Consider the following 115,343-nt stretch of genomic DNA (forward strand, 5'->3'; position numbering starts at 1 on the left):
GTGGACGCGATCGGCCTGAACTGCGCGACGGGCCCGGACCAGATGAGCGAGCACCTGCGCCACCTGGCACGGCACGCGGAGATGCCGGTGATGTGCCAGCCGAACGCGGGCCTGCCCGAGCTCGGTCCCCACGGCGCCACCTACCCCCTCACGCCCGAGGAGCTGGCCGCCGCGCACGAGCAGTTCACCCGCGAGTTCGGGCTGGGCCTGGTGGGCGGCTGCTGCGGCACGACGCCGGAGCACCTGCGCCGGGTGGTCGACGTCGTGCGCGGCAACGCCCTGCCGGACCGCCGGCCCGAGCGGGAGAACGGCGTCGCCTCCCTCTACTCCCACACCGACCTGCATCAGGACGCCTCGTACCTGGCGATCGGCGAGCGCACGAACGCGAACGGGTCCAAGGCGTTCCGTGAGGCGATGCTGGAGTCCCGGTGGGACGACATCGTCGACATCGCCCGTGCGCAGACCCGCGACGGCGCGCACCTGCTGGACGTGTGCGTGGACTACGTGGGGCGCGACGGCGTGGCCGACGTGCGCGAGGTGGTCTCGCGCCTGGCCAGTGCGTCGACGCTGCCGCTGGTGATCGACTCGACCGAGCCGGACGTGATCCGCGCGGGCCTGGAGCTGCTCGGCGGGCGCGGCGTCGTGAACTCGGTGAACTTCGAGGACGGCGACGGGCCGGAGTCACGCTTCGCCCGCATCATGCCGGCCGTCGTCGAGCACGGGGCCGCCGTCGTCGCGCTCACGATCGACGAGGAGGGGCAGGCCCGCACGTGCGAGGGCAAGGTGGCGATCGCGACCCGCCTCATCGAGACGCTCACGACGCGGTGGGGCATGCGCGTGGACGACATCATCGTCGACTGCCTCACCTTTCCCATCGCGACCGGCCAGGAGGAGACGCGCCGCGACGCCATCGAGACGATCGAGGCGATCCGCGAGATCACGCGCCGCTACCCCGGCGTGCACACGACGCTGGGCGTGTCGAACGTGTCGTTCGGGCTGAACCCGGCCGCGCGTACGGTACTGAACTCGGTGTTCCTGCACGAGGCCACCGAGGCGGGCCTGGACAGCGCCATCGTGCACGCGGCGAAGATCCTGCCGCTGGCCTCCATCCCGGACGAGCAGCGCGAGGTGGCGCTCGACCTGGTCTGGGACCGGCGCCGGTACGACGAGTCCGGGGAGCTGACCTATGACCCGCTGGCCCGCCTGCTGGAACTGTTCGAGGGCGTCGACACCGCCGCCATGCGCGACGCGCGCGCCGCGGAGCTCGCCGCCCTGCCGGTCGGCGAGCGGCTGGCCCGCCGCATCATCGACGGCAACCGCAAGGGCTTGGACGACGACGTCGAGCAGGCGCTCGGGGACGGCATGAAGGCGCTCGACATCGTCAACGACCACCTGCTGGAAGGCATGAAGGTGGTGGGCGAGCTGTTCGGCAAGGGCGAGATGCAGCTCCCGTTCGTGCTGCAGAGCGCCGAGGTGATGAAGGCCGCCGTCGCGCTGCTGGAACCGCACATGGAGAGGGTCGAGGGCGATTCCGGGTCGAAGGGCACGATCGTGCTGGCGACCGTGCGCGGCGACGTGCACGACATCGGCAAGAACCTCGTCGACATCATCCTCACCAACAACGGGTACACCGTGGTGAACATCGGCATCAAGCAGCCGATCTCCGCCATGATCGAGGCTGCCGAGGAACACGGCGCCGACGTCATCGGCATGTCGGGGCTGCTGGTGAAGTCGACGGTGGTGATGAAGGAGAACCTGGAGGAGCTGTCCTCGCGCGGTCTGGCGAAGCGATGGCCGATCCTGCTCGGCGGAGCGGCGCTCACCCGCACGTACGTCGAGGACGACCTCGCCGGCATGTTCGACGGCACGGTCCGCTACGCGCGCGACGCGTTCGAGGGCCTGCGGCTCATGGAACCGCTGGTCAAGGTCGCGCGCGGGGCGTCGCCGGACGACGTCGGGCTGCCGGCGCTGCGCACCCGCCGGCACAACGTGGTCAAGGTGACCGAGACGGCGGTGGAGGACCTGCCGGAGCGGTCCGACGTCGCGACGGACAACCCGGTGCCCGAGCCGCCGTTCTGGGGCACACGCATCGTCAAGGGCCTGCAGCTCGCCGACTATGCCGCGTTCCTGGACGAGCGGGCGACGTTCATGGGGCAGTGGGGGTTGAAGCCGGGGCGTTCGGCCGACGGCGCCTCCTACGAGGAACTGGTGGAGACCGAGGGCCGCCCGCGGCTGAAGGAGTGGCTGGACCGGATCCGCACCGAGCAGATCCTCGACCCGACCGTGGTGTACGGGTACTTCCCGGTGTGGTGCGAGGGGGACGACGTCGTCGTCGCGCACCACGGGCCCGGCCTGGCCGGGCTGACCGCGCCCGACGGCGGGTCCGGCGGCTCGCTCGGAACGGAACGCCTGCGGTTCACCTTCCCCCGGCAGCGCCGGGACCGGCACCTGTGCCTGGCCGACTTCGTGAAGCCGCGCTCGTGGGTCGAGGAGACGGGACGGTACGACGTGTTGCCCGTGCAGCTCGTCACCGTGGGCGACACGGTGGCCGCGCACACGGCGAAACTGTTCGAGGGAAACCACTACCGCGAGTACATGGAGCTGCACGGCCTGTCCGTGCAGCTCACCGAGGCGCTGGCGGAGTTCTGGCACTCGCGCGTGCGCGGCGAGCTCGGGTACGCCGACGAGGAACCGGCCGACGTCGAGGGCATGTTCAAGCTGGAGTACCGCGGGGCGCGCATGTCGCTCGGGTACCCGGCGTGCCCGGACATGGAGGACCGGCGCAAGGTGATGGAGCTGCTGCGGGCCGAGCGGGTGGGCGTGGAGCTGAGTGACGAGCTGCAGCTGCATCCGGAGCAGAGCACGGATGCGCTGGTGTTTCATCATCCGGAGTGCAAGTACTTCTCGGTGTGACTTCCGGGGGTGTCGGCGTCCGCCCTGGTGGAACCCGTTCTGGCTGGTCAGAACCCCGGGCGGATCGCCGGGACTCCCGTACCCAGGCGTCGCTGGGCGTACCTCAGCGTACCAATCCGTGTCGCATTCGTGTCAGGATCCGGGGCTTCGGGATCGGGACTCGGGGGCGTGGCATGCATCGAAGCTCTGACCTGCGCAGATGCTTCATTGGCTGGCACGAATGGGTGCCTCACCTGGGATCTTATGGCACCTTCCGCTCGGCGGCAGCGCAAAAGGCGCTGAGTCACGAGCCGCTGGTCTGCATCTGCTCCGCGCCCAGCGCCCAGCCCAAAGACCGCCAAGCTCGTGGAGGAGCGGCTCTCCCACTCAGCCACTCAGGCAATCTTCGAGTCAGTAGTTTTCCCGCACGTACTCGTACGTCCGGTCGAAAAGCTCGCCTTTGACCGGAAGGCTGTAATCCTTCAGTGCGGAGCGCAGCTCGCGACGCACGTGCTTGTCGCCTGCGTCGCTGCTGGTCCAGCCGGTGTATGCGACCTCGGCGACAATGGAATCGATCCGGTGGACGATGTCGGGGACGATCTTGTGCAACCCAGGCGGGGTGTTCTCCTCAACGATCTGCGTGAGCGCACCGCGTTTCGGATCTGAGATCCAGTCAAGAGCCTCGTCGTCGCCCTGCTCGGCAGCCCGGTCCGCGGCGACCACGTCCTGGGCGATCCGCAGGGCTTCCTCGAGGAACGCGAGGGAGTCTTCGACGTTCTCGATCGCCTTGGTGCGCAGTTTCTCGATCCGCTCCGCGAGCGACTTGTACGCGGGACTCTCGGCGCCAGCCATCCGGCGCCGGATACGTGCCTCGATGGAATCGAGGATCTCCTGGTAGACGTTGCCACCCTTGGTTTCCGGCGTATCGGTATCAGGGAGCCTCAGCTGCGCGGCAATCGCCTTGACCAGCGCCAGACCGGCGGCGTCAAGGGTGACCGTCTTGGAGTGCATCGTCTTGACGACGACGTCGTTCATGTGGCCGTGGATCAGCGCGGTGGTCTTCGCACCGAGACGAGCCCACAGGAACGCCTTGGAGACCTCCTTCGGCCGGATCGACTCGTACACCCTCGCCAGCCAGAAGTACTGCGGCTTGAAGGGCTGCAGCATCGGATGCGGGTCGAGGAACTCCCACACGGTCTGCACGGCGACGTAGGTTTCGACGAAGTCCGTCCGTTGCGAGCTCCCCTCGGGGACCCGCTCGTGCGCTTCGGCCAGAGACTCGAACGACGAGTCGGTCGTGTCGATGCCGCTAAACAGATGCAGCAGACGCGTCAGGTCGGCGACGAACTTCCCCGCCAGCTTGGACGCGTCGGTGACGTTCAGCTCGTCCTCTTCACCGCCCTTGGCCTGCGGGCCCGTGATCGCGTTGCCGATGGCCTTGGCCAGGCCGATGTAGTCGACCACGCGGCCGTAGTCCTTACACTGCCCCGTGACGGGATTCTTCCACGGCCGGTTCGGGCGGGTGATCGTCTGGAACAGGTTGGCGTCCCGGGCGGGCTTGTCCAGGTAGAGCACGCCCTCGATGGGCGCGTTGAAGCCGGTCATCCACTTCGCCGTCACCACGACGAACGACATCGGGTCGTCGACCTTCTTGAAGCGGCGCTTCAGCCCCTCCTCCTGCTCCGGCGTGAGCAAGTACTTCTTGTACTCCTTCGGGGTGTCCTTGGAATCAGGGACGTGCATCACCACCCCAACCTCCCGAATCCGCCCGTCCGGGATGGCGGCACCGCGTCGCTGCAGCTCGGCCTCGATCGCTCGGGCGTAGGCGACGACGAGGCTCCGGTTGTAAGCGACGACCTGGGCTTTCTGGCCCAGCGGCGCGACGAACGTCAGGAAGTGGTCGACGATGTCGACGCACACTTCGGTGACGCGCTTCGGGTCGGAAAGGATCGTCTCGATGTGCGAGGCCTTGCCGGACAGGAATACCTTTTCGTCCTCGTCCAGATCCTCCTCGGCGGCCAGTTCGTCGAACGCCTCGTCGAGAGCCTCCTTGTCGAGACTGAATCTGACGGAACGGCCCTCGACGATCACCGGCTTCGTAAACCCATCGGCGATCGACTGCTCCGGCGTGTACCGGGACATGACGAAGTCCGGGTCATCCGGGTCGCCGAACAGCTTGAAGGTCGAGCGGTCCTTGTCCTCGATCGCGGTACCGGTCGCGCCGAAGAACCTCGCGCTCGGCACCGCGGCACGCCAGGCGTCACCCAGTTTCCCCTCCTGAGAGCGGTGGGCCTCGTCGACAAGCACGACGATGTTCGACCGGTCGTTGAGGTGCCCAGCCTCGGCGAACTTGTGCACCGTCGTGATCACCACCCCCGGCTCGCCACTGCGCAGAAGCGCGAACAGCTCGCTGCGGTTGCGGGGCACGCTCATGCGCGGCATGCCGGCGGTCTCGAACATCTCCGCGGTCTGCCGCACCAGGTCCCTGCGGTCCGCGATCACGATCACCGTCGGCGCACTGCCGAACCTCTCGGTCACAGCAGGATCGCGGAGCAGACGCGCTGCGGCGAACGCCATCAGCTCGGTCTTGCCGGAGCCCTGGTGGTGCCAGATCAGGCCACCGGGACGGCCGTCGAGGACCTTCTGGTGGATCCCGAGCGCCGCCTCGAACTGCGGATAACGCGGCAGGAGCTTGACGTCCGTCTCCGAGGCGTCCCGCGCGTGGCGGAACATCACCAGGTCCTTGAGGATCGGCAAGATCGTCTCCGGTCGCAGCAGCAGCCGCGCCGCACGCTCGACGCGGGCTGGCCCCGTGACAACCTTAGGGTCGTCCTCGGTCGATCCCCACGGAGCCCAGATCTCCGAGTCAGGATCCGGAACGGCGCGGATCGGGGCCATGCGGAACTCGAGGCCCTCGGTGGCGATGTTGAAGACGTTGGTCGCGAAGAAGTTCGGATAGTCCTCCTCGTAGGTGCCGTAGATATCCTTCGCGGCGTTCGCCCACGAGACCTGCTGCTTCACCGGGGTCTTAGTCTCCGCGACGACCAGCGGGAACCCGTTGACGTAGTAGACGACGTCGAACCGACGCGGCTTCACGGCGCCTGCGATCGTGACCTCGTTGGCGACGGTGAACCGGTTGTTCCCGAGGCCCCCGAAGTCGATCAGCCGGCGGGGCACATGCTTGCCATCGATCGTCGGGAACGAGTGGTCCCCGCGTAACATCACGGTCAGCCGCTCGTTCGCGGCGACCAGACCGTTGTGTGCATCGAGGACGGCCTGGTTGAGCTCGTGCAGCACCAACTCCGCAGACTCGGGATCATCGGCAAGTTCGGGGTTCAGCGCGAGGAGAGCTTCGCGAGCCCAGCCCTCGATGATGACGTCGTGCCAGTCACGCGGCAGCTCATCACCCGGGATGCGCTCCCAGCCGGCTTCCTCCGCCCACTCGAGCAGGGAACGCTGGATGGTGGACGACTCTGTCCATCCCATGTCAGGTCACCCCCTCAAGCAGAGCGTCGTACGACTCGGGGATCTCGATCTCCTGGTTCAGGAGAGAGGTCAGGAGGGCAGAGCGGAAGCTGCGGAGATGAACGAGCTCCTCCTGTAAGCCGCTCGCGCTCTCCAACGACGCCATCGTGACCCGAGCCACCGCCTTCTGGAACTCTGCGTTCGGCAATGGGACCAGAGTTGACCGGATCTTGGCCTGGCTCACATTGAACATGGACGCGCTAGTTCCCGTTGCTGACGATCTCAAGTGATGACGCGAAGACCTCAGAGCCATTGCGACGACCAGGTAGTCCGGATCCAAAGTCTCCTTTGGCACCATGCGAAGCGTCTTATCGGACAGGTACAAACCCTCACGAACCGAACCGGGTACGCGGCACACTGCCCCTACTCGCTCCGGGGTGTTCGCGCGGGTAATGAGAACGTCACCTGGAAGCACCTCCGCAGCCCTTGGCATGACGGTCTCGGTGGAGAGAGCCTTGGACTCCTCAGCGACGAACTGGAACGGTGTAACCGCACTTACCTTCAGTACACCTCGTTCACCGTCACTTGGCTGCTCTCCAGTGGTCATCGGGCTACGACCGCCCTCGATGCGCTCAAGGTGGGGATCAAGTGGAACGCGCTCGTATTCAGCCAAAGAGTCCTCGGCTATCGCGATTGCTGCTTGGGACGAGGTTTTAGCCTCTCGACTCAGCGCATCGATCTGCGCGTCAACCGCTGCCATGACGTCGACGATGCGGCGCTGTTCGGCCGGAGACGGGAGCGGGATTCTCCACGCCTCGAAATCGGCCTCTTTCCAACGCGAACGACCCTCGCTGCCTGCGCGCATAGCATCGATCTGTGCAAGTACTGACTGCTGTTGAAAGTAGAGGAGCAGGAAGCGCTCGGACAGCCGATCGCGATTAGTTGAGTAGAGGGGGAACTCGTTGGTCGCCAACGCACCAGCAAGTGCTTCTGGGACGACATCGAACGCTCCGTTCTGCGTGTCGATGCGGTTGAAGACGAAGTCACCAGCATGAGCCCGGAACAGACGCTTGGCTTTGATCGTCTCCGTCGTGCCGATGCCCCGGTCGTAAGCGCCTTTCCCGTACCAGCGCACGCCCATCGTCCGGTACTCGACGCCAGGCTTGAGCTTCACAACGTCCTTCCGCTGCGTCGCGACGGTCCCGGCCGGAACCTTCTCCCACTCACTCATCAGCTGCCTCAAAGGCGCTCAGGTCAATGCCCGCCGCGGCAAGGCGCTCGAACATGGCGGACTCTGTGTCGATGCGATGCTGGCGTGCGTCCGCGTAGGCGACGAGCGCGGTGCCCAGGTCAGCCGTCTCCTCGGCGGCGACCTTGATGTAGCGGCCGATGTTCAGATCGAAGCCGTTCCGTTCGATCTCCTCGAACGGCACGAGCCGAACCTCTGCGCCGCCCTCGCCGTCAGGGTCCTCGCCGGTGCGGTAGACGTCGACGAGCGTCTTGACGTCACCCTCGGACATGACGTTCTGGTTCTTGCCCTTTTCGGACCGGGCAGAGCCGTCGATGAACAGGACGTTGTCCTTGCGCTCGGCGGGCTTCTGGTCGCGGAAAATCAGCAGGCACGCTGGGATCGACGTCGAGTAGAACAGGTTCGGCGGCAGGCCGATGACGGCCTCCAGCACGTCCTTCTCAATCAGGCCTTGGCGGATCTTCGCCTCGGCTCCGCCGCGAAACAGCACGCCGTGCGGCATGACGACTCCGACGCGGCCAGTGCCGGGGTTCATCGACGAGACCATGTGCTGCACGAACGCGAAGTCGCCGTTCTTCGCGGGCGGTACGCCACAGATGGCCCGCGGGTCCGACGCCCATCGGTCGGCTCCCCAGCTCGTCAAGGAGAACGGCGGGTTCGCGATGACCGTGTCGAAGGTGCGGACCGCGCCGCTGGTGTCCTTGAACGCCGGCGCGCGCAGCGTGTCTCCGCGCTTGATGTCGAAGTCCTCGATCTCGTGAAGGAACAAGTTCATCCGGGCGATCGAGGCGGTGGTCAGGTTGATCTCCTGGCCGTAGACCCGCAGCGTGCGGTGGTCCTTGCCGGACTCGCGTAGCTGGTTGATCGTGGCGACCAGCATGCCGCCTGACCCACAGGTCGGGTCGTAGACCGACTCGCCAGGTTCGGGCTGCAGGATCCCGACGAGCAGGTTCACGACCTCGCGGGGCGTGAAGAACTCTCCGGCCTTCTTGCCGGACTCGTCCGCGAAGTTCTTCAGCAGGTACTCATAGCCGGCGCCGAGGAGATCGTGAGAGACCGTCGCTGGATCGAGGCGGATCTGGTTGAACGCCTGGATCAGCCCCAGCAGTGCCGACTCGGGGATACGCTCCTTGTTGCCCCAGGACGCGTCGCCGAACACGCCCGCCAGCGACCTGGGGTTCGCCTTCTCGATCCGCTGGAACGTCTTGGCGATCTCCGCGCCGAGGTTCGTGACCGTGCCGGTGACCTCACTCCACAGCGTGCCCTCGGGCAGCTCGAACCGGTGGAAGTCGGCTTCGATCTCGTCGTCGAGGTCATCGCCGTACTCGTCAAGCGCCTCGTCATGCTCGTAGACCCACGTGTCACTGATCCACTTCCAGAACAGCATGGGGAACACGTAGGTCTTGTAGTCTGCCGCATCGACGGGACCGCGGAGCGCGTTGGCCGCCGCCCACAACCGTGACTCGAGCTCAGGCTGGGTGATCACCGACCGATCTTATTCGCCCTGGTCGGAAAGCGTAAGTTCTGACACTCGAACGAGCTGGGTGAGAGCACGCTGACTGCGACCCAGCCACGATGACGACCGCATCTCGGCGCGACGGAGCACCGCAGTCGCGGACGCCTGTCCTGATGCCCACGCCTGCCGCTCATCGCCCGGCCCGATGAAGACAGGGCCCGAGCGAGGCGCTCCGAGGGATGCTCGCCGTCGACCGACGGCACGTCGTGAGCCGTTCCGCCGAAGCTCCGCAGCTTCGAGGAGGGCCAGCTGCGCCATGCTGTTGCCGCAACGACGACCGAAGCAGCCTGACGACCCGTGCGTGGCCGTTGCTGTGCAAGGACGTTTCCGGTACGGACGCCACCACGACCACGATCCGCGTCAGCGCTGTAGCCCGCGACCTCGTGGACCAGCTTGCCTGGGACTCCGGCCTGCTCCTGACTGCCTGCACAGATCCGTTCGCCACGGAAGCTGCCGCGAAAGCGTGAAATCTTGGCCCAGATGGAGGGGATCGATCTGGACGAGTACCAGGTGTTCCTGGTTGAGGAGGGTCTCGCTCCACCGACCACTGGTCGTAGCGCGAAAGAACGAGTCCCATGAGGGCTCAGGGCACCTGGTCACCTGGAGGAGGAGCTCGCCCGGGACGACCGGTGGCCCGCTGGTAGGTTCTCGATCACGGTGATGGTGCAGCTCGGAGGGATCGTGGCAGCGGAGAAGACAGATCTGAGCCAGTTCGCCGTCGTGCTTGTGGAGGGCGAGGACTGGTCGTTCATCGGGCCTCGCCTCACCGCGGGCTACGATCCGGTCTCGCGCATCAACGTACCCCGCGGACGGTTCCCCAATAGCAGGGCCCGGCGAATCTGCCTCCTTGTGCACGACCAGAAGATCGTCGGCCTGTGCCTGGGCGCTTACCGCAGCGCCTCTGCCGACGTCGACCACATGATCGGCCTCGAGCGCCTGCGGCGATTCGCCCCAGCGCTCGCGGTGTCACGGTTCCTCTCGCAGGTCAGCAGCCAGCTGCGCGCTGACATGGCCGAAACACTTGGCGCCGGCCAGCTACTGGCCAAGGCCGAGACGGTGGAGGCCGAGGCTGTCATCGACGGGGACATGCTCTACGGGCAGGTCCTGGCCGAGCTCAAGGCGCTGCTCGCGCGTCAGTCCGAGACGGACTCGCGCTCGGTTCTGCTGCGGGCCGAGCAGCGCGACGCCATGGCCGCTGCGCTTGAGGCCGTCGGCCTGGACAGCAAGGCGACCTTGCCGATCGTGGAGTACGACGAACTTGATGACGGGCACCTTCCTCCGTTCATCGATCAGCTCGAGGCCCTGCCCATGACCGAGGCCGCGGCGATCCGACACGACTTCGCACGGATGCCCGGCTGGCTGCAGCACTCCGACGGGCTCGCGCACCGTGACACGGTCACGTTCGCCGACCCGGGCAGCCGCAGGGACAAGGTCACGGTTACCTACGCCGACAAGGAGCGGCTGGAGCGCATCACCGGTACCGACCTGATCTACTTCCGCACCCATCAGCCGGGCTACGTCATGGTCCAGTACAAGCGTATGGTCGCCGAGACTCCCGGCGGGAAGCAGCTCTACCGACCCGACGACCAGCTCCGCGAGGAGATCCGCCGGATGCGCAAGTTCGCTTCCGCGCGGAACGATCGCATGGCGTCTCCTGCTGACTACCGTTTGTCGGCCGGGCCGTTCTACATGAAAGTCATCGACGCCCAGGTACGACGGCGGGACGACGCCCGGCTGGTGGACGGCATGTACTTCCCCTTGGAGCTGTTCGAGCGGATGCTCGCGTCGGGCGATCACGTCGGCCCACGCAGCGGAACCATCATCACCCGCGGCAATGCTCCCAAGCACCTGGGCAACGACCTGTTCATCACCCTGCTACGAGGCGGCTGGATCGACAGCGTGGGACACGGCACCGACCAACTCGGCGGCCAGCTCGCGGGAGAACTGCAGGACCTCGTCGAAGACCGCCTCGGCCACCAGCGAGGCGTACTCATCGCCGAGGACCATCGTCACCCGTCCGACGGATGGGGACGAGGCAGGTCCTCAGCCTCCAACGGGCAATGGCAGACGTTCGACCAGCCAGATTGACCGGATCCGCGAAGGACCGTGCCGAACGACGGTCCGGTCTGCGTAGTGCAGCCCCCGACGTTCGTCTGCGAGACGACCACGGAAGCTGGGTGCCTGGCACCGATCGGCGCCTTCGGCGCCAGACCGACGGCGTCTTCCGCGTCTCCCGGAAATCGAGTCGCTAGACGTGTCCGCGCGCCGATCTCGCGACCAGGCCACCGAGATCTCGACTCCCGCAACACGGGGATCCACGGTTTTCGCTGTCGGCGATGTAGCGACAGCGCCCCCGCCGGGGCTGCGCTCGCCAGTCAGAGGCGGCGGGTGCTAGGACTCCTCGCCATCTTGATCTTCGGCGGGTGTCTCAAGCAGGAGTGTTGTGTCGTCGAGGCCGGGCAGGTAGTTCGGATCGCGAGGTGGGATTGCGGTACCGATGTCAATGGCGCTGTCCGAGAGGGTGCGGAGGGATGGATCGACGATCCATTTTCGGTTGCCCCGGCGTTCAAGGGTGCCGTCGATCATGACGAGTAGTCGATCGCGATGTGCCTGGACGGCCTCGTCGTACTTGCGCGGGTCCAGTTGAACCGAAACCGTTCCGAGGTGTCGAGGGCTGTCCACGCGTAGCTGGATGGTACGAATCAGCTCGAATCCGTCGTGGTCACGGCGGAGGGCGGTCACTTCGCCACGTACGGAAACGTGCTCGGGCTCATCGGGAGTCTTGAGTCTTTCGGCCGCGTCGGCGAACACCTGGGAGTCCGGCGTACGGAACTCGAACGTACTCGTACTGATTCCAGTTGGGGTGTCGCCACGGCGTTCAAGCACGACCTCGCAGTCCCCACCGGCGCTCAGTGCGGCGAGCGCGTTGGTGAGTTCGTACGAGACCCCCATCGTCACGGCTTCCTCGAAAGCGTCAAGTGTCGCGTGCGAGCGGTACTCCTCGACGCTTGTACTCGCGGCGTCGAGAGCTCTCGCAAGGGTGTCGACGATCTGATCGGTTGGAATCAACTCAGAGGTGTCGGGGAAGAGAGCGTCGTTGTCCGACCTCTTGGTCGAGATCTGTGCTGCGAGCGGGACATGAGCGGTGACGATGAAACTGCCTGCCTGGGTCTGTCCCATGCGCACCTGATCGAGGAACGCCTTGGCGACCGGGGAACTGCTCTGCTTGTGATGCCGACGAGCGTGGTGAGCCGACTTCGCGGAGGCTGCAAGGGTGCCAGTGACTGCCTTGAACAGCTCGGTTCCGCTTGACCAAGGGATCATGCCGGACGGTAGCGGGGATTCCTTGCGCCATGTTTGTGTGCCGAACGCCGCCGACCTCAGGAGGGCGGACTCGAGAGCGCGGTTGGCTGGTTCACCACCGGCCTGACCGAGCTGTCCAATAGCTCGGCTGACGAGGCGCCGATAATCGGGCCGCGATCGGTCGAGCGGCACCAGGACTTCTGAGTGGTCTTCCGAGTTTTCCCAGATGTCGTAGACGTCGGGCACACCGCCCACACGTTGCCAGGCGAGCTCGTTGAGTGCGGATGTGAGCATCTCGCTGGTGTAGCTGTTCGTCACGGCGCACCTCCTTGACCAATGCGCTGCATGATCTTGCACAAGGCTAGATCATCGAACACATTTTCGCGAGGTGCTCGCACAGTTACATCGTTGCCGCTCACGGCATCGAGGCCGCGGAGCGATACCCAGTAGGCGCGATGGTGGACGAGCAGCGCTTCCGGCGTGGACCGGATCCAGTCCGCTTGCTCTGTCGGCATCTCCATGATGACGACGATTGGGTGGATTGTGGGCTCAGGGTGCCGGTACTCGTCGTATCGATCGCGGGAGACTCGCGCTGTCACGAAATCGGAGCGGCCGCCGACGGTGGTCGCCTTGAGCTGGATCTCGAGGTCGGCACGTCCATGGAGATGAGAGCTGGCCCTGTGCTCAAGCCCAAGGTCGATGCCCTCGTCGATCGCATACGTCTTCACGTTGCAGCCCGCTGCTGCGGCGACAGCATGCACGTATCCGGTCTGGAGCATCTCTTGGAAGTTGGTTCTTCGGTTCGGCGAGCCTCGCACGATCGCGGGAGCAACGTCGGCCATGTGAGGGATGTTATGCGTTTCCACCAAGCCTGACCAGGGTGAAATCCCAGTTCAGAGGCGTCTTGTGCTCTGCGTGAGTAGCGCGAGAATCGGACGTCGGGCAACCAGACGAGCCGGTACCTAGAGGCTCAGCCCGGTTGCCTCCTGCTGCACGGCAGATGGCCCCAGCAGCGCTGCGCGTTGCTCCAGCGCCGGCCGGAAGTCCTCGCGAACCTGCCCGACTGCGGCCGGGATCCCTACTGCCTCGGGCTGAGGGTCACGCCTGCGAGCCGGGTTCTTTGTCGCACGTCGGAGGCGGGCATGAAGTGCAGCGCAGGGATTCTCCGCATCGAGCAAGGTCCGGCGGGAAGCCAGCACTGGGAGCAGCCGTTCGGCGTCCCACCCGTATGCCTCGGCGCGGCGCAGCTCGCGGCGCAAGGCGTCGAACGCCGTCGCACGGCTCGTGTCGAGGCCCGCTCCCCCGCCGAGCCTGCCACCATCGGGTCGGAGGTGTGCTCGGGCCTCGGCGATCGTGAAGCCGCCGGCGACCAGTGCGGCGGCCACGACGCGAGTCCAACGGGGTCGTTGGGCGATGTCGGCGATGTGGTCGTACTCGGCGATCAGCCGCGCTCGTCCGGTCCACGTCTCGCGTTCGGCGTCGGCGGCCTGGTGGGCGGAGAGTTCGGCGCCGCGGTGGTGCAGGACGCCGTAGAGGACTCCCTGGTAGGTGACCACATCGTCGGGGCCGGTGTGGTTGGCGTCGGGTCGGTCTGTTGCGATGTAGGCGAAGTTGCCTTCCTGGCCGCGGGTCAGGGCGACGTACAGGTTTTCCCGGGTGGTGGTCGGTGTGACCAGGGCATGGGTGGTGTCGACGGTCATGCCCTGGGCGCGGTGCGCGGTGACCGCGTATCCGAGGTCGAGGTGGGCTGCCACGTACGAGGCGGGCAGCGTGACCGTGTCTGCGAGCCGTTTCGTGCCGTCGATGTCGACGCGTCGTACGTCCAGGGATCCGTCGCGGTGGACGGCGGTGACCTGCCAGCGGTCGCCGTTGCGGACGAACCCACCCGTGACGAGGTCCCGGATCGTGGTGAGCCGGCGCCGGTTCCGGCGGGTGATGACCAGGTCACCGACCGAGGCTTCGAGGCCGTCGGCGAGCCGCACGGCGCGTCCCGCATCGGTCTGCCCGGCCAGGATCCGGTCGGCGCGGGCGCGCTGGTTCAGCTCGCGAACCGTCTCGGAGGCCTCCGCGATCAGGAGAGTCGCCTTGCCGCCGGCGAGGTCGTGCTGCCAGGCGGCATAGGCGTCGTCGATCATCGCGTCTGTCTCACCACCGCGCAGACGCTCGTGCTGGTCGTAGATGTCGATGACGTCGGTGTCGGCGCCGCGCAGCCGGAGGCTTGCCGTCTTCTCCCACGGGTTGGTGAAGCGGTGAACCTCGGTCAGCTCGGCGACGACGGCGCCGCCGTCCCCCGCTGCGGTGCGGCGGTGTTGGACGAGCAGATCGAAGGCGCCGCCCGCGTCGACGGACTGGAGTTGGGCGGGGTCACCGACGAGCACGACCTTCGCGCGGGCCGCCGCGGCGGCCAGACCGGTGATCTGGTCGAGGGTGGCGGTGTCGGCCAGGGTCGCCTCGTCGATGATCACGAGCTGGTTCTTCGTGAACGTGGCGCGGCCGTGGTCGTGCTCGTGCTCGTGGAGCCATTTGGCGGTGTTCTCCGCTCGCAACCGCAGTTCACGGGACAGCACTGACGCGGCCGCGGCCGACGGCGCCAGGGCGACGACGGACGCCTTGCCGAACCGGCCCGTCCAGGTGCGGCGCAGCGCTCGAAGGGTGGTGGTCTTCCCGGCGCCGGCAGGCCCGACCAGCAGGTCCAGACGACGCCCGGAGGCAACGAGCTGCTGGACGGCGCGCCGCTGCTCCGAGCTGAGTGGTCGCTTGTTCCGGCCGACGGCCTTCGGGACGGCGCGAAGGTCAAGGCGGGCGGCGGTGGGGTCGTCGCTGAGCGTCAGGAGCCGGTCCTCGGCCTCCAGCGTCTGGGTGCTGGTGAACAGCGTGTGGTGGCGTGGTCGCAGGCGCGAGGCGCCGTCCTCGCGCTGCAACGAGGCCGGTGTGACCGCGACCTCCGGCGGGGTGAGCGCGACGGCGTGCGCCTCGGCCTGCGCGACGATCGCGGCGATGACCTGTTCGCGGTCGGCTGCGGACCTCAGGCGCCAACCCATGGTCTGCCGGTTGGCCTCTGCCCACAGATTCCAGTGCGTGAACGTCGTCTTCTTCGCCGAGACGGTGTGGAACGTCGCGGCGGCGGCGCGCTCGACGGCGTCGGCCGGAACCTCCTTAGCCGCGAACTCACGCACCGACTGCGCACTGGTGAGTCCGCGGACCAGAGCGACCGGATCGCCGTCGGAGGCCCTGAGCCCCGAAAGGACTCGCGCGGCCCGGACCCGCCAACCCGCCGTGAGGTCGGCGAGCGAGTGGATCTGCTTGTCCGGGCGGGTCTGCAAGGTTGCCTGGGCGCGCAGCTTGATGATCGTCGTCTTGGACGGGCGGCGCCCGTGCGTCGCGATGTACTGGGCGATGAGGCGGTCCTTGGCCTGGTTGATCACGTGCGACCGGGTCGAGAACTCCTCGATCAGCTCCTCGCCGATACCCGCGATCTCCCACTGCGAGTTGCGTTCACGGCCCCGTTTGCGCAGCTCCCACGAGAGGCCGAACGTGCCCGAGAGACGGTCCATGAGCAGCGCGTCGTACTGCTCCGAGGCCGCGACCAGGGCACGGTGCAGGGCTCTGGAGTCCAGGCTTCGCCACAGGCCGTCCGAGACGGTCTTGACCTTGTTCGACACGACAGCATGCGTGTGCAACTGCGGGTCGTTCGAGCGGGAGTCGTAATGGTCATACGCGGTCACGATCAGGCCATGCACGTCCTCCTGACAGATCCCACCCGACCCCGTACGGGTCGCGGCGACCTCCCGCTCGAGGAAATCGATGACCTCTGCCATCGCCGCACGGTGTGCTGCCGCGATCAGCGCCTGGGTGCACGCGTCGGCCAGAGCCCACAGCACCGAGACCGACTTCGGCACCGAGAACGTCAGGTCAAAGCCGGCGACGGCGGACTTCGGGCCCGCCCTGCGCTCCTCGGCCTCGATCCTCGCCGCGGCTGACCCGCGTTCCGCGTCGGTGAGGTCCGCAGGGAGCGCCTCGATCCGAGCCGTGATGCGCTCAGGCACGGTGGCGAACTGCTGGTAGGCGCGCCCCAGCGGCTGGCCGGTGACGGGGTCGTGCCCGGTCCCGAGCAGCCGCGCGAGCTGCTGCTCCGTGACCTGGTCACCGACGCCGATCCGCGCGCCATCGGCTCCGAGCTGGGCGACGCCCATTCCCAGCCAGCGACCCGGGGGCGTGCCCGGGTTCGCGTAGTAGCGCGTCAACGCGTCCGGGGCGGTGACGTCGCCGTCGGCGCGGATGACCGAGCGCAACAGGTACTTGTAGCCACTCCCGGCCGACATCACGCGCATCGAGACCGTCACCGTGATCGCCTCCCTCGAACACGAGGTGCGCGTCGCGTGCCAGACGTGTCGGGCCGGTGAGGGCAGGAGCGAGGTGTGGGGACGATGAGGGGCGTGGGATGGACAGGCTGATGGATGAGGGCGGGGCAGATGTGGAGGGATCGGGAGGCGGTGTGGTGATGGGAGGGCGGCGGAGAAGGTGCAGGGCGAGAAGTTGGAGAGGCGGGGATGCGGCGGAGCGAGTGGCGAACGGGGAAGGCTGGTGACCGACCGACCTGCGCTCGCCGATACGGTGACGCCTGTGGCCCTCGTGAACCGTCTACCCAGTACCGGCGACGCCATCGTCCTGCTCCAGGAAGTCCTTCCCGCCGGCTCGGACCGGCTCGCACACACGCTGGCGGTCGGGCGCCGCGCTGAGTTCGTGACCGAGAAGCTCGGTGCACCGCAAGCGTCACTGGTGGTCACCGCGGCGTACCTGCACGACGTCGGCTACGCCCACGTAGCCGTCGATACTGAGGTTCACCAGCTCGACGGCGCCCGCTACCTCCGCCGGCTCGGGTACGACGAGGACTTGTGCCGACTGGTCGCACATCACACGTTCGCGCGGATCGAGGCCCGGAACCAGGGCCTCGGGGCGGCGGTGGAGATGGAGTTCCCGCTGCCTGAAGGGGTTCTCGCCGACTCGCTGGATCTCGTCTCGTACTGCGATCTGACGACGAGCCATCGGGGCAAGCCCACCACGGTCGACGCCCGACTCGCCGGCGTCTTCGCCCGCTACGAACCCGGTCACGTCGTCGAGCGGACGATGCGTGAAGTGGAACCGTTCGCTCGCGCGCTCGTCGACCGGGTCCAGGCGCGACTCAACCGTCGAGCAAGACGTGGCTGAGCGCTGATGACGGATCTCGTGGGGGTCTCGGAGCACCTGCTTCCGGCATATAGGTTCGGCCCATGACCGCGCTGGTGCTCTGGGACGTGGACCACACCCTCATCGAGAACGGTGGGGTGAGCAAAGAGACCTATGCGGGAGCCTTCGAGCTCCTGGCCGGTGTGACGACGAGCCACAAGGCTCGGACGGGTGGCCGGACCGACCCAGAGATCATGTCGGACCTCCTACGCGACCACGGCGTCGACCCGGACGCATTCGCTGCGGACAAGGTCAGGGAAGCGCTCGTAGGGTCTCTGGAATCCCGTCGATCCCGGCTCGCCAGGAAGGGGCACGCTTTGCCCGGAGCCAGGGCCGCGATCGACGCACTCTCTCGAATCCATGGGATCGTCCAGTCGGTCCTCACGGGCAACACGCGGCAGAACGGATTCGTGAAGCTCGACGTGTTCGGTCTGGCCGAGGGCCTTGACTGGGAGTGTGGCGGCTTCGGGTTCGACGCCGAGAGCCGGCCCGGGCTAGTCACCGTCGCCCAACGACGGGCTACCACGCGGTACGGGGTGGTGTTCAACGCCGAGAACACCGTTCTGATCGGGGACACGGTCAATGACGTGCGAGCAGGTGTCCTCGGCGGAGCACAGGTCGTGGCAGTAGCGACCGGCGGCGACGACATCGACACGCTCGCGGCAGCGGGCGCTACACAGGTCCTGCCTGACCTGACCGACACAGGCGCCGTCGTTGCCGCCGTCGTAGCGACGGTGCGTCACAAGGAGTAGCCGACACGGGCGAGCAGCCTCCCTGGCCTGGCACTTCGCTCCGGTAACGTCCCGTCGTCCAGGGATGGGGGCATGGGATGAACAACGCGTTGAGACAGGTGATGGAGCAGCGGCGAATGCGCGCGTCGGACCTCGCCGCACTCGTCGGCGTCAATCACAAGACCGTCCAGCGATGGCTTCATGGGGGCCGTGTCCCTCACCACCGGACGGCGCTCGAAGTCGCGGACGCGCTCGGTGTCGCGCTTGAGACGCTCTGGCCCGACACGGACGAGGGTCCCGTTCCGGTGCATTCCGAGGTTGTCGCGCTGTATCCACACCGTGCGGCCGTTCCGAAGCCGCTCTGGTCGGACCTCATCCGGTCGGCGACCACGCAGATCGGGTTGCTCGCCTACGCGAGCCAGTTCTTGCCCGAAGAGAATCCCGGCGCGATCGCACTGCTCCGGCAGAAGGCTCGATCTGGGGTGCGCGTCCGCCTCGTGCTCGCGGACCCCGACAGCCCCGAAGCCGCCCTGCGAGGTGCGGAGGAAAGACTGGGCGAAGCACTGGCTGCGAGGATCCGGATGGCGTTGGCGCACTACCGGCCCCTCATCGGCGCGCCAGGTGTCGAGTTCCACCAGCATCGGACGACGCTGTACAACTCGATCTTCCGATTCGATGACGAGATGCTCGTCAACCAGCATGTCTACGGTACCTATGGCTACCTGGCGCCGATCCTGCACCTGCGACGCGACCCCGCCCACGACATGTTCGACATGTACGCGACCAGCTTCGAACGCGTCTGGGAGACCTCCTACCCTCTGGACAGCGCGTCCTGAACCTAGACACTCCAAATGTCCGGTACCGTCCTGTCAGTGCCGAAGCCGACGGACCGTGTCCACGACCGCCTGGCAAATCGGCTGGCAGCACGGCACCTCAGCGTCGCCGACCTCGCACAGCGCGTCGACGTCGACCCCAAGACCGTCGACCGTTGGCTGCGCCAAGGCCGAAAGCCGCACCCGCGCACTGCAGCCCGGGTCGCTGAGGTGCTCGGAGTCACGGCCGACGAACTGTGGCCTCCCGTCGGCGCCAGCACCGTCGTCCACCCTGAGGTCATCGCGTTGTACCCACATCGCGCTGCCTCGCCCACCGACCTCTGGCTACGCCTCCTGAACAACACGACCGCGGAGATCGGCCTGCTCGGACACGCGATCCTGTTCCTTCCCGAGCAGAACCCGTCCTCGATCGAGATCATGCGGCGCAAGGCCCAGGACGGAACCCGCGTCCGTATCCTCCTCGGAGACCCCGACAGCCCAGAGACTGCGCTGCGTGGCGAAGAAGAAGGCGTCTACGAAGCCGTCCCCGCCCGCATCCGTGCGGCGCTGGCGTACTACCAGCCGCTCCTCGGTGAACCGAACGTCGAGTTCCGCCTCCACCGCACGACCCTGTACAACTCGATCTTCGTGTACGACGACGACATGCTCATCACCCCGCACGTCTTCGGCGTCCCGGGATACATGGCGCCGATGCTGCACCTACAACGCGACCCGGAACGCGACATGTTCGACATGTACCGCGACAGCTTCGAACGGGTCTGGACGCTCGGAAAGCCGCTCGACGGCTCGTGAAAGGGTGAGGCCCATGGCGCGCATCGACCACTACAACGACCCGCACGCTCCCCAGCCCAACTCGATCGTCCCCGCAGTCAGCGTGATCGTTCGCGACGAGACAGATCGGCTCCTGCTGATCCACCGCACGGACAACGACCTCTGGTCGATCCCGGGCGGCGCCATGGAACCGGGCGAATCCGTCCGCCAGGCCGCCGTCCGCGAGACCAACGAGGAGACGGGCTACGACGTCGAGATCACCGGCCTGGTCGGCATCTACACCGACCCGAACCACATCATCGCGTACTCCGACGGTGAGGTGCGGTCAGAATTCTCGATCTGCATGACCGGCAGGATCACCGGCGGCCAGGCCCGGACCTCGTCCGAGTCCTCCGAAGTGGTCTGGCAGCCGCTCGAACAACTCGACGCCCTGGACATCCACCCGTCGATCCTCCTCCGGATCACCCACGTGCTTGACACATCGCGAAAGCAGCCCTGGCTGAGCTGACGGACAGCCCTGCCGCAGCGCCGCACGAGTGCCCACGCGGGACATTCAAGGTGTCCCCGAAGTGGGTCCTCAAGTGCGGTGATGGTGTCCTGGACACTCCTGGTCTCCTTGGATCGCGCGAGACGTTCTCGCGCCCGGTCAGACGAGGAGGCGATGACTTTGACGACTGGGACCCGGATGCGGTCGGCACGCGGCTCCGCCGGCTCCACGGATCGTCCATGGCACGAGGTGCGTCGAACGGATTACTCCGTCGTCGAGCGGAGCGCCGGCGGTTCGGAGTTCAGGAAGACCTACCTGCGCGTCCGAACCACTGCGAGGCTTCATGCCGAACGGGCCGGGATCACTGCCGCACGTCGCGTCGGTCTCGAAACCCCTGCGATCGCCCAGGCCGGAAGCAGCCGCACAGACTCATGGATCGTGCTTGCGGCGATTCCCGGGGAGTCCTTGTCCGCATCCTCGGCAGAAGACCTCACTGAGTTCGTGCGGGTTGTTCGTGACGTCTCGCTCGCGTTGGATCGGATCCCCTGCGCCGGAGCCGGTTGGGCTCCCTCCTCGACGCGCCTGCTGACGCCTTGTGCACCAAGCTTTCAGGGCCGTCCGTGGTTCCCGACGTTGGCCGAGTACCTGGACAAGATCGATCGGCTGCCGGTTGCCGCTCTCCACGGTGATCTGAAGCCTGAGCACCTCATTGTCGGACCAGCCCGGTACGCCGTCATCGACTGGGAGGGATTCGACGTCGGCCCGGTTGCGGTGGACCACGCCCACGCCGCGTTTCACGCGGTGCGTGACGCGCTGTTGTCAGAGCTGGATCCGGCAGTGCTGGCGCCGCTGGAAGATCTGAACCTCGTCGGCCCGGTCCTCGCCTGGCGCCTCGCTCTCTGGTTGGACCGGAGGCGGCCGGGCGACCTCGGACTGCTCGACATCACGACCGTCGAGTGCCTCTGCCGCGCCAGAACCCCCACGGAGTCGCTCGACGCCTTCATCGACACGCTCGGAACCTTGCTGGCGGCAGGCGTTCCGCGATGACCACCCGCTACTCGCATGAGGGAGAACCGATGAACCGCACCACCAGCACGGCCCACGGCTCGACTTTCCTGATCGAGACGGGTGTCGGAGAACCCGGCCCGCTCTCCCTCGTCGAGCGCAAGGGACTCGGTCACCCCGACACCCTCGCCGATCACCTGGCCGAGGAGCTGTCGCGTGCCTACGCCCGTTACACGCGGGACCAGTTCGGCTCCGTACTCCACCACAACTTCGACAAGCTCGCGCTACTCGGCGGGGCAAGCGAGGTGCGCTACGGCGGTGGCCAGATGCTCCAGCCGGTCAAGGTCCTCGTCAATGGGCGTGCCGCCTACCGCTGTGGCGGCCAGGCCATCCCGGTGGACGACCTCGTCGAGACCACCGTCCGTGACTTCTTCGCTCGTCGGCTTCCCGCTGTCCGCGATCACCTGGACCTCCAGCTCAACATCACGTCGAACTCGAGCCCCGGCGCCGTCCACACGGAGACCTCGAGCCACGACCGCACCAGGTGGTTCGCGCCGCGTTCGGTCGAAGACCTGCGGGAGCGCCGGACACTACTTGCGAACGACACGTCGCTCGGCACCGGCTGGGCTCCGCTGAGCCCGTTCGAGCGGCTCGTCCGGGCCCTGTCCGATCAGTTCTCCGGCGACAGCGACTTCACGCGGACCCACGCCTGGTGCGGTTCCGACGTGAAGGTCATGGGCTACTTCGACGGCCACGACGCCGACATCGTGCTGTGTGTGCCACAGATCTCGCCGCACGTTCCGAGTCGAGCCGCGTACCTGGAGAACAACGAGGTCGTCCTCGCCGAGTGCCATCGCCTCGCCGCGGTCGAGTTCCCCCAGCCGGTGAGGTTCCGGCTCAACGTGCGGGACCTGCCGGAGAAGGACGAGCTGTACCTGACGTTCACCGGGAGCTCGATCGAGTCCGGTGACGAAGGGGTCGTCGGTCGAGGCAACCGGGTCAACGGGCTGATCACTCCCCTGCGGCCCATGAACATCGAGGGCGCCAACGGCAAGAACCCCGTCTACCACGTCGGCAAGCTCTACAACCTCGCCGCGAACCGCATCGCCGAGGCTCTCCACACGGCGCTCGGCTGCTACGCGGAGGTCCACCTCGTCAGCGCCACCGGCCAGCCACTCGACCAACCGTGGCGCGTCGTGCTCCGCGTCTCGGACGATGGCCCGACGCCGGAGAAGATCGCCAAGGTCGCCTGCGACGTTCTGGCGGAGTTCCCCCTGCTCACTGATGAGATCCTTGACCGCGGCGTGGTGCTCGCATGAGCCCCGTCCCCGCGGGCTGCGCGCGCCGACTGCGCCATCACTACGGCAGCGCGGTCGATACGTGGATCGCCCACGTCCCTCGCCAGATCGACGACGCTTGCCGTGAGTGGGGCCTACGGTTCGTCAGCTATCACGACCATGGGCACGCCTCAGCCATCGCCGTGGTCCACGACGCCGCCGGCACGCCGCGCATCGTCAAGGCGTGGCCCGAGACCGCCCGCTTCCGCGCCGAGACAGCGGCGTTGACGCACTGGTACGACGCCGGCGTCGTGCTCGCGACGATCACGGAGTCCTCGATCGCGCTCCTCCGTATGATCGGGGGTCAGCCCGGTGGCCATCCCGTCCCAGCAGGCCACGAGTCCGGGGTCGCGACAGCGATCAGAGACCTTCACGCTCGCCCCCTCCGTGCAGGGAACCCTTCGACTTATCTGCAACTGTCGCAGTACCTGACGGACACCGTCCGACCTCGCATCGCACGGCGCATGGAGAGCCCCCTGGCGTGCCCCTTGGCGACGCGGGTCTACAACGCCCTCGCCCGCGGGCTTCCGGCCAGCATGCGCGGCCCGACGCTTCTGCACGGTGACCTCTACCGCGAGAACGCGCTGTTCGACCAGCGCGGCGTACCACTGCTCGTCGACCCCCTCCCGATGATCGGCGACCCGATCTTCGACTGGGCCTTCTGGGTCGTGTACTACGACCTGAGAGCGAGGACTGAGGAGCGGCTGGCACTTGCCGAAACGGCATCGCAGATCGATCGCCACCACATCCTCTTCTGGTGCCTGATGCTCTGCCTCGACGGACTGCTCTACTTCCGCGAGACACAGGACAGCCGCGCGACGACCATGGCAGAGGTCCTTGAGCGGATCCTCACCCTGAGGCTGGTTGCCGCATGACGACCGCACTCTTGCGCCATGCACACACATCCTGGAGCAGGCGCTATCTCGTGAACGGGAACGCCGCGACCCGAGTCGCACTCGATGACGAGGGCATTGCCTCGTGTCTTGCAGCACGACACCAATATGCGCCTATGACCGTCCAGACCTGGGCCACCAGTTCCTTCCTCCGCACGCAGGAGACGGCCCGGCTGCTCATGGGCGACGAAGCGGCCACACTCGTCGTCCTCCCCGAGCTCGACGAGCTCGACTACGGCGTCTTCGAGGCCCGGCCCTTCCTTGACTACGCGGCCTGGCTCCACGAACACGGTCCGCACGCCCGCGTTCCGGACGGCAGCGAGTCACAACGCGCTGGCATCCGCCGCATGCTCACCGGGCTCGTTCGCGCACTCGACCTGCCCAGCCGCCGGACCGTCGTCTGCCACGGACTCCTCGCATCATTCCTCCACTGGCAGTCCGAACGTGGGACCGCCGACCCGATGCCGATCTATTTTGACGATGTCCAGCCAGTCGTCCCTAGGACGTGGCACGACGACGACCTGCGCCGGCTCGCAAGCGCAGCACTGGACAATCTCGACGAACGCGAGGTCATTGACCCAGGGCCGTTCCCACCAGCCTGGGCACGAGCGGGACAGTAGTCCTTTGCTAGCGTTTAATGCCTCTGTCCAACTGCCAGAAGAAGCGAGTTCTCATGCATGATGTGCGCGAACTGATCAACCAGGGTGACGAAGCGGTCCGCCGGCTTGCCCGACGCGGATACTCCCTCGACCTTGAGAGCCTCACCGCGCTCCAGGACCGACGGAAGTCCGGCATCCAGGAGGTCGACACGCTCCGCGCAGAGTCCAAGAGAATCGCCTCAGAGGTCGGGCAGAACGCCCGGAACGGCAACGACGTCGAAGCGCTCAAGGAGACTGCCCGCAAGGTCAAGAGCCAGATCCGTGAGGCCGAGCAGGCTATTGAGCAGGCGGAGGCCCAGCTCGCAACCGCGCTGCTCGGCATCCCGAACATCCCGTCGGACGATGCACCCGACGGCGATTCGGAGGAGTTCGCGGTCGAGCAGCGCAAGGTCGGCAACCCACCGGTCTTCCCCTTTGCGCCCAAGGACCACGTCGACCTCGGCGAGTCGATGGGCATCCTCGACTTCGCACGAGCCACCAAGCTCTCCGGCCCCAGATTCAGCGTCCTGCGCGGCGCCGGCGCGGCCCTCGAGCGGGCGTTGGCGTCCCTCTTCCTGGAGCTGCACACCCAGCGCCACGGGTACATCGAGCACTCCGTGCCGTTCCTCGTGACACGCGAGACCATGACCGGAACCGGCCAGCTCCCCAAGTTCGAGGCCGACCTCTTCAAGACCTCGCTCGCAGACCGAGACCTCTTCCTCATTCCGACCGCCGAGGTCCCGCTGACCAACCTCTACGCGAACGAGATCATCTCCCCCGACCAGCTCCCCATCGCGCTCACGGCGCTGACGCCCTGCTTCCGCTCCGAGGCCGGGTCCTACGGCCGCGACACCCGCGGGCTGATCCGTCAGCACCAGTTCACCAAGGTCGAGATGGTTCGGATCACTTCGGCCGATCGCGCCCGGACCGAGATGGAGGCAATGGTCGGGCACGCCGAGGCGTGTCTCAAGGAGCTTGACCTCTCCTACCGTGTCGTCACCCTCGCCGCTGGCGACACCGGCTTCTCGGCGCAACTCACCTATGACCTCGAGGTGTGGTTGCCCAGCCAGAACACCTACCGCGAAATCTCGTCCGTTTCCGACTTCGGAACCTTCCAGGGACGCCGCGCGGGCATCCGCACCCGCGACGAGAACGGAAAGACCATCCCGGCTGCCACGATCAACGGCTCCGGACTCCCACTCGGCCGCACGCTGGCGGCCGTCCTGGAGCAGCACCAGCAGGCAGACGGCTCCGTTCTCCTGCCGCACGCCCTGACCAAGTACCTCGGCTTCCGTCGAATCAACTCGGACGGTACGACCTCCCAGGAGTAGCCCATGCTCGTCGGCGTCTGCGATTTCCCCAGCGCGTACCAGTTCCCACCCGTCGGCTATGGAGGCATCGAACGATGGCTCTGGGCCGTCGCCGTCGGAGCGCGCAATGCAGGCGCCGACGTGCACCTCCTGGGCCCACAGTGGCAACCCGGTCTCGCGACGGACTGGACGATCGATCCCGTCCGGCTCGAAGACACAGCCCCGAGCAGCCTCACGGCGGCACGCTTGGCGGACACCGGATACGACCTGCTCGTCGTCGGCCACGAGTACCCGTCACTACCGGCCTGGCGACAGATCGCCGAGACGACCGGCGCCGATGTCGCCACGTTCCAGCACGATCCGAACTTCCAGCACGCCACCGACGCGTTCGACAGCCTTGCGACCCGGCTGTACTGCTACTCGCCGGAGATGCTCGACCGCTACGCCGCCCACCGCCCGACGGCAGAACTCGCAGTGCACCTCGGACTCGACGAGCAAGAGGCGCACGCCTCGAACCTTCGAGAGGACCTGGTCTGGCTCGGCCGCGTCGATGCGGACAAGGCTCCGCACATCGCGATCCGAGCCGCGGAGATCGTCGGACGCCGCATCAAGATCGTCGGCCCCGTCCTGTCCACGGCGTATGCCGACGAGTACGCCGTGGCGCTGGAGGCCGGCCACGTCGAGTTGGTGGGCGAAGTCGGAGGAACCGAGAAGACACGGTTGCTCCAGCGCGCGTCCGCGTTCGTCTACACACAAGCCCGGGAGTACGTCGAGGCGGGAGCCGCGGTCTTCGGTGAAGCCCTTCGAGCCGGCACCCCGGTTGCCGCGCTCACCTGGAGGGACGGCACCTGCGCTCAGGCGGCCCTCTGCGACGACACGGGCCACGTCATCACGGCTGATCCGACCGTCGATGATGAGACCGCTGCCCACCTGCTGGCCTCGGCGATCGAGAAGGCGACCACGCTCCGCCCGTGCGACGTGCAGGAGATCGGGCTTCACCGCTTTGACCCCGCGGCGCACTTCACGGCGCTGGCAACTCGCTCATGACGCCTCACCTGCTTCGCAGGGCCTTCACACGACAACTGAGCGATCTGTGGGACGTAAGCCTCGTCGACAACCGTCTCATCGTCGAACACACCCGCCCGATCACGACCTACACCCCACCACGGAGATGGATGGGATGGGCAGCACTCCTCTCGCGGCTAAATGACGCATTCACGGAGGTCGGAGCCGCAGTGGCGCGCCCTCTGCCCCTGCGGTGGGGACATGAGACCGAGCTGACGGTCTCGGCGGTCCAAGCTTTCGACCCATACCTCAAATGGGGCCGCGCGGTTCCGTACTGCTCCGGCTACCTCCCCCAGCCGGTCGTCCGGACGACCGCCCGGCGCACCGCGGACGGGCACCTCGCAGACGGATTCCTGACGTCGTTCGTGAACACCTCCCGGGTCGAGCCGATCAACACCGTCGATGACGTGGCCGTCATCTTCGACCAATGGCTGACCGTGCTCTCGCGCCTCGGGTTGAACGCAAGGCACATACGGCTCCACGGAGACCTCGCGATCTGGCGTCGGCGGGAGGTCCAGGGAGTCACCCTCCGGTTCTCCCACGCCGGCCTGAGTCTCGGCGACCTTGTCGTCTTGCAGCCCGTCGACCAGCCGGAGCGCCTCGTCGTCGACCTCGGTACCGGACTCGAACGGCTCGGTTGGGCGATCTCCCGCCTGCCCTGGACCACCGTCGTCCACGGCAGGCCGACAACACTGCTCGCCGGCGAGCAGCTGGACACACTCCGCACCGCAACTCTTCTCCTCGCCTCCGGCGTCCACCCGGCGGCGCGCGGCGCTGGATCTGTCACCCACCGCTCCCTCCGACGGCTGCTCCATTTGAGTGCACAAACCGGGCATCTGCAGAATCTGAGAAGCTCGGCGCAGTCCATCTATGCGTACTGGGCGCAGACCACCAACCTTCGCCTCCCCTGGGCTGCCGTCGAGGACTCGCTCGTACGCACCCTGGACTTGTAGGCGACGCATCGCTACCAGGTGGCCCAAGGCAGGTTCCCGGCTCCGCGGCCGCCCCGCTTGTCCGTCCGATGTCACACTCCACCGAACAGGACGTCGTCACCCGCCGTGCGTCGCGAATCTGCTCTCTACAGGATGTTCCAGATCGAAGTCTCACCCTTGCGGAGGCTGTCGAGGCGCCGTCGTACTTCTGCTGCTGCCGGTGACCCCGGAGGTGACTTGCGGGCGTTGGTTGTGATCATGCGCAGTTCTCGAACGTCGCGAAGCCACTCGTAGCCGGACCATTCGCGGATGTCTCGGCCGTAGCGCCGACAGAACTCCTCGTACTCTTCGGGTGGGTGGTTGAACCGTCTGCAGTGGACTTCGATCGTGGCCAGGTCCCATTCGCGGGGCGCTATCACGGCGCTGTCCCAGTCGGACAACACGGCACCTCCTGCGGGGTCCAGGAGGGTGTTGCGGTGCTGGGCGTCACCGTGGATCAGACCCGGTGCCGAACCGGATGCCTGGAGCGGTTCGTCGTGGGCAAGCTGGGCGCTCAGGTCGCGCAGCATGGAGCGGTCTTGGTCGGTCAGGAGCGGGCTGCTGGCGATCGAGTTCTGGATCTCGCCGAACGCGTCCAGGGGCGGCAGGGGGAATGGCGGCAACGGAGCGTCGTGGAGGGCAAGAAGTGGCTCAGCCACGTCGGCGGCGTGGACAGGGCGTTCTTGGGGCAGGTAGTGCCATAGGGTCACCGCGCGCCCGCCGATCTCGAGGGGCTGGTATGCCGGATCTCCCCACAGCGCGACGGTCGGCACGGCGTGGTCCTGGAGCCAGGAGACCAGGGCGACGACTTCGCCGAGGTGGTCCTCACCAGGCGGCGCGACCTTGATGACCACCGGCGCTGAGGTCAGGCGGTAGACGCCGTTGGTCTGGTGGCGGATCAGGACGACACCTTGGGGATCCAGGCCGGCCATGCGGGCGGCGGCCTCGGCGATCGGCCTGGTGCGCTCTGGAGTATGCACGTGCTCGGCGACGTTGGTACGAAGGTCGGCCTCATGCGGGCTGGTGCTCAACGGGAGCCTTCCATCTGGGTGGCGACGAGTTCGCCGAGTTCGGCGGCTCGTGTCCGCTCACGGCAACCTTCGGGCAGCGCGTGGACCACGTCCTGGGTCTTGGTGAGCACGACGCGCGTGCGATGCTCGGCAGGCAGCGTCGTGACAACCTGGACGGCCAGTTGGCAGGACTCGTCGACCCGGCCCTGACTCGCCAGGATGACGGCCTGGTCCAGCTTGATGAGGGCGGGATCGATGACGAGGTCGGGGTCGGCGTTGTACAGCGCGAGAGCCTCTTCTTGCACGCGCCCGGCACGCGCGGGCTCATCCAAGTAGCTCAGTGTCCCCGACAGGTACATCAGCAGGCGCTTGTGGTTGAATTGAAATGCCGCATCGGGAGAGCCGAGGGAGTCGGCTTGGTCGACGTAGCGCTGAGCCGTGTCCATCGCGTGTTCGGCGCCGCGGGCGTCGCCGAGCTTCGCCAGAGCTCGACCTTCGGCAGCGGCGGCCAGCGCCGTCGGCTCGGATGCGACGCCGGGCAGCAGCGCCTGCGCGCCGCGAGCGAGCTCAACCGCCTGTTCGACCTGCCCATAGTAGTACGGCAGCATCGCTTCCTGAGCTCGGACACGAGCTTGGAGCTGCAGGTTGCCCGTGTCGTCTGAGGCCAGGCGCGCGGTGCCGTACCAGTAGCGGGACCGCCGGATCTCCCCGAGCTTCATCAGGGCGTCGGCTGCCAGAAGTGCAAGCACCGCAAGCGTCTCGGAGAGCCTCACCTGGACCATGGCCGGCTGCCGGATGGCCGCAACCCCCCGAACCTCGACAATGTCCGAGGCGAGCACCGACAGCATGACGGCCGGGGCCGTGCGCGTGTACATCACCAGGTGTTCAGCAACGCGCTCCTCGATCAGGTCGAGCCGCCCGGGTGAGAGTGTCGTCGCAGCCAACGTGTCATCGACCAGAGGCCGGGCCGCGTCCAGCAGGCCGAGCAGGCCGCCGGGATCTGTCGGGCTGGTGGAGAAAGTCGGCCGGGCGGCCTCCAGCGGTGAAGGCGTCGCACTCGACACCTGCAAACCGGTGGCCACTGTTCCCAGGGCCGCCTCCAGAGCATCGCGCGTCAGGCCAAGCGCCGTGGCGAGGTTGGCTCGCTGGAGGGGCTGTGGCCTGGACTCGCCCGACTCCCAGCGCTGGACAGTGGTCCGGTCGATGCCGAGCTGTTCGGCAAGCGCCTCCTGGCTGTATCCGGCTGACTTACGGGCATCCGAGAGCCTCGATCTGCGCGACATGAGGTTGTCTCCTGTCAGGTGGGCGTCCGACGCCCACGATAGCCGCCGGTTCCAGGCCCTCACAGAGGCCGCAGATCGGATGCGGCAATTCCGCCGCGGAAACGCGGCCTGAACGCAGCCGCGGTGCCGTGTTATCCGCGCCCGGCGTGCGATGTGCTGGATCACCAACAGGCGACGACTTCGCCGGTCATCCAAGAGCGACACTCAGGCCCGAATCGCGGTGTCGCGGAGGGCAGATGGGAGAAGGCAGTGAGAACTTCGCATCGCGAACGGAGCGCCGAGAAGGGCGCTCTGGAGTTGGCGCTCGGTACGGCGATCGGGATGGTCGCGAAGGTTGGCGGTGAACGGCTCGACGTCGTGGCCGTCACCCGGAACCGTGTGTGCCTGAGTCCGCGTGACCTGACCGACGGCGAGGAGATCGCGCAGGTCCTTCAGTGTGCGATCCCGTTGGACCACCGGCTCACGGTTCCCGAGTACACGATGTGGACCGGGCGCCGCGGTGACCTGGAGGTCCAGGTCCGGTCGGCGCTGCGGGACCCGGCGGTAGCCCACGGGACAGGAGCGCTCGAGTGAGCGCCGACGGACCGTCCGCCACCATCGACAGCGCCACGTGGAGCATGGCGCGGCTGGTGCTGCTGGACATCGATGCTCATCTGGCGACGACGGATCAGCGGATCGCGGCCGACACGGTCGGGGCGCTGGAACTGGTGCGCGCCGCGGGGCACACCGTGTTGCTGTCGACGGGACGCTCGCTGGTCGGGCTGCTGCGGCTGGCCGGCCGGCTCGGGCTGAACGAGGGATACGCGATCTGCTCCCACGGTGCGCTCACCGTGCGCTTGGACCCCGGCATGCCGTCGGGATATGAGGTGATCGACGCGGTCACGTTCGACCTGGCCGCGCTGATCCTGCAGTTGGAGGATCTGCGGCTCCTGGCGCAGACACGCATTGCGGCCGAGGAGGCCGGGGCCGGCTGGCGGGTCAACCACCGGTTCGAGACCGGGCTGCGCGGCTTCCAGGAGCAGGTCCCGCTCGCCCGGCTGCGAGGTGAAGCGACCACCCAGGCGCGGTTGCACGCGGCGGGAATCAGCCAGTACACGGACATCCTGGCCGCGGCAACGGGTCTGACGGTCACCCCCACCGGTCCGGACTCCTGCGACGTCACCGGCCCGGACACGTCCCTGGCCGCGGCGTGCGATGTCGCGCGCGACCGCCTCGGCCTCCCGGCCCACACGACCACCGCGGTCCGCGACAGCCTGCACGACAGCGTCAACGTGCTGATCCCACCCGACGCGCTCCGGCCCGGGCTCTCGGCGCTGGCCGCGCAGCTGACCGCCGCCGTCACGACGGCTGCCACGACGGGCGGATCGGAGGCAGAGGTGGCGGTTCGGGTGTGGCTCGGCGACGACGTGCACCTGTCCAGGGCGGAACTCTGGTCCCGCCGTCGGCATGGCTGGGTTCGGAGCGCACCGATCCCCGCCGGGCGCGGGGCAACGATGCGCGATGTGGAACACGCGGCCCTGGATGCCGGACTGCCCTTCCCGCGAGGGACCGAGGGCCGACGTCGGCCCTGGTGGCGCAGCATCGCCGACGACCGTGCCCCGGCCGGGTTCGAGCTTCCCCTGGGTCGAACGTAGAGCCCTCACATCTTGCGGCCGGGCCCGCCCAGACACCCCCTGGGCCCGGCCGTAGACCCCGCCACCTGTTCGACGTGGCCGTCCGAGACCGCATACCTGGAGCGAGCCGCAGCGTCATCCCGGCCCGGCTCTCACCACCGAGACCGACCCAACGTTGGGGCCGGTCCGGGCACGGCAAGCAGGACGAATCCCTCAAGGAGCAAGGCCATGAACGCGCATTCCGTGACCCACTCAGATGCCCACCCCGGGGCTGCCCGCCAGGCTCTCAGGCTGCCCACGACGGTACCGGCGCTGCTCGCGCTGGACATAGACGGCACGCTACTGGTCACCGGGCAGAAGATCCCGGCGGCCACGGTCCGCGCGGTGCGCGCCGTGGTCGCTGCCGGGCACAGCGTCGTGCTGGCCACGGGCCGATCTCTGGCCGGAGTGCGGCCGGTCGTGCGGCAGCTGGGACTCCGGTCGGGCGCGGTCGTATGTTCGAACGGCGCGGTCATCGCTCGCATCTGCGGCCGTCGCCTGATCGTGGAGCAGCACGTCACGTTCGACCCGAAGACCGTGCTGCTGCGCGTGTGCGGCGCGGCACCGGACGCGCTCCTGGCCGTCGAGGACCTCGAGCGCGGCGGCTGGCGCGTGAGCCAGAAGTTCCCCCGCGGCCGACTCAACGGACCCCAGCACCGCGTGCGCTGGGAACACGACCTGTGGGACAGGCCCACCACCCGCGCCGTCATCCACGCCGACGACGCCGCCGACCTGACCGGCGAGCTGTCCTGGTGCGGAGTAACCGTGACTGCGGCCGGGGCCGACTGGCTCGACGTGAACGCGAAGAACCTATCCAAGGCCACCGGACTCGAACAGGTCCGCCTCGCCGCCGGCATCGACAAGGACGCCACGATCGCCGTCGGCGACGCGGCGAACGACGTTCCCGCGTTCGAGTGGGCCGCCACCGCCGTCGCGATGGGCCAGGCCCACGACGAGGTCAAGGCCGCCGCAGACATGGTCACCGGCACCATCGACGAGCACGGGCTCGTGTCGGTACTGCACGCGCTGGCGGCCCTGCGATGAACACGCCAGCACCTCGACACGATGCCGACTCGAAGCGTCCGGACGCACCCGCCAAGCCGGAGAGCATCATCCCGGCCACCGTCCTGAACAGCCTGTCCGACGGCGAGCGCGTGGTGCTCTGGTGCCAGATCGGGCACCTGCCCGGAACCGACGCGAGAGTCTCCATTACGCGAGTCGGTAGCCGGTTCGACGCCGTCGTCCACACCGCCGAGGCATCACCGACCCTGATGCTGCAGGCGAGCGCCGACGCGGCGTCGTACACGATCGTGCGCCAAGAGCCGGACCACGTCCTGGCCACCGAGAGCCACACCGACGAAGCGACCGCCGACCGGTGGCTGACCGCCGCGCGCGCCGGGACCGCGACGTCGTGGACCAATGACCCCGACGACTTCGCCCACGTGAAGAACTGGATCGTCGCCCATGCACCCGACGGCTTGTTCACCGCGACCACCAGCCACGGCGTCGGGATCGGCATCGCCAGCCACGCCGTTCGAGCCAGTGGCGCCGAGGTAGCACTGCTCACCGGCACCGACGTGATCGCGTCCCCGCGCTGCTCGACGTCGGTGACCCGGCTGTACAAGCTGATCGCCAGGTGGCGCTACGCGGGCGCGCCGTACACCGAGCAGCTCCCCGTCGCCCTGTTCCGGCAGAGCGATGGCTGGCGGGTACGACTTGTCGTACCCGGGACGGAGGACGCGAGATGAGAGCGCCCGGGGGGCCACTCACCCACCGCATGATGTTCGCGACGAAGATGACGGCGTACGCCGACCTCGTCTGGGAAGGCTGACGGAGTTCAGGCCGCGAAGCCCGCCTCGGCCAGCAGCGCGTCCCGGTTCGCGAGCACGAACTCCTTGAGCGCAGCTGGCTTGAGGTCGATGGCTCCGAGCGAATCGTCGGTCAGCGGCACGTAGTCCAGGTCGTAGCCGCCACGTTCGGGCTTGCTGAACTCCGACCCGTACCGCTCGGTCAGGTTCAACGACCTCAGCCGCGCGACGAAGAAGTACTGGATCGCCACACCCGCATCCGTGAGATCCGACGAGACGAACACCCGCTGGTACCCGTCCGCCGTCGCGCCGAGTTCCTCAGCCAGCTCACGACGCAGCGCATCCTCGACCGTGGCGTCCGACTCCTCGACACCGCCGCCGGGCGAAGTCCAGTACGGGTCCTGCCCCGGCTTGGTCCGCTTGATCAGAACCAACCGGCCCACGTCGTCGATCACGATCCCCCGGGCTCCCCGACGCCCGACCTTGATCCCCACAGCAGCGCTCATCCGTCGTCTCCATCTCCTGTACGAGCGGCGTTCCCGCCCCTGACACCGGCAAACCACCACGCTAGCGACCACAACATGCCTACGCGCCCGCGCGTACATGGACGGTCGACGCCTGTTCAGCAGGTCTGGCCGTTCCGGGTCCACGTGTCCGGGAGGCGCCTGCGCCGCCGCTTCACGGTGCTCATCAAGCTCAACTGTGACCGACACGTGTACCAGCGGGACGTTGTCGCCGACGTCCGGGCGTCCTCCATGCAGATGCGCTACCGCGCAACGATGGCGGCGCTGGGGCGGTTCTGACCTGCTCCGACGGTGTCTGCGCGGTTTCTTGGCGCGGCTTCTCCATGCGGTTTCGGCCCGTTCTGAGTGGCAACGTGGCGGACATGGACGTCCGTCAGCCAGCTGAGGTCAACCGCCGCACTCGTGCTGTGGTCACGGCCGAAGGATCGGGCGATTCGACCATCACGGGTTCTGTTGATTCAACATCACCGGAGAAGCCGGGCGAAGGACCTCGCCTCCGTCTCGTTCTCGCCTTCGTGCGCCCGGCTCCGATCGACGTCAACGGCCGCCCTGATCACGCCGTCACGACGCGCGCCCGGAGTGTGAATCGGACACCGCCTTGCAGCTGCGGTCCCGAGAGATCTTGCAGGGACAATCGACACCGCTGCGGCTGCGTGACTACGACTCCTCCGTGAGTCGGAGGACGTCGTCGGGCGGTACTGCGTTCTGGAATTCTGAGCGGAGATCGCGTAGACGCCTGCCGTCGGCGACCGCCCAGAAGTACCACCCGTTGGTCGCCTTCTGGCGCAGGGCGTGTCCCGCTGCCGAGGGCGTCATGTAGAGGCGGCCGTCGAGCTCGATTGCGCCATCTGCGGTCAGCGTGGCTTCGCGTCCCTTGAAGTCGCGGTGGGTAGCGATGAGCTTGTCGCCGGCGCTCAGGAGACCGGCCTGGAGCAGATGCTTGAGTTCGACCCAGTCGCCCGCCTTCGTCTGAGGGTCGACAACCTTCCCGTGGTGGCCCTCGGGAACCGGCCACACGTGCAGGAACGTGTCGATGAGTTCCCCCGTCCGCGCATCGATGAGTTCCTCGTCCCAGGCGTGGTCCGCCGTCCGGCTGACCACCCGCCCGGTCAGGGTGATCGTGTTGTGGTCCAGCAGCGCTGCGCGCTTAGACACCCACGGCCCGTTGGAGACCTTGGAGTTGAGCGACTTGGTAAGGAGCGTCAGATTGCCGAGTCGGTGCACACGTGCTTGACGCTCCTCTGCTTCCTCCGGCGTCTCTACTGGCCACGTGGCCTGCCAGGTACGAGGCAGCAGGTGCTCGATCGGGTAGCCCTTGCGCTCCACCTGTGGCTGACCGGTCTCGGCGCGATAGTAGTTCTCGGCGGCTTCGAGGAACATGCGCAGGCGGGCGCGGGGGAAGCGCCGGTAGGCAGCTTCCATGGCGAGCGTCTGCCTCACCTCTTCATCCCCGGGCCAGTAGGTGCTCGTGACGTTCAGTCGAGCGAGATGACCAGTGACGCGCTCGACGAGTTCGTCGGCGGGGGTGGTTGCGTTCGACGCGATGATGTCGGCGATGATTCGGCCGAGGTCGCTTCCGGCGAGACGCAGGAACTGTCGGCGAACGACCCAGCTCTCGGCGGTGCGGATGGCGCGGTCGATCGTCGTCTGGGGCAGGCTGCGGCTCGGCTCGTGAAGCCAGATGAGGAGGGGTTTGAGGAGCTCGACGCCGGAAGCCTGCATCCGGTAGACGGCCATCTGCGTCGCGTCGAGGCTTCCACCGGCTTGAGACGCTGCGTGGGTCCACGCCTCGTACTGGATTGCCTGCTGCTTGATGACCGGTAGCAGGTCAGCCATCTTGTAGCCCGACTCCAGCTCGACGTACGACTTGAACCGGTTGAAGGTGGACTGAGGGCTGACTTCCTCGCCCGTGCGCGAGGTGAGCCACTGGTTGAGGAACAGCGAGCTTCGGCTGACCAGGGTGCGCCCGACGCTCACCTCCTTCATCCAGAACTTTGTCTCGAAAGGCCAGTCCTCGCGGTAGGCGCGAAGGGTGTCGCCGCCCTCGGCCTCCAGGCGCTGGAACACGAAGTTGCGGACGAGGTCCGCAGCTGTCAATGGCGTTCCGCGAGCGTTGAGGGTCTCGAAGATCTCCTGGGAGTTCTCCGTGGCTTCCAGTTCGATGGAGACCAGCTGGAGACCGTCAAGGAGGACGGCTGTGAGCTCCTTGGCCTTGGTCTCGAAGTCGGCCGACTCTGGGGCCCCGAGCCACTGTTCGACGACCGTCGTGAAGTACGCATGGGCCGCGACGATCTGCGACTCGGAGTGCTGCAGGTTGGCGTGGTCGATCGGAGGCTCAGAGATCATGACCTCGTCGAACGCGGTTCGATCGCTGTTGAGGTGTCGGACCTTGAGCTGGACCTCATCCTCATCGACGTAGATCTCGTCGTTGTGGGTCAGGCGCTCAAGCTGGCCCGACAGGCGGGGAAGATCGGCCTGCGCCAGAAGGGCCCCGGCTGCGTCCGCGAGGATCTGCAGCGTCGTCAGGCGCTGCTGCCCGTCGATGACGTTCCACGTCGTCAGACGCTTGCTACTGGTCTGGTGAGACTGGAGCACCACCGCGCCGAGGAAATGCGACGCGTTGAGGCGCGGCTCTGCGATCCGAAGTTCGGCGACCCGGCGGATGTCCTTCCAGAGCGGCTCCCACTGCTCGTCTTCCTTCCAGACGTAGGGACGCTGGAACAGGGGGATCACGAAGTGCTGCGGCAGGTTGAACAACTGCAGCGGCGTCCGCTTGAAGGTCTCCACGCGGCCATCCTTCCCCATCCCACCTGGCTCTGGCACGGCCGCCCGGAACGCCTAACTCGGCGAGCCAACCGCTCCACCACCTACGCCGTCACGAACGGACCGGAGCACGCCCGGCCTGTGAACCGGACACCGCCGTGGTGCGGGACGATGTCTCCATGCCTTCCGCGCTCGCCGACGCCGTCCTGCCCCTGATCCGCACCCGCGCGGATCTGCACCGCTGGTCGGCGGCGAACGCGCACGGCGCTCAGATGCACGCCGCCGCTGACCTGCTGGAGGACGCAGCCGACACCGACCCCACCGAGGCCCTGGACGTCACACGCCGCGCGATCGATTCGAGCCTGAAGATCATCATGCGCGCCGACGACTCCTCAGGAATCATCGGCAACGCAATCCAACGCCTGCTCGAACTACATGCCGATTTCGCCTACCGGGCCACACCACCAGCAAGCAGGCTGGTGGACTGGATGGTCAAGGTGACGTTCGTCGAGGGCGGGGGCATGTTCGAGGCGGATCCGGCCCTCTACGCGGACGCGCTCGGCGAGGCGGGTCTTGCCCGGTACCGCGACAAGATCGACCAGATCGCCGCCACCCCCGACCGGTCCGACGACTTCCATGTCGGCTGGGCCTACCGACGCCTGGCCGTCGCGCAACGCGATATCGACCAGATCATCCGCCTGCACGTACGTGACCGAAAGGTCGCAGCCTGGCTCCAGGACACCGCCGAAGCTCTGGAATGGGTCGGTGAGCACGAGCTCGCCCTGGACTACGCCCGCCAAGGCGTCGACTTCGGCCACGGCCACCAATCCAAACAAGCCGCCCGCTACTGGCTCGACCTGCTCGCCAAGCGCCGTCCGGACCGGCTCGAGGAAGCCGCGGTGTACGTGTTCCGGCGATGGCCGACCGCCTCGTGGGCCGCACGCCTGCACAAGATCGCCGTCACGAACGACACCTGGGACCTGTACACCGAGGAGGTCACCGCTGCCCTGACCGCTTCCCCGCTGGGACCGCGCGACGTCGTCATCTTCACCCTGCGCAGCCTTGAGGATGTCCCGACCGCGTGGCGACTCGCCCACGACCTGAACCTCACATCGACGGACGTGTGGGAAGACCTCGTGGCCGCGTACGAGAAGACCGACCCGATCGCCGTCATCCGCATCCAACAGGACCTCGTCGAGGCCGAGCTCCAAGACGCGGGCGCCGCCCACTACAAGCGGGCCGCCCGCCGCCTCAGACACCTGCGCGCCACCCTCAAACGCCACGACGCCGCCCTGGACGACGTCGACCACTGGATCACCGACCTGCGCAACCGCCACAAGAACCGCCCCCGCCTCCAGACCGAATTCGACCGCGCCGGACTCCCCCGCTGACCAGCGCGCGTTGCCTGCGCACAGCGGTATGCTCACGCGCCGTGACCAGGCCATACGGGCCGAGCGCCATGGCCTGCTCAGGTTCGACCAGGGGACGGAGACGAGACCGATGATCGAGACGACCAAGGCGATCGCTGATGCCATTGCGTCTCACACCGAGGCGCTGTTCGGCAAGAAATGGACCGAGATCCTCTCCTGGACCGTCTATGGCGCCGCAGCAGTCTGGCTGTACTGGCACCTCCTCTCGGCCGATGGCGATGGGACGATTCGCATGGATCAGGTAGAGCGACGCCCTCTCGACGGCGTGAGTTCGCTCCTCGCAGAGCTGGACGCGGCGCCGCCCGCCTGGCTGTATGAGGCGATCACTTGGTCCACCTCGCCGGACCGCTCCGCACTCGTTGCCATCCTGGCGATACTCTGCGCCGCGGCAGCGATCACGTCCGCCCGGAGCCCGAATCCGGGCTGGGCGATCCTCACGGTTCTCCGGGGTCTGGCAGCCGTACAGGGCGGAGGCATGCACGCCCTCTGGATCACGGCTGCCGCGATCGCCGCCCCGGTTGCTGTCTCGATCCTGTTGGGACTCCTGCAAGGGTGCCGGAAGGTGAAGGACAAGACCCACACGCCGCTCTACACGACGCAGCAGCTCCTCAACGTTTTCGTCCCGTTCGGCCTGGTTCTTGCAGCACCCATTGTTGCCCTCTTCCACCTTGTGAAGTGCTTCAGCATGCCCCGTCGCGAAGACGCCGGTGCCCTGGAGCTATCCTCGGTATCCCTCCGTGCGCTTCGTGACAGCGGAGACGCGGAAGACCGACGGACGGCGCACCACGCGCTCGTGATTGCGGGAGCGCTCCTCGCCATGCCCGACGAGCGCGACGACCACGCACGATCTCTCTCCTGGATCATGACCGGTCCCACAGGCGCCAGAATTCCCGATCAATCAGCAACCGACGCCGCGCTTCGCCAGGTAGCGCGGCAGTACGAGACCCACCACGACCCAAACGTCGCCGAACAGACATCTCGCAGCCGCCAAGGGGCTCTCTACTGCGGGACTACTTGGCGCCACACGAGCCGACCGAATCCGAAACCGACGACCCGGGCACCGAGCCCAACCACTGATCACGTGCGGCCGCCCGTCCGCCCAGTCCCACAGCCGACGTGACGGGTTGTGGCCGTGACCTCGAATGAGGCCACGGCCACACCCGTTAGGGATCAGCCGACGTCTGCAGCCACAGGGCTCAACCTGGAGGCCGTCGCTGAACGACGCGGAGGTGCCCCCGAGAGGCTCGCCGCGGCGCGATGGGAACGACCGTCGCAGTCGCCGCGCGCTGGGCGACGTCGGGGTCCGAGGACTCCACGATCGCCTGGAGCACGTCGCGCACGTCAGGTGCGATGTCGCGGCGGGCGATGTAGTGCAGTTGCGTTGTCCCCTGCGGCTTGTGGCCGAGCACCTGGCCGGCGACGTGGTCCCCGTACTTCTCGGCGATGGCGGTCGCGGCCGTCGACCGGAGCTTGTGGAAGGAGACGCGGTGCGGGTCGAGCGTCCCCTTCGACTTCTCGACGACCCGGTCGACGATCTTGCCTGCGTTGCCCGAGTTCCAGGCGGTGCCGTTGCGTGTGGGGAAGACCCAGCCGGAGGGTTTCGCGTCGTCGGGTCGAATCCTGACCAGTGCTTCGACGACCGCGGGTGGCAGGAGCACGGTCCGTTTGCTGAACTCGGTCTTCGGCGCCTCTTGGCGGAACGCTCCCTTGCCGGTCAGCTCCACCTGGGTGCCCGAGACCGAGACGGTCGGCGACGGGCCGTCGAGCACGAGGTCGCCCCAGCGCAGCACGATCGCCTCACCGACTCGCAGCGCTGTCCCGAGCAGCAGCACGAGCAGCGTGTCGAGGTTGGTGGCGGTGACCCGCGTGATCTTCAGCGTGGGCTCGTCACGCAGAATCCGTCGCATGGTCTGCAGTTCCTCCGCCTCCAGGGCGACCGGCCGCGGGTCGTGTCGTCGCACGGGCGAGACTCCCGCCATCGGATCCGTCAGCAGAATCCCGAGCCGCACGGCCGACCGGAACGCACCGCGCAGGGCGACGCGGATCTCCTCGGCTCGCCCGCGGGAGATGCGCTTGTGGCCATCGAGCCACTGCTCCAAGGCGAGGGTCGTGACCTCGTCCAGGGGCAGGTTCCCGATGCCCCCTTCCTCCGCGCAGACGTAGTTGATCGCACGCTTCGTGTGAACGAGCGACTGAGGCCGCAGAGGCGTCTCGCCGCGACGCTCGGTGGCATCGGGACGCGACCAGAACGCCGTGGACTCCGCCTCGAGCCGGTTATACCAGTCCCAGCACAGCTCGCCGACCGTCGCCACGCTCGCGACCACCGTCGTGCCAAGGAGCTCGTCGACCTTGTCCTTGCAGTTGTCCTTGGCGGCCTGCTTGGTCGGGCCGGTGGCGGACGTCGTGCTCTCCTCGCCGAGGAGGTTGCAGTACCGCACGCGAGCCCGCCAGCGTTTGTTGGCCTGCTTCGAGGCGCTGATGTTCCCGTGGGTGCCGGGCTTGAGCTTCTCCATCACGACACCGCCCTCGACTCGCTCCACTCCAGCAGGTCGCGCGGGTCGTACCGCACGTGCCGGCCGTGGAGCCGGTAGCGGGGTCCGACGCCCTCGAAACCGGCACGACGCCACTTCTCCAGGGTGTGGACCGAGACGCCCAGCAGCTCCGCGGCCTCCTGGGGCGTGAAGTACCCCGTCATGGGAAGCGTGGCGTGGCGAGAAGGCTGACGGCCCGGGCGGTGCTTGCGGCTCATGCACCTCAGGAGTGCAAGGCCTGTCGCGCCGGGCCGTCTCCTGACGTCCCGGGCGCCTCGTGCCCGGCAGCGGGCTTCGGAATGCGTGTCCAATTCGTGTCACCTCTCGGTGTCACGAACGGGTTCCTGCAGGTCAGAGGCCGAACATCCGGAAAGCAAGTACTTCTCGGTGTGACTTCCGGGGTCCGGCGTATGTCCTGGCTGACGACATTCTGGCTGTTCAGCGCCGCGGGCGGGGCTGCCCGGGTGCCGTATCCAGACGTCGCTGGACGGACCGCGCTGAGGCTTGAGTGGTCGCCCTGCCCGCCGGCAAAGGTGCGAGCGGTTCCCGTCGTCCTCAGTCTTGGTCCATGACCAACACATCGCGCCCCGCAGCCGTCGTGACCGGGTCCGAGTCCGGTATCGGGCGAGCCACCGTCGTCGCGCTCGCCCGGGAAGGCTTTGACGTCGGCCTGTGCTGGTATGCCGATGAGTCGAAGGCGGAGGCAACGGCCCGCGAGGCCTCCGCGCACGGCGTCCGCACCGAGCTCCGCCGACTGGACGTGACGGACGTTCCGGCGGTCCCGACCGTCATGGACGACCTCGCCGACACGTTCGGCCGCCTCGACGTCCTGGCCAACGTCGCCGGAACCGGCTCCTCGACCCTGCTCCTGGAGCTCGACTACCCGCAGTGGCGCTCCGTCATCGCGACCGACCTCGACGGACCGTTCCTCCTCATGCAGGCCGCCGCACGGCACATGATCGCCGGCGGACGCGGGGGGCGGATCGTCAACGTGACGAGCGTCCACGAGCACCAGCCGCGCGTCGGCGCGGGCCCTTACTGCGCGGCCAAGGCGGGGTTGGGGTTGCTCACCCAGGTCGCGGCGCTCGAACTCGGCGAGCACGGCATCACGGTGAACACCGTGGCCCCTGGCGAGATCACGACCGCGATAACCGGTCAGGAGGACGAGAGCCCCGTGGGCAAGGTCCGCCCTGGGATCCCGCTTGGCAGGCCGGGCGACGCGCGCGAGATCGCGGCGATCATCGCGTTCCTGTGCAGCCCAAAGGCGGCGTACGTAACCGGAGCGTCGTGGGTCGCAGACGGCGGCATGCTGCGCATGGGTCCCATGGCCGGGTCGCACCTGAAGAGCGATGACTGGCGCAGGCCCTGAGTCGGCACTATGTGGTGCAGCATCGTTTCCGGGGTCCGGCGTATGTCCTGGCTGACGACATTCTGGCTGTTCAGCGCCGCAGGCGGGGTTGCCCGGGTGCCGTATCCAGACGTCGCTGGACGGACCTCCGCGTACCAATTCGCGGGATGGGCTGGTCGAACGGGTCCGAGCGCTGACGCCCACCGTGGACACTGTGCTCGACGCGGCAGGACGAGGCGCGCCGCCGGATAGCATCGAGCTGCGTGGTGGCACCGAGCGCGGGCTGACGATCGCGGACCTGGCGGCCGACGAGTTGGGGGTCCAGTTCACCGACTGCGGTAGGCCCTCGAAGGTCGAACTCGCAGAGCTGCTCGACCTCGTCTCCCGCGGCGAGGTGTCGGTCCCGGTCGCGAAGGTGCTGCCGTTCACGGAGGCAGCCCGCGCGCAGGCTCTGGTCGACAGCGGGCACACGGGCGGGAAGGCATGCTGGCGCCCTGACGGGTGGCTGCGTCGGCGGAAGACCGGCAGGCACTCCTGGGCACGACCCGTGAAGTTTTCGTTATCGCGGACCACGACGCCGGTCTCCATGGTGTCGGACCGGAAGGGCGACGACCGAGAAGGAGGACCGGCGTGAGCACGAGCAGGGAAGTCGGCAGTGCCGTGGTCGAGGCGGCGCGGCGGGGCGACCAACGGGCACAGGACGAGTTGGTGGCCGCATATCTGCCGCTGGTGTACAACATCGTGGGACGGGCACTGAACCGGCATGCCGACGCCGAGGACGTGGTGCAGGACACGATGGTCCGTGCGCTCCACGGTCTCGGCTCACTGCGTCGTGCGGACAGTTTCCGGTCCTGGCTCGTGGCCATCACGATGAACCAGATCAACAGCTACTGGAGCAACCGCCGTGTTCTACCGACCACTTCCGGACTGCAGGACGCGTACGACGTGGCAGACCCGGGAGCGGACTTCGTCGACCTGACGATCGTCCGGCTCGGGCTCCAAGGTCAGAGACGCGAGGTCGCGGAGGCCAGCCGCTGGCTGGACGACGGCGACCGCAGGCTGCTTTCGCTGTGGTGGATGGAGGCCTCCGGAGAACTCGGGCGCGCCGAGGTCGCCTCCGCGCTCGAGCTGACGCCGCAGCACACCGCGGTGCGCGTGCGGAGGATGAAGGACCAGCTCGAGAAGGCCCGCATCGTGGTGCGGGCGCTGTCCGCGGTGCCCCGCTGCGTCCTCCTCGACGACGCGCTCGCGGCCTGGGACGGCACTCCGTCGGCGCTGTGGCGCAAGCGGATCTCGCGGCATGCTCGCACCTGCGCCACCTGCGCGGGGTTCGCAACGGGACTCGTGCCGGCGGAGGGTCTGCTTGCCGGCCTCGGCCTGGTGCCGGTGGCCGGATGGCTTGCCGAGTTGGCGGGGTTCGAGAGCGGTGGGGTGCCCGTCGAGACCCTGCGAAACGAGTCCGGGGCAATGGGCGACGCGTCTGCCACTACCGGGGCGGTGCCGGGCAGTCGGCGCGCCCCGCGCCATCGCCGAATGCGTCAGCAGCGCCGCACCGCTGTCGCCGCTGCCCTTCTGATCACAGGCGGCACCGTCGCCGGGATCGCCGCGCTGTGGCCGGACGCCCCGGACACGGTTCGGGCGGCCTCTGTCACGGAATCCCCGTCCCCCTCCGCACCTGCCGCCCCCCGCTCCCCCACCCCTTCACCGACCAAGTCCGACTCGCCGTCCCCCAGTCCGTCGTCGAAGAAGCCAACCCCGGAGTTGTTCGTCGTCGAACCGCATCCAGCTCCGTCCACACAGCAGCCCACGGAGCCGCAGCCCGACCCCGCGAACGCTCTGGCCGAGAAGACCCTGGAGATCACCAACGCCGAACGGGCCGAGGCCGGCTGCGGGCCCCTGGCCCTGGACGACCGCCTCTCGCGCGCCTCTCAGCTGCACAGCCAGGACATGTCCTCCAATGGCTACTTCGATCACACCAGCCAGGACGGCCGCCGGTTCTGGGACCGGGCCGCCGAGCAGGGCGCCACCGCCTCGGCCGAGAACATCGCCCGCGGCCAGAACTCCGCCGAGAGCGTGATGCAGGCATGGATGGACTCCGAAGGTCACCGCAACAACATCCTCAACTGCTCCCACACCATCATGGGCATCGGTGTGGTCGAGGAGGACTGGACCTGGACCCAGATGTTCGGCTAGTCCCCGGGCCGGGCAGGGACGTTCGACCCGACGATCGCGCGCAAGCGGCAGCGACACCTGACCGGGGTGGATGAGATCGTGCTGTCACTGACCGCGCGCAGGCTGACGACCGGGGAGATCGCGGCCCACTTCGCCGACGTGTACGGAGCCGAGGTCTCCAAGGACACCGTCTCGCGGATCACCGACAAGGTCGTGAAGTTCGGGCCGCGAAGCCCGCCTCGGCCAGCAGCGCGTCCCGGTTCGCCAGCACGAACTCCTTGAGCGCCACCGGCTTGAGATCGATGGCGCCGAGCGAGTCGTCGGTCAGCGGCACATAGTCCACGTCGTAGCCGCCACGCTCGGGCTTGCTGAACTCCGACCCGTACCGCTCCGTCAGGTTCAACGACGTCAACCGCGCGACAAAGAAGTACCGGATCGCCACACCCGCATCCGTGAGGTCCGACGAGACGAACACCTGCTGGTACCCGTCGGCCGTCGCACCGAGTTCCTCGGCCAGCGTCCGCAACGCGAACTCGGAGTATGCCGAACCCCGGGTCAGACGCCGCTTCCGAATCAGGCCCTAGTCACCGGGCATGGGGATCTTGGCGATCGCCCTGGCTGTGCCTGCCATCGTCGCCAGCGCGACGACGCAGCTCATCAGGGCCGCCACCTGGGAACCGTCGGGCGGCACGATCCCGACGAGCATCACGGCAACGACTCCCAAGGTGACCAACAGCAAGCCGGCCGAACCGAGAATGAGGAGAACGTTCACCACACCAAGGCAGATGCCTACCACCAACCATAGGATTTCCGACAGCAGAGTCGGATTCTCCACGTGCCAGAAGACGAGCGCCGCAACGAGAACCACCACTGCCGGGACCATGAGCCATCCGGTGATCGGCTCGACGGCGTCGAACAGCGCGAGCCCCATGCTGGGGACCGGCTCGATGAAGACGAGCTGGATGCTCTCAGCGGCCACGAACGCAGCGGCCAGGTAGACGACGCTCCTGGCAGTCTGGGTCACAGTCCTGCGCACGATGGCCGACAAGTTCTGGCGCACCACCTGGCGGACGGAGATCGCCGCCCGGCCAGCTCCCTTGACGAAGGCTCGCACCGCAGAGAGCCAACCGAGCACTGCGGTGCCCACGATGACCAGGCCGACAACAATTTCGGGCGTACCGAGCCACTGAAGCAGCCCGACAAGGACGTCGTCGGTCGTCGGGACGGTCGGAATCCCGGTCATCACCAGCGCCCTCCCATGACACGCTCGCCCTACCTGCACAGATGCTCTCCAGACGCCCGTACCGCGTCAAGGAACCGGCAGGGTGAAGCTGACCGGACGAGAGGAAGCCGCCAGCCTCGCCCTGACCGGGCTGTCGCGACACCCCTGCCTCCTTGACCCAGCACGAACTATTCATTTGCCGAATATTGTAGTTACAGGGGTTATGTCTTATACAGGGAACGATCGAGTCACACCGGAGTGACTCGACGGACCCTCGGAAGCTGCCCCATGAAGCAACGTCTGTTGCGCGTCGTCGCCGCCGTGGCGGCGACGAGCCTTGCCACGGTCGCGCTGGTGACGGCGCCGGCCACGCCGTCGTACGCCGCCGGTGAGTCCTACGTCGCCCTTGGCGACTCCTACTCCTCGGGCACCGGCACCAGGAGCTACATCGACGACGGCACCCAGTGCCTGCGCTCGACCTACGCCTACGCCAGCCTGACGGCGGCGGCCAAGAACTACAGCCTCAACTTCCGGGCCTGCTCGGGAGCGGTCGTGGCCGACGTGACGAACAGCCAGCTCGGCGCGCTGAACTCGAGCACGAGGTACGTCACCGTCTCGGTCGGCGGCAACGACGCCGGATTCGCCGACGTGCTCACCGAGTGCGCCCTGCCGGCGTGGGCCAGCGACTGCGCGGGCGCGGTGGCCGCAGCCCGGACGTTCATCTCCACCACCCTCCCGGGCCGGCTCAGCGCGCTCTACGCCTCCATCAGGACGAGGGCGCCGGGCGCCAAGGTGGTCGTCGTGGGCTACCCGAAGCTCTTCATGGGCGAGGACTGCAACCTGTTGACCTTCTTCAGCCCGGCGGACCAGACCGCTCTCAACAACGCCGTCGTGCTCATCAACTCGGTCACCTCGACGGCCGCCTCCGCCAAGGGGTTCGCCTTCGTCAACCCGGTCAGCCGATTCACCGGCCACGCCGTCTGCGACTCGACCGAGTGGATCAACGGCCTCTCCAACCCCACCCGGGAGTCCTACCACCCCAATCGCCTCGGCCATGCGAACGGCTACACGCCGCTGGTCGGCGGCGTGCTGACGGGCACGAGCGTCACGGCGACCAGCGCGGTACTCGCCGAGGCCGAGGGGCGAGCCGCACAGCAGGCGAAGCTTCAGCGGAAGTACGCCGCCGCCGACCGCACCATCACGCCGAAGCTCTTCCAGCCCCCGACCAAGGCCGGGCTGCGGGAGCTGGCGAAGGAAAGAGGCATCGACTTCGACGCCTGGTGGGCAGAAGTGCGCTGATCAGAGCCACCCGTTGTCACGGGCGATGCGGACGGCCTCGGCGCGGGTGCGTGCGCCGGTCTTGCCGATCGGCGAGGACAGGTGGTTGCGCACCGTGCCCTGCGACAGGTACGCCTCGGCGGCGATCGTAGCCACGGTCCCGCCGTCGGCCGCGAGCGCCAGGACGTGTGCCTCGCGGTCGGTCAGGGGGCTGGCGCCGACGGTGAGGGAGGTGACTGCGAGGTCGGGGTCGACGACGCGTAGGCCGCAGTGGACGCGGCGGACGGCGTCGGCGAGTTGTCCGGCGGGAGTCCCTTGAGGATGAAGCCGGCGGCTCCGGCGTCGAGAGCGCGGCGTAGGTAGCCGGGGCGGCCGAATGTGGTGAGGATCAGTGCCCGGCAGCCGGCCGGTGCGATGAGGCCATGGGATCCAGCCTGGTCGCCGGAAGCGGGCAGGGCGCGGGCCGCTTGTCAGCGAGGCGGGATGACATCCGTCATGGGCCGTCCGGCCCTGCCCGCGTCATGGGCCGTCCGGCCCTGCCCGGCGGGACGTTGGCCCCTGCCTCGTGCGTGCCGTGCGACGAAGACTGGAGCTGCCGGCCGCGTCCGCGGTCGAGCGGTCCGAGGGAGTGATCGATCATGAACCGCCTGCACGACAGAACTGCTCTGGTCACCGGTGGCGCGAGCGGCATCGGCCGCGCGATCGCACTGCGCTTCGCCGCGGAGGGCGCTGCGGTGCTGGTCACCGACATCCAGGAGGCAGAGGGCCAGAAGGTCGCGGACGAGATCGCCGAGAAGGGCGGCCGAGCGATCTTCATGCGTCACGACGTGACCGACGAGAGCGCATGGACCGCGGCGGTCGAGCGGGCGGTGTCGGAGTTCGGCGGACTGGACGTGCTCGTGAACAACGCCGGCATCGGTGACCTCGGCACCATCGAGGACACCACCCTGGACCAGTACGAGCGCACGGTCTCGGTGGACCAGACCGGCGTGTTCCTCGGCACGAGGGCCGCCGCGGAGCACCTCAAGGCGTCGGGCCACGGCTCGGTGATCAACATCAGCTCGATCTTCGGCACCAGCGGAGGGATGGGCACGTCACCGGCGTACCACGCCGCCAAGGGAGCCGTGCGTACTCTCACCAAGAACGTGGCGCTCGCCTGGGCGCGCGCCGGGGTGCGGGTCAACTCGATCCACCCGGGGTTCATCGACACGCCCATCCTCGACGCCGCACGCGGCACCGAGTTCGAGACCGCCATGGTCGACCTGACCCCGATGGGTCGCCTGGGCCGGCCGGAGGAGGTGGCGGCCGCCGCCGCATACCTGGCCGGCGACGACGCCTCCTTCGTCACCGGCGCCGAGCTCTACGTCGACGGCGGGTACCTGGCCCGCTGAGTTCCCACGTGCCCCGGCACGCAACCCGGGCCTACCCGGACCCGGACGGTCACACGAAGGGAGAAACGCCATGGACGTCATCGACTCGCGGGTGGAGCGGATCCTGGAGGCAGCGGCGCGCGCCCCGAGCGTCGACAACACCCAGCCATGGCACGTGGACGTCACGGGCAGCACCGTGACCCTGCGTGCGGACGCGGCACGACAGCTGCGGCACTACGACCCGCACGGCCGGGAGATGCTGATCAGCTGCGGAGCATTCCTGTTCACCGTCCGCACGGCCGCCCGACGCGATGCGCTGAGCGCCGTCGTCACGGTCCTGCCGGACCCGGACGACCAGCTCCTCGTGGCCGAGATACAGCTGGAGCCGGGTCCGGTGCCCGACACGGACGAACTCGAACTGTCCGTGGCGATCGCGCGGCGCGCGACGTCACGGGTGCCGTTCGACGACCAGCCCCTGTCCACGGACCTGCTGGAAGCCATCCGGCAGGCCGCGCGGGACGAGGGCGCGCAGCTGCGGCTGATCCAGCCCTCGGAGCCCGTACGCCAGGACGTGATCGGGCTGATGCGCAGGGCAGAGGCGATCGCCGGCGAGGACCCCGCGGCCCGCGCCGAAGAGGCGGCATGGACCGCCACCGATCCCGGCCGTGAAGACGGCATCCCGCGGGAGCTTCTCGGTCCCGGCGCCGACGACGAGGCCCCGGTGCGCCGGTTCCATGCCGGCACCGGCCATGCACGTTTCGAGCGACACACGACGTTGGCCGTCCTCTCGACCCCGGGTGACTCCCCCCGCGACTGGGTGGCGGCGGGCGAGGCGCTGCAGCACTCGCTGCTGGTGGCCACCACCTACTTCGTCCATGCCTCGTTCGCGACCACCGTCCTGGAGAACCCCACGACGCGCCATGACCTGCGCCGGGTCCTGTCGCTCGACGGGGTACCCCAGATGCTCATGCGGCTGGGGTACAGCCCGGCCCCGAGACACACGCCGCGCCGCCCGGTGGGGCGCACGAGCGAGCGGAGCGCACCGTGAACGTCCGCTCGATCCCCGTCAGGGCGCCGGAGCCGGCGCCGGCAGCCGCCGGGCCCTTGTCCCGTCCCGGCACGGGACCAAGGTCCTACCGGCAGGTGTCAGGCGGCCCTGCACCCGGCCATACCGTTCGCGGGACCGTTGTCCCAGACAGCCGGAAGGGTTCCGGCGCACTGAGGAGGACATCATGAGCTCCGTCAGCCACCACTCCGCACCGTTCGCGCACGGGACGGTCGCACACGGACGTGCCGACACCGGCGCCACGGCCACCACGGCCGTCACCGGCACGGCCGTCACGAGCACGGCGGTCGCGCGGTACAGCTTCGCGGGCGTCCGGCTGCTCCTCGCCGTCGAGTTCCTCTGGGCGTTCGGCGACAAGCTCTTCGGCTGGAACCTGGCGACTCCCGCCGACCGCGCCTGGATCAACGGCGGCTCCCCGACCGAGGGCTACCTCAGCGGCGTCGAGGGCCCGTTCGCCGGCTTCTTCGGCGCCCTGGCCGGCAACGCCGTCGTCGACTGGCTGTTCATGCTGGGCCTGCTCGGCATCGGGACGGCCCTCGCGCTGGGCATCGGGATGCGGATCGCGGCCGGCGCCGGTGCGCTGCTCATGCTCCTGATGTGGATGGCGTCGCTGCCGCTGGCGAACAACCCGTTCGTGGACTACCACCTGGTGGACGCGGTCCTGCTGGTCGGGCTGGCCGCCCTGCTGGCCGGTGACACGATCGGCCTGGGCAGGCAGTGGGCCCGGCTGCCGCTGGTCGAGCGGTTCCCGGTCCTTCGATGACCGCTCACCCCGTGGTGCCCGTCCCGGTGGTGACCGGGACGGGCACCACGGCTACGGTAGGGCGCATGGCCGTGGACGTACGCGTGTTCCTGGTGGATGACCACGAGGTGGTCCGCCGGGGCGTCGCCGACCTGCTGGAGTCCGAGCCGGGAGTGCGCGTCGTCGGTGAGGCGGGCACCGCCCGCGAGGCGCTGGCCCGGATCCCCGCCCTCGCCCCTGACGTCGCGGTACTGGACGTGCGGCTGCCCGACGGCGACGGCGTCACGGTCTGCCGGGAACTGCGCTCGCGCATGCCGGATCTGGCCTGCCTGATGCTCACCTCCTTCTCCGACGACGAGGCCCTCTACGACGCCATCCTCGCCGGAGCCGCGGGCTACGTGCTCAAGCAGGTCCGCGGCACCGACCTCGTCCAGGCGGTGCTGACCGTCGCGTCGGGCGGCTCGATGCTCGACCCCCGGGCAGCAGCCCGCGTCATGGAACGGATCCGCGCGGAGGCCCACCACGAGCCCGATCCGCTCGCCGGGCTGACCGACCAGGAGCGGCGCATCCTCGGCCTCATCGGACACGGGCTGACCAACCGGCAGATCGGCGCCGAGCTGTTCCTCGCCGAGAAGACGGTCAAGAACTACGTCTCCAGCATCTTCGCCAAGCTCGGCCTCGAACGACGGGCCCAGGCCGCCGTCCTCGCAGCCCGCCTGGAGCAAGAAGGACACCGGCGCTCCTGAGAAGCCAGGTGCCGGCCGAGCGTCCTCAGGCCGGCGGCGGGCCGTCCGCGGGCAGCGACACCCGCCACACCAGGCGCGTCCCGACCCGGTCGGCGCCCGGGGACACGGGCTCGACGACGAACGTCCCGCCGAGCTCCTCCGCGCGCCGCGCCAGGTTGCGCAGCCCGCTGCGCGACACCCCCGGCGGCAGGCCCGTGCCGTCGTCGGTCACGGTGAGCACCAGGTCCCCCGCCGCGGCCAGCCGCACCTCCGCCCGCGACGCCGACGCGTGCCGGGCGACGTTCGACAACGCCTCCCGCACGACGGCGACGACGTGGTGCGCGACCTCCGGTGGCACCAGGGTGTCCACCGCGCCCTCGAAGCGCAGGCGCGCCCCGAAGCCGAGCGGCGCCGCAGCGGCATCGACCTCCGTGATCACCCGGGAGCGCAAACCGATCCGACGGGCGTGGGCACCACCGGGCCGTTCGCCCGGCTGCAGCCGGTAGATCGTGGTGCGGACGAGGGCGATCGTCTCGTCGACCTCCTCGACCGCGGTGGCGAGCCGTTCGGCCACCTCCGGTGGCGCCGTGCGCGCCACGCGCTGCAGCGAGAGCCCGGTCGCGTAGAGCCGCTGGATCGCCAGGTCATGGAGGTCCCGTGCGATGCGTTCGCGATCACGCAGCAGGACGAGCCGTTCGGCGTCGGCACGGCCTTCCGCCAGTTCCAGGGCGACGGCCGCCTGCGCCGCGAAGGCACCGAGCGCCTCGACCACGACGGAGGAGAACGGCGGCCGGCCCCGGGCACGGGCCGCCGCCAGGACACCACGCACCTTCCCTTGCTCACCGAGCGGCCACACCGCCAGCGGTCCGAGCTCGACCGGCAGATCCAGCGCGAACTCCGCGCGCTCGTCCTTCGTGGCGTCGTCGGTGACCATCGGCACCCCGGTGCGGAACGTCAGCGCGGCGAACGTGCCGTCGGCAGACAGGACCGAGCCCGCCCGGTCCTCCGCCCCGAGCCCGGACGCGGTCTGCAGCACCAGGCGGCCGGTGTCCGGGTCCGGCACGGTGACGGCGGTCAGGTCCGCGTCGGCCACCTCCCGGGCCTGGCTGCCGATGAGCCGCAGGACGTCGTCGGGCGAGGACCCGGCCAGCACCTGGCGCGAGATCCGGTCGTTCGCGCGTGCCCAGCGTTCGCGAAGCTGCGCGACGTCGTACAGACGGGCGTTCTCCATGGCCACGCTCGCTGCCGATGCGAGCGCCTCCAGGACCCGCTCGTCCTCGGCCGTGAAATCGCCCCCGCCGCGCTTGTCCGTGAGGTAGAGGTTGCCGAACGGCGCACCGTGCACCCGCAACGGCATCCCGACGAAGGTGTGCATCGGCGGGTGGTGCGCGGGGAACCCGACCGAGACAGGATGGGCGGACAGGTCGTGCAGACGCAGCGGCACAGGATGGCGGATCAGCTCGCCCAGGACGCCGTGTCCCGTGGGATAGGGGCCGATCGCGGCGATCTGCTCGTCGGACAGGCCGACGGTCAGGAACCGGGCGATCCGGCCGTCGTCACCCAGCACTCCGAGAGCTCCGTACCGCGCGTCGACGAGTTCGATGGCGGTCTCGACGATGTGGTGCAGGACGGTCTCCAGGTCGAGCCCACGACTGACCGTGACGACCGCTTCCAACAGCAGGTCGGTGCGGTCACGTGGGGTGTCTCTCCGGTCCATCGGCGCCTCCCGGGGCCACGGTAGCGCGTGGTGACGGGCGCGGAGGACCTTGGTCCCGCTTCCTCGGGCCCCCGGTCTCTGCCCGGCCTGCCCGGCCGGCTGGTGTGCTGAGGGCAGGACGAAGGAGGACGCTCATGAGCATCGCCTGGTACGACGGCATCGTCGTGGGGGTGGACGGTTCGGCCGAGAGCCTGGCCGCCCTGGACTGGGCCGCGCACGCCGCCGAGCTGCACGAGGCGCGCCTGACGGTCGTGGCGACCTACGGTGTGCCGATCGGGCGTGACCCCGGAGTCGGCGGTCTGATCGGCGAGATGCGTGACCAGGCCGGGAGGGCGGCCGAGGCCGCCCGCGCCTGGCTCGTGGAGCACCGCCCGGAGGACGAGGACGTGGAGGTGCTTGTGACGTCCGGTGACGCCGCCCGGGAGCTGAGCCGGCGGTCCAGGACCTGCGGCCTGGTCGTGGTGGGCCGCAGGGGCCTCGGAAAGCTCGACCGTATGGTGCTCGGTTCGACCTCCTCGACGCTGGCGGCGATCGCTCCCGGGGCCGTCGCGGTCGTCCCGGCGGGCGCCACCACCGCGGACCCCAGGCGGATCCGGGTGGGGGTAGGCCGCGAGGACGAGCCCGACGTGCTCGGCGCCGCGTTCGCCGAGGCCGACGTGCGCGGCTGCGCTCTGGAAGTGCTGCATGTGACGAGCGCCGACACGTACTCCGCGGTTCCTCCCGAGCTGGACCCCGTCGCCGCGTCGTGGCGGGAAGCCGCCACGGCCGACCTGGCCGACCGGGTGGCCCGCTGGTCGGAGAAGTATCCCCGGGTCACCTGCACGATCGTGATCCGCCGCGGGAACCCGGCCCCGGCCCTGCTGTCCGGGCTCACCCCCGAGGACCTGCTGGTCGTCGGCGGGCGCCGGCACCAGGCCGTCATGGGGCGCATGCTGCGCAGCGTGCCCGATGCCGTCCTGCGCGCCGCGCCCTGCACCGTGCTGGTGGGACACGCGCATCGCCGCCCGAGCGCCTGAGGCGGCCGCGGCGGTGGTCTACCACTCCGCCGTGTCCCTCTCCGCCATGCCGCCCGTCTCGTCCCTCCCGTCGAACACGAGTGAGCGCAGGACGGTCTCGGCGACCTCGCGCACCCCGACGTTGCGGCGGCGGGAAGCCGAATCGAGGATGTGCCGTGCCGCCTCCTCGCTGCACTGGTTGGCGCGCATGATCGCACCGATCGCACGTTCGGTGACCGTCGCGTCGGACATCGTGCTGTACAGCCCGGCCGCGGCGTCCTCGAGCGCGGCCACCTCCAGGCGCAGGCGGATCGCCGAAGCGACCAGCTGGGCGTAGGAGTCGGCCGCGGCCAGCAGCCGCGGCGTCCACGGGTCCGCCGAGCGGGCGTACAGGTTGAGAGCCGTCGAGACGCCGGGCTCGACGAACGCGGGCACGCCGACCGCCGACACGAAGCCCTCCTGCAGCGCCTGTTCCTTCCACTCCGTCCACCGGGTCTCGACCGCGATGTTCGGCACGATCTGCACCTTGAACTCGTCCATCGCGTCGATGCAGGGCCCCACTCCGGTCATCGCCTCGACCTGGTCACAGCGGCCGGACGCGCGGGTGTTGCTGCCTGCGCGAATCGCGAGACCGTGCTCACGCATCGTGATACTGACCTCAAGGTTCGATCCGAGAACCGTCGAAGCCCGGACGGCGAACTCATGGGGATAGTTCGAGAAGGGCACGGCGACCATCCAGTTCCGGCCGGTCGGACCGGCCACGCGGGCGCCTGTGCGTGGACACGACGGGCCCGGTCAGCGGGAGTGACGGCCCCAGAGGGCCGCCGGAGGGGAACTACACCATAGGCGCGAACGGAACGGGCCGCGACACCACCGGGTGCTCGGCCGTCCGTACGCCGCAGTTACCCGGGCGGGCTCACCACGGTGGTGGCGAGTGTGCGGTCCGTCCGCGATGCTGGCCGTGGGAGGTGGACCCGTGGCACGCACGACGCCCGACCGTCCGGGGGCCCAGGAGTGGGTGCCCGAGCAGGCCGGCACGGACGCGCTCGGAGAGGCGGCGCACCGGTGCCGTGGCTGCGAGCTGTGGGGACCGGCCACCCAGGTGGTCTTCTCCTCCGGGCCCGACGACGCCGACGTCGTGCTCGTGGGTGAGCAGCCGGGCGACCGCGAGGACCGTGAGGGGGAACCGTTCGTCGGCCCGGCCGGGCGCGTGCTGGCCGACGCGCTCGAGGCAGCGGGGATCGGCAGGGAGCGCGTCTACGTGACCAACGCGGTCAAGCACTTCCGTTTCACGGAGCGGGGCAAGCGACGGCTGCACAAGACGCCTGACGTCGCGCACGTCCGTGCGTGCCTGCCGTGGCTCGAGGCCGAGGTCGCGGCCGTGCGGCCACGTGTCGTCGTCGCGATGGGCGCGACGGCGGCACGGGCGGTCCTGGGCCGGTCCGTCCGGATCGGCGAGGTGCGCGGCCGGGTGCTCGACCCGCCTGGCGACGCGGGCGCCGCGCACGAGGCCGGGGCCGTCGTCGTGACGACGCATCCGTCCGCCCTGCTGCGGCTGCGTGACCGCTCGGGATGGGACGAGGCGTTCGACTCGCTCGTCAGCGATCTGCGCACCGCCGCACAGGCGGTGGTCTGACGTGAGGGGCGGTGGCCGCAGCCGCGGGTATCCCCCTGGTTGCGCGAGGTGTCGCGGACGTGGGTCCGGCGGAGCCGCTGAAGGCTAGAGGCGGGCGAACCGCGCCCTGGCGAAGCTGTACAGCCCGTACGCCCCGATCCCGAGCCCGACGACGATGAGCAGCAGCGAGCCGAACGGCTGGTCACGCACCGTGTGAAGGGCTTCGTCGAGCCCGCCGGCCCGGTCCGCGTCCGCCGTCACCGCGGCGGCCACGACGAGACCGCCGACGACGCCGAGCGCGATCCCCTTGGCGACGTATCCCGCCTGCCCGAGGCGCACCACCACCGGCCGGACCGCTCTACCGCCCGCTCCGACCAGGTCGCGCAGGAACTTCTTCCGTAGTCCTTTGACGACGTGGTACGCGCCCACGCCGGCGATCGCGAGACCCGCTGCCCCCACCAGCCAGGGCCCGGAGGGCATGCCCAGGACCATGGCAGTCGTGCTCTCCTCGCTGGTGCCGCCGCCTCCGTCGCCCCGCGCGTACCGGGCGCTGCTGGCGGCCAGGACCCCGTAGAGGGCCGCCTTGCCCACGCTCTTGGCCCAGGCTCCGGCCCGCCGCTCGGCGTTCGCCACGCCGACGAGGGCCGCCGCGAGCTGCCAGAGCGCGAGCGCCGCGAAGCCCACAGCGACCGCCCAGAGGAGGACCCGACCGCCGGGCACCTGGGCGAGCGTGCGCAGCGCGCCGGAATGGTCCGCCTGTCCCGAGGACTCGCCCAGTGCGAGCCGGACGGCCAGCCAAGCCACCAGCACATGCAGCACACCGGAGGCCACGTAGCCACTGCGCGCCAGGATCTGCACGGGACGGCTGTTCCGGGCTCTCCGGGTGGCGTCGGCGGCGGAATCCGCGGCCGAGCCCGCCGCTGAGTTCAAAGATTTCTCGGACATATGGCACACCTCCGTCCCGCCGCGGGGTCGCGGCGCGAGCTACATGGTGCCATTCCCTTTGCCGTCTCCCGGTCACGCCGGAGGCCTCCCCCTGCACGGGGGAGGCCACGGGCGTCGTGCGTGCCGGTCCGCTACGCGCTTCCGACCGTCAACGACTCGAACGGCACCTCCACCACCGAGTCCTCGAGGTCGACGAGCGTGGTCCCGCTACCGATCACGTTCCAGACCTCCACCTTGATCGTGCCGTCGGTGAGGTCGCCGAGGGCTCCTTCGGAGTTCTCCGTCGTGCGGTTCGCCGAGGTGTAGCGCTCGAAGCCGGGAACCGGGTCGGTGGCGAAGTACGCGTAGGACTCCACGCGGTCGAACGAGCCGTCGCCCTCCAGGTCGTAGGAGACGCGCAGCCGGGTGCCGTTGCCGACGCTCTGGCCGGCGTCGAGGCCGACGTCGAACGCCGTGGCGTCGCCGCCGAACTCGCCCGTGACGTGCTCCAGCGTGGCGGTGAGCCCCGTGGCCGGATCCCCCACCGCGTCCGGACCGGACGCCGCGCCGAGGACCGCCGTCGCCTCCGTGCCGGCCTCGGGAGCCAGGGTGCCGTCCCCCGTCAGGTAGAACGTCGCCGGGACGGGCTCGGGCGGGTCGGTGGGGTCGGGCGACGGGGTGGGCTCCGGTGACGGGGTCGGGTCGGGCGACGGGGTCGGGTCCGGCGACGGCTCTCCGGTACCGCCCCCACCACCGCCGCTCCAGTCGTGCGCACCCGAGGTGACGGTCCGGCCCGCCGGCACCGCGAGCGACGTCCCGTCCGAGAACTCGACCGTCAGGGGTGACTGCGTGATGTTCGAGGCCACGTAGGTGCGGGCCCCGTCCTTGGTGAACACGGCGGCGACGGGGGAGTCGGCCGTCACCGTCGGGTCCGGCGTTCCCAGGTCGGCGAGGTTGGCGACCCAGTGATAGGTGTGCGCACGGCTCTCCCCCTCCTCGACCGGGTACCCGGGGTCGCCGTCGAGTGCGGCGAGCGCTCGCTCGCCGTCCCCGAGCGCGAGGTACGACCACAGGATGTCCTGCCAGACCGTCGGTTCGCCGTTGTTGACGGCGACCAGCTCGTCGTAGTTGGCGACGACGTCGTCGGGGCGAAGGCCGAGGTAGAGGTGGCCACCGGTGATCGGCAGCGTGTTGATGCCCTGGATCATCTCGGCCTCGCCGCTGAACCAGGTCGCGTACGCCCCGCCGCTGCCCCAGATCATGCCGACGGTGGAATGGCCGAAGCCCTCGGGCATGGCGCCTGCCTGGTCGAACCAGTAGTGCTGGATCGCCGCCGTCTGCGTGGCGTAGAGGTAGATCCCGGCGTCCCGGGCGGCGTCGTCACCGGTGGCGACGCCCCATTGGATCAGGCCGTTGGCGAAGTTCTGGCCTTCCGAGCTCGACTCCTGGTTGTTGCCGTTGACGAAGGCCCCGTGGCCCGCCGCCCAGTCGTGGCCCGCGTAGATGTCGAAGTCCCGCAGGTACGGGTAGCGCCGGTCGCTGCGGTCGTAGTTGTTGGCGTCGGCGATCAGCTCGTCGACCATGCCCCCGAACTGCTCGTCGGTCGCCCACTGGGGGTCGAACCGTGCGAGCGTGGCGGCCGCGACGATGAAGTACCCGTAGTGGAAGTGGTGGTCGTTGAGCTCCTTGTCCGACCCGTAGGCGGCGGGGAACCCGACCAACGTGCCCCAGTTCTCGTTGTACGCGAACAGATGCTCCGTCTCGCCGGGGCTCGCCGTGAACCAGTCGGTGAGGGTGGTCTCGATCTGTTCGAGTGCCGTGTCACGGACGCTCGTACGGCCGAGCTGGTCGGCGATCTCCGCGATACGGACCGCGCGGCCGAGCGCCTTGCCGGTCCAGTAGGTGTCGTCGGCGTCGATGCTCATCGGGTCGGCCGCCTCCGCGTCGAGCAGGGCGTCGAGTCGTGCGTGCGCGTCGCCCTCCGACGTCGCGACCGCCGGGACCTCCGGCAGGACCCCGGTGAACGGCGTGTCGGTCGTGAACGACGTCGCTCCGACCAGGGCCGTCATGGTGCCTCGCGCCGACTCGTACTCGCGGTCGGATGCCGCGCCGCCGCCGGGCCCGTCGCCGGTGACCTCGTCGAGGTACGCCTCCTGGTGCGGGTAGAGGGACACGATCGTGCCCGCGTTGCCACCCTCGTGCGCCTCGGTCTCGAGGGAGTAGGTCGTGCGCACGATGCTCGTCGCCTCGTCGTACACGTAGTCGGCCCGGGTCCCGGTCACCTCCACGTAGGCGTACGGGGTGAACGCGTCCGCCTGGGCGGTCCGTGCCGCGTCGCCGTCCGCGGGCGTCGTGGGCAGCGCGGCGACCGAGAGGTAGCCCTTGCCCGTCAGGCCGCTGCGCAGCTCGCTGCCCGAGACCGTCCAGGACGAGCCGCTCGGCGCGAACGCGACGTAGTCGGCGCCGCCCGTGCTGAACCCGATGCGTGCGCCGTCGTGGAGCCAGACGCGCAGGTCCGAGCCACCGCTGAGGACCGCGTCCCCGCCCGCCATCTCGAACCACGTCACCGGGAGTCCGTGCCCGATCGTGGCCGTCATGGAGCGTGTTCCGTCGTTCCAGGACGGGGTCACCGTCCAGTCGCTCCAGTCCGCGACCTCGGCGACGGAGGCGTTCAGGCCGTCGACCCCGACGACGAGGTCCTGGCTGTACGGGTAGTGGAACTCCCCGATCCCGCCGGGCGTGCCGTAGAGGGTGGGCTCCTGGGTGTAGGACAGGCCGAGGCCTTCCGGCGACGGCTTGTACGACACGGGGTGGGCGTGCAGCGGCTCGCTCATGGAGCAGTCGAACTTCTTGAAGCTGAGGGACGACCACCAGTCGTTCGTCGGCACGGCTCCGTCGGGCGCCGAGTCCGTGATGAACGCGCGGGCGTCGGTCGCGAGCGGGGCGCAGCCCTCGGGTGCCGGGCCGACCTGCTCGGTCGTGTAGCTGCCCGCTCCGACGGGCGTCGGGTCGGCCGCGAGCGCCGGGGCCGTGCTGGTCGTTGAGAGCGCGATCACGGCCGTGGTGAGGGCCGCGACACGCGAGCGGCGTCCGCGGCCAGGGGGCGGCGACCCGCGCCGGTCGCTGCCGCGCGGACGCGCCGCTCCCGAGCGTTTCGCCGTGGAATCGTTGCTGTCAAAGGGATGGAACATCGTTGTCCTCTCTGGGCCGCCCCGCCGTCGGGGTGCTCGGCTCCTGTCGTTCCCGCGTCGTCGAGGGTGATCAAGGACCTGCGAGATGGCGGATCGAGCCACTACGAGAGCGACTCGATGGGAGCGCTCTCAAACTCTGGCAGGTCGGCGACCGGTCGTCAACCACACGTTGCCGGGACGAGATACTGCACCCCATGGGACACCCTCACGGCCTGGACCTGGCCACGCGGAAGTTCTGGCGCCTCGTCGGACACCCGGTCGACCTCGCCGGTGCGGAGTCCTGGCTGCGCGCACCGGTGAGCGACTCCCCCACCGTGGCCGACGGGTGGCCGGCCGCCGAGGCCGCTCACCACGGCGGCACGGCGGACGACGGCGATCCCGACGCCGGCCTCCTGGCCGCGGTCGCCGCGCTGGACGGACCCGGGTTCGACGCGTCCGTGCTGCGTCCCGAGATCCGCGACTTCTACGAACACACCTCCGCCTGGCGGATGGACGTGTGGACCGGGTGGTCCCCGCCGTTCTGGCCCGCCGGGGAACTGATCGCCCGCCTGTTCGGCCGGCGCGTGGAGCAGCTCGCCCTGCCCATGCGCCCGCTCGACGTCGCACACGGGATGGACAGCCGCATCACGGTGATCCGCGACCGCTCGGGCGCTCAGGTGTCCGCCGCCTGGCTGCGCACCCTCCGGTCCACGGGCCGGTACGTGTTCAGCGGCTGCTACACCACCCGGCTCCTGCCCGGCGCGGACCGGCCCAGCATCCACGTCGCGTTCCCGCTGGAGTCCGGGAACGTGCAGGTCTTCCTCCGCCCGCGGGCCCGCGGCGACGGCTCCCTCGTCCTCGAGTCGCCGCCGGGGCGGTTCGGACAGGACGGGGCGTACGTCGTCGTGCGCGACGGCGGGCGCGACCACGCCGCGCGCGTCCCCCTCCACGAGACGTTCCACGTGTACGCCGACGCGGACGGCGTCCTGCGCACCGACCACGAACTACGGCTCGGGCGCGCCTGGGTGGTGCGGCTGCACTACCGGCTCGAGCGCCTGAGGCGACCGGCCGCGGCCGCCGAGGAGCACGGCGCCGGGCGTTGACGGCGAGGCGCCGGCGGACGGCCGCGCGGACCCGGCGCAGCGCCGGGCGGCACGCTCACTCGGTGAGCTTGAGACCGATCACGCAGCCGATGAGGCCGGCGATGAGCAGGACCCGCACGACGGAGACCGGCTCCGCGCCCGTCAGCATGGCCCAGCCCACGGTGGTCGCGGCCCCGATGCCGACCCAGACGGCATAGGCGGTGCCGACGGGCAGGTCACGCATCGCGTAGCCCAGTCCGGCCATGCTCGCCACGACGGCGACGCCGAACACGACGCTCGGGACGAGGCGCGTCAGCCCGTCCGACCGGCCGAGGGCGGTGGCCCACACCGCTTCGAGGAGACCGGAGACCACGAGGACGACCCAGGACATGGTGCACTCCTTCGATGCCGTCTTGTCGCCTGCCGGGTACGGCACCCCTCGTCCGGGGACCCACCGTGGGTCCTGACCACAGGCTCTCACACCGGCTGATGTCGCACGGCCCGCGCCGCACGGTCGAGGGACGCACGCCGGGTGGCGCGCGAGCGGGCCGCACGGCCGGCCGCCGATCGCCGCGGCGGAGCCGGGATGTCAGGGTGGAGGCATGCCGAACCGCCTCGCGACCGCCACGAGCCCCTACCTCCTGCAGCACGCGGACAACCCCGTCGACTGGCGCGAGTGGGGAGACGACGCGTTCGCCGAGGCACGGCGGCGCGACGTGCCGGTCCTGCTGTCCGTCGGGTACGCGGCGTGCCACTGGTGCCACGTCATGGCACACGAGTCGTTCGAGGACGCTCGTGTGGCCGCGGCCGTCAACGGGCGCTTCGTCGCCGTGAAGGTCGACCGCGAGGAACGGCCCGACGTCGACGCCGTCTACATGGCCGCGACCACCGCGCTGACCGGGCAGGGCGGCTGGCCCATGACCTGTTTCCTCACCCCGGACGGCGAACCGTTCCACTGCGGCACCTACTACCCGCGCGAGCAGTTCCTCGCGCTGCTCGACGCGGTCACCGAGGCGTGGACGGAGCGCCGTGACGCCGTCGTGCAGCAGGGCACGGCGATCACCGCCGCGATCGCGCACCGGTCCACCCCGACGCCACCCGACGCGCTCGACGGCGCGGCCCTCGACCATGCCGCGCGGCTCGTGGCCCGCGACGCCGACCCGGCGCACGGCGGGTTCGGCGGCGCTCCCAAGTTCCCGCCGTCGATGACGCTCGAACACCTGCTGCGCCACCATGCCCGCACCGGCGACCCGGAATCGCTGCGCCTCGTCGAGCACACCTGCGAGGCCATGGCCCGCGGCGGCATCTACGACCAGCTGGCGGGCGGCTTCGCACGGTACGCGGTCGACGCCGGCTGGGTGGTGCCGCACTTCGAGAAGATGCTGTACGACAACGCTCAGCTGCTTCGTGTCTACCTGCACCTGCACCGTGCGACCGGCGCGGCGCTCGCCGGGCGCGTCGCCCGTGAGACCGCCGACTTCCTGCTGGCGGACCTGCGCACGCCCGAGGGAGGCTTCGCCTCCGCGCTCGACGCCGACACCGACGGCGTCGAGGGCCTCACGTACGTCTGGACGCCCGGGCAGCTCGTGGACGTCCTCGGGGCGGACGACGGCGAGCGCGCCGCGCGGACGCTGGCCGTCACCGCCGAGGGCACGTTCGAGCACGGCACGTCCACCCTCCGGTTCCCCGAGGACCCCGACCCGCGGTGGTGGGCCGACGTGCGCGCCCGGCTGCGCGCGGCCCGGACCCTACGGCCCCAGCCCGCGCGCGACGACAAGGTCGTCACCGCGTGGAACGGCCTGGCGATCGCCTCCCTCGCCGAGGCGGGCACCCTGCTCCGCTCCCCCGCGTACGTCGAGGCGGCCCGCGAGTGCGCGGAACTCGTCCTGCGTCTCCATCTCGTCGACGGGCGACCGCGCAGGGCGTCGCGCCACGGCGTCGTCGGCTCCGCACCCGGCGTCGCCGCCGACCACGGCGACCTCGCCGAAGGGCTGCTGGCGCTGCACCAGGCGACCGGCGAGACGCGCTGGCTGGAGGCCGCGGGCGATCTCCTCGACGTCGCACTGGCGCGGTTCGGCGACGGCGACGGCGGCTTCTTCGACGTCGCCGACGACGCCGAGCGCCTCGTGAGCCGGCCGAAGGACCCCACCGACGGCCCCGAGCCCGCCGGCCAGTCGTCCCTGGCCGGGGCGCTGTGCACCTATGCCGCACTCACGGGCTCGTCCCGGCACCGGGAGGCCGCCGAGGCGGCGGTGGCCGCGGCGGGCGGCCTGGCTCGGCAGGTTCCACGGTTCGCGGGATGGACGCTCGCGGTCGCCGAGGCGCTGGCGGCCGGCCCGCTGCAGGTCGCCGTCGTCGGGCACGACGACGAGGCGCGCTCCGCGCTCGAGCACGTGGCTCGGGGGGCGACGACACCAGGGCTGGTGGTCGCCGTCGGCGAGCCCGGCGCCCCGGGCACGCCCCTGCTCGCCGACCGGCCGCTCGTCGAGGGGCGGGCCGCCGCGTACGTCTGCCGCGGGTTCGTGTGCGACCGACCGGTCACCACCGCCGAGGACCTCGCCGACGCTCTCGGGCCCGTGACGAGCCGCGGCTGACGACGGCGTTCGCCGACCCCGGGCGGTCGCTCACGACGGGTGCGGGCCGGACCCGTCGTCGCCGTCCGTCATCGTGAGGACGCGATCGACGAGGTCCGTGATGAACGCGGCGTCGGCCGGCCGCGCCTGGAAGGCGATCCGGAACAGGACGGCGCCGTTCAGGAGCGCGAGCGCGGCGTCGACCGCCTCCGCGGGAAGGTGGGCGGCGAGGATGGCCGCCATCGGCCCGGATCCCTCCGCCACCAGCTGCCGGCGCACCTCGTCGACGCCCGGGTCGCTGCCGGCCCGCTCCATGATGCCGCCGAAGATCCGGGCGAGCTGCCCCTCGGTGAGCGCCGCCGCCAGGCCGGTGAGCTCGGCGATCAGGTCGGCGCGCAGGTCCCCGGTGGGTTCCGGGTGCTGGGACGCGGAGCAGATCTGCCCGACCGACGCCTCGATGAGGTCCAGCCGGGTGGGCCAGTGCGCGTAGACGGTCGCCTTCGAGTACCCGGCACGACGGGCCACCTCGGCGTGCGTCACGCCGCTCCACCCCTCGGTGCGGAAGAGGTCCGTCGTCGCGTCGATGACGTCCCGCCGGGTCCGCAGGATCCGTGGGTCGGTCGCTTCCGTCTCTGGCTCCTCCATGTCGATCTAGTCTACGCGCGCCGTGAACTCATCGGATACTTCTGAACACCATGTACAGTACTGGGCGAGCAGGCCACCTGGCTTGCCCCGACCGCCCTGAGGAGAGATATGTCGACCGCAACGACTCGCCCCCCGGCCCCCACCGCACTCAACGTCACCCTCTGGATCGCCCAGCTCGTGCTCGCGCTCATGCTCGTCGGCAGCGGCCTGTTCAAGCTCCTGACGCCGATCGCCCAGCTCGCCGAGACCTTCCCGTGGGCCGGGGACGTGTCTCCCGCCGTCGTCTACACGGCCGCCGCGTTCGACATCCTCGGCGGGCTCGGCGTCGTGCTGCCGTCCCTGACGCGAGTCGCGCCACGGCTGACCGTGGTGGCCGCGTTCGGCTGCGTCGCCCTGCTGGCCACCGCCGCCGTCTTCCACTTCTCACGCGGCGAGGGCGCCGACACGCCGATCGCCTTCGTGCTCATCGCGCTCGCGGTGTTCATCGCGTGGGGACGCGGATCGAAGGCACCGATCCAGGCCCGGTCCCAGGCGGCCTGATCCCCACGCCGTCCGGCTCCGGCCGTCACATCCCGGTCAGCGCCTCCCCCAACGGCGTCCGGACGTGCAGTACGCGTCCGCCGTCGCGCCGCGCGTCGACCAGACGCGCGGCGTTCAGCACGGACAGGTGGTGGGAGGCGGTCGAGACGGCGAGCCCGCAGGCAGCGGCGACCTCACTGGTCGACAGCGGTGCGCTCACCGCGAGCAGGACACCCGCCCTCCCGGCGCCCAGGAGCGCGGCGAGCGCCTCCGCCTCGCCGGGCGCGTCGTCGGCCCAGCGCTCGGAGACGCCGAGCGCCGGGTAGAAGAGGGTGGGCTGCGCGGGCGGCTCGGTGACGACGGCGCATCGAGGTGCCATCACGGACGGCACCAGCACGAGGCCGCTGCCCGCGCAGTCGAGGACCTCCCCGTGCAGGCGCAGGCGCACGTGGACGGCGTCCTGGGTCCAGCTGACCGCCTCGTGCAGCGTGCTCACCATGGATCCGAGACCGTCCGTCGTCGCGCGCCGGGTGCGGACGCCGACGTCGGCCCGCAGGATCCGCTCGAGCTGGGGCCAGTAGGGCGCGAGCAGGGCGTCCCAGCACTGCTCCCAGGCGTCCGCGGCGGCGGACCGGGCACGCTCCGGGTCGTCCGCCAGTGCACGCAGCAGGCGCTGCTCGGCTCCGCTCGTGCGGTCGACACGCTTGAGCAGGTCGACGCGCAGCGGGCCGAGGTCCGCGTCCCGCAGGCGCGCGAGCTCCTCGTCGGGGCGGAGGTCCCAGCCGGGAGTCGAGGTGAGGAAGTCGGGCAGGTAGCCGTCGGGGCCGACCAGGAGCCGCAGCAGGTCGAGCGCTCGGGCCGGGGCCTCGCGGCGCGCCCGGCGCAGCCACCCCCACTGGAGTGGGTGGTACTGCGGCTGCGCCAGCACCCGGACGGCGTGAGCGAGCTCGTGACCGGGCGACACGCCGAAGCGGATCGCCGAGATGTCGCCCGGCGCGAGACGGAACTCCACCACGTTTCGACGCACGTCGAAACCGTAGTGCCCCGGGCACGGCCGCGGCGAGGCTGTGGCGTGGCCGGCCGCACGGGCCGGCTCGCAGTTCCCGTCCCCGCAAGGAGCAGACATGACACCGGTGGTCCCCGCCGAGACGATCCGCATCCCCGGCTCGCGCACGCTGCGCTACGAGGGTCGCGACCACGGCTCGGGCGTCTCGTTCTTCCTCGTCACCAACGACCCGGGCCAGGGCCCGGGCCTGCATCGCCACCCGTACACCGAGACCTGGTCCGTGCTGGAGGGCGAGGCCACGATCACGATCGGCGACCAGACCGTCGTCGCCCGGGCGGGCGACACCGCCGTCGTCCAGCCGGACGTCTGGCACGGCTTCACCAACACCGGCCCGGGGACGCTGCGCATGATGTGCATCCACGCCTCGGCCACGATGATCCAGGAGAACCGCTGATGTCCTTCCAGGCGTACCTCGACACCATCGAGACGAGGACGGGGCTGACTCCCCGGGAACTGATCCGGCTCGCCGAGGAGCAGGGCTTCGGCCTCGGCAGCACGGCGACCCCCGTCGCCACCTGGCTCAAGGACACCTACGGGCTCGGCCACGGGCATGCGATGGCGATGACTCACGTCATCACCAAGGGTGACCGGATCAGCGGCAAGCACGTCGGTTCCACGGGCACGCACCGCGACGCGAGCGACCGGCTGTGGCTCGACGGGAAGGACACCCGGCCGCCCGGGCCGGGGTCCTGAACCGTCCGAGCCGTCGCGCCCGTCGACCGGTGCGGCGGACCGTCCCGCTCGCCCCGCTACGCCCCGTAGGACTCCGCGAAGTCGGTGACCTCGTGGGCGTACGACACCGATCGGTTGTAGGTGGCCAGTGCCGCCTCCCACCCGTCGTCGGTGGTGACGTCGCCGCCGCTCCGGCACAGGTAGAGACCGGCGGTCAGGACGGCGTCGTCGATCTGGTGCGGATCCGCCCGCCCGTCGAGGTTCCCGTCCTGCGCCCAGCTCTCCCACGTGGCCGGGATGAACTGCATCGGGCCGACGGCGCGGTCCCACTGCACGTCGCCGTCAAGCACGCCCTCGTCGGTGTCAAGGATCTCCATGACGCCCTCGCTGCCGTCCAGCGGTATGCCGATGATGGGCGGGCTCACCGCCCCGTCCGTCGCGGCGTGCGCGCCGCCGTAGCTGCCGTGCACCGACTCGACCGCACCGATGCCCGCCAGCGTGTTCCACCCGATCCCGCACTCCGGCTCGAGTTGCTCCAGCCGAAGCGACGCACCGGCGTAGGCGGCGAGCACCCGCACCGGGATTTCCGTGCGCCGGGAGACGTCCCGGAGCCAGCCGCGGTGAGCCAGGTCGGCAAGAGGGACGGAATCCGCGTCACCGGCGTGCTCCGCGGCCGCCGCCGGGACCGGCTGGCGGGGCGCGGGCGGATAGCTCAGCTCCCGCGACGGCGGCCAGGGCCCTCCGCCCAGGCCGCACCCGGTCAGCAGGAGGACGGCCGTGGCGATGACGGCCCAGGTTCGTACTCGTGCGGTGATGGCGCGCCTCCGGTGCTCGGGACCAGGCGGGCGGCGGGGGCCGCCCCGCCGCCGACCCTACGCGCGCCCCCTGAAGGTCCGGCCATCTCCGACAGAACCTCCCGGAAACGTGCGCGATTCCGGCGCGCCGCATCCCCCGTCCCGGGCGCCCACGGCGTGCGGGAACGTGGACCGGCCGACGGAGCACCGGCCTGGTCGCGCCACCGGGCCGCACCTGGTCCGCCGCGAGACGGCGAACGCCGCCACGGGACCTCCGTGACGGCGTTCGCGTTCTCGTCCGCCGCACGAGGCGACGGTGCCGGGCTACCCGGTCAGCGGCGTGACCTCACAGGTCCCGGCACTGTCCGAACTGGCGGCCGGTGACGGTGTTCGGCGAGCCGTTGTCCGTCGGCTCCGGGTCGTTGCGGTAGCAGGCCAGTGGTCCGGTGATCCGGTTGTCGCCGATCACCGGGCCCTCCGAGCGCGTCACGGTGACGGGCCCGGTCACCCGGTTGCCCGCACAGTTCGCGGCCGGGTCACCGATCGTCACCCCGGAGCTGCTGGTGACGGTCAGCGTGCCGGTGACACGCGAGTCGCACACCCGCACCTCGGACGCGCCGTCGGCACGGACCAGGGCCACGATCTTCGAGTCGGTCACCCGCAGCCCCGCGCCGTCGGACACGGAGACCCTGCCCAGCACCGTCGCGTCGTCGACGCAGGTCGTGCCCTCGGTGACCGAGATTCTGCCGAGGTGGCGGCCGGTGATCACCTCGTCGCACGGCGCCAGGCCCGTCACGGCGACGTCGGCCGACGCCTCGGCGGGCGCGTCGAACGGGTCGGACGTGACGTGCTCGGCGGTGTTGGTGTAGGTGCCGGTGATCGCGTCCGGATCGACCGTCACGTCGTACGACAGGGTGACCGGCTCGACGCTCGGTCCGGCGTAGTCGAGGCAGATGCTGCCGCCCTCGGCCACGGCGACCGACGGGTCACCAGCGTTCACGACGGCGGTGCCGAGCGTGCCCGCGAGGTTCTCGATCCCGATCGTGGCCAGGCCGGGCAGCGTGCCCAGCTCGCCGTACTCGAAGGTGATCTCCGGCCGGTCGTCCGCCACCGAGTTGTAGATCCAGGCCTGGAACTTCCCGACGGAGTTGGACAGGTCGGCCGGGTCGGCACCGTACGGCAGCGGGTCGTCCCACTGCACCACGGCGACCTCGCCACCGGACGTGGCCAGCCGCACGCCGCGGTCGTTCGCCAGCGAGAGCTCCAGGTCGGACCACAGCGGCGCGATCACGCCGTTCGGTGCGGCCGAGGCGGGCACCGCCTGGGGCTCCCAGGGGCTGCCGCCGTAGCCACCCGCGACGGTGATCAGGCCGTCGTCGGACACCGTCAGGTTCTGCGCCTGGTCGGAGTAGTGGGAGAACGGGCCGATGTTCGAGAACGCGTTCACCGCCGCGCTGTCTCCGTCGAGCGAGCTGAACCCGACGCCCACCGCACCGAGGTCGACGAACCCCGACCACGCGGCGCACTGCGGGTCGGTCGCCGGCGTCGAGGCCTCGTACGCGCCCGCGACGCCCACCGACGTCGGCATCTCGACCTCCCACGTGATGGTCTGCCCGTCGACCACGCCCCCGCCGGTCACCGACTCCGGGTCGATGGTCAGGCCGTCGGGCACGGTGTCGGTGACGGTGTAGGTGAGGTCCTCCGGCGTCACGTTGGGCGCCACCGTGAGGTCGTACCCGATCGTCTCGCCGATCGAGGCGGAGTCCGTCGACGCGGCCTTGGTCACGTCGTCGGCCGCACGGGTCAGCCGGACCGGGATCTCGCCGATGTCGCCGGGCGTCTCCGGCGAGCTGCCGAGCACGACCGTACCGAAGAAGAGGTCGCCCTCCTGCGCGTCGGGCAGGTCCCAGTGGACGCGCACGTCGTACGGCTCACCCACCGGCACCTCGCCCTCGGGGCCGGTCACGCCGGCGTTCCCGAGGTCCGCGGACGGGACCACGGCCGTGGCGAGCGTGTGCGTGTCCGGCTGGCTGTCGCTGCCGCCCCAGTTCTGGACCAGCACCCACCAGGTACCGGCCTCCGGGTCGGAGACCTCGCAGTACTCGGCCGCGGACGACGACGTCGAGGCGCACACCTGGGTGTCCGCGCTCGGCGTGTCACCGGTACCGACGAACAGGTCGAGGTCCGGCGCGGTCGCCTCGGTGATCTGCGCGACGAGCCGTTCGGCGCCGTCGGCCACGTCCAGCGTGGTGACGTCGACCTGGCTCAGGTCGTCGTACGGCGAGTCGTTCGTCGGGTCCTGGTCGAGGGAGCCCTCGTGCAGATCGGCGGCGGCCAGGCCACGCACCGAGCCGGTGAAGTCGGAGACGGCGACGGACCGGATGTCGGTCACGACCTGCGACCCGGTGTCACGGCGCGTGGTGATGTCGATCTCGCCGGGCAGCACCGCCGCGGCCGGGACGACGGCGACCGGCAGGGTCACCGTCGGGACGTCCGGGTCGCTCGGGGTGAGGGTGATCCGCCCGAACAGCGTCTCCCCCTCCGGGGCTCCGGCCACGTCGGCCGTGACCGAGATGGCGATCGAGTCGCCCGGCGACACCGTCGCCTGCGACAGGTCGACGGAGAGCGCGAGGCCCTGGTCGGAGTCGGCGGACGCCGACCACGTCACGCCGGCCGGCGCCGACGGCGGGACGTCCGCCGTACGCTCCCACGAGCACGTCGCCAGGCACTGGCTGTCGGCGAAGGACGGCAGGTTGAGGGTGGTCGGGTCGCCTCCCTGCTCCGGGTCGGCGGCCACGTAGTCGGCCGGCGTCTCGTCGAAGAGCAGGCCCGCGTTCACGGCGGCCCCGATGTCCATGTGCCCGCTGCCCTGCTGGTAGGGAGTGGCGGGCGTGCCGTCGTGGTTCAGCACGCTGGTGCGCGCCGTCGTCATGAGCGCCGACTGCTGCTCGGCCGGCGTCCAGTCCGGACGGGCCTGCGTCAGCAGCGCACCGGCACCGGCCACGTGCGGGCTGGACATCGAGGTGCCCGAGATGACGCCGTACTCGACGTGGTCGTACGTGCCGTCGGCCACACCGAGGGCGGCGAGGATGTCGACGCCCGGCCCGGTCAGGGACGGCACGATCGTGTCGACGGCGCGGTTCGGACCGCGGGAGGAGAAGCTCGCCATGACGTCGCCGAGGGCGTCGTCCACGGTGAACGTCGTCCCCGTGACCGCGGCGGTGTGCCCGGTGCCCTCCTCCAGCCAGTTCTTCAGGGCGGTGGCGTCGTCGTACCCGAGGAACACGCCCGGCACGGCGTACGCGTCACCGAGTACCGAGTCGCCGTTCACCTCGTCGTTGGCGAGCACGTAGCCGGCGGCGCCCTGCGCGGCCACGTTCTCCGACTTCTCGACCCGGCCGTTGGTGCCACGGTCGCAGATCACGATCCGGTCGGCGTAGTCGGCCTCGTGACCGCTGGTCGCGGTGCACTCCGGGTCGCCGAACGCGCCCGCGTAGACGATCTCGGTGGCGGGCAGCGGGCCGGTGAGGGACTTGCCGGTCAGGTCCGGCAGGTCCCCCGCGCTGCTGGTGAGACCCGTGAGCGTGTTGAACGCGTGCCGGTTGTGGGTGGAGGCGCCGACGGACGTGATCCACGGGGCGTCGGCCGGCGAACCGGTCGTTGCGACCCCGGGGCCGTCGTTGCCGTTGGAGGTCGCGACGAAGATGCCCGCGGCGCGCGCGTTGAGGAAGCCGATCGCGTCGAAGTCGTTCCACAGGTCCGACGGCGAGGACGAGCCGATCGAGTAGTTGATGACGTCGACGCCGTCGGCGATGGCCTGGTCGATCGACGCGGTCAGGCCCGCGGTGGTGCAGCAGCCGCGGTAGCTGATCACGTTGGCGTGCGGTGCCACGCCGGAGACGTCGAACGTCGGCGGGTCGGTGCCCTCGGGCGCGGTCGGCGTCACGTCGTCGACGACGTTGCCGCCCGACGTCGAGGCCGTGTGCGTGCCGTGCCCGTCCTCGTCCAGGGCGCTCCGGTCGGCGTCGGACAGGAACCCGTAGGCGCCGATCAGCTTGCCGTTGCACGGGAAGTCGGGGTCGTACTGGTCCGTGTTCGACGGGTCGCACACGCCCAGGTAGTTTCCGGCACCCAGCGGGTTGGTGTGCGTGTAGCCGTCGTCACCGGTCTCCGCGAACGAAGGGCTGCCTGGGTTGATGCCGGTGTCGATGGTGCCGATGACCACACCCTCGCCCTGGTAGTCCTCGGGCAGGCCGAGTTCCTCCACGGCGTTCCACAGCGCGTCCGCGTTGCTCCAGGCCGGGCCGGCGTCGGTGTGCAGCTCGTGCTCCTTGTCGAGCGCGATGTGCGCGACCGCCGGGTCCTTGGCGACCTGCGCCGCTTCCTCGGGCGTCAGCACCGCCGAGACGCCGTTCACGGCGTACTGGTACGTGAACGGGACCTCGACGTCGCGGTCCACCGTCCGCTCCATGCGGGTGACGAACTCGTCCTGCTCCGCCTCGAGGAACTCCGTGTACTCGCGCACCCGGGCGGTCGACGGGTCGAGTGTCCGGCCCGGCCGCGGTGCCGTGGCGGTCATCCCTCCGACCCCGCCGCGGTAGGTCGGCACGGCGTCGTCCGCCAGCCGGATCAGGTAGGTGCGCTCGGCGCTCCCGCGGCCCAGGGCCAGCTTCTGGACGGCCGGCTCGCGCTCGACGCCCGGCTCCGGGGTGGTCTCGGCCGGCGTGAGGTTCTCGGCGATGAGGTCGCGCGGCTCGACCTTGTCGGCCGCGGGCCGGTCGGGAGACGGAACCGCGGCGGCGGTGGGTGTGAGCGCCGCCGCCAAGGCCGTGACAGTGGCTATGGCGAGGGGCGTTCTGAACCGGAGTGACATCGACAGCTCCCTTGGTGTGGCAGCGACAGGAAGATCACGAGCTAGTGCCCGTCATTCCTTCCGCAGGTCAGGAGGCCGTGTCAATGGCCCCGGGCGAATTTCACCCGGTCGCCCGGGGCAGGTCGAGAAGGCGCGCCGAGATGCCCTCAGCGCTGCGCGGCGTCCTGCGCGCCCGCGCACGCCGAAGAAACCGAGCACGCGGCGCCGGGCGCGCGACCGCGAGACCGCCGAGCCCCCGCGTCGGCCAGGCCGCGCCGGTGGGCCGCGCCGGTGAGGCCGCGCCAGTGAGGCCACGCCAGTGAGGCCACGCCAGTGAGGTCACGCCAGTGAGGTCACGCCCGTGAGGTCACGCCAGTGAGGCCGCGCCGGGTAGGGCCGCAGGCCGGCGCCTCACGGGACGCGGCGTGTGACGTCCAGCGTGTAGGTGGTGCCGTGGTTGCGGTCGACCCGCCACCTCGGGCGGGACTCGTCGGTCAGCGCGAAGGCGAGGCCTGCCGCGACGACGGCCCGCTCCAGGTCGGGCATCGAGACGCCGGCGACGTCGATCTCCCCGCGCAGCGTCCAGGTCCTGGCGGAGGTCGCCACCCAGGCCTGGCACGTGGCCAGCGTCGAGCGGGTGTCGGCGAGCGTGACGCGGACGGCGACGACGCCGCCGGGCGGCAGCGAGCCGCCGACGACCGTCGCCACCGCGTCCACGAGTCTCGTCCACCGGTCGGGCGCGGTGGCGCCGTCAGGAATGGTCGTCATGTCGTGCTCCAGTCGCCGTGGGTGCAGTGACGTGCGAGCGACGGGACATCTCCCGTCACGATCCACCATGACGCCAACAAACTGGTGCAAGTGCCACACTTGTGTGGCAACCATGCCTAGAGTTGCCAGGAGACGCACTCCCGGGCGTAAGGTGTGAACCCCACTTTCCCGCCAACGTTGGGAACACCGATGGACGACGAGTTGATCGGCAAGCGGATCAAGCAGCTCCGGCAGGCCCGGGGCGTGACGCAGGTAGGGCTGGCGCAGGAGGCGAAGATCAGCCTCTCTCTGCTGCGCAAGATCGAACAGGGCGACCGGGACGTGTCCCAGCCGGTCGCGGCGGCCGTGGGCCGCGTACTGCGGGTGGACGCCAGCACGCTCACCGGGCAGCCGTACCACCGGGAAGGCTCGTCCCCCGACCGCATCCACAAGCTCGTCCCGGACCTGCGGCGAGCGCTGAACCGCTGGGACCTCCCTCCCGCGGACCCGGATCTCCCGCCGCGCCCCCTCGACGCCCTGACCCGCGATGCGAGGAACGTCTCCGAGCAGCTGCAACGCGGCCACAACACCCAGCTCGCCGAGATGCTGCCCGCCCTGCTCACCGAGGCCTTCGCGATGGCGCACGCCTGCGACGACGACCGGGACCGCGCGGTGGTCGCCCACGCCCTGCTCGCGTACGCGCATGCCGCGCACACGGTCGCGCACCAGACCGGTTACGGGGACCTCGCGGCGAACGTGGAGGACCGGATCCAGTGGATCGCCGGGCTCACGACGGACCCGGCCGCCGCCGGCTTCGCCGCATGGATGCGCACGACGTCGCTCATGCGCGACGGCCTCTACCCGGGCGCCCTGTGGCTCCTGGACCGCGTCCGCACACAGGTGGACCCCGGCCGCCGGGACGACGGCGCGCTCCTGACCGTCGGCGCGCTCCACCTGCGGTCCTCGCTGGTGGCCGGCCGCGCAGGAGACCTGGACGCCGCGATGGACCACGTCGAGGAGGCCCGCGGCATCGCGAACCATCTCGGCACCGACACCGACAACGACTGGTCGCACCTCGCGTTCGGTCCGTCGAACGTCGCGATCTACCAGGTGACCTGCGCCGTCGAAGCCGGAGACGGCCCTCGCGCCCTGACGCTCGCCGACCGGACCCGCCTGCCCAGCCACATGCTCACGCGCCTGCCCACCCGGGTCTCCCACCACCACCTCGACCTCGCCCGCGCCTACTTCTGGCAGGGCAGACACGACAAGGCCCTGCACAGCCTGATGACCGCGCGCCAGGCCGCCCCGGAGCAGACGAGACACCACCCGACCACGCGCGAGGTGACGCACCTGCTCGTGCGGGCTCACCGCCGCGGCAACGAGCCTCTCGCCCGCTTCAGCGCGTGGCTCGGCCCGGGCGACGACGCCGACTGGTGAGCAGCCGCGGCCCGAGCCGCCCGCGGGAGGGCGCAGGCGGGGCACCGGCCGGCCGGGCGGTCACGTGGCCGGCGGCCCGGAGCCATCGGCCACCGGCCGTCACGTCAGCGGGCTGCGGCGCTCCATGAAGACCGTGTCGCGCCAGACGCCGTCGCGGCGGCCGATGCGCTCCCGGACCCCGAGGGTGCGGAACCCCGCCGTGTGGTGCAGACCCACGCTGGCACGATTCTCGGGAAAGATCGACGTCTGCAGGGTCCAGAGCCCGCCGTCGTCGGCGGCGGTGACCTGTCTGCGGATGAGCGCCTTGCCGATACCCCGGCCCTGGTGGCCGTCCGCGACGTAGATCGAGGTCTCGGCGACGCCGGAGTAGACCTCACGTGTGGACACCTGCGTGGCCGCCGCCCAGCCGACGACCTGGCCGTCCAGCTCGGCAACCCAGCGGTGGCCGGGCAGCCACTTCGCGTCCAGCGACTCCCTGCTCGGCACCGTGGTCTCGAAGGTCGCGATCCCGGTGTCGATGCCCTGCCCGTAGATACGGCGCACCGCCTCCCAGTCCTCCTCGCGCAGTGCACGCACCGCGACGTCGACCGGGACGTCGTCGGGGCAGCAGGTCCGTGGCGCGAGCAGTCCCATCACGGCGTCGGCGGCGTGCGGCAGACCGACGCAGCAGGCGGCGTTCACGGTCACCAGTGTGGCCGTACCCTCCTTGCGCGTGCGGACGAACCCGACATCGGCCAGCTTGCGCACGTGGTGGGAGCAGGTGGACTGGCTGACGCCGAGCGCGCCGGCGAGCGCGCCGACGGTGATCCCGCCGGGAGCGGTGGCGACCGCGTGCAGCATCCGCACCCGGGTGGGCTCGGCCAGGCATGCGAACCACTCCGCGTAGGTCGCGGCATCGGCGTCGGACAGGCTCGGGGCCTGCGGCCGGGACGTGGGGGTCGTCATGACGACAGCATCGACCAGAATCGATGATCCGGTCAACGACGGACGGGGCGCGGAACGCGCACGAAGGGGCGGCCCACTGTCATCCGCCGGTGGCGCGGCGAGCGTCCGGACCGGAACGCGAGCCCGCGGTCACCCGCCGGTCACGCGGAGGCGTTCGAGGCCGTCGAGGATGAGGTCCAGACCGAACTCGAAGGCGTCGTCGCCGGTCTCCTCGACGTGGTAGCGGATGTGCTCGGCGAGAAAGGGGTACTCCTCGACCGGGAACGAGCGCAGGAGCTCGGCCCCCATCGCCTCCATCTCGCCCGGGGCGAGAGAGAAGCCCAGTTCCTGCATCGCGTGGCCGACGATGTGGTTCTCGACGGTGTGGAACGCGAGATCGAGCAGGCCGTCCGCGAAGCCCGCCTCGCGCAGGTCGCGCAACGCGGTGTCGAGGTAGCGCATCCGAGCGGGCCCGACACCGACGCTCGACGTCCACAGCGCCGCCGACCACGGGTGCCGCATGAAGGTGGCGTGGGCCGAGACCGCACGCCACCGGGCGCGACTGCGCCAGTCGACACGGGGTGCGGCCGGATCGGCCCGGGACTGCGCGGCCGGCGCCGATCCGGTCCCGGGCACCGCGGCGCCCGCGGACGGCGCATCGGCACCCACCGACGGCGCGTCGGCGTGCCCGGTCGCGGGCAGGTCGATCTCGGCGGCGACGCGGTCCAGCATGCCCTCGAACAGGTCGTCCTTGTTCTTCACGTGGTTGTACAGCGCCATGCCCTCGACGCCGAGCTCCTTGCCGAGCCGGCGCATGGACAGCGTGCCGATCCCCTCGGCGTCGGCCATGGCGACGCCCGCGTCGAGCACCCGGTCGCGGGTCAGCGTGGGGCGGCCGCTCGGGCGGCCTGCCTGCTTCGGCACCGGATGACTCCCTGCTCGGCTGCTCGATGCCCGTCCTGACGGCCGGGCGGGTCTTGACGGCTCGTGGGGGACAGCGTAGCTTGCGGACCATAATATTTACAGCGTAAATATCTGGGAGGAAGCGTCATGCGAGCGATCGTGCAGCACGGGTACGGCGAGCCCGATCAGGTCCTGGAACTCCGCGAGGTCCCTCGCCCCACCCCGGGCGATCACGAGATCCTCGTCCGCGTCGAGGCGGCGTCGGTCAACGCCAAGGACTGGATGGAAATTGCCGGGCTCCCGTACGTCTTCCGGCTGGCGCTCGGCCCGTCCCGGCCACGACGGCCGGTCCTGGGGGCGGACGTGGCGGGGACCGTCGAGGCGGTGGGTGCCGGGGTGACCCGCTGGCGCCCGGGTGACGAGGTGTTCGGCGAGCTTCCCCGGGGCACCTTCGCCGAGTACACGGTCGCGGCCGAGAACGCGGTCTCCGCCAAGCCGGCCGGGCTCGGCTTCGACGAGGCCGCCGCCATGCCGCTCGCCGGGATCGCGGCGTTGCAGGGAATCCGTGCCGCCCGCGTCGAGCCGGGCCACCGTGTGCTGGTCAACGGTGCCTCCGGGGGTGTGGGGACCTTCGCCGTGCAGATCGCGAAAGCCCGTGGCGCGCACGTGACCGGCGTCTGCCGCACGGACGCCCTCGACCTTGTCCGCTCGATCGGGGCCGACGACGTCGTCGACCACACCGAGGAGGACTTCACGCGCCATGGGCGGTCGTACGACCGTATTCTCGACCTGGTCGGCAGTCACACCCTGGCCGGGTACCGACGGGCCCTGCGCGACGGCGGGATCTGTGTCGTCGGGACAGGGATGACCGGGGGCAAGGTGCTCGGCCCTCTCCCCTACCTCCTGCGGGCCATGGCGGCGGCGGCGCGGGACGGCACGGCGGTGACGACCTTGAACGCCAGGCCCCACCCCGAGGACCTCGAGGAGCTCGCCCGCCTGGTGGATACCGGCCGGCTCCGGCCCGTCATCCACCGCACCCATGACCTCACGACCCTGCCGGCCGCCCTCGCCGCCCAGGGCCCCGGCCACGCCCGCGGCAAGACGGTGGTGCGGATCGGCAGCACGCCGTGACCGGGCGGAGCGACGCCCTCAGCGCACGGCGGCGACATCGGCGGCCCAGGTGTCCGGGAGGCCGATCCGCCAGATCGGGCGCACCGCGGCGATCGCCACGGTCACGACCGCAAAGGCGCCGGTGAACCACCACAGCGCACCCGCGATGCCCACCGCGCCCAGAGCGAGGCCACCCAGCAACGGCGAGACCACCGTGGCGAGCAGGCCGGTCAGGCCGAGGACCGACGCGGCCCTGCCCTGCATCTGCGCGGGCGTGATGGCCACCTGATAGGCCACCATCCCCGCGTTGAGCGCCGGGGCGAACATCATCATCACGAGCAGCGCGCCGAGATAGCCCCAATAGGTGTGCAGCGCGGCCATCACCGCCATCGCCGCCAGCACCACGCCGAGAGCCAGGACGTTCAGCACCCCTACCCGCACCGTTCGCACGAGCCGGCCTGCCAGGAGGGCGCCGAGCACGACACCCACGCCCACCGCGGTGTTGACCAGCCCGATCAGGACCGGCGCCGTGCCCGTGCGCACCAGATCCAGGGTGATTGCCACCATCGCCCCGTTCAGAAGGACGTTGACCAGCGTGAAAAGAGTGAGCAGGACCCGGAAGACAGGAACGCCCCACACGTAGCGGAGACCCTCGCGCAGCGCCCGCACGGGGTGCTGCGCCCGCGCCGCCCCGAGGTCGCCGTTCAGCGGCTCGCGCACCAGGGCGGCCGTGCCGCAGGCGATCAGGCGGCCCACGGCGGCCACGAGGAACGGCACGACATGCCCCATCCCGTACAGCAGGCCGCCGACGGGACCTGCGACGAGACCGGCCACGGCGTCACGACCCTGCGCGACCGCCATGGCCTGCCCCATCTCGTCCTTGCGCACCACGGCGTGCAGCGCGGCGGTGTCGGCGGGGTCGAGGAGCGCTCCAGCCGTCGACGAGACGAACAGGACCGCCGCGAGATGCACTGCCGTCAGTCCACCGGACAAGCCGACGACCACCAGGCCGGCCCACGCCACCCCGGCCACCAGGGCGGCCGCCATGATGATCCGACGCCGGTCGACACGGTCGACCACGACTCCCGCCGGGAGCGCCGTCAGGACCGATCCGGCCTGCCCGACAGCCGCGATGACACCCGCCTGGACGACATTCCCGGTCACATGGAACGCGACGAGCGGCACGGCGAAGGAACCGATCCCACCTCCAACGGTCTCGGCGACCTTGCCGGTGAGCAGAAGCCGGTAGGAGCGGTTGTGCCAGAGCCCCGGAGTTGTCTCGTCTGCCATGACCGCAACCGTAGTTGCGCACTCATCATTGCGCAAGCATATTTGCGCACTATAAATTGCGAGGTCTTGGTACCGTGGTCGCGATGGAGAAGACCTTCCGCATCCGGGATCCCGAGACCTTGCGCGCCGCATCGCACCCGCTACGTCAGCGCATCATCTTCGATCTGCAGATCCATGGGCACGGACGCGCCGCGGACCTTGCCAGGCGTCTCGACGAGCCGGCGAACTCGATCAGCTTCCATCTCCGCGTCCTCGCCAAAGCCGGAATGATCGTCGAGGCGCCGGAACTCGCACGGGACAAGCGCGACCGGGTGTGGGCTCCCGCCGCGGAGAACTTCAACGTCGACGCCGGCGTTCCCGGCGTCGGGGACATCGTCGCCGACGCGGCGGCCCTGCTGCGCGAGAATCATGCGTTCGCCGCGCGGCACGACGGCGAGGACGCTCCCCCCGAACCGGAGGACGCCCCCAAGCGGGCGCTCACGATCCGCACCGCGCTCCTGACCCGCCGGCAGGCCGAGGCCATGGCCGACGAGCTCAACGACGTCATGGAACGCTGGCAGGACGCCGCGAGGGCGACCACCGACGGTGAGGGCAGGCCCGAAACCGCGGCTCTCTACCAGGTCGTCTTCGGGCTCGGGCCCCTGAAGGACTAGGTTATCGAAGCGCCCTCCGGCATCGACACCGGCGCGGCCGGTCAGCCCAGGAACGGGTTCGTCGCGAGCTCCCGCCGGACGGTCGTCGTCGGCCCGTGGCCCGGGACGACGGCGAGGCCGGGATCCAGCCGTGCGACGACGTCACGCAGCGTGACGCGCATCGTCGGGTCATCGCCGCCGGGAAGATCGGTACGGCCGATCGACCCCGCGAACAGGACGTCACCGGTGAACGCGAGGCCGCTCGGCGCGGCGTCCGGGGCGTCGTCGGCGACGGACGGCTCGGCGGCAACGGCAGGCACCGGACGGCCGGCCGGTGCGGGAAGGCGCTCGTCCCGGCCGGCCGGGTCGAGCAGGTAGAGGGTCGAGCCCTCGGTGTGGCCCGGCGCGTGCACGGCGCGCAGCGCGACCGCGCCGAACGAGAGCACGGCCGAGCCCTCACGGGTCTCGAAGCCCTCGACCGCCGGCGGCGACCGGTACGCCTCGGGGGCGAACCCGAGGCCCGCGAGCTCCTGCGCGAGCGCCCCGCTCACTGCGGCGCCATTCCCGACGAGCGTGCCGAACGGGTCGGCGATCCGGTACACGTCCGCGGCGTGCAGGCGAAGCGGCACGTCGTACCGCTCGCACAACTCCGCCGCGTCCCAGGTGTGGTCCACGTGGCCGTGCGTGGCGAGAACCGCACGGGGACGCAGCCCCTGCCGCTCCACGATCCGCGTGACGCCGTCCACCACACCGGCACCGGCGTCGATGACCACGCAGTCCCGCGCCCCGTCCACCGCCTCGGTGGCCGTCACCACGCAGCAGTTCGTCCCGAAAACCGGCGCGACGACGACCTGGACCTGGGCTGCGGCACTCACCCGGACACGGTACTTCCTCCCCCGTCCGGGCAGCGATGTGGGATAATTCGGACGTGCGGATCGGAACGATCGACGAGTTGCTCGAGGCCCTCGACCGGGCTTTCGCAGCGCACGAGCACGGCGACCGCACCCACGCCGGTGCCGCGGGGTTCTGGGAGCGCCTGCTGCGCACCGACGGCCACCCGCTCACCACGAGCCTGCCGGACGAGCCGCTCGCCGACTGGTACGAACGCGATCTGCTCGGCGACGTCACCGGAGCCCGGGTGCTCGACGTCGGCTGCGGCACCGGCCGCAACGGCCGGTGGCTGGCGGAGCGAGGGGCCCGCGTGATCGGGGTCGACCTGGCCGCCGCGGTGCTCGACGACGTCCGGCCCGGCCTCCCGGAGGGCATGGAGGTCCGCGCCCTCGACGTTCTCCGTGATCCGCTCCCCGCCGGGCCGTTCGACCTGATCTACGACTCCGGCTGCTTCCACCATCTCGCACCTCACCGCCGGATCACCTACCTGCAGCGGCTGCTCCCGCTGCTGCGGCTCGGCGGGCGCTACGCGATCGTCGCCTTCTCCCAGGAACGCCAGCCCAGCGCAGGCGACCCCGAGGTCCTGGCGACGGGCGACACCGCCGGCGGAACGTCGTTCACGCTCGACGACCTCGAGCGGATCTTCGCGGCGCTGCGGCCCGTCGAACTGCGTGCGGTGCGGTCCGGCGTGGAGGGGACCTTCGGCGCCGACTTCCTCAACGCGGGCCTCTTCCGCCGCTGAGCCGGACGGCTCCCACCGCTCGGTCGCGTGGCCCGGGCGGACCCGGGCCACGCGGCCACGAGCGAACCCTCAGCGGGGCTCGACACCTCCCAGGGTCGGCGTCACCGGACGGAAGAGCCCGTCGTCGCCCACCTCGATCGCGTCGATCGTGGTCTCCCGATGCGTCCCGTCACCGTCCGGGATCGCGTGCCGGTGGTAGGCGATGTACCAGTCGTCCGTGCCCGACACGTTGAGGATCGAGCTGTGTCCCGTGCCGGCCACGCCGAGCGACAGGTCCTTCTCCAGCAACAGCCCCTGGTAGCTCCAGGGACCGTGCACGCTGGTCGCCGTGGCGTAGCCGACCCGGTAGTTCTCGGACCCGGTGTCGTCGATCGAGTACGTCAGGTGGTACATCCCGTCCCGGTAGTTGACGAACAAACCCTCCCGGAAGTCCGGCAGGCCTTCGATGCGGGCGATCGTGCCCTCGTCCACCGAGACCATGTCGTCGCCCAGCTCCGCGTAGAGCGGCCCGCCGTTGCCCCAGAACAGGTAGTGCGTGCCCGTCTGCGGGTCACGGAACCACGCCGGGTCGATCGCCTGACCGGTGGTGACCGGCTCCTCGTTGGTGATCATCGCCTCCGGCTCGGCGGTGAACCGCCCGGTGGGGCTGTCGGCCACGGCCACGCCGATCGTCTTGCGGTTCAGCTCCGGGTGATGGCCCGAGAAGTAGAAGTAGTACTTCCCGTCCCGCTCGGCGATCGTGGGCGCCCACGCGTTCCCGGTCGCCCAGGGGACGTCGCCGTCGGCGCCGTCGAGGGTGAGGATCGGCTCGGCGGACTTCTCCCAGTTCACCAGGTCTGAGGAGGTCCAGACGTAGAACTCCTTCCCGCCCCAGCCGGGGAACCCGTCGGTGGTGGCGTACAGGTAGAAGGTGTCGCCGAACTGCGCGATGTTCGGGTCCGCCCACAGGCCCGGCAGCACCGGGCTGCGCATCTCCACCGCGCGCACCGTCCACTCCCGCGACTCCCCGTCCGGCCCGGTCACCGTGTAGGTGACCGGCGACGAGAAGTCCCGCACCGCCCCGTTCGCCGGCTCCACCGTCGCCTGGCCCGACACGTCCAGCACCGGCGCGAGCGCCGCCACGTCCGTCCCTGGCTCGACGGGCAGCGTGACCGTGCTGCTCGCACCGTGCACGACGGCGCCCGTCCGCAGCTCGTCCAGCTCCGCGCCACGGACGGCGGTGTGGTCGGTGCCGAGGTAGGCGACCTCGTCCGCGGACAGCGCCCGGTCGTAGAGCCGGAAGTCGCGCACGGACCCGTGCAGGTACCGGTCGCCCGAGTAGAGGGACCGGCCGATGTAGTTGGCGACCGTCTCGCCGTCGCCGATGTCCCGCGGATCGATGGTGACACCCTCCTGCCGGGCAACCTCGACGCCGTCCTCGTAGAGCACCGCGGTGGTGCCCTGGAGGGTGTAGGCGATGTTCTTCCACACGCCGCGGTCCAGGCCGGAGCCCTTCGACACGGTCTGCTCGCCGGACCAGTTGCCGAGCGTGATCGAGCTGCGGTACGAGTCGCCGGTGGTGAACAGATAGCCGTCACCCGCGTTCCCGCTGGAGTTGCCCATCCCGTAGATGAAGTACGGGGTGCGCTGGGACGGGTCCACGAGCACGTCGAGCGTCACCGACACGTCGGTGAGATCGGCGAGCAGGTGGTCGGGCAGGTCGACGTGGTCGTCGACGCCGTCGAGCACGACGCCGTCCGCCGTCGGCTCGGCGCCTCCCCTCAGCGTCGCCGGGCCGAACGCGCTGCCCGGTGCGGCGTTGGTGGCCTCGGTGCCCGACGTCGCGTCGAGCGGGTAGTGCGCCACGAGGCCGGGCGGGTCGGCGGTCACCGTCACCTCGGTGGAGGCGCGGAGCGACCCGCGGGCTCGCGCGGTGACGGTGGTGGTGCCTGGCGCGACGGCACGCACGACGCCGTCGTCGGACACGGTCGCCACGTCGTCGTCGGCGCTGTACCACCGCAGCCGCCGGTCCGAGGCGTTGGCGGGCTCGACGGTGGCCTCGAGGGCGTGCTCGGTACCACGCCACAGCTGGACGGCACCGGGCGCCACGGTCAGTGAGGTGACGGGAATCCGCCGTGCCTGGACGGTGACCAGCGCGGCAGCCCGCGCCGTCACGCCGGCGCGCAGCGTCCCGGGCACCTCGAAGGCGGTACCGGGACGCGCGTAGGCCGAGGGGTCGACGTCGTCCCAGGTGACCTTCTCGGTCCCGGTGGAACCGTCGGCGTAGGTGACCGCGACCCGGCCGGGCAGCACGGGCTCGTGGCGGGCCTGGACGGTGACCTCCACGGGCTCGACCGACTCGACGTAGGCGTCAGGCTGGTAGTGCCGCAGGATCCGGTCGTACTCCTCGGCGGTCACGGGCAGGACGGTGCCGTGCCGGGGGCGGGTGGGCATCTTGTAGTCGTCGGCCATCCGCCACTCGGGGGCGTCGAGCGAGTCGGCGACGAACGGGACGTAGCCGCGCCCGCCGAACTCGTCGACGAAGAGGTACCACTCGTCGGTGCTGTTGGACTTGAAGATCGTCGGGCCCTCACCCCGGTCGATGCCCGGGCCGAGGGAGTTGGCCTTGCCGATGCACTCGGTGACGAAGTCCCAGTCCGTGCTCCTGAGCTCCGTGGAGCGCTCCGCGAGGATGAACTTGGAGCACGGCGTGGAGGACGTGTTGTTGCGTTCGTCCTTGGTGAACCGGTAGTAGGTCCCGTCGTCGTCGCGGGCCACCGTCGAGTCGATCACGGAGTAGCCGGGGTCCACCCAGGTCTCCGGCTCGCTGAACGTGGTGAAGTCGGTGGTGGTGGCGTACATCATGCGGTTGTAGGAGTCGCCGGTGTGGTCCGGGTCGTCCTCGGCGTACAGCTTCGACGCCCAGAAGACCACGAACTCGCCCAGGTCCTCGTCCCAGTACGCCTCCGGCGCCCAGGTGTTGCCGGCCTCCGGCGGGGAGACCTCGACGAGACGTTCGTCGGACCAGTTGATCAGGTCGGTGGACTCCCAGACCACGATCGAGCGGGAGCCGTGCCGCTGCGCGTCGTCCCAGTCTCCGCCGCCGTGGATCTTGAGGTCGGTGGCGATCATGTAGAACCGGTCGTCCTCGGGCGAGCGGATGATGAACGGGTCGCGGACGCCGCGCTCGCCCACGTCGGAGGTGAGCACCGGCTGGTTGTCGTTGAGGTCCTGGTAGTGCAGCGGGTCGTCGCCCTCGCTGAGCCCGAGATAGATCTGCTCGCCGTCGGCGTAGCCTTCGCCGGCGAAGTAGGCGAACAGGTAGCCGGAGTACTCCTGGCCCGTCGCGTCCCGCGCGTCGCCGCCCGACGGCGCGCCGGCCGGTGCGGTCGTTCCGGGCGCGCCGGCCGGGGAAGCGCCGGCCGCGGCCGCCATCGTGGCCGGCAGGAACAGCGCCAGCCCGGTCAGGGCGGCCGCGACGCGAACGGTCCGTTCTCGTCTTCTGGGTGTCATCGCACGATCCTCCTCGTCGAGGTCTTGGTCATGACGGATGTTAGCGTTAACACATGGGACAAGGGAAGCGCTATCCAGAATGCGCCGGCATCCGTCCCCGTCAGCCCGGGAAGAACTCCACGTACCGCCTGGCCTCCCTGTAGAAGGCGGCGTCCGACATCGGCCGCAGGTGGTCGAACGCCTCGACGAGCGCGTCCTCGGTGCCCTCCTCGCCGACGAGCGTCACCGTGAACCCGGGGCCCCGCGCGGTGCACCGGTCGCGGATGTCACCGTTGTCGAACCGCTGCTCGTCGCAGCCGTCGAGAGTCAGGCCGCCGACGTCACGGGCGTCGTCGACCGAGGCGCTCGAGCCGACATGGATCTGTCCGCCGTCGGGCAACGCGTATACCGCCTGCGACCCGCCGTCGCCCAGCGCGATGTACTGCGGCTCGTACCGGTCGCCGTCGAGCGTGTACGGCACGCCCAGGTCCGCGGCCCGCTCGGTGAAACCGCTCACGGCCGTGACCGCGACGAGCACGAACGGGAGGGCGGCCAACACACCCGCCGCCCAGAGAGCCACCGGGCGGGCGGCGCGGAGGCCCGACGCCGCCGTCACCGTCGCGACGAGTGCCCCGAGCACCAGCGCCAGGGCCGGGTCACCGCCGACCAGACCCGGCCAGATGGCAGCCACCTGCTCGGGCGGCAGCAGCACGACGCCCGCGACGGCGGCGCCCAGGACCGGCGCCGCGATCCCGGCGAGCACCGCTCCTCCGAACCGCCGCACGATCAGAGCCGAGATCCCGCACATGACGGCGAGCCCGACGACGCCCACGGCGACCGACCCACCAGGCCTGACCCATCCGGCGAGGATCGCCGCCCAGCCCACCGGCCAGGCCAGCAGCCCGAACAGCAGGCCGACGGCAGCCGCACCCGCCCAGGCGGTCGCACGCCCTCCGCTCCGGGCCTCCGCCACGTCGAGCGCTCTCGGGTTGTCCCCGTCCCCCGCCGTCATCGGTGCCTTCCTCGGGTATCCACGCACGGCGGACGACAGCTCCCACGACGGGCGGGGATCATGCGGGCTCCTCACTTCTGGCCGGTACGGGGCGACGTGCGCCAGGGTAACCGTGGACCGTCCGCGAGATCCGGCTGCAGAATCCGCGCGCCGGGTGCGATAGTGCTCGACATGGTGACCCAGCACTCGGCACCCCTCGTGCCGTCCGAGCGTCCCGGCACACGATGAGCGACGACGTCTCCTCATGGCTCGACGCACTCGGTCCGCTCGCGTTCTACCTGGTGGTGTGGGGACTCGTGTTCGTCGGCACGGCGCTGTTCGTCGGCGTGTTCCTGCCGTTCCTCACCGGGGACTCGCTCCTGTTCGGCGCCGGGCTCGTGGCCGGCAGTACCGGTTCGATCGACATCTGGGTGCTCACCACCGGCGTCGCGGTGGCCGCGATCGCGGGTGACCAGGTGGGCTACCTCCTCGGACGCCGCTACGGACGCCCGTATCTCACCGGGCGGCGGGGGCGCTGGGTCCAGCGGGGGATCGCGAAGACCGAGCGGTTCTACGACCTGTTCGGCTGGTGGTCGGTGGTGGTCGGCCGGTACGTGCCGTGGGGGCGCGTCTTCGTCCCGGCCGTCGCCGGGGTGTCCGACATGGCGTACTGGAGGTTCGTCACCGCCAACGTGGTGGGCGCCTTCACCTGGGGCGTCCTGATCACGCTGATGGGCTACTTCGCGGCGTCGATCCCGGCGGTGCGTCCCATCGCGTACGGCATCGCGTGCGCCGTCATCCTCGCCTCGGTCGTGGCGGGCATCCGCGCCTGGCGCCTGGACCGCGCGGCCGGCGCGAGCTGACGCCCGGCGACGGCAGCCGACGGCGCGGAGTCCCCGGCGCTCTCAGGTCAGGGCGTCCGCGACCCGTTCGCGCAGCACGGGGACGACGTCGGTGAGGAACCACGGGTTGCGCGCCTGCCAGCGAAAGTTGAGCGGCGACGGATGCACGAGCGGAAGCATGCCGGGCAGGTAGTCGCGGAAGCCCCGGACGGTGTCGGTGAGGGTACGCCCGGCGCGGTCCCCCAAGTAGTACGCCTGGGCGTAGCTGCCGACCAGGACGGTGAGCCGGATGTCCGGCATGAGCTCCAGCAACGGCGTGTGCCAGCGCTCCGCGAACCCCTTGCGCGGCGGCAGGTCCCCGTTCACCCCTTTGCCGGGGTAGAAGAAGTCCATCGGGAGCAGGGCGAAGAGATCCGGGTCCCGGAACTGAGGCTCGGTCACGCCGAGCCACTCGATGAGCTTCCTCCCGCTGGCATCGTTCCAGGCGAGGCCGCTCTCCTGCGCCTTGCGCCCGGGAGCCTGGCCGACGACGACGATCCGCGCCCCGGCACCCGCCGCGTACAGCGGCTCGTACCCGAGCTCCCGTGCGGCGGTGTTCTCGGCGTCGTCCACGATCGCCTGCCGGATGGACTCGAAGGTCATGGGCCCAGTATCAGCGGTGCACGCGCAGGGGACGTGGCACCGACACGTCGGGCAGCCCCGGTCGAAGTGGCCGACCGGGCCACCGAGAGAGCCCGAACGGCACCGAACCCCGTCCGCGATCCCGTCCCGACGATCACGGGCGCCACCTCACCTGCGGTCGAGAAACAGCGTCAATGCCTCACGCGTCGTCACGAGTTCCTGGATCCGGCGGTCGATGTCACTCCGCATCTCGGCCACGGTCTCGCGCACCGTCACGGCGTCGACGTCGTCGTGCCGTCCGGTGGCGCACGGCAGCACCGCACGCACCTTCTCACTGGAGAAACCCAGCTGGAACATGGACCGAATCGTGCGGACGACCTCGACCGCGTCGTCGTCGAACTCCCGGTATCCGTTCGGGGCACGTGTCGACGTGACCAGTCCTTGCTCCTCGTAGTAGCGGACCAACCGAGGGCTGACGCCGCTCCGCGCGCTCAGTTCACTGATTCTCACTCAGCCTCCCACCGGCCTTGACCTTCACATGATGTGAAAGTTTAGCCTCGCCACATGACCCGCATCGTGCCCATGAGAATTGCCGTCGACGGTCACCGCCGAACTTTCAGCCTGGTCGAGGGGCGCGGTCCCGCAGGCTCGGGCGGCCGCGCCCTGGTCCTGGTCTTCCACGGCTCGCGACAGACCGGTGCGATCCATCGCCGCTTCACCGGAGGCATGTTCGACGCGCTGGCCGAGAGTGGCGCGGCCGCCGTCGCCTACCTCGACGGGTACCGGGGCAACTGGAACGACGCCCGGGAGGAGAACGCGTTCCCTGCACGCACCGAGCGGGTCGACGACGTCGCCTTCACGCGCCGCGTGATCACCGACCTCGCCGCGTCGCACGACATCGACCTCCGGCGCGTCTACGCGGTCGGGTACTCCAACGGGGGCCAGATGGTCCTGCGCCTGATCCACGAGGTTCCCGAGTGGTTCGCCGGCGCGGCGATCATTGCCGCGACGATGCCGGTCCCGGAGAGCTTCCTCGCACCGGCCTCCGTCCCGGCGACGGCCCCCATGCCGGTGCTCCTGATCCACGGCACGAAGGATCCGATCGTCCCCTACGACGGAGGCGGGTTCCCGGTCTGGGTGCGGCGGATCTTCCGGGTCGACGGGCGCAGCATGTCGGCGCCCGGGACGGCGCGCCACCTCGCGCGCCGCAACGGGATCACCGCGGAGCCGGTCGTCACCGAGTTCCGGGCGGGAGGTCGGGGACGGGGGCGGACCTGGACCGAGCAGACCGACCACCTGGAGGAAGGCCGCCCGCCGGTGCGCCTGCTGACGGTCCACGACGGCGGCCACACGGTCCCCGGCCCTCACCGCGCACCATTCATCCTGGGCCGGACCGCGCAAAACTTCTCGACCGCCTCCCTCCTGGCCGAGTTCCTGAGGATCGACAGGACCGACGACGAGGGACCGAATCCAGCAGCCCGCACCACCTGACGCCATTCGGACATGACGGTGCGCCGGGGTGGTCTCCCCCGGCGCACCGTCTCCGGACACACGCTGCCGTCTCACGACGACGGCTCTCAGGCGTCCGGCCCGTCGTCGGCCGGGCGTCGGCCGCGCCGCCCCTCGGGGTCACGCCGGCCCTCCGTGCCGGCGCCGTCGAACGGGCCGGGGTGACGGTGCGGGCCGGGACGGCCACGACGCCCACCACGCCCGGGACGGCCGCCGTACCCGCCGAACCCGCCGGGTCCGAACCCGCCGGGCCCCCAGCCTCCTGGTCCGAATCCGCCACGGCGCCGCATCTCCTCGAAGGCCTCGCGGCGTCCGCCCGACTCGTCGCCGAACTCGCTCTCGACGCGCTCCAGGATCCGGCCGAGGTAGCCGCTGAGCCGCTCCACCTCGTCGTCCTCCAGGACGTCCAGGAGGTCGCCGGCAGGGGCGTGCTCCTCGGCCTGTTCGGCCTCGCGCCCGGCCTCGGTGAGCCGGACGACGACGACGCGCTTGTCGTCCGGTGAGGGCTCGCGCTCGACGAGCCCTTGCTTCTCCAGCTTGGCCAGCAGTTCGGCCATCGCCTGCCGGGACATGCCCAGCAGGAAGGTGAGCTCCTTCTGCGTGGTCTCGGGCTGCAGCTTCAGCAAGGCGAGCACCCGGCCCTGCCCCTGGCTCGGGTCCTGCCACGGCGCCCTGCGCCCCGGCATCCTCCCCCGCCACAACTGGTGCTTCTGCAGCATCCCGACGGCCACGAGTCGCTGTGCGGCTTCCTGCCGCACGTCACGTTGCTCGGTCATGGTGACTTCCTCTCGATGATGGATCTGTCAGGTACCTGACAAGGACCACCATGCAGAACACCACCCCATTCTGTCAAGTACTTGACCGTCACGTACTTGACAGACACCGAGCCTTCGTCGTGGGGCCGGCCGTGGAGGCCTCCCCGCCGTCACGCCCGCCGGCACGGTCGTTCCTGGCCCGAGTTCGGGCCGTGACGCCCGACCGCGCGGAGCGGGGCGCCCGCGCCCGTCGGTTCGCGCGGAGCGCGGCGCCCGCGCCCGTCGTGGTTCTCGCGTAGCGGGCGCGGTCGCGGCCGGGTCTACACCTTCACCTTGGCCCGCTGCGCCTCGCGCTGCTTCTGCTTCAGCTCCTTGGCCTGCTGCTCACCCTTGAGGGTGGACGACTCGAACCAGTCGAGCGCTCCGGCCCAGCCGGTTCGGGGCTTGCCGGCGCGGAAGACCTGGCCGTACCGGATACGGCTGAACAGGTCGGGCAGCCGCTTGTCGAGGTAGCCGATCGTCACGAGCCCGAGCGCCCAGGCGGCACCGACCCCGTTCGCGATCCCGACGACCACCAGCGCCGGGGCCGTCCACGCCGCCGGCGCGAACAGGTGCAGGAGCAGCATGCCGCCGGTCGGGAGAACCGCGACCTGCATCAGCAGCATCGAGATCCACACGTGGAAGCTGATGTTCCCGACCGCGTCGTTCGGCCCGACCCTCTGCCGCGGGTCGACCCCGGGCGAGACCCCGACGGCCGCGACGATCAACGCCGCCCCGGTCGCCGCGCCCAGGAGGGCGGGAATGGCCGCCAGGAGGATCGGCACCGCCCACCACGCCTGGCTGAGGAGGACGAACACGGCGGACACCAGGAGGATCTTCGGCAGGACGGTCAGGACGACGCCCCACTGCCGGCCCCGTACGTCGGCCCGCACCGAGCCCTCGTCCTGGCCCACCACGTCCAGCCAGACGGCGCTGCCGTCCTGGCCGTAGACGGTGCAGGCGGAGATCCCGACCATGAACGTGATGATCAGCCCGGCGAAAGCCGCGACCGCGTCCAGCTCCTCACTGGCGAGCGCGAAGGCACCGATCAGCACGCCCGTCCAGACGCCGGACTGCGTCTCGATCATCCGCCACGCGTCCCGGCTCCACTGCCTGACCTCCTTGGCGACGACCGCCCCGGTCGGCGTGGCCGGCAGCAGGCCACCGCCCGCGACGAGCCGCGCCGAACGGCGGCGGCCGCGACGTCGTCGGGCGGGTTCGGTGGAGGGGACAAGCAGCGGGATCGTCACCGCGATCACCGCGGCGGCCAGTACCGCGAGACCGCCGAGCAGCAGGAGCGCACCGCCCCAGTCGCCCCGTGCGGCGCGCTCGACCGCGAGCACCGTCCACGAGGTGGGGCTCAGGTCCAGGGCGCGGGTCACGACGGCGTCGGTGATCCCGGTCGCGAGGAAGTCCGGCGTACGCTCGATCGCGACCTGCACGGGGATCCAGCCGGCGAACATGCCCGCGAACATCAGCCCGAACTGGACGCTCGCGATCTCCACCCCGGCGCGGGAACCCATCGCCGCGCCCAGCAGCCCGTACACCAGACGGGACAGCGCGACCAGAAGGACCCAGGTGAGCACCGCTCCGGGGATCGCGACCACCAGGGTCACCGGGGACAGCCGTACCGCGTGCGCACCGGTCACCAGCAGCGCGGCGAGTACGACGCCGGCCGCGATGCTCACGTACACGCTGACCAGCAGGCCACGGCCGAGTGCCAGGCGGCCGAACGGCAGGAGCGTGAAATAGCTGGGCCGCAGCGTGCCCGCGCCGCTCATCAGCACCGGACCGATCGCCGTCCCGACGCCCCACAGGAGCAGCCCGAGCGTCAGCACCGAGTGCCGCGCGGCGTCGCTGCCCGCGTTCAGCGTCGCCGCCCAGGTCACGATGACGAGAGCGCCGCCGATGACAGAGCCCGCCACCCGCATGCCCGGCGTCGAGTGCCGCAGCATCGTCAGCTTGAGGGAGATCAGCCACCGATCCATGCCAGGTCCTCCTCCCCCAGTTCCGTGGCGCCCACCAGTTCCACGAACCGGTCCTCCAGGCTCCGGCCGGCGCGCACCTCGTCGAGGGTGCCGTCCGCCAGGACGCTGCCCGCGGCAATGATCGCCACGCGGTCGCAGAGGCTCTCCACAAGGCTCATCACGTGGCTGGAGATGATGATCGTGCCGCCCGCCGCCGTGAACCGGCGCAGGATCGCGGTCAGCACGCGAGCCGAGACCGGGTCGACCGCCTCGTACGGCTCGTCCAGCACGAGGAGGCGGGGCGTGTGCAGCAGTGCCGTGGCCAGCCCGATCTTCTTGCGCATGCCCGTCGAGTACTCGCCGACCAGGGTGCCCAGTTCCTCGGCCTCCTCCAGTTCGAGGATGCGCATCAGCTCGGCGATCCGGTCGGCGACGACGCCGGCCGGCATCCCGCGGAACCTGCCCCAGTAGGTGAGCAGTTCCCCTCCCGTCAGACGTTCCGGCAACGCCAGCCCATCGGGGAGTACGCCCAGGATGCGCTTCGCGGCGACCGGGTCCTGCCAGACGTCGATGTCGTGCACGAGGGCCTTCCCGCCGCTCGGCCGGAGCAGACCCGTCGCCATCGACAGCGCCGTCGTCTTCCCCGCGCCGTTCGGGCCGACGAGCCCGAAGAAGGAGCCGCGCGGCACGGTCAGGTCGATGTCGTCGACGGCGACCTTGTCGCCGAACGTCCGGCGCAGGCCGGCCAGCTCCAGGGCGGACTCCGACGCTGCGGGCCCGCCCGGCTCGGCGGTGGGCCCGCCCGGCTCGGGCACAGGCCGTTCAGGTGTGGTGGTCATGCCTCCAGGCTGTCCGACGACGCCGGTCCGCGCCTCCGCCGATCGGCCACTCCTTCTCCGCCGAACGGGCACCACGACGCCCGGCCGTTCAGGTCACCGGGCCGACCGACCTATCCTCGGAACCATGGTGACCTCGGACGCGGAGGAGCGTCGGCCCGTGGGACCCGCCCTGGTCGTCGAGAACACCGACGTGTCCGCGGCGGAGCCGGCCACGGCACGCCTCGACCCGCCGGCGGTGGAGCCGGCGGCCACACCCCTGCGCGCCTCCACCCTGGCGGCGGCCACGGCACGCCTTCACGCCTCCGCCAAGCGGCTCGGGCGCCTGCACGCACGGCGCACCACCGGCGAATGGGTGGCCGACAGCGTCCAGGTCGGCATCGCGCTCCTGCTGTGGTGGTTCCTCGGGTTCGTCACCGTGGACGCCTACCCCGCCGTCCCCGACTGGTTCTGGCCCGTGGACCGGACCCTCGGGCTGCTGGCCTGCCTCGCCCTCTGGTGGGCACGGTTCCGGCCCGTGACGGTCGCGTTCGTCGTGCTCCTGCCGGCCGCCTCCGCGATGAGCGCGGGTTTCGCGGCGTTGGCCGCCGTCTACCGGCTCGGCTCGCACGCCCGTCCGCGTGTGGCGATCGGGATGACGGCGCTGTATCTGGCCGTCGGCATGCCCTACCACGCGGTCCTGCCCGTGCCGGGGACGACGTGGGCGTGGTACGCGCTCATGCTGGTGCTGATGCACCTGGTCGCCCTGTGCTTCGGACTGCTGGCCCGGTCGCGTCGCCTCGCGCTCGACCGCCTCCGCTCCGACGCCGCGCGGGAACGGCAGCTGTTCGAGGCCCGCATCGTGGGTGCCCGCCGCGACGAACGGGAACGTGTGGCCCGCGAGATGCACGACGTCCTCGCCCACCGGGTCTCTCTCGTGTCGGTACATGCCGGCGCCCTGGAGTACCGGCTCGACAACCCGGCGGCCCCGGCCCACCGCCCCGCGCCGCCGTCGACCACCGAGATCCGGGAGGCGGTGGCGGTCATCCGGCAGAACGCCCATCTGGCCGTCGAGGAGCTGCGTCACGTCCTCGCCGTGCTCCGCACCGACGAGGCGGGAGACGACGCGATCGGGCAGGACCACCCGCAGCCCCGCCTGACCGACATCGACCGGCTCGTCGACGAGGCGCGCGGAGCCGGACAGCACGTGACGGCGCACATGGACGTCGTCTCCTCCGACCTGCCCGGTACCCTCCAGCGCACCGCGTTCCGCGTGGTCCAGGAAGGCCTCACCAACGCCCGCAAGCACGCACCCCGGGCACACGTACGCGTCGAGGTGGTGGCCGACGACGGCGGGGTGCGCCTCACGGTCACCAATCCCCTGCCGGTCGGCGTCGGCCCGGGCGAGATCCCGGGCGCCCGCGCGGGACTGACCGGACTGGACGAGCGCGTCCGGCTCGACGGCGGAACCTTCGACCACGGGGTGCACGACGGCGAGTTCCGCCTCACCGCCCGGCTCGGGGTGCGACGATGAGCGCGTCCGCGGCCCGTCGCCGTGGCGGTACCGCCACGGCCGCCGATGCGCGCCTGGACGCCTGCCTTGGGGTGCTGTCGTGAGCGCCCCGGTCCGGCTCCTGCTGGTCGACGACGACCCCCTCGTGCTGCGCGGCCTGCGCCTGATGCTCGCCGGCTCCCCGGACCTGGAGGTCGTCGGCGACGTGGACGACGGCGACCGTCTCGTCCCGGCCGTCCGGGAGACGACGCCCGACGTCGTCCTCCTCGACGTGCGCATGCCCCAGGTCGACGGCGTGACCGCGCTGCGCCGGCTCCACGCGGAACCCGGACTGCGCCTGCCCGCCGTGATCGTCCTGACGACGTTCGACACCGAACGGGTCGTCCTGGACGCGATGCGGGCCGGGGCCGCGGGATTCCTCCTGAAGCACACGCCGCCCGCCGAGCTCGTGCGGGCCGTGCACGCGGCCGCCGCGGGCGAACCGACCGTCTCGCCGACGGTGCTGCGCCGCCTCATCGACCACGCGGCCCTCACCGGGCCCGCGGCGGAACTCGACCAGGGGGCGCCGCGCGCGGCCACCGCACCGACCGGCAGCGCCGTGCGAACGGGCGGGGCCACCACACCTGGGAGCGCGGGGACGCCGGACAGCGGGGAGCCGCCCGGCGCCGTGCTGGACCTCGACCTGCTGACCGACCGGGAGCGCGAGGTCGCGCTCGCCGTCGCGGAAGGCCTCGGGAACACGGAGATCGCGCGTGAGCTGTACCTCGCCCCGAGCACCGTCAAGTCCCACCTGTCGAGCGCCCTGACCAAGTTCGGCCTGTCCAACCGCACCCAACTGGCGATCGCGGTCCACGAGGCGAGGCGCCGCGGCTAGGGTGACGCGCTCACACCTAGGCGCTCCGCAGGATGGAGCTCAGTTTCTTGCCGCGGGCGAGCTCGTCGACCAGTTTGTCCATCCACCGGATCTGCTGCATCAGCGGGTCCTCGATCTCCTCGACGCGGACACCGCAGACCACGCCCTTGATCAAGGAGACGTTCGGGTTCATGGCGGGCGCCTCGGCGAAGAAGGTGCGCAGGTCCACCTCGGTGGCGATGGCCTTCTCGAGGCCGACGGCGTCGTAGCCGGTGAGCCAGCCGATGACCTGGTCCAGCTCCTCCTTGCTGCGTCCCTTCCGCTCCACCTTGGTCACGTACAGCGGATAGATGCCGGCGAAGCTCATACCGAAGATCCGATGTTCCGCCATGGTGCGCATCCTACGGGTTCGGCGTGTACGGACCGGTCGCGGACCGACTGTTCCGCCGAGACCGGCCGCCCGCTATTCCGTCGAGATGTACTGCACCTCGAACGGGAAGGGCAGCGGGCCGGTGCCGAGCTGGCCGGCGAGGGCCTCCGCCGACTCACGTGTGAACGACCCCGAGATCTCCGCCACTCCGGCGGTGATGACCGTGCCGGGCGGGATCGTCGGCGCCGACAGCACCACGCCGTCGACCGTGATGGCGAGCTGGTTGCGTGGGCTCGTCTCCCCCTGCAAGCGCTCGGTGAGCTGACTGAGGGCCGTGGTCCCGGTCTCGTCGAACTCGAGGATGACCGCCCAGGCCGCGGACTCGGGCGGGTACGACGCACTCGCCTCGACGACGGCGGCGCCGTCGACCTCGACCGGTCCGAGCAGGTACGTGCTGGTTCCGGCCGCGTCGCAGGCGATCAGTGGCAGGTCCGGATCCCCGGAACCGTCGGCGCCAGGGCGCTCGGCGGAGCAGTCGAAGTCCTCGAACTCCGCCACGACGCCGTCCGCGACACCGGGCACGTCCGGTGACACCGCCCCCGGGTCCGCACCATTCAGAGCGAGCACCGGCCGGAACGCCAGCTCTCCGGGTTCGGTCAACAGCGGGTGGTCGTCTTCCCCGACCGTGCCGATGACGTCCAGTGTGACCGTGCTCCCCTCGGCGACGGTGGTGTCCACCTGGCGCTCGTCCGTGTCGAGCCGTTCGGCCAGCACGTCGACGGCCTTGCTCATGGCCGCGGACGTCACCTCGCCGCCGTCGGCGGGCGCGGCCTTGAGCACGACCCGCGTGATCGGCTCTCCGGAGGGGTCCACCACGTAGTCCAGGGACCCGCACCCGGAGAGGGCGGGCACCAGGACACACATCATGATCACTGGCGTGGCTCGGCGAGTCATCGTCTCCCCCGTGGTCGGCAACGTCTGTCATCCGTGGAGCTCGGCGCAGGCCCGGTCGAGCGGGTGGCAGCCTTACACGATCGGACGAGCACGACCAGGACGCTTCGGTAGGTCACGCGTCGTTCGACGCACCCGCCCCGTCCCATGGACGCGAGCGTACGCGCACGCCACCTGCCCGGGAAGGAAAGTCGGGGTGCGAGCCGGCCGGTCGCCAGTCGGCGTCACTCGGCCGGTCGCTCAGTCGACGTCGGCCTCTCGGTCCGTCGCGGAGCTCCACGGCTCCAGCCGGGCCTTCGCGCCGTGGAGCAGGTCGATGCCCTCCGCGATGCCCTCGATGTCCGTGACGGGGAGCCGTACCGGTTCGTCGTCGCCGGGGAGCGTGACGAGCACGGCGGTGGTGAGGACCGCACCGCCCGCCGTGGAGCCCGCGCCCCACTGGATCATCGAGTCGGCCGACTCCCCCGGCCGCAGGACGACGGGCTCGCCCGCCTCCCCCACGGGTTCCAGCAGGATGTCGGGCGCCGACCCGTCCGCCGCGAGGAACGAGATCTCGGGGCGGCGGCCCAGCGCACAGGGCCCGTCCGACCGGTTCGTCGCCCGCACGCCGAGGTACCGCTGCCCGGTGGCGGCGTCGGTCCAGGGAAGCTCGAGCCGCACGACGTCGCTCGTGCATGCCGCGACACCCGCCACGCCGTCGGCCGCACCGTCACCGCCGCCGGCGCCGTCGGCCGTCCGGCCTGACACCCAGCCGGTCAGCGACGTCTCGCCGGTCTCGCCGATCCCCCACACCTTGTACCGGACGGGGTACCCGAGCTGGTCGGCGTAGCCGACGGTGTCGAGCAGCTCGGCCACCGGGACGGGGTCGGCCTGGATGATCACCTCGAAGTACGGCAGGCCGGAGTTCTTGTGGGAGTCCGGGACGTAGATCGCGGTGGTGACGTCCTCGATGACCGCCACCTGCTCGATCATCGCCAGCCCGGCGTCCGGCGGGACCGCCTTCTCTGCGTCGTCCCGGTGCGAGGCGATCCATTCGCCCGGGCCGTCGGCGACGCGGAAGCTTCCGGCGGGCAGATGCAGCCGCCGCGCCTCGTCCGCGGCCGACCGCAGGGTGCCAGGCTCGCTCACCAGGACGGCGCCGCGATCCGGTGTCAGTCCGACGTGCGTCACCCGACCGACCGGGTGCGCTCCCGCGATCAGCACCACGGCGTCCGAGACCGGGTCGTCGCCCAGGCTCGCGTACGTGCCGGTGCCGTCGGCCGCGAGAACGTAGGTGACCACGATGTCCGCGCCTGAGCCGGGCATCGTCGCCTCGAACGTGACCGGGCCGCGGTACACGTCGTCGGCCTGCACGACGGCGAGCGCCTCGTGCGCGACGGCCTGCGACTCCACGGGACCGGGCAGCGGGGTGGCGAGGTCGACGACGATCCCCGTGGCGCCGAGGCTCGGTTCGCCGTCGGCCACGTGCGTGGCGGCGACGCCGTCCACCCGCTCGACGGCGCGCAGCAGCGCGGTGACCTCCGGTCGCAGCGCCGCCGCCTCGGGCGGGAGGGACGGCCCCTGCGACACGACGGCGGGCAGGCTCCGGACATCCGTTGACGACCCCTGCACGGCCTGCCATACGACGGCCGTCCCGATGAGCACCGCCAGGACGCCGGCCGACCACGCGACGACCCGGGTAGGGCGCCACGTACGCGGCTCGGGTTCCGGCGGCGCCGGGACGCGGGCCGCTTCTTCGTGCGGCGCGGGTGCGCTCCTCGGGCTGTCGGTCGAACCGGGCCCGTAGGCGGGCGTCGACCGGTCCGGCGCGTCTGGGGAGTCGTCCACGTCGCGCACGGTATCCGAGCGCAGGCCGCCGGCATCGGCCGCTCTGCCGGCCCGACCGCCATCTTGGCCGGCACTTCAAGACTCCTCCGCACGAGGATCACGTCCCGACCCGACCCGCTGCGTCGCCGACCGCGCGCCTGGGGCGATGCGGTCGGCTGGTTGTCGACCCAGGTCGGTCCGATGTCGAGCGGTCGGTCCCTCGGGGGACCGACCGCATTGACATCGGACCGACCACTCGACGTCGGACCGACCGCATGACCCCCCTCACGCGGGAGGTGCTGCGGCATCTACAGCATGCCGATCATCCGGTCGAACCCGTCCTCGCTCACCACTGTGATGCCGTAGGCCTCCGCCTTGCGGGCCTTGGTCGAGAGCGAGTCCGGGTCGGCCGCGACGACCAGACGCACCTTCTTGGTCACGGCCGGGTGCGGCACCAGCCCAGCGGCCCGGGCGCGCCGCTCCCACACGTCACGCGGCTCACGCATCGCGCCGGTGAAGACGATGTGGTCGCCCGGCGCGAGATGCGGGCGCCGAGCCACGACACCACCCGGCTCACCGTCAGCCGTCGTACCGCGCCCGATGTCCGGCGTCACAACCCGCCCCGTGCCCGACACCGTCCCGCGCCCGGCGTCCGACGCCGTCCCGCGCCCTCCGTCGGTCATGGTTCCCGGTCTGACGTCCGACGCCGTCCCGTGTGCCTCGGCCAGAACGCGGTCTGCCTCGGCGGCGGGAACCTGGAGCATCGCGGCCACCGCACGGAGGTCGGCTCGCTCCTCGTCGGTGAGCACGCCGTCGGCCCAGGCCGTCCCCGCGAGCGCCGCGAGGTATTCGCGGTGCAGCGCGTCGGCCTCTGCGCGTCCGATGCCGGCCGCGGCGCAGTACGCCCCGAGCTGGTCGTGCTCACGGGCGGAGATGTACCGGTCGAGGAGTGCCCGGTCCACCAGTTCGAGGTACTCCTCCTTCACCCAGGTGGTGATCGGCCGGTTCCGGACCGTCGCCAGCCGGGCGAGGAAGTGGGTGTCCCGCGTGGTCGCCACACCCCGGGCGACCGAGGTCACGGACCCGGCCGGGATCTCGGGCCAGGGCGTGGTCAGCGCCAGTTCGACGACGTCGTCCCAGCCCGGCACCGTGCGGCGTGACCCGCGGTCGAGGAACACGCGCAGCAGCCCGGCGGCGGCGAGGGCGTCGGACATGGCCTCGTGGGCGTTGCGCAGTTCGACGCCGTGGTGGTCGCAGCTGCCGGCGAGCGACCGTGGTGCGCGCGGCGAGAGGAGTGATCCGGTGCGCATGGTGCACAGTGTCGTCGGCTCGATCAGCGGGACGTCGAGGCCTTGGCGTGCGAACTCGTGCCAGACGAAGCGCCGGTCGAACTGCGCGTTGTGTGCGACGAACGCCCTGCCCCGCAGCAGCCGGGCCACGTGTCCGGCGATCTCGCCGAACGGCGGGGCGTGCCGCACGTCGGCCGCCCTGATGCCGTGGATGTCCTGGCGGCCGAGGTCGCGGCCCGGGTTGATGAGCGTCGACCAGGTCTCCTCGACGACGCCGTCGGGCGCCACCTGCACGACGGCGATCTCCACCACCCGGTCATGCCCTTCCGGGATCAGCCCGGTGGTCTCGACGTCGACGACGGCGTATCCGCTCACTCCAGCCTCTCATCCCTGCTCAGCGGACCGAATGGGGGCAATCGTGGCACGTGGGGCGATGGACCGGAACGGGAAACGCGGGTGAACCCGCGCACGGCTTCGGCGGCCCGACGGCGTCCGCGCGCCGGCACGGTCCACTGGTCAGGGGTGGGTGCCGATGACCGACAGGACGGCCCACCGGTACAGCGGCTCCCCGGCGTACCGTCCGGTGCGGTATCCGTCGCGGAGGGTGCGGCACAGCACCGCCGGCGCGTCGCCGTCGTGCGCGAGTTCCGTGTAGACCTGTCTGAGCACGTCGGTCGCCGGACCTTCGTAGGCGTCCAGCTCGAACGCGGAGGACACCACCTGCTCGACGCCCGCGGTCAGGGCTGCGAGCGCGAGGCCCAGAGGTTCGTGGGGGTCCTCGCCGTGGGGGTACCCGCTGTGGCAGGAGGCGAGGGACAGGAATCGCGGTGGGACGCTGTCGCCGTCGAGGTAGTCGGAAGCGGACAGCACGGGCCGGTTTCCGTCGACCACGGCCTGCGCCAGGCCGGGTTCCCTGTTCCCGTGCGCCGCCAGGACCGCTGTCCGGTAGCGGTGACCGCCGCGGACGAAGGCCTCGCGAACGTCCTCGGGCCGGTCGAGCCGCACGGTGCTCCCGGCGTGGTGCCGCAGCGCGTCGATCTCGGGCGCGACGATTCCCGCGTCACGGGCTCTCCAGGACACCGCGCCGATGCCGCATGCCGTGCCGGCCGGGGCGCGGGTGGTGGTGACCTCGACGAGGAACCGGAGCGAGGGTGCGAGGACCAGGTCCGCCGCCTCGACCAGCACCGCGGAGCCGTCGTCGACGAGGGGTACCCCCGCGAACGGCACCGCCCACAGCCACGAGGTCGGCACGACGACCAGTTTGATCGGCGTGGACGCCGCCCGTGCCGCCGCAGTGAACGCCGGGGGCAGCAGCCGTCGTACCGGGTGCAGGTCGGAACCGGTCAGGTCCACGCGGTCCAGCAGGCCTTGGGAATCAGGTCGGACGAGCGTGTCACGCAGGGAGGCCAGTTCGTCGTCGACCTCGGTGACGGTGACCGCGCCGTCTCCGTCGGCGGGCCGCCAGACGACGATGACCGTCTCACGGTCGCCGTCGGGCACGGTGACCAGCGCCAGGATGTCGTTCCGGACCGCGGTGACCGCGTCCCAGTCCACGGGGACGGCGCCGACGGCGGCGGCGAACAGGTCGGAGGTACGCCGTCCCAGCTCGGCGTAGAGGCTCTCCAGCCGCGCGGCCAGCACCTCTGGGGCGAGCACCGCCAGTTCCTCGGCCGCCGCGACGGACCGGACGCCGGGGCTCGCGTTCAGCAGCGCCGTGTTCGTGTCATCGATCCGGGCGAGGAGGTCCCGAACGTCCTCGGGCAGCTGCTGGGTGCCGCTGCGCAGCAGTCCGGCAAGCCGCTCCGTGCGCAGGCGTTCGACGAGTTCGAGCACGAGGTCCGCGTCACCCAGACGGGCGGCCAGGACCGCGGCCCGCTCGTAGTGCGACCGCACCACCGCGCCGATGTTGCCGCGGGCCGGCCCCACGGCGACCGCCGCCCGGATCGCCTCCGCGTGGCGCAGCATGGAGCGGATCGCGTCGAGCGCGCCGCCGGCGTCTCCCGCGGCGACGGCGACCTCCGCCTGGCACGCCGTCGCGGCCACGGCCATCACCGTCGACCCGCACGCCAGCGCGTCGGCCTCCGCCTGGGCGTAGGCGGTTCGCGCGTCCGCCCACCTGTGCGACGTCCGGAGGGCCTCCCCCACGACGAGGCGCCGCAGGGCCGCGTCGAACCGGTTGCCGACGGCGGTCATGTGCGGTGTCGGAGGCTTCCCCGCGGCCATCAGGTCGAGCACGCCGAGGTGCCACTCGATGCTGCGCCGCCCCGGTTCGAGTCCCGCGTCACGGTACGCCGACGCCGCCCGGCGCAGATTCCGCCGGGTGTCACGGAGGGCGGCGATCAGGCGGGGCGTGCGCCGCACCATGCGCATCGCCCCGGAACCGCCTCCGCGTGCCAGTTCGAGGCGCGCCCGCGCCTTGTGGTAGTTGCCCGTGCTGACGCGGTTGCCGCCGACGAGCGTGTACAGCCGCAGGTACTCGTCGAGCTCCGCCTGCGCACGGTCGAACTCCCCTGCCGCCAGGTGCAGGTGCGCGAGCGGCAGCAGCATCTCGGCCCGGGTGATCGGATCGGTCGCACGGTCGATCTCCTCGCGCAGCATCGTCTCGGCGGCGCGCCAGCGTGAACTGTCCGGTGCGGCCGCACGCTGGAGGAAGTTCCCGAGATAGATCACGCTCAGCTGTTCGAGGTCGTAGGAGCCGATCTCGACCGCGCTCGCCCGCACCTCGTGCAGCACCCCGATCGCCCGGTCCTCGTCACCGCCCGCCTGCCGGGCGCGGGCCACGAGGACATCCGCCAGCCCCGCGAGATACCGGTCACCGGTGTTCCGGTGGGTCTCGGACGCCTCCCGGGCGAACCGGAGCGCCGCGTCGTGCTCGCCGCCGAGCAGCGCCCAGGCCGCCCGTTCGCGCCGCAGGTCCGCCAGCAGGTCCACGTCGACGACGTCGACGGCGGTTCGCTGGGCGACGTCGAGCGCCGCACGCCCCCGCCGCCCGACCGTCATCCGCTCGCAGCGGGCGACCCCGAGCTGCGCCGCGAGGCGCCCGTCCCGGTCACCGGTCGCCTCCCACGCCCGGTCGGCAGCACGGAAGGCCGCGACGGCGCGCGGCAGGTCGCCGTCGTTCCACCGCACGTTGCCCTCGGCCAGCCACAGGAGCGGTCGCACCGGCCCGTCGGCGCGGGCGTCACCGAGCACCCGCAGGGCCTCGGCGAGCCGTGCCCGCCGCCGGAGCACCTCGGCCAGCCGGACCGCCCCGGCCCCGGTGGCGGGAGGCCGCAGCGTGCGCTCCGCTGCGGCAAGATCGGACCCCGCCAGGGCCCAGCCCGACCCGGGAGGACCGGAACCCGCCGGCGCGAGGCCGGGGTACCTCACGGGCCGTCGACCTCCACCGATGCCCGACCGTCCACGCTCTCCCTGGCCAGCCGGGCGACCTCCTGCGCGCCCTTGCCGGTCATCCCGGTGAGCGCGTCGACGACGACCTTGACGACCTCGAGCGTCTGGCTCGGAAGCTCGTGCACGTGCACCGTCACGGTGCCGTCGACCGCACGGACCACCACGTACCCGTAGGCCAGCCCGGGGTCGCGGTAGGCGACCCGTTCCGCCTCGGGTCTCAGGTCGATGACCTGCCCGCCCCGGAGCCGGTCGTGCCAGCGCTCGACGACGAACGACACCGTGGCCGCCGCCCCGATGAGCGCCACGAGCAGCATCGCGTCGGGCGTGCGGACGCCGACCCGCTCCATGGTGACGCCCTGCTCCTGGCAGAGCGCCCGCAGGTATCGCTCGCCCGCCTCGTCGACCACGTCGACCGACCGGCGAACCGTCTCCGATCCCATCTGTCACAGCCCTTCCTGCCCGATGCCGCGATCAGCCGCGCCCGCGGACGGTGAACCACCTCAGCCAGGACAACCTACCCGGGCGCCCCCGTGAACCCCGGTAGGCTCCCCGCTCGAGCGTGACGACGTCGTCCCTGATCACCAAGGTGAACTGGTCGCACCTGTCCCACGCCTGCACGGAGGCCCATGTCCTCGTCTGGGAACAGCGGCAGCTATCTGAGTTCGGCGCAGACCTCGTCGAGCGCGGCCTCCAGGCGATCCCCGTCGAACCTGCTGCCGGTCATCCAGATCGGGTGGTAGAGCTCGATCTCCGTCTCCTGCGCCACACCCAGCGACGACACCATCACCGGCGCGGTCGTGATACCCACGAAGGAACCCGGCTCCATCGGCGCATCCGGGAACGGATCCGCGATCCACATCGTCACCTCACGGCCCGGCGGAATCACCACGCGGTCGGAGGTCTCCCCGTCGTCGGGGGCGCCGTCCCGTGGGTTCGGAAACATCACGTCGTCCCGGGGGTGCTCGGCCAGCCTCCCGAAGCGGAACTTCTCGGGTTCCCTGCTGGCCACCTCGACCGGCCATCGACCGCGGTTGCGCACCATCTGCACCGCCAGGATGTCCTCGTCGCGGTCGTACACGACGCTGTCCTCGACACTCGGACCACAGCCGCTCAGATCCGCCCCGTGACCGAAGTGCGCTCCAGAGCCCGACGTCACGGCCTGCCGGGTCTCCGCCAGCCACGTGGTCACCAGGGCGACAACGGCGGCGGCCGCGAGCACGACGAGGATGCTTCGGTAACTGACGCGTAGTTCGACGTATCTGGCCCGTCGTTCCATGGACGCGAGGGTATGCGGACGGCGACCGCACGGGAAGGAAAGTCGGTGGTTGCTGTGCCGGTGGGGCAGCGGTCACTCGGCCGGCACCGGCCACTCGTCGGCGCGGAGCTCTTAGCTGGGGCTCGCCGCGCTCGCCAGCGACCGGCTCTGCCGGAACTCGATCGCCTCAGGCGTCTCGTCGAACTGGAGCACGTCGCCGGCCAGCTCCCTCAGATGCTCAAGCACATCGTGCGGCGTCGCATAGAAGAACTCTCGCCGCAGGTTCACCCGGTTCACACGCCGATCGGCCATCCGCCGGTGCACCTCCGCCTCGATCCCCACCGCATCGTTCGCGAAGAACAGCGCGTGCACGTCGAAGTTGAACGGCACCGAGGCATCACCCAGCTCACGCACCCGGTCCATCGGATCGAGACGCCGGGTCATGCCGATCTTGACCATCTGCTCGCCGAACGCGCCCACGTTCGAGATCACGTACACGTACCCGGCACGATGGTTCGCGGCGCGATAGTCGACGTCGTCGATCTTCTTGGCGACCTCGCCGATCTGCTCGGCCAGCCGCTGCGCTCCTTCTTCGTCACCCTTGGCCAGTAGAGCGGCACGTGCGTTCTCGTAGTGCTGTCGCTCCTTCTCCAGCTTCTCCCGCTCGCGCTCGAGCTGCTGAGCGACCTTCCGCTCCTCCCGCATCCGGGCGCGCTCCTCCTTCTCGCGCTCCTTCCCCTCCGCCTGCTTCTCCAGGAAGTCCGCCGTGAGCGCCAATTCGTTGATCCGCAGGCGGTGGTACTCGGGCGTGATCGCGATGTGCATGGACTTGCCGAACTTCTCGATGGCCGCCACTGACTTGTTCAGCCGGTCAATACTCGCTTCGAGCCGGTAGGGCTTCATGCCGCGGACCAGCACGTCGGCCTCGCCGTTGTAGGCGCGCAGCATCAACTCCGACGTCTGTGACACCATTCGACGCCCCTCGGCCGCCGAACCGTTGACCTGCCAGCCCGACACTGCCGTCACGGCGCCGCCGTCCTTCTTCGACATCTCCTTGATCCGTGACCGCAACGCCTCCAGTCGTGTCCGGTACGCCTCGGTGTTCTCGAGCGGATGCTGGTACTCGTAGACCCCGACTTCCTGCAGCATCGCGGCCTCGTCCAACTGCGCGACGCGCGTCTGCAGCTCTGCCACATTGGCTGCGAGCGTGTCGCGGTCAGCGGTCAGCCGTGCAATCTCCGCACCGAACCGGTCGCGAGCGGCAGTGCGCTGGGCCTCGAGATCTCGCTCGGACGCCTCGAAGCGCTCGCGGGCCGCTATCCGCTCCTCCTCGATCTGCACCGCGTCCAGTGCGCCGACCCGCTGCAGCTCCGCGCGCAGCGCATCGACCTCGGAGCCCAGCTCGCGCGCCTTCTTCCGGGCGCCGAAGAGCGGCACCGAACGGTTCGCCGGTGACGGCGTCGACGCTCCGGACGACGACGCGAAGTCGGCCGACTGCAGCGGCACAGGCACACCAGGCTGAGGCGGGGTAGCCAGAGGTTGGGGCTGAATCTGGGTGGGAACGGCCTGAGGTGCCGGCGACTGTCCTGACCCTGTCGGCACCCAGAACACCCACCCGCCTGGTTCCTTCGGCCACGAGGGGTCAGGCTTCCACCCTGGCTCCGGACGCCAGCCCGGCGGCGGCACGGGCCACCCTGGCGGCGGGTTGAACCGGTACTCCTGCGTCATTCCCACACCCCTGATCACGCCGCCGAACGACGGCACCGGCGATCGATTGCCGACAATCGTGGCACGCGGGTGGATCGACCGGAACAGCGGATGCGGGTGAACTCGGCCGTGACGCGACTCGCCGAGCTGACCTGGTCCAGCTAGAGGCGGTCGTACTTGGTGCTCGTCCCACGCGCCTGCTCGACAGGGTATTTCTGCCCGGTCACCGCGAGCTTGTCGAGGACTATCTGGTCGGTGTCGAGACCCAGCTTGTCGGCCAGCAGGGCGCAATAGGTCAAGACGTCGGCCAGCTCTGCCCGCACGTCGTCGGCATCGAAGTCTGGCCCCCACTGAAAGCACTCAAGTAGTTCGGCCGCTTCGATGGAGATGCTCTTCGCCAGGTTCTCAGGACTGTGGAACTGATCCCAGTCCCGCGCGGCCATGAACGCCCGGATCTCTTGTATGACCTGCTCAGAGGACATGCTGCGAAGCTATCACGGTCGATCGCAAGGCACTTGAGACCGATGGACAGGTGGTCGACGGCCTGGATAGGCCCGAGCAGCGCACGTACCTGCACACGAAGCCGCGAACGCAATACACTCGACCCCGCCATCGCGGCATCGACGGACTTCCCTCCGGACAGGTCCCCCGCCGCACGATTCTTCGTGCTGCCCAGGGGACATTCGTGTCGGTCATCCGGTACTCCGCGGCGTCGCTGTCGGCGTCGCTCAGCTCAGATCCGTCAATCGTGGAGAACCATCTCGCCGACCAACTCATCCGTAGCGGCGTTCACGTCGGCGCGAGTGAGAAGCGCTCGTGGCGCAACAGCCTCCCCGCGCTCGCAAGAGATCTCCATGACGCCGGACTCGATCGTGTCGAGGTGATCCTCGAGTACCGCATGCCGCTCACGTCCAAACGCACAGACGCGATCCTGGCCGGAGTGCACCCGCGAACGGGCAAGCACTCCTTCGTCGCGGTCGAACTCAAACAGTGGAGTGAGGCCCATCTCTGGGAGGACAACGACTCGATCGTCGAGGTCGAGGGTGCGCGGTACAAGTCGTCCCATCCCAGTACTCAGGTCGCGGACTACGTCGACTACCTGCGCGACTTCACTCGAACGCTCGAGGACTGCCCCGATGAGCTCCAAGGCGTCGCCTACCTCCACAACGCAACCGACTTCGCCGTAGGCGATCTCCTGGCCAGTCCAGAGGCCGCCCGCGCCCCCGTGTTCACCGGTGAGCGGCGCGGCGACTTCGTCAGGCACCTCCAGTCACTTCTCGCACAGGACGAATCTGGAACCAGCGCCGCCGATCGGTTCCTCGGGTCCGCGATCTCACCATCACGTCAGTTGATGGCCGTGGCTGCCGACGAGATCCGCAAGCAAGAACAGTTCGTATTGCTCGACGAGCAGCGCACGGCGCGTGACATGGTGCTCCACAAGGTCAGGCAGGCTCGGTCGGCTGACACCAAGTCCGTGGTCCTCATAACCGGCGGACCAGGGTCAGGGAAGTCCGTCATCGCACTGTCTCTCATGGGTGAACTCGCCCGTGAGGGTCGGGCCGCCGTCCACGCAACCGGCTCGCGCAGCTTTACGCAGACCCTCAGGAAGGTCGCCGGAAAGGGGTCGACGCGCACAAAAGAACTTTTCAAGTATTTCAACAACTTCATGGAGGCGGAGAAGAACGGCCTCGAGGTGCTGATCCTTGATGAGGCGCATCGCATCCGTGAGAACTCGGTCAACCGATTCACCAGGAGCGCACTGCGACGCAACGCGCGATCGCAGATCGACGAGCTGCTCGATGCTGCTCGTGTACCAGTGTTTCTCCTGGACCAGAACCAGGTGGTCCGACCCGGCGAACTCGGCACACCTGCCGACATCAGGCGGGCCGCCGAAGCACGCGGCTTCGGCGTGGAACACATCGACCTCACCGACCAGTTCCGATCTGGCGGAAGCCTCGCGTACATCGAGTGGGTGGAACGGCTCCTCGGTCTCCGTGAGGCCGAGTCCGGGCCATGCCCCTGGGATGGCACGGACGAGAACTTCGAGGTCGCAACGGTGGACTCGGTCGAGGAACTCCAGCAGCGTCTTGAGGCCAAGCTACCCGACTACGGCGCCCGCATGACTGCCGGCTACTGCTGGCCCTGGTCCGACCCACGTCCTGATGGCTCCTTGGTCGCCGACGTGAAGATCGGATCGTGGGAGCGGCCCTGGAACCTCAAGGGAGACCGTGCACTGGGCGGAGCACCACCGTCGGCGCTATGGGCCACCGATCCTGCGGGCTTCGGCCAGGTGGGGTGCGTCTACACGGCGCAGGGCTTCGAGTACGACTGGAACGGCGTGATCTTGGGCCCGGATCTCGTGTGGCGACAAAAAGTCAACGACGGGCGTGGCGCATGGGTGGCACGACGGAGCGAGAGCCGGGATCCCGTATTCACCAAACGCGTATCCGACGACCATATGGATCGGTTGATCAGGAATACGTACAAGGTACTGCTCACCCGCGGCATGGTCGGCACGCTGCTGTACTCGACAGATGCCGAGACCCAGCAGTTCTTGCGGAGCCTGATACCAGCACGACGAACCAGCCAAGAATCGGATGTTCGCGGAACCGAGCGGTCATGATGCCACCGATCGCCGAGGCTCGTGGAGACGAAGGACAGGGTGTCACGTTGATCGTGGGCTTCCTTCGGGGCCCGGGCTCGAAGCAGAAGAACGGGGCTGACCGCCTCGACCACAGCGGCCAGCCCCGAACCACTCAGCAGCTCTTGCTCACCCCGCCCCCATACCACTTGCACTTGTCGATCAGCTTCCCGCCGGCCGACTTGAGCCGCGCCGTATCCCCGTCGTTGTTCCACACGGCGGTGTTCCACCGCGCGTAAAGGTGTCCACCACCGTTGCTGCCCTTGCCGGAGTGGACGATCACCGTCTTCCCGGCGCCGAGACCGTACGACGGCAGCTTGTACCTGTGCCCGGCGAGGTCGGACAGCACGACGCCCTTGAGGTTCTTCTTCTTGGCCGACACGTTCTTGATGTAGACCTTCTCCCGGTTCGGGGTGTACCGCTCGTCCCCGCTGGGGTTGTAGACCACCTTCGTGATCTTGATGCCGCCCGTGATGGACGACGGCGTGATCTGCGTACCGGCGGCCGACGCCGTCGGCGCGACGAACAGCGCGGCCACCAGGCCGCCCACCAGCGCCAGCGCGGACAGGCGCCGGGAGTTCGTGAGAGTCATCGTGTTCCTTCGAGACTGGAAGCGAATGGAAGATCGACGCACGCCACGCGCTGCGTGACGTGCGGCAGTTCCGTGCGGTGGTTCCACGGCCTCACCGAGTTCATCGGGCGCAGCCGTACGACCGAGCGTTCCTCGCACACGGGTGGCCGCACCAGGGACGAAAGACCCGAGACCTCGGGCCGGAATCCCCCGGACGCTCGAGACCGAGGCAGGCTCAGGAGACCGCGTAACGCCCCTCTTACCAGGCACGACGCGGACCTCGCCGGAAGCGTACTGCGCGCTACCGCGGCCGACGACGCCTCCGGCGAAAGATCACCCACTCCGACCGCGAAGCACCGTCCCACGCCCTCGTGGCAATACGGGTCCAGGTCTCAACCGCCAGATGTACTCCGGCCGATCCCGGCCCTGTCCGCCACCACCGCGAGCTGTGTCCGGTCACTCAGCCCGAGCTTCCGCAGCGCGCTCGTGATGTGCCGCTTCACGGTGTTCTCCGAGATGTACAGGCGGCGCCCGATCTCCTGGTTCGTGCCAGACCTGGTCAGCTCCGCCGCCACTTCGCGCTCCTTCTCCGTCAGCAGTGCGAGCTGTTCCCGGGCCCGGGCCGTGTACTGGTCGCTCTGACTCGCCGTCGCGCGACGGAGCAGCACCGCGGCCGCTGCCCCGCCGAACGCGCCGCCATGCTCGACGACATCGCGGATCGGGCCGACGATCCCGTCTGGTCCGGCATCCTTGTAGAGAAACCCGGCTGCGCCGGCGTCGATGGCGGCGTTGACCTCTTCGTCAGAACCGAACGATGTCAGCGCGACGAAGTGTGGGGCATTTGGAGCGGTCGTGTTCTGTCGGATGGCCTCGATGCCAGACACGCGACGCATACGTAGATCGATGAGAACGACATCGGGCCGGTGCCGGGCTATGGCATCCGACACCTGATCGCCGTCGTCGGCCTCACCGACCACGTCGAGGCCCTTGCTGGTCAGGACGCTGCTGATCGCCGAACGCGCGAGGGCGTCGTCGTCCACGATGAGCACTCTGGTCACAGGTCACACCGTAGACGAGGCATGGAGCGTTCCCACGGTCAGGAGTCCGCAGTTCTCCAGGGCAAGCGCGCGGTCACAATCCACGTGCCGTCCACTTCCCCGGCGGTGAGGGTTCCGCCGAGTACGGTGGCGCGCTCACCCATTCCCGCGACGCCGTGGCCAGGCCCGTCGGCGACCGTCAGTGCTCCGGCCGCGTGAGCATCGGCAGCTTGGATCTGGGACACCGCGCTGTCTTGCCCAGCGGTCGGCTGCTGCACCGGATTCCGCACCGTGATGACAACGCCGGTGGCCGGGCTGGCGCTCAGGCTGATCGTCACCGGTAGCCCTGGTGTGTGCTTCAGCGCATTCGTCAACGACTCCTGGACTATGCGGTAGCAGGCGCGTGTCAGCCCTGCTGCGGCGGTGTGCCCTTCGGACACGAAAACGGTGCTGGTGATCATCGCGCCCTGCTGTTGCGCTTCCGCCAGGAGAGCGCCGAGGTCGTCGAAGGAGACAGCGGTGATTCCCTCGGCTCCCGTGCGCAACACGTTGAGCACACCACGCAGCTCGGTTCCCGCTTGCCGGGCCGCGGCCCGGATGCGGATGGCGGCTTCGCGGGCCTCCGGTGTGGCGTTCGGATCGACCTCCAGCGCGGATGCCTGGAGAGCAATCTGGCTGAGGGAGTGTCCGATCGTATCGTGGACTTCGCGAGCGATGTCCTCGCGCTCGTACTGGCGGGTGATGCGGTCCTCGAGGACTGCGGTGCGTGTCGCATGTTGTTCGGTCAAGGTCGTGACCTGACGCCGAGCGATGGCCGCACGGCGCCAGAAGCCCACACCGACCGCCACGGCGAGGTACGTGAGGCCGAGAATCACGTAGCCCGCCACGGGCAGGACGGCGAGTTCACCAGTGTCCGGATTAGGGGATATGAAGATCCGGTATTCGGGAAGCATCGACACTTCCCTGATCGTGGCCGCTGCGATCGCGACGGCGGTAGCGGCTGTGCACATCACGATCCAGCGGGCGGAACGGAATGCATAGACCGCCGGGAGCACGACCAGCGGAGTCAGCGCATCGTATGGGAGCAGCACGGGCAAAGCGCTGGTGGTGAGACAGAGCGTCACCGGTGCGACGTCGCGAAGGAACACGAGCCAGGGCACGATGAACGCCAGGAGGAACGCGGGGAGCGTGATCAGTTGAGGGGTGACGGACCCGATCTGGAGCCCCGCCGGGCGTCCCGCCATGTCGAAGAAGCTCACTGCGACGCCAGAGCTGAAGAAGCACACGAACACCAGCAGCAGGCTCCTCACCAGATGCCACTTGGTCGGCATGACGGGCGCGAGCGCGGCCGGGAGCCACGAGAAAGCCAGCGACCGCGGCGCTGGTGCCGGTGGTTCGTGCATGTGTCGAAGCGTATTTCGCATGGCGACCCTCGCGGGAGATCCAGCTGGGCGAACTTCACCCACCGCGAGGTACCGGATCGGGCCATACTGGCAGGCCAGTTCGGGTGATGTGGGCGGCACCCCGGGACAGCAACGATCGAAGCACACGAGTCGCAGCTTCTGTGAGGAGAGAGTCATGTCCAGTCAGCACCCCGGACCGCAGTTCCAGCCGCCGGGATCGCCCGCCCAAGGCACGCCGCCGGCGTCGGGCATGCCCCCTGCAGGTATGCCGCCTGCAGGTATGCCTCCGTATGGCCCTGGCTCCGCAGCGCCAGCCACAAACGGCTTCGCTACGGCATCCCTCGTGCTGGGCATCGTGTCGCTGGTGACAAGCCTGCTGTTCCTGCCTGCGATCGTGGGCGTGGTCCTCGGATTCGTGGGCCTCAATCGTGCCGGACGGACGAATCCGCCGGTCGGGAAGGGCAAGGCGATCACCGGGATCGCACTGTCCGCGGCCGGGCTCCTGCTCGGGATCGGACTGGTCAACCTGTTCGGCGCAATGTCCGATGATGTCGGCGAGCCCGAGCAGGACGCCGTCGTACAGGAGGAACCGGCGCCGGAAGGCGACGAGCAGGCAGAAGACGGCGCGGAGGCGAACACAGGCGGCGACAGCCAGAACGAGAAGGAAGCCGAGCCTGCCGACGATGGTCCGGAGTCGGCACCGGACGAAGAAAAGGATGAGAAGCCGGCTGAGGAAGCGTCAAACGAGACCGTTTCCCAGGCGAACGCCCGCGAAACCGCTGAGAACTATCTCAACTACACGGCTTTCTCCAAGCCGGGTCTCATCGAGCAGCTGGAGTTCGAAGGGTTCTCGAAGGCCGACTCCAAGTACGCCGTCGAGAACATCGAGGTCGACTGGATGGAGCAGGCCGCGAAGGCCGCCGAGAACTACATGGACTACTCCTCGTTCTCGCGCTCCGGGCTCATCGACCAGCTTGAGTTCGAGGGCTTCACACCCGAGCAGGCGGCGCACGGCGCCGACTCGGTCGGGCTCTGACGCACAGATAGGACGTGGCACGGCAGGCCCGGATCCACTCCGGGCCTGCTCATGTCCGGCAACCGGAGCCTACGCGACGCCGCACTCCCCCGCCGCCGCAGATACCACTCCACCACCACCAGATTCGGCACCCAGCACAAGAACGGCACGATCACATACGCCTGCTCGAACGCGACCCCCGCAGGAACCCCGGCCAAACCTTGCGCCCCCATCAGCACCCCCAACCACAGCCGCAACATCACCGCCGCATAAGTAAGGGCGAACCCCCGAACCATCCACCGCCGGTGCGTCGCCACGTCCCCACGCCGGATCGCCAGGAACCCCAGCACGGGAAACACCACCCACAGCGCCCCCAGCACCCCGAACCCGGCCGTACCCACGGCCCCGGCCGCGTTCACGGTGGCCAGCACCATCCCCGACACCCCACCCACGATCATGGCCACGATCACGACCCGCCCCACGACGCGGTGCAGCCGCGGCACCCGCGCCCGCACCCACGCGGCAAGCTGCAGCGGCGACAGCCCGAGCGCGATCCCGCCCGCCACCATGTGGACGTAGAGCGCCACCCGGATCCCCGCCGGCCGCGAGACGTAGTTCCCGGCGAGCCCGCCGCCCTCCCCCGCAAGCGAGGACAGCGAACTCGTGAGATACGGGAACGGCGCGAACACCGCGAGCGCGACGGACGTGAGGGCGAACCAGACCCACCACCCGCGAGCCCGGCGGGCAGACCGGCGGGCAGATCGGGGACGTTCGAGGTCAACGGACATGAGACGGCTCCAGGAGGACGGGGGGACGACGCCTCACACGCTAGGAGCGCCACGCCGTCGGGCGCGCCCTCCGGCCGGGTCGACCGTGCGCCCTCGTGCGAGGGAGCGCCCCTACCCCACGCGGGGGATATTGGGCCGACCACCTGCCCCGACCCTGGCGGCCACGGTCCGGCGTATCGCAGGATGCAGCATGCGACCAGGCCGCGACGACCCGCCCCACGCCGAGGACCAGCTCCCCGATCCGGCCCGCCGTCAGCGCCCCACGTGGGTCGTCGCGGCGTTCGCCCTCGCGATGGTCATCCTCCTCACCGGGCTCGGGCCCCTCGCGCCCGTGGACGTGGAGTACCGGGAACCTGACGTGTTCGGCGTGGCCCTCGTCGTCGCCTCGGTGCTCGCGCTGGCCGGCCTGCGCCGGGCACCGCTCGCGGTCCTCGCGTTCTGCAGCGCGGTCGTGGTCGTCAACACCGTTGCCGGCTACACGGTCGCCGCCGTGCAGTGGCCGGTCTGGATCGCGCTCTACGCCTGCTTCGCCAGCCCGAGTCGCGGGTCGCGCATCCCGGCGGTCGTCATCACCGGGCTCGGCGTGGCCGGCTACGCCGTGTTCTCCCCCGCCCCGGCGTCGGTGCAGGAGGCCGCGAGCATCACGCTCTGCGTGCTCTTCGCGATGATCGCGGGCGAGGTGGTGCTCGCGCGTCGCGTCCGGGAGGAGGCGGTCGAGGCACGGCTGAGGAGCGAGCGCCGCGAGCGCGCCGCCCAGGCGGAACGTGCCGTCGAGGCCGAGCGTGCCCGGTGGGCGCGGGACCTGCACGACGCGCTCGGGCACGCCGTCAACGTGATGGTGCTGCAGGCGGGGGTGGCGCGCCGCGTGTTCGACGACAACCCCGCCTTCGCACTCCAGGCGCTGGGTCACGTCGAGACGGTGGGCCGGGAGGCCCTGCAGCGTCTCGACCTGCTGCTGCGCGCCGACCCGGACGACGACGGCGACGGCGCCGCGGCCGATCTGCCGTCCCTCGTGGAACGGGTCCGCGCCACCGGCCGGGAGGTCCACCTCGACCTGTCCCGGCTCGACCTCGGTCCCGGCACCTCACGCACCCTCGATCTCATCGTCCAGGAGGCGCTGACGAACGCGCTCAAGCACGCCACGGGACCGATCCAGGTCACCGTCGCCGAGGACGACGGCCGGGTGGTGGCCGAGGTGCGCAGCACGGGCGTCCGTCCCGCGCCGCCGGGCCACGTGCCCGGGCACGGGCTGGCGAACATGCGCGAGCGCGCCCGCCTCGAGGGCGGCACGTTCGAGGCGGGCCCCGACGACGACGGGTTCCGGGTCCGTGCCACGCTCCCCCTGCGCAAGCCCGTCGAGGGGGTGGCCTCGTGACCACCGTGCTGCTCGTGGACGACGACGCCCTCGTCCGCGGCGGTCTCCGGGCCCTCCTGGACGCCGAACCCGGTCTCACCGTCGCGGGCGAGGCCTCCGACGGCGCGGCGGGCGTCGAGCTCGCCCGGCGTCTGCGGCCCGACGTCGTCGTCATGGACATCCGCATGCCCGGCCGGGACGGGGCCTCCGCGACCCGGGAGATCGTCTCCTGGGCCGCGCCGCGGCCCGCGGTCCTCGTGCTGACCACCTTCGATCTCGACGATGTCGTCGACGACGCGATCTCCGCCGGCGCCGACGGGTTCCTCCTCAAGCGCGCCACCCCCGACGAGCTCGTCGCCGGGATCCGCACCGTCGCCGCGGGCGACGCGCTCCTGTCGCCGGCCGTCACGCGCCGCCTCTTTCGCCTCCATGCCCGACGACGGCCCGCCGACGACGACGTCGCCCTCACCGGGCGTGAGGCCGACGTGCTGCGGGAACTCGCGGCGGGCCGGACGACCACCGAGATCGCCGGCGCCATGTTCATCTCCTCCGAGACGGTCCGCACGCACGTCAAGCACCTCCTGGCGAAGCTCGGTGCGCGGGACCGCACCCAGGCCGTGGTCTGGGCGTACCGGAGCGGCTTCATGGATCGGGCGTAGAGCGGCGAGGCGGCGTCGGCCCCGACACGAAGCGCCCGAGACGACGGCGGCCCGGCAGATCCGGCCGGGACTCCGGGCCTTGCTCGCGTCAGATCGGTCGTTCTAAAATCAGATCGTGCGTTCTGAACCCGCGGCCTCTCCGGGCGATCCGGCGTCGGCGTCGTCCCGGTCGTTCATCGAGACGGCTCGCCGCAGGCAGCTGATCGACGCGGCCGTGGCGACGGTGAACGGGGTCGGGTACCACCGGGCGTCCCTGGCGGAGATCGGGAAGCGGGCCGGCATCGTCAAGAGCGCGATCGGGTACTACTTCTCCTCGAAGGAAGCACTGCTGCTCGAACTCGTCCAGGAGGCGTTCGCCGCCCTGGGCGAGAGCGCCCTCGACGCGGTGTCGGGCCACGAGTGCGCCACCGCCCGCCTTCGCGCCTACTCGGAGGCGTACCTCGCGCACGTCGACACCCACCGCCACGCGATCGCCGCGGCCGTCGAGATCGTGGTGTCACACCGCACCGCCGACGGCACTCCCCTGTACCTCGTCGAGGACGAGGAGGACACCGCGCTGCTGCGCAGCATCCTGACCACCGGGATGGAGGACGGCAGCTTCCTGCGCATGCCGCTCGGAGTTGCCACCGGCCTCGTCGAGGCCGTGCTGGACCGCGCGATCACCGTCGTCCAGCGTGACCCCCGCGCCGACCTGGGCGACCTGCGCGCGCACGCGGTCCCCTTCCTGCTCCGCTCCCTGGGGGCGGGCGATGAGTGACCGGGTCCGCGGCATCGGCTACGACGCCGGAGTCGTGTACGAGAAGCATTTCCACAGCAACCCCCACTTCAGCGAGCAGCACGCGCGACGGGACTTCCGCGCCGTCCGTGAGGACCTCGGCTGCGACGCGGTGCTGGTCATGGCCACCGACCCGGACCACCTCGACGTCGCCGCCCGCTGCGCGGCGGACGAAGGGCTCGCCGTCTGGCTGCAGCCCCGCCCGTTCGACCGGCCCGCCGGCGAACTGGTGGAAGCCGTCCGGGCGGCCGCGACCACCGCCGAGGACCTCCGCACGGCCGGAGCCACCGCCGGGCTCGTCGTGGGCTGCGAACTGACTCTGTCGACGCCGGGCATGCTCCCGGGCCCGACGTTCTGGACGCGCGGCATGCTGCTCACCCTCACGTTCCCGCTGCTGCCCCGGGCGAACCGCCGCCTGCGACGGCTGCTCGCCCAGCTCGTGGGCGAGGCACGGGAACGCTTCGCGGGCCCGGTCTCCTACGGCGCCGGCGACTGGGAACGCCCTGACTGGTCGATCTTCGACGTCGTCGGCGCGGACCGCTATCGCGACGCCCGCAACACCTGGCGGTTCGAGGACGACATCCGGGCCCTCGCCGGCGCCGCCCACGCGCACGGCAAGCCGGTGTACGTCTTCGAGTTCGGCACCTGCACCTACCGCGGCGCCGCGGAGAAGGCGTCGACGGCAGCCGGCGTGCTGGGCGGTCGCAAGGTGCCGACCGTCCCCCGCCGGCTCGTCCGTGACGAGCAGGAGCAGGCCGACTACCTCGTCGACCTGCTCGACCTCTTCGACCGCGCCGACGTCGACGGCACCTTCGTGTGGGGGTTCAGCGAGCCCGCGCTGACCACCTCCGACGAACCCGGCCGTGACCTCGACCTCGCCAGTTACGGCGTCGTCACGGCCCACGCCGACGGCACCTGGACCCCCAAGCGCGCCTACCACGCCCTCGCGCGCCGACACCGAGAGGCCACACCATGACGACCTCGCACGTCTCACCGACACACCGGATCGTGTCCGCCGCATGGCGGATCGCCGTCGCCGT

Annotated in this window: 99 protein-coding genes, 2 pseudogenes and 1 riboswitch (2 of these 102 only partly in view); of the genes and pseudogenes, 52 read left to right on the plus strand and 49 right to left on the minus strand. The window is 70.2% G+C overall.

The genetic code is table 11. From position 1 onward, the window contains the following. Nucleotides 1-2,913, plus strand: the 3' portion of a protein-coding gene (gene metH / locus J0911_RS16785; protein WP_207276870.1) for a methionine synthase. 654 nt of this gene lie to the left of the window's left edge; 2,913 of the gene's 3,567 nt are visible here — the last part of the coding sequence; its start codon lies off the left edge, out of view; its stop codon occupies nucleotides 2,911-2,913. 390 nt (nucleotides 2,914-3,303) lie between these two features. Here metH and J0911_RS16790 read toward each other — a convergent pair whose 3' ends face one another. From J0911_RS16790 to J0911_RS16800, 3 genes are read right to left on the minus strand one after another with little or no spacing between them, the layout of a single operon-like run. Continuing rightward, a complete protein-coding gene (locus J0911_RS16790; RefSeq protein ID WP_207276593.1) occupies nucleotides 3,304-6,378 on the minus strand; it encodes a type I restriction endonuclease subunit R in 3,075 nt (1,024 codons plus the stop codon). A gap of 1 nt (nucleotide 6,379) precedes the next feature. Continuing rightward, a complete protein-coding gene (locus J0911_RS16795) occupies nucleotides 6,380-7,588 on the minus strand; it encodes a restriction endonuclease subunit S (protein WP_207276594.1) in 1,209 nt (402 codons plus the stop codon). Further along, on the minus strand, nucleotides 7,581-9,092 hold the full coding sequence (locus tag J0911_RS16800; protein WP_207276595.1) for a type I restriction-modification system subunit M: 1,512 nt from the start codon (nucleotides 9,090-9,092) through the stop codon (nucleotides 7,581-7,583). Before J0911_RS16800 ends, J0911_RS16795 begins: the two co-directional genes overlap by 8 nt. 687 nt (nucleotides 9,093-9,779) lie before the next feature. On the opposite strand from J0911_RS16800, the gene J0911_RS16805 reads away from it, so the two are divergent. Continuing rightward, nucleotides 9,780-11,210, plus strand: coding sequence for a hypothetical protein (locus J0911_RS16805; RefSeq protein ID WP_207276596.1), 1,431 nt, complete (start codon nucleotides 9,780-9,782; stop codon nucleotides 11,208-11,210). Nucleotides 11,211-11,513: 303 nt separating this feature from the next. Here J0911_RS16805 and J0911_RS16810 read toward each other — a convergent pair whose 3' ends face one another. The 3 genes from J0911_RS16810 to mobF form a co-directional block, all read right to left on the minus strand. Further along, entirely contained in the window at nucleotides 11,514-12,743 is a 1,230-nt protein-coding gene (locus tag J0911_RS16810) for a hypothetical protein (RefSeq protein WP_207276597.1), read from the minus strand. Beyond that, complete coding sequence (locus J0911_RS16815) at nucleotides 12,740-13,267, minus strand: DUF4365 domain-containing protein (protein WP_207276598.1); 528 nt, start codon at nucleotides 13,265-13,267, stop codon at nucleotides 12,740-12,742. The genes J0911_RS16810 and J0911_RS16815 overlap by 4 nt, the downstream gene beginning before the upstream one ends. A gap of 120 nt (nucleotides 13,268-13,387) precedes the next feature. Continuing rightward, nucleotides 13,388-16,768 (minus strand): MobF family relaxase, encoded by a 3,381-nt coding sequence (gene mobF / locus J0911_RS16820; RefSeq protein WP_207276599.1) that lies wholly within the window; start codon nucleotides 16,766-16,768, stop codon nucleotides 13,388-13,390. Between the two features lie 178 nt (nucleotides 16,769-16,946). Between mobF and J0911_RS16825 the strand changes: the two genes are divergently transcribed. The 12 genes from J0911_RS16825 (at nucleotide 16,947) to J0911_RS16880 (ending at nucleotide 27,674) form a co-directional block, all read left to right on the plus strand. Continuing rightward, the gene (locus J0911_RS16825; RefSeq protein WP_207276600.1) at nucleotides 16,947-17,633 is read left to right on the plus strand and encodes an HD domain-containing protein; all 687 of its coding nucleotides are present in this window, start codon (nucleotides 16,947-16,949) and stop codon (nucleotides 17,631-17,633) included. A gap of 62 nt (nucleotides 17,634-17,695) precedes the next feature. Beyond that, nucleotides 17,696-18,403 (plus strand): HAD hydrolase-like protein, encoded by a 708-nt coding sequence (locus J0911_RS16830; RefSeq protein ID WP_207276601.1) that lies wholly within the window; start codon nucleotides 17,696-17,698, stop codon nucleotides 18,401-18,403. A gap of 77 nt (nucleotides 18,404-18,480) precedes the next feature. Then, nucleotides 18,481-19,218, plus strand: coding sequence for a helix-turn-helix domain-containing protein (locus tag J0911_RS16835; RefSeq protein WP_207276602.1), 738 nt, complete (start codon nucleotides 18,481-18,483; stop codon nucleotides 19,216-19,218). 36 nt (nucleotides 19,219-19,254) lie between these two features. Next, the gene (locus J0911_RS16840) at nucleotides 19,255-20,007 is read left to right on the plus strand and encodes a helix-turn-helix domain-containing protein (protein WP_207276603.1); all 753 of its coding nucleotides are present in this window, start codon (nucleotides 19,255-19,257) and stop codon (nucleotides 20,005-20,007) included. Nucleotides 20,008-20,020: 13 nt separating this feature from the next. Then, on the plus strand, nucleotides 20,021-20,494 hold the full coding sequence (locus J0911_RS16845) for an NUDIX hydrolase (protein ID WP_207276604.1): 474 nt from the start codon (nucleotides 20,021-20,023) through the stop codon (nucleotides 20,492-20,494). Between the two features lie 153 nt (nucleotides 20,495-20,647). Then, nucleotides 20,648-21,520, plus strand: a complete 873-nt coding sequence (locus tag J0911_RS16850; RefSeq protein ID WP_207276605.1) for a phosphotransferase — start codon at nucleotides 20,648-20,650, stop codon at nucleotides 21,518-21,520. Between the two features lie 29 nt (nucleotides 21,521-21,549). After that, the gene (locus J0911_RS16855) at nucleotides 21,550-22,797 is read left to right on the plus strand and encodes a methionine adenosyltransferase (RefSeq protein WP_207276606.1); all 1,248 of its coding nucleotides are present in this window, start codon (nucleotides 21,550-21,552) and stop codon (nucleotides 22,795-22,797) included. After that, nucleotides 22,794-23,690 carry an aminoglycoside phosphotransferase family protein gene (locus J0911_RS16860; protein WP_207276607.1) on the plus strand — a complete coding sequence of 299 codons (897 nt, stop codon included), beginning with the start codon at nucleotides 22,794-22,796 and terminating at the stop codon, nucleotides 23,688-23,690. The genes J0911_RS16855 and J0911_RS16860 overlap by 4 nt, the downstream gene beginning before the upstream one ends. Further along, on the plus strand, nucleotides 23,687-24,328 hold the full coding sequence (locus tag J0911_RS16865) for a histidine phosphatase family protein (RefSeq protein WP_207276608.1): 642 nt from the start codon (nucleotides 23,687-23,689) through the stop codon (nucleotides 24,326-24,328). The genes J0911_RS16860 and J0911_RS16865 overlap by 4 nt, the downstream gene beginning before the upstream one ends. A gap of 53 nt (nucleotides 24,329-24,381) precedes the next feature. Then, nucleotides 24,382-25,677, plus strand: a complete 1,296-nt coding sequence (gene serS / locus J0911_RS16870; RefSeq protein ID WP_207276609.1) for a serine--tRNA ligase — start codon at nucleotides 24,382-24,384, stop codon at nucleotides 25,675-25,677. A 3-nt stretch (nucleotides 25,678-25,680) separates the two neighbouring features. After that, nucleotides 25,681-26,703: a glycosyltransferase gene (locus J0911_RS16875; protein WP_207276610.1), complete on the plus strand. Its 1,023-nt coding sequence runs from the start codon at nucleotides 25,681-25,683 to the stop codon at nucleotides 26,701-26,703. Nucleotides 26,704-26,891: 188 nt separating this feature from the next. Continuing rightward, nucleotides 26,892-27,674 (plus strand): hypothetical protein, encoded by a 783-nt coding sequence (locus J0911_RS16880; RefSeq protein WP_207276611.1) that lies wholly within the window; start codon nucleotides 26,892-26,894, stop codon nucleotides 27,672-27,674. 125 nt (nucleotides 27,675-27,799) lie between these two features. On the opposite strand, the gene J0911_RS16885 is transcribed toward J0911_RS16880, so the two are convergent. Continuing rightward, on the minus strand, nucleotides 27,800-28,723 hold the full coding sequence (locus J0911_RS16885; RefSeq protein WP_207276612.1) for an aminoglycoside phosphotransferase family protein: 924 nt from the start codon (nucleotides 28,721-28,723) through the stop codon (nucleotides 27,800-27,802). After that, nucleotides 28,720-29,985, minus strand: coding sequence for a helix-turn-helix domain-containing protein (locus tag J0911_RS16890; protein ID WP_207276613.1), 1,266 nt, complete (start codon nucleotides 29,983-29,985; stop codon nucleotides 28,720-28,722). Before J0911_RS16890 ends, J0911_RS16885 begins: the two co-directional genes overlap by 4 nt. A gap of 249 nt (nucleotides 29,986-30,234) precedes the next feature. Here J0911_RS16890 and J0911_RS16895 point away from each other — a divergent pair, with 249 nt between their 5' ends. The 4 genes from J0911_RS16895 to J0911_RS16910 all read left to right on the plus strand — a co-directional run bounded on the left by J0911_RS16895 (nucleotide 30,235) and on the right by J0911_RS16910 (nucleotide 33,385). Beyond that, nucleotides 30,235-30,558 carry a hypothetical protein gene (locus tag J0911_RS16895; RefSeq protein WP_207276614.1) on the plus strand — a complete coding sequence of 108 codons (324 nt, stop codon included), beginning with the start codon at nucleotides 30,235-30,237 and terminating at the stop codon, nucleotides 30,556-30,558. Next, entirely contained in the window at nucleotides 30,555-31,619 is a 1,065-nt protein-coding gene (locus J0911_RS16900; protein ID WP_207276615.1) for an HAD hydrolase family protein, read from the plus strand. Before J0911_RS16895 ends, J0911_RS16900 begins: the two co-directional genes overlap by 4 nt. A gap of 207 nt (nucleotides 31,620-31,826) precedes the next feature. Further along, on the plus strand, nucleotides 31,827-32,681 hold the full coding sequence (locus tag J0911_RS16905) for an HAD hydrolase family protein (protein WP_207276616.1): 855 nt from the start codon (nucleotides 31,827-31,829) through the stop codon (nucleotides 32,679-32,681). Continuing rightward, nucleotides 32,678-33,385 (plus strand): hypothetical protein, encoded by a 708-nt coding sequence (locus tag J0911_RS16910; protein WP_207276617.1) that lies wholly within the window; start codon nucleotides 32,678-32,680, stop codon nucleotides 33,383-33,385. Before J0911_RS16905 ends, J0911_RS16910 begins: the two co-directional genes overlap by 4 nt. An 89-nt stretch (nucleotides 33,386-33,474) precedes the next feature. On the opposite strand, the gene J0911_RS16915 is transcribed toward J0911_RS16910, so the two are convergent. Then, nucleotides 33,475-33,951, minus strand: coding sequence for an NUDIX domain-containing protein (locus J0911_RS16915; protein WP_207276618.1), 477 nt, complete (start codon nucleotides 33,949-33,951; stop codon nucleotides 33,475-33,477). Between the two features lie 144 nt (nucleotides 33,952-34,095). Here J0911_RS16915 and J0911_RS16920 point away from each other — a divergent pair, with 144 nt between their 5' ends. Then, the gene (locus J0911_RS16920) at nucleotides 34,096-34,248 is read left to right on the plus strand and encodes a hypothetical protein (RefSeq protein ID WP_207276619.1); all 153 of its coding nucleotides are present in this window, start codon (nucleotides 34,096-34,098) and stop codon (nucleotides 34,246-34,248) included. A gap of 378 nt (nucleotides 34,249-34,626) precedes the next feature. Here the strand turns inward: J0911_RS16920 and J0911_RS16925 are convergent, their stop codons facing one another. Next, entirely contained in the window at nucleotides 34,627-36,756 is a 2,130-nt protein-coding gene (locus J0911_RS16925) for a GmrSD restriction endonuclease domain-containing protein (protein WP_207276620.1), read from the minus strand. A 155-nt stretch (nucleotides 36,757-36,911) separates the two neighbouring features. Between J0911_RS16925 and J0911_RS16930 the strand changes: the two genes are divergently transcribed. Both J0911_RS16930 and J0911_RS16935 read left to right on the plus strand, forming a co-directional pair. Beyond that, a complete protein-coding gene (locus J0911_RS16930; protein ID WP_207276621.1) occupies nucleotides 36,912-38,123 on the plus strand; it encodes a DUF6880 family protein in 1,212 nt (403 codons plus the stop codon). Nucleotides 38,124-38,232: 109 nt separating this feature from the next. Next, nucleotides 38,233-39,282 (plus strand): hypothetical protein, encoded by a 1,050-nt coding sequence (locus tag J0911_RS16935; protein ID WP_207276622.1) that lies wholly within the window; start codon nucleotides 38,233-38,235, stop codon nucleotides 39,280-39,282. A 76-nt stretch (nucleotides 39,283-39,358) separates the two neighbouring features. Here the strand turns inward: J0911_RS16935 and J0911_RS21200 are convergent, their stop codons facing one another. Together J0911_RS21200 and J0911_RS16945 are read right to left on the minus strand one after the other, a co-directional pair. Next, complete coding sequence (locus tag J0911_RS21200) at nucleotides 39,359-40,702, minus strand: tyrosine-type recombinase/integrase (RefSeq protein WP_207276623.1); 1,344 nt, start codon at nucleotides 40,700-40,702, stop codon at nucleotides 39,359-39,361. Continuing rightward, nucleotides 40,675-40,857 (minus strand): helix-turn-helix domain-containing protein, encoded by a 183-nt coding sequence (locus J0911_RS16945; RefSeq protein ID WP_207276624.1) that lies wholly within the window; start codon nucleotides 40,855-40,857, stop codon nucleotides 40,675-40,677. The genes J0911_RS21200 and J0911_RS16945 overlap by 28 nt, the downstream gene beginning before the upstream one ends. A 404-nt stretch (nucleotides 40,858-41,261) precedes the next feature. On the opposite strand from J0911_RS16945, the gene J0911_RS16950 reads away from it, so the two are divergent. From J0911_RS16950 to J0911_RS16965, 4 genes and pseudogenes are all read left to right on the plus strand, one after another. Continuing rightward, nucleotides 41,262-42,062 carry an SDR family oxidoreductase gene (locus J0911_RS16950; RefSeq protein WP_207276625.1) on the plus strand — a complete coding sequence of 267 codons (801 nt, stop codon included), beginning with the start codon at nucleotides 41,262-41,264 and terminating at the stop codon, nucleotides 42,060-42,062. A 184-nt stretch (nucleotides 42,063-42,246) separates the two neighbouring features. Then, on the plus strand, nucleotides 42,247-42,675 hold the full coding sequence (locus J0911_RS20565) for a zinc-binding dehydrogenase (RefSeq protein ID WP_504739187.1): 429 nt from the start codon (nucleotides 42,247-42,249) through the stop codon (nucleotides 42,673-42,675). Continuing rightward, nucleotides 42,672-44,234 carry a sigma-70 family RNA polymerase sigma factor gene (locus tag J0911_RS16960; protein WP_207276627.1) on the plus strand — a complete coding sequence of 521 codons (1,563 nt, stop codon included), beginning with the start codon at nucleotides 42,672-42,674 and terminating at the stop codon, nucleotides 44,232-44,234. The genes J0911_RS20565 and J0911_RS16960 overlap by 4 nt, the downstream gene beginning before the upstream one ends. 9 nt (nucleotides 44,235-44,243) lie before the next feature. Further along, nucleotides 44,244-44,432: pseudogene (locus J0911_RS16965) on the plus strand (transposase); the annotation flags it as partial. Here the strand turns inward: J0911_RS16965 and J0911_RS16970 are convergent. Continuing rightward, nucleotides 44,413-44,739, minus strand: coding sequence for an NUDIX hydrolase (locus J0911_RS16970; RefSeq protein WP_207276628.1), 327 nt, complete (start codon nucleotides 44,737-44,739; stop codon nucleotides 44,413-44,415). The pseudogene J0911_RS16965 and the gene J0911_RS16970 sit on opposite strands and share 20 nt — an antisense overlap. Before the next feature lie 54 nt (nucleotides 44,740-44,793). Then, nucleotides 44,794-45,456 (minus strand): hypothetical protein, encoded by a 663-nt coding sequence (locus J0911_RS16975; protein WP_207276629.1) that lies wholly within the window; start codon nucleotides 45,454-45,456, stop codon nucleotides 44,794-44,796. A gap of 267 nt (nucleotides 45,457-45,723) precedes the next feature. Between J0911_RS16975 and J0911_RS16980 the strand changes: the two genes are divergently transcribed. Beyond that, nucleotides 45,724-46,734 (plus strand): SGNH/GDSL hydrolase family protein, encoded by a 1,011-nt coding sequence (locus J0911_RS16980; RefSeq protein ID WP_207276630.1) that lies wholly within the window; start codon nucleotides 45,724-45,726, stop codon nucleotides 46,732-46,734. On the opposite strand, the pseudogene J0911_RS16985 reads toward J0911_RS16980, so the two are convergent. Further along, nucleotides 46,735-47,117, minus strand: a pseudogene (locus J0911_RS16985) (LuxR C-terminal-related transcriptional regulator); the annotation flags it as partial. Nucleotides 47,118-47,351: 234 nt separating this feature from the next. Here J0911_RS16985 and J0911_RS16990 point away from each other — a divergent pair. The 4 genes from J0911_RS16990 to J0911_RS17005 all read left to right on the plus strand — a co-directional run bounded on the left by J0911_RS16990 (nucleotide 47,352) and on the right by J0911_RS17005 (nucleotide 50,637). Then, complete coding sequence (locus J0911_RS16990) at nucleotides 47,352-48,104, plus strand: SDR family NAD(P)-dependent oxidoreductase (protein ID WP_207276631.1); 753 nt, start codon at nucleotides 47,352-47,354, stop codon at nucleotides 48,102-48,104. 70 nt (nucleotides 48,105-48,174) lie between these two features. Beyond that, nucleotides 48,175-49,131 (plus strand): Acg family FMN-binding oxidoreductase, encoded by a 957-nt coding sequence (locus J0911_RS16995; RefSeq protein WP_207276632.1) that lies wholly within the window; start codon nucleotides 48,175-48,177, stop codon nucleotides 49,129-49,131. A gap of 184 nt (nucleotides 49,132-49,315) precedes the next feature. Continuing rightward, a complete protein-coding gene (locus J0911_RS17000) occupies nucleotides 49,316-49,912 on the plus strand; it encodes a hypothetical protein (RefSeq protein ID WP_207276633.1) in 597 nt (198 codons plus the stop codon). Nucleotides 49,913-49,977: 65 nt separating this feature from the next. Next, complete coding sequence (locus tag J0911_RS17005; RefSeq protein ID WP_207276634.1) at nucleotides 49,978-50,637, plus strand: response regulator transcription factor; 660 nt, start codon at nucleotides 49,978-49,980, stop codon at nucleotides 50,635-50,637. A gap of 25 nt (nucleotides 50,638-50,662) precedes the next feature. Here J0911_RS17005 and J0911_RS17010 read toward each other — a convergent pair whose 3' ends face one another. Continuing rightward, nucleotides 50,663-52,333: a sensor histidine kinase gene (locus J0911_RS17010; RefSeq protein ID WP_207276635.1), complete on the minus strand. Its 1,671-nt coding sequence runs from the start codon at nucleotides 52,331-52,333 to the stop codon at nucleotides 50,663-50,665. A gap of 134 nt (nucleotides 52,334-52,467) precedes the next feature. Here J0911_RS17010 and J0911_RS17015 point away from each other — a divergent pair, with 134 nt between their 5' ends. Beyond that, nucleotides 52,468-53,349: a universal stress protein gene (locus tag J0911_RS17015; protein WP_207276636.1), complete on the plus strand. Its 882-nt coding sequence runs from the start codon at nucleotides 52,468-52,470 to the stop codon at nucleotides 53,347-53,349. An 18-nt stretch (nucleotides 53,350-53,367) separates the two neighbouring features. Here the strand turns inward: J0911_RS17015 and J0911_RS21205 are convergent, their stop codons facing one another. Continuing rightward, nucleotides 53,368-54,090: a GAF and ANTAR domain-containing protein gene (locus J0911_RS21205; protein WP_207276637.1), complete on the minus strand. Its 723-nt coding sequence runs from the start codon at nucleotides 54,088-54,090 to the stop codon at nucleotides 53,368-53,370. Between the two features lie 214 nt (nucleotides 54,091-54,304). Here J0911_RS21205 and J0911_RS17025 point away from each other — a divergent pair, with 214 nt between their 5' ends. Then, a complete protein-coding gene (locus tag J0911_RS17025; protein WP_307865136.1) occupies nucleotides 54,305-54,964 on the plus strand; it encodes a UdgX family uracil-DNA binding protein in 660 nt (219 codons plus the stop codon). An 84-nt stretch (nucleotides 54,965-55,048) separates the two neighbouring features. On the opposite strand, the gene J0911_RS17030 is transcribed toward J0911_RS17025, so the two are convergent. After that, entirely contained in the window at nucleotides 55,049-55,888 is an 840-nt protein-coding gene (locus J0911_RS17030; RefSeq protein ID WP_207276638.1) for a DUF1206 domain-containing protein, read from the minus strand. A 131-nt stretch (nucleotides 55,889-56,019) separates the two neighbouring features. Beyond that, nucleotides 56,020-58,923, minus strand: coding sequence for a glycosyl hydrolase (locus tag J0911_RS21210; protein ID WP_307865137.1), 2,904 nt, complete (start codon nucleotides 58,921-58,923; stop codon nucleotides 56,020-56,022). A gap of 329 nt (nucleotides 58,924-59,252) precedes the next feature. Between J0911_RS21210 and J0911_RS17040 the strand changes: the two genes are divergently transcribed. Next, nucleotides 59,253-60,140, plus strand: coding sequence for a hypothetical protein (locus J0911_RS17040; RefSeq protein WP_207276640.1), 888 nt, complete (start codon nucleotides 59,253-59,255; stop codon nucleotides 60,138-60,140). A 55-nt stretch (nucleotides 60,141-60,195) separates the two neighbouring features. On the opposite strand, the gene J0911_RS17045 is transcribed toward J0911_RS17040, so the two are convergent. Further along, a complete protein-coding gene (locus J0911_RS17045) occupies nucleotides 60,196-60,510 on the minus strand; it encodes a DMT family transporter (RefSeq protein ID WP_207276641.1) in 315 nt (104 codons plus the stop codon). An 11-nt stretch (nucleotides 60,511-60,521) separates the two neighbouring features. Then, nucleotides 60,522-60,586: riboswitch (guanidine-III (ykkC-III) riboswitch) on the minus strand. Between the two features lie 135 nt (nucleotides 60,587-60,721). Between J0911_RS17045 and J0911_RS17050 the strand changes: the two genes are divergently transcribed. Continuing rightward, a complete protein-coding gene (locus J0911_RS17050) occupies nucleotides 60,722-62,713 on the plus strand; it encodes a thioredoxin domain-containing protein (protein WP_207276642.1) in 1,992 nt (663 codons plus the stop codon). 30 nt (nucleotides 62,714-62,743) lie between these two features. Here J0911_RS17050 and J0911_RS17055 read toward each other — a convergent pair whose 3' ends face one another. Further along, nucleotides 62,744-63,337, minus strand: coding sequence for a TetR/AcrR family transcriptional regulator (locus tag J0911_RS17055; protein ID WP_207276643.1), 594 nt, complete (start codon nucleotides 63,335-63,337; stop codon nucleotides 62,744-62,746). A gap of 108 nt (nucleotides 63,338-63,445) precedes the next feature. On the opposite strand from J0911_RS17055, the gene J0911_RS17060 reads away from it, so the two are divergent. Further along, nucleotides 63,446-63,877: a DoxX family protein gene (locus tag J0911_RS17060; protein WP_207276644.1), complete on the plus strand. Its 432-nt coding sequence runs from the start codon at nucleotides 63,446-63,448 to the stop codon at nucleotides 63,875-63,877. Between the two features lie 25 nt (nucleotides 63,878-63,902). On the opposite strand, the gene J0911_RS17065 is transcribed toward J0911_RS17060, so the two are convergent. Then, a complete protein-coding gene (locus J0911_RS17065; RefSeq protein ID WP_307865138.1) occupies nucleotides 63,903-64,883 on the minus strand; it encodes a DUF5937 family protein in 981 nt (326 codons plus the stop codon). Nucleotides 64,884-64,980: 97 nt separating this feature from the next. On the opposite strand from J0911_RS17065, the gene J0911_RS17070 reads away from it, so the two are divergent. Both J0911_RS17070 and J0911_RS17075 read left to right on the plus strand, forming a co-directional pair. Beyond that, entirely contained in the window at nucleotides 64,981-65,316 is a 336-nt protein-coding gene (locus J0911_RS17070) for a cupin domain-containing protein (protein WP_207276645.1), read from the plus strand. Further along, a complete protein-coding gene (locus J0911_RS17075; RefSeq protein WP_207276646.1) occupies nucleotides 65,316-65,615 on the plus strand; it encodes a DUF4287 domain-containing protein in 300 nt (99 codons plus the stop codon). The genes J0911_RS17070 and J0911_RS17075 overlap by 1 nt, the downstream gene beginning before the upstream one ends. Nucleotides 65,616-65,671: 56 nt before the next feature. Here the strand turns inward: J0911_RS17075 and J0911_RS21215 are convergent, their stop codons facing one another. From J0911_RS21215 to J0911_RS17090, 3 genes are all read right to left on the minus strand, one after another. Beyond that, nucleotides 65,672-66,172 (minus strand): lytic transglycosylase domain-containing protein, encoded by a 501-nt coding sequence (locus J0911_RS21215; protein WP_307865139.1) that lies wholly within the window; start codon nucleotides 66,170-66,172, stop codon nucleotides 65,672-65,674. Between the two features lie 562 nt (nucleotides 66,173-66,734). Further along, complete coding sequence (locus tag J0911_RS17085; protein WP_207276647.1) at nucleotides 66,735-71,213, minus strand: S8 family serine peptidase; 4,479 nt, start codon at nucleotides 71,211-71,213, stop codon at nucleotides 66,735-66,737. Between the two features lie 438 nt (nucleotides 71,214-71,651). Then, complete coding sequence (locus J0911_RS17090; protein ID WP_207276648.1) at nucleotides 71,652-72,008, minus strand: hypothetical protein; 357 nt, start codon at nucleotides 72,006-72,008, stop codon at nucleotides 71,652-71,654. Nucleotides 72,009-72,197: 189 nt separating this feature from the next. Between J0911_RS17090 and J0911_RS17095 the strand changes: the two genes are divergently transcribed. Then, complete coding sequence (locus J0911_RS17095; protein ID WP_207276649.1) at nucleotides 72,198-73,424, plus strand: helix-turn-helix domain-containing protein; 1,227 nt, start codon at nucleotides 72,198-72,200, stop codon at nucleotides 73,422-73,424. Nucleotides 73,425-73,523: 99 nt separating this feature from the next. Here J0911_RS17095 and J0911_RS21220 read toward each other — a convergent pair whose 3' ends face one another. Further along, entirely contained in the window at nucleotides 73,524-74,369 is an 846-nt protein-coding gene (locus tag J0911_RS21220) for a helix-turn-helix domain-containing GNAT family N-acetyltransferase (RefSeq protein WP_207276650.1), read from the minus strand. 129 nt (nucleotides 74,370-74,498) lie between these two features. Beyond that, on the minus strand, nucleotides 74,499-75,272 hold the full coding sequence (locus J0911_RS17105) for a TetR/AcrR family transcriptional regulator (protein WP_207276651.1): 774 nt from the start codon (nucleotides 75,270-75,272) through the stop codon (nucleotides 74,499-74,501). A 126-nt stretch (nucleotides 75,273-75,398) separates the two neighbouring features. Between J0911_RS17105 and J0911_RS17110 the strand changes: the two genes are divergently transcribed. Then, nucleotides 75,399-76,382, plus strand: a complete 984-nt coding sequence (locus J0911_RS17110; protein ID WP_207276652.1) for an NAD(P)-dependent alcohol dehydrogenase — start codon at nucleotides 75,399-75,401, stop codon at nucleotides 76,380-76,382. Between the two features lie 18 nt (nucleotides 76,383-76,400). Here J0911_RS17110 and J0911_RS17115 read toward each other — a convergent pair whose 3' ends face one another. Beyond that, entirely contained in the window at nucleotides 76,401-77,651 is a 1,251-nt protein-coding gene (locus J0911_RS17115; protein WP_207276653.1) for an MFS transporter, read from the minus strand. 83 nt (nucleotides 77,652-77,734) lie between these two features. On the opposite strand from J0911_RS17115, the gene J0911_RS17120 reads away from it, so the two are divergent. Next, nucleotides 77,735-78,304 (plus strand): winged helix-turn-helix domain-containing protein, encoded by a 570-nt coding sequence (locus J0911_RS17120; RefSeq protein ID WP_207276654.1) that lies wholly within the window; start codon nucleotides 77,735-77,737, stop codon nucleotides 78,302-78,304. A 41-nt stretch (nucleotides 78,305-78,345) separates the two neighbouring features. On the opposite strand, the gene J0911_RS17125 is transcribed toward J0911_RS17120, so the two are convergent. Beyond that, on the minus strand, nucleotides 78,346-79,158 hold the full coding sequence (locus J0911_RS17125; protein ID WP_207276655.1) for an MBL fold metallo-hydrolase: 813 nt from the start codon (nucleotides 79,156-79,158) through the stop codon (nucleotides 78,346-78,348). 53 nt (nucleotides 79,159-79,211) lie between these two features. Between J0911_RS17125 and J0911_RS17130 the strand changes: the two genes are divergently transcribed. After that, a complete protein-coding gene (locus J0911_RS17130) occupies nucleotides 79,212-79,916 on the plus strand; it encodes a class I SAM-dependent methyltransferase (protein ID WP_207276656.1) in 705 nt (234 codons plus the stop codon). A 69-nt stretch (nucleotides 79,917-79,985) separates the two neighbouring features. On the opposite strand, the gene J0911_RS17135 is transcribed toward J0911_RS17130, so the two are convergent. Both J0911_RS17135 and J0911_RS17140 read right to left on the minus strand, forming a co-directional pair. Next, on the minus strand, nucleotides 79,986-83,408 hold the full coding sequence (locus J0911_RS17135) for a family 43 glycosylhydrolase (RefSeq protein ID WP_207276657.1): 3,423 nt from the start codon (nucleotides 83,406-83,408) through the stop codon (nucleotides 79,986-79,988). A gap of 100 nt (nucleotides 83,409-83,508) precedes the next feature. After that, a complete protein-coding gene (locus J0911_RS17140; protein WP_207276658.1) occupies nucleotides 83,509-84,399 on the minus strand; it encodes a hypothetical protein in 891 nt (296 codons plus the stop codon). A 224-nt stretch (nucleotides 84,400-84,623) separates the two neighbouring features. Between J0911_RS17140 and J0911_RS17145 the strand changes: the two genes are divergently transcribed. Beyond that, on the plus strand, nucleotides 84,624-85,241 hold the full coding sequence (locus J0911_RS17145) for a DedA family protein (RefSeq protein WP_207276659.1): 618 nt from the start codon (nucleotides 84,624-84,626) through the stop codon (nucleotides 85,239-85,241). A gap of 42 nt (nucleotides 85,242-85,283) precedes the next feature. Here J0911_RS17145 and J0911_RS17150 read toward each other — a convergent pair whose 3' ends face one another. Continuing rightward, on the minus strand, nucleotides 85,284-85,862 hold the full coding sequence (locus J0911_RS17150; RefSeq protein ID WP_207276660.1) for a uracil-DNA glycosylase family protein: 579 nt from the start codon (nucleotides 85,860-85,862) through the stop codon (nucleotides 85,284-85,286). 147 nt (nucleotides 85,863-86,009) lie between these two features. Further along, nucleotides 86,010-86,351 (minus strand): MerR family transcriptional regulator, encoded by a 342-nt coding sequence (locus J0911_RS17155; protein ID WP_207276661.1) that lies wholly within the window; start codon nucleotides 86,349-86,351, stop codon nucleotides 86,010-86,012. A gap of 54 nt (nucleotides 86,352-86,405) precedes the next feature. On the opposite strand from J0911_RS17155, the gene J0911_RS17160 reads away from it, so the two are divergent. Further along, complete coding sequence (locus J0911_RS17160; RefSeq protein ID WP_207276662.1) at nucleotides 86,406-87,332, plus strand: CE1 family esterase; 927 nt, start codon at nucleotides 86,406-86,408, stop codon at nucleotides 87,330-87,332. Nucleotides 87,333-87,418: 86 nt separating this feature from the next. On the opposite strand, the gene J0911_RS17165 is transcribed toward J0911_RS17160, so the two are convergent. The 3 genes from J0911_RS17165 to J0911_RS17175 all read right to left on the minus strand — a co-directional run bounded on the left by J0911_RS17165 (nucleotide 87,419) and on the right by J0911_RS17175 (nucleotide 90,950). After that, the gene (locus J0911_RS17165; protein ID WP_207276663.1) at nucleotides 87,419-88,126 is read right to left on the minus strand and encodes a MarR family winged helix-turn-helix transcriptional regulator; all 708 of its coding nucleotides are present in this window, start codon (nucleotides 88,124-88,126) and stop codon (nucleotides 87,419-87,421) included. Between the two features lie 299 nt (nucleotides 88,127-88,425). Continuing rightward, complete coding sequence (locus tag J0911_RS17170; protein WP_207276664.1) at nucleotides 88,426-90,132, minus strand: hypothetical protein; 1,707 nt, start codon at nucleotides 90,130-90,132, stop codon at nucleotides 88,426-88,428. Further along, entirely contained in the window at nucleotides 90,117-90,950 is an 834-nt protein-coding gene (locus J0911_RS17175; protein WP_207276665.1) for an ABC transporter ATP-binding protein, read from the minus strand. Before J0911_RS17175 ends, J0911_RS17170 begins: the two co-directional genes overlap by 16 nt. 124 nt (nucleotides 90,951-91,074) lie before the next feature. Here J0911_RS17175 and J0911_RS17180 point away from each other — a divergent pair, with 124 nt between their 5' ends. Then, nucleotides 91,075-92,460, plus strand: coding sequence for a histidine kinase (locus J0911_RS17180; protein WP_207276666.1), 1,386 nt, complete (start codon nucleotides 91,075-91,077; stop codon nucleotides 92,458-92,460). Between the two features lie 79 nt (nucleotides 92,461-92,539). Then, complete coding sequence (locus J0911_RS17185) at nucleotides 92,540-93,313, plus strand: response regulator transcription factor (protein WP_207276667.1); 774 nt, start codon at nucleotides 92,540-92,542, stop codon at nucleotides 93,311-93,313. Nucleotides 93,314-93,329: 16 nt separating this feature from the next. On the opposite strand, the gene J0911_RS17190 is transcribed toward J0911_RS17185, so the two are convergent. The 9 genes from J0911_RS17190 to J0911_RS17230 form a co-directional block, all read right to left on the minus strand. After that, nucleotides 93,330-93,683, minus strand: a complete 354-nt coding sequence (locus J0911_RS17190) for a DUF2200 domain-containing protein (RefSeq protein ID WP_207276668.1) — start codon at nucleotides 93,681-93,683, stop codon at nucleotides 93,330-93,332. A 72-nt stretch (nucleotides 93,684-93,755) separates the two neighbouring features. After that, entirely contained in the window at nucleotides 93,756-94,574 is an 819-nt protein-coding gene (locus J0911_RS17195) for a SecDF P1 head subdomain-containing protein (protein ID WP_207276669.1), read from the minus strand. Nucleotides 94,575-94,853: 279 nt separating this feature from the next. Beyond that, nucleotides 94,854-96,440, minus strand: a complete 1,587-nt coding sequence (locus J0911_RS21225; protein ID WP_207276670.1) for a DUF4232 domain-containing protein — start codon at nucleotides 96,438-96,440, stop codon at nucleotides 94,854-94,856. A 287-nt stretch (nucleotides 96,441-96,727) separates the two neighbouring features. After that, nucleotides 96,728-98,083 (minus strand): exonuclease domain-containing protein, encoded by a 1,356-nt coding sequence (locus J0911_RS17205; protein ID WP_207276671.1) that lies wholly within the window; start codon nucleotides 98,081-98,083, stop codon nucleotides 96,728-96,730. Nucleotides 98,084-98,224: 141 nt separating this feature from the next. Next, nucleotides 98,225-101,077, minus strand: coding sequence for a CHAT domain-containing protein (locus tag J0911_RS21230; RefSeq protein ID WP_207276672.1), 2,853 nt, complete (start codon nucleotides 101,075-101,077; stop codon nucleotides 98,225-98,227). Beyond that, entirely contained in the window at nucleotides 101,074-101,538 is a 465-nt protein-coding gene (locus J0911_RS17215; protein ID WP_207276673.1) for a hypothetical protein, read from the minus strand. Before J0911_RS17215 ends, J0911_RS21230 begins: the two co-directional genes overlap by 4 nt. Nucleotides 101,539-101,750: 212 nt before the next feature. Next, nucleotides 101,751-102,374 carry a hypothetical protein gene (locus J0911_RS17220; RefSeq protein ID WP_207276674.1) on the minus strand — a complete coding sequence of 208 codons (624 nt, stop codon included), beginning with the start codon at nucleotides 102,372-102,374 and terminating at the stop codon, nucleotides 101,751-101,753. Nucleotides 102,375-102,485: 111 nt separating this feature from the next. Beyond that, the gene (locus tag J0911_RS21235) at nucleotides 102,486-103,790 is read right to left on the minus strand and encodes an SNIPE associated domain-containing protein (protein WP_307865140.1); all 1,305 of its coding nucleotides are present in this window, start codon (nucleotides 103,788-103,790) and stop codon (nucleotides 102,486-102,488) included. A 431-nt stretch (nucleotides 103,791-104,221) separates the two neighbouring features. Continuing rightward, a complete protein-coding gene (locus J0911_RS17230; protein ID WP_207276675.1) occupies nucleotides 104,222-104,542 on the minus strand; it encodes a nucleotide pyrophosphohydrolase in 321 nt (106 codons plus the stop codon). Between the two features lie 203 nt (nucleotides 104,543-104,745). Between J0911_RS17230 and J0911_RS17235 the strand changes: the two genes are divergently transcribed. Further along, a complete protein-coding gene (locus J0911_RS17235; protein WP_207276676.1) occupies nucleotides 104,746-106,683 on the plus strand; it encodes a DUF2075 domain-containing protein in 1,938 nt (645 codons plus the stop codon). Between the two features lie 133 nt (nucleotides 106,684-106,816). Here the strand turns inward: J0911_RS17235 and J0911_RS17240 are convergent, their stop codons facing one another. From J0911_RS17240 to J0911_RS17250, 3 genes are all read right to left on the minus strand, one after another. Further along, nucleotides 106,817-107,293, minus strand: a complete 477-nt coding sequence (locus tag J0911_RS17240; protein WP_207276677.1) for a lamin tail domain-containing protein — start codon at nucleotides 107,291-107,293, stop codon at nucleotides 106,817-106,819. A gap of 371 nt (nucleotides 107,294-107,664) precedes the next feature. Then, nucleotides 107,665-108,312, minus strand: a complete 648-nt coding sequence (locus J0911_RS21240) for a response regulator (RefSeq protein ID WP_207276678.1) — start codon at nucleotides 108,310-108,312, stop codon at nucleotides 107,665-107,667. 56 nt (nucleotides 108,313-108,368) lie between these two features. After that, complete coding sequence (locus tag J0911_RS17250; protein WP_207276679.1) at nucleotides 108,369-109,712, minus strand: sensor histidine kinase; 1,344 nt, start codon at nucleotides 109,710-109,712, stop codon at nucleotides 108,369-108,371. A 280-nt stretch (nucleotides 109,713-109,992) separates the two neighbouring features. On the opposite strand from J0911_RS17250, the gene J0911_RS17255 reads away from it, so the two are divergent. Next, nucleotides 109,993-110,748, plus strand: coding sequence for an Ltp family lipoprotein (locus tag J0911_RS17255; protein WP_278186859.1), 756 nt, complete (start codon nucleotides 109,993-109,995; stop codon nucleotides 110,746-110,748). On the opposite strand, the gene J0911_RS17260 is transcribed toward J0911_RS17255, so the two are convergent. Beyond that, nucleotides 110,649-111,515, minus strand: a complete 867-nt coding sequence (locus tag J0911_RS17260) for a DUF2306 domain-containing protein (RefSeq protein ID WP_207276681.1) — start codon at nucleotides 111,513-111,515, stop codon at nucleotides 110,649-110,651. The two genes, J0911_RS17255 and J0911_RS17260, sit on opposite strands and share 100 nt — an antisense overlap. A 190-nt stretch (nucleotides 111,516-111,705) precedes the next feature. On the opposite strand from J0911_RS17260, the gene J0911_RS17265 reads away from it, so the two are divergent. The 5 genes from J0911_RS17265 to J0911_RS17285 form a co-directional block, all read left to right on the plus strand. Next, on the plus strand, nucleotides 111,706-112,890 hold the full coding sequence (locus J0911_RS17265; RefSeq protein WP_207276682.1) for a sensor histidine kinase: 1,185 nt from the start codon (nucleotides 111,706-111,708) through the stop codon (nucleotides 112,888-112,890). Continuing rightward, nucleotides 112,887-113,528: a response regulator gene (locus J0911_RS17270; protein WP_207276683.1), complete on the plus strand. Its 642-nt coding sequence runs from the start codon at nucleotides 112,887-112,889 to the stop codon at nucleotides 113,526-113,528. The genes J0911_RS17265 and J0911_RS17270 overlap by 4 nt, the downstream gene beginning before the upstream one ends. Before the next feature lie 115 nt (nucleotides 113,529-113,643). After that, nucleotides 113,644-114,285, plus strand: a complete 642-nt coding sequence (locus J0911_RS17275; RefSeq protein WP_207276684.1) for a TetR/AcrR family transcriptional regulator — start codon at nucleotides 113,644-113,646, stop codon at nucleotides 114,283-114,285. After that, nucleotides 114,278-115,279: a glycoside hydrolase family 113 protein gene (locus J0911_RS17280; protein ID WP_207276685.1), complete on the plus strand. Its 1,002-nt coding sequence runs from the start codon at nucleotides 114,278-114,280 to the stop codon at nucleotides 115,277-115,279. The genes J0911_RS17275 and J0911_RS17280 overlap by 8 nt, the downstream gene beginning before the upstream one ends. After that, nucleotides 115,276-115,343, plus strand: the 5' end (the start) of a protein-coding gene (locus J0911_RS17285; protein ID WP_207276686.1) for a CPBP family intramembrane glutamic endopeptidase. Its footprint extends 775 nt past the window's final position; only the first 68 of its 843 coding nucleotides appear in the window; its start codon is at nucleotides 115,276-115,278; its stop codon lies off the right edge, out of view. The genes J0911_RS17280 and J0911_RS17285 overlap by 4 nt, the downstream gene beginning before the upstream one ends.

The organism is Myceligenerans salitolerans, assembly GCF_017349295.1.
GTDB classification, from domain to species: domain Bacteria; phylum Actinomycetota; class Actinomycetes; order Actinomycetales; family Cellulomonadaceae; genus Myceligenerans; species Myceligenerans salitolerans.

Excerpts from the sequence above, each read along its gene's own strand:
- J0911_RS16790 (WP_207276593.1), bottom strand. The coding sequence starts at position 6,378 with ATGGGATGGACAGAGTCGTCCACCATCCAGCGTTCCCTGCTCGAGTGG.
- J0911_RS16795 (WP_207276594.1), bottom strand. The coding sequence starts at position 7,588 with ATGAGTGAGTGGGAGAAGGTTCCGGCCGGGACCGTCGCGACGCAGCGG.
- J0911_RS16815 (WP_207276598.1), bottom strand. The coding sequence starts at position 13,267 with ATGGCCGACGTTGCTCCCGCGATCGTGCGAGGCTCGCCGAACCGAAGA.
- J0911_RS16830 (WP_207276601.1), top strand. The coding sequence starts at position 17,696 with ATGACCGCGCTGGTGCTCTGGGACGTGGACCACACCCTCATCGAGAAC.
- J0911_RS16835 (WP_207276602.1), top strand. The coding sequence starts at position 18,481 with ATGAACAACGCGTTGAGACAGGTGATGGAGCAGCGGCGAATGCGCGCG.
- J0911_RS16845 (WP_207276604.1), top strand. The coding sequence starts at position 20,021 with ATGGCGCGCATCGACCACTACAACGACCCGCACGCTCCCCAGCCCAAC.
- J0911_RS16850 (WP_207276605.1), top strand. The coding sequence starts at position 20,648 with ATGACTTTGACGACTGGGACCCGGATGCGGTCGGCACGCGGCTCCGCC.
- J0911_RS16855 (WP_207276606.1), top strand. The coding sequence starts at position 21,550 with ATGAACCGCACCACCAGCACGGCCCACGGCTCGACTTTCCTGATCGAG.
- J0911_RS16860 (WP_207276607.1), top strand. The coding sequence starts at position 22,794 with ATGAGCCCCGTCCCCGCGGGCTGCGCGCGCCGACTGCGCCATCACTAC.
- J0911_RS16865 (WP_207276608.1), top strand. The coding sequence starts at position 23,687 with ATGACGACCGCACTCTTGCGCCATGCACACACATCCTGGAGCAGGCGC.
- serS (WP_207276609.1), top strand. The coding sequence starts at position 24,382 with ATGCATGATGTGCGCGAACTGATCAACCAGGGTGACGAAGCGGTCCGC.
- J0911_RS16875 (WP_207276610.1), top strand. The coding sequence starts at position 25,681 with ATGCTCGTCGGCGTCTGCGATTTCCCCAGCGCGTACCAGTTCCCACCC.
- J0911_RS16890 (WP_207276613.1), bottom strand. The coding sequence starts at position 29,985 with ATGTCGCGCAGATCGAGGCTCTCGGATGCCCGTAAGTCAGCCGGATAC.
- J0911_RS16905 (WP_207276616.1), top strand. The coding sequence starts at position 31,827 with ATGAACGCGCATTCCGTGACCCACTCAGATGCCCACCCCGGGGCTGCC.
- J0911_RS16910 (WP_207276617.1), top strand. The coding sequence starts at position 32,678 with ATGAACACGCCAGCACCTCGACACGATGCCGACTCGAAGCGTCCGGAC.
- J0911_RS16915 (WP_207276618.1), bottom strand. The coding sequence starts at position 33,951 with ATGAGCGCTGCTGTGGGGATCAAGGTCGGGCGTCGGGGAGCCCGGGGG.
- J0911_RS16930 (WP_207276621.1), top strand. The coding sequence starts at position 36,912 with ATGCCTTCCGCGCTCGCCGACGCCGTCCTGCCCCTGATCCGCACCCGC.
- J0911_RS16935 (WP_207276622.1), top strand. The coding sequence starts at position 38,233 with ATGATCGAGACGACCAAGGCGATCGCTGATGCCATTGCGTCTCACACC.
- J0911_RS16945 (WP_207276624.1), bottom strand. The coding sequence starts at position 40,857 with ATGACGGGGTACTTCACGCCCCAGGAGGCCGCGGAGCTGCTGGGCGTC.
- J0911_RS16950 (WP_207276625.1), top strand. The coding sequence starts at position 41,262 with ATGACCAACACATCGCGCCCCGCAGCCGTCGTGACCGGGTCCGAGTCC.
- J0911_RS16975 (WP_207276629.1), bottom strand. The coding sequence starts at position 45,456 with ATGACCGGGATTCCGACCGTCCCGACGACCGACGACGTCCTTGTCGGG.
- J0911_RS16980 (WP_207276630.1), top strand. The coding sequence starts at position 45,724 with ATGAAGCAACGTCTGTTGCGCGTCGTCGCCGCCGTGGCGGCGACGAGC.
- J0911_RS16990 (WP_207276631.1), top strand. The coding sequence starts at position 47,352 with ATGAACCGCCTGCACGACAGAACTGCTCTGGTCACCGGTGGCGCGAGC.
- J0911_RS16995 (WP_207276632.1), top strand. The coding sequence starts at position 48,175 with ATGGACGTCATCGACTCGCGGGTGGAGCGGATCCTGGAGGCAGCGGCG.
- J0911_RS17000 (WP_207276633.1), top strand. The coding sequence starts at position 49,316 with ATGAGCTCCGTCAGCCACCACTCCGCACCGTTCGCGCACGGGACGGTC.
- J0911_RS17005 (WP_207276634.1), top strand. The coding sequence starts at position 49,978 with ATGGCCGTGGACGTACGCGTGTTCCTGGTGGATGACCACGAGGTGGTC.
- J0911_RS17010 (WP_207276635.1), bottom strand. The coding sequence starts at position 52,333 with ATGGACCGGAGAGACACCCCACGTGACCGCACCGACCTGCTGTTGGAA.
- J0911_RS17015 (WP_207276636.1), top strand. The coding sequence starts at position 52,468 with ATGAGCATCGCCTGGTACGACGGCATCGTCGTGGGGGTGGACGGTTCG.
- J0911_RS17030 (WP_207276638.1), bottom strand. The coding sequence starts at position 55,888 with ATGTCCGAGAAATCTTTGAACTCAGCGGCGGGCTCGGCCGCGGATTCC.
- J0911_RS17040 (WP_207276640.1), top strand. The coding sequence starts at position 59,253 with ATGGGACACCCTCACGGCCTGGACCTGGCCACGCGGAAGTTCTGGCGC.
- J0911_RS17045 (WP_207276641.1), bottom strand. The coding sequence starts at position 60,510 with ATGTCCTGGGTCGTCCTCGTGGTCTCCGGTCTCCTCGAAGCGGTGTGG.
- J0911_RS17050 (WP_207276642.1), top strand. The coding sequence starts at position 60,722 with ATGCCGAACCGCCTCGCGACCGCCACGAGCCCCTACCTCCTGCAGCAC.
- J0911_RS17055 (WP_207276643.1), bottom strand. The coding sequence starts at position 63,337 with ATGGAGGAGCCAGAGACGGAAGCGACCGACCCACGGATCCTGCGGACC.
- J0911_RS17060 (WP_207276644.1), top strand. The coding sequence starts at position 63,446 with ATGTCGACCGCAACGACTCGCCCCCCGGCCCCCACCGCACTCAACGTC.
- J0911_RS17070 (WP_207276645.1), top strand. The coding sequence starts at position 64,981 with ATGACACCGGTGGTCCCCGCCGAGACGATCCGCATCCCCGGCTCGCGC.
- J0911_RS17075 (WP_207276646.1), top strand. The coding sequence starts at position 65,316 with ATGTCCTTCCAGGCGTACCTCGACACCATCGAGACGAGGACGGGGCTG.
- J0911_RS17090 (WP_207276648.1), bottom strand. The coding sequence starts at position 72,008 with ATGACGACCATTCCTGACGGCGCCACCGCGCCCGACCGGTGGACGAGA.
- J0911_RS17095 (WP_207276649.1), top strand. The coding sequence starts at position 72,198 with ATGGACGACGAGTTGATCGGCAAGCGGATCAAGCAGCTCCGGCAGGCC.
- J0911_RS21220 (WP_207276650.1), bottom strand. The coding sequence starts at position 74,369 with ATGACGACCCCCACGTCCCGGCCGCAGGCCCCGAGCCTGTCCGACGCC.
- J0911_RS17110 (WP_207276652.1), top strand. The coding sequence starts at position 75,399 with ATGCGAGCGATCGTGCAGCACGGGTACGGCGAGCCCGATCAGGTCCTG.
- J0911_RS17115 (WP_207276653.1), bottom strand. The coding sequence starts at position 77,651 with ATGGCAGACGAGACAACTCCGGGGCTCTGGCACAACCGCTCCTACCGG.
- J0911_RS17120 (WP_207276654.1), top strand. The coding sequence starts at position 77,735 with ATGGAGAAGACCTTCCGCATCCGGGATCCCGAGACCTTGCGCGCCGCA.
- J0911_RS17135 (WP_207276657.1), bottom strand. The coding sequence starts at position 83,408 with ATGACACCCAGAAGACGAGAACGGACCGTTCGCGTCGCGGCCGCCCTG.
- J0911_RS17140 (WP_207276658.1), bottom strand. The coding sequence starts at position 84,399 with ATGACGGCGGGGGACGGGGACAACCCGAGAGCGCTCGACGTGGCGGAG.
- J0911_RS17145 (WP_207276659.1), top strand. The coding sequence starts at position 84,624 with ATGAGCGACGACGTCTCCTCATGGCTCGACGCACTCGGTCCGCTCGCG.
- J0911_RS17150 (WP_207276660.1), bottom strand. The coding sequence starts at position 85,862 with ATGACCTTCGAGTCCATCCGGCAGGCGATCGTGGACGACGCCGAGAAC.
- J0911_RS17160 (WP_207276662.1), top strand. The coding sequence starts at position 86,406 with ATGACCCGCATCGTGCCCATGAGAATTGCCGTCGACGGTCACCGCCGA.
- J0911_RS17165 (WP_207276663.1), bottom strand. The coding sequence starts at position 88,126 with ATGACCGAGCAACGTGACGTGCGGCAGGAAGCCGCACAGCGACTCGTG.
- J0911_RS17170 (WP_207276664.1), bottom strand. The coding sequence starts at position 90,132 with ATGGATCGGTGGCTGATCTCCCTCAAGCTGACGATGCTGCGGCACTCG.
- J0911_RS17175 (WP_207276665.1), bottom strand. The coding sequence starts at position 90,950 with ATGACCACCACACCTGAACGGCCTGTGCCCGAGCCGGGCGGGCCCACC.
- J0911_RS17180 (WP_207276666.1), top strand. The coding sequence starts at position 91,075 with ATGGTGACCTCGGACGCGGAGGAGCGTCGGCCCGTGGGACCCGCCCTG.
- J0911_RS17190 (WP_207276668.1), bottom strand. The coding sequence starts at position 93,683 with ATGGCGGAACATCGGATCTTCGGTATGAGCTTCGCCGGCATCTATCCG.
- J0911_RS17215 (WP_207276673.1), bottom strand. The coding sequence starts at position 101,538 with ATGGGATCGGAGACGGTTCGCCGGTCGGTCGACGTGGTCGACGAGGCG.
- J0911_RS17220 (WP_207276674.1), bottom strand. The coding sequence starts at position 102,374 with ATGGAACGACGGGCCAGATACGTCGAACTACGCGTCAGTTACCGAAGC.
- J0911_RS17230 (WP_207276675.1), bottom strand. The coding sequence starts at position 104,542 with ATGTCCTCTGAGCAGGTCATACAAGAGATCCGGGCGTTCATGGCCGCG.
- J0911_RS17240 (WP_207276677.1), bottom strand. The coding sequence starts at position 107,293 with ATGACTCTCACGAACTCCCGGCGCCTGTCCGCGCTGGCGCTGGTGGGC.
- J0911_RS17250 (WP_207276679.1), bottom strand. The coding sequence starts at position 109,712 with ATGCACGAACCACCGGCACCAGCGCCGCGGTCGCTGGCTTTCTCGTGG.
- J0911_RS17255 (WP_278186859.1), top strand. The coding sequence starts at position 109,993 with ATGCCTCCGTATGGCCCTGGCTCCGCAGCGCCAGCCACAAACGGCTTC.
- J0911_RS17260 (WP_207276681.1), bottom strand. The coding sequence starts at position 111,515 with ATGTCCGTTGACCTCGAACGTCCCCGATCTGCCCGCCGGTCTGCCCGC.
- J0911_RS17265 (WP_207276682.1), top strand. The coding sequence starts at position 111,706 with ATGCGACCAGGCCGCGACGACCCGCCCCACGCCGAGGACCAGCTCCCC.
- J0911_RS17280 (WP_207276685.1), top strand. The coding sequence starts at position 114,278 with ATGAGTGACCGGGTCCGCGGCATCGGCTACGACGCCGGAGTCGTGTAC.